82 protein-coding genes and 2 pseudogenes (1 of these 84 only partly in view) are annotated in these 89,160 nt (G+C 31.2%); 24 read left to right on the top strand and 60 right to left on the bottom strand.

The features are described from left to right. A pseudogene (gene cozEa / locus HMPREF2953_RS03440) lies at positions 1-628 on the top strand (lipoteichoic acid biosynthesis protein CozEa); the annotation flags it as partial. 345 nt (positions 629-973) lie between these two features. Here the strand turns inward: cozEa and fabI are convergent. From fabI to HMPREF2953_RS03405, 7 genes are all read right to left on the bottom strand, one after another. After that, positions 974-1,744 carry an enoyl-ACP reductase FabI gene (gene fabI / locus HMPREF2953_RS03435; RefSeq protein WP_002448154.1) on the bottom strand — a complete coding sequence of 257 codons (771 nt, stop codon included), beginning with the start codon at positions 1,742-1,744 and terminating at the stop codon, positions 974-976. A gap of 205 nt (positions 1,745-1,949) precedes the next feature. After that, positions 1,950-3,794: a monovalent cation:proton antiporter family protein gene (locus HMPREF2953_RS03430; protein WP_070671777.1), complete on the bottom strand. Its 1,845-nt coding sequence runs from the start codon at positions 3,792-3,794 to the stop codon at positions 1,950-1,952. 9 nt (positions 3,795-3,803) lie between these two features. Continuing rightward, positions 3,804-5,189: a magnesium transporter gene (gene mgtE / locus HMPREF2953_RS03425; RefSeq protein WP_049335162.1), complete on the bottom strand. Its 1,386-nt coding sequence runs from the start codon at positions 5,187-5,189 to the stop codon at positions 3,804-3,806. A gap of 18 nt (positions 5,190-5,207) precedes the next feature. Next, positions 5,208-6,074 (bottom strand): RluA family pseudouridine synthase, encoded by an 867-nt coding sequence (locus HMPREF2953_RS03420; RefSeq protein WP_002488367.1) that lies wholly within the window; start codon positions 6,072-6,074, stop codon positions 5,208-5,210. After that, on the bottom strand, positions 6,074-6,880 hold the full coding sequence (locus tag HMPREF2953_RS03415; protein ID WP_070671775.1) for an NAD kinase: 807 nt from the start codon (positions 6,878-6,880) through the stop codon (positions 6,074-6,076). The genes HMPREF2953_RS03420 and HMPREF2953_RS03415 overlap by 1 nt, the downstream gene beginning before the upstream one ends. 14 nt (positions 6,881-6,894) lie before the next feature. Beyond that, complete coding sequence (locus tag HMPREF2953_RS03410) at positions 6,895-7,524, bottom strand: GTP diphosphokinase (protein ID WP_002448222.1); 630 nt, start codon at positions 7,522-7,524, stop codon at positions 6,895-6,897. Between the two features lie 16 nt (positions 7,525-7,540). Then, positions 7,541-7,888: a UPF0738 family protein gene (locus HMPREF2953_RS03405; protein WP_002448177.1), complete on the bottom strand. Its 348-nt coding sequence runs from the start codon at positions 7,886-7,888 to the stop codon at positions 7,541-7,543. A 209-nt stretch (positions 7,889-8,097) separates the two neighbouring features. On the opposite strand from HMPREF2953_RS03405, the gene HMPREF2953_RS03400 reads away from it, so the two are divergent. From HMPREF2953_RS03400 to yjbH, 3 genes are all read left to right on the top strand, one after another. After that, complete coding sequence (locus tag HMPREF2953_RS03400) at positions 8,098-8,673, top strand: CYTH domain-containing protein (protein ID WP_049335159.1); 576 nt, start codon at positions 8,098-8,100, stop codon at positions 8,671-8,673. 93 nt (positions 8,674-8,766) lie between these two features. Further along, positions 8,767-9,132, top strand: a complete 366-nt coding sequence (locus HMPREF2953_RS03395) for a truncated hemoglobin YjbI (protein ID WP_049335158.1) — start codon at positions 8,767-8,769, stop codon at positions 9,130-9,132. 23 nt (positions 9,133-9,155) lie between these two features. Beyond that, positions 9,156-9,953 carry a protease adaptor protein YjbH gene (gene yjbH, locus HMPREF2953_RS03390; RefSeq protein ID WP_002488369.1) on the top strand — a complete coding sequence of 266 codons (798 nt, stop codon included), beginning with the start codon at positions 9,156-9,158 and terminating at the stop codon, positions 9,951-9,953. A gap of 268 nt (positions 9,954-10,221) precedes the next feature. On the opposite strand, the gene pepF is transcribed toward yjbH, so the two are convergent. The 4 genes from pepF to spxA all read right to left on the bottom strand — a co-directional run bounded on the left by pepF (position 10,222) and on the right by spxA (position 14,479). Further along, positions 10,222-12,030 carry an oligoendopeptidase F gene (pepF, locus tag HMPREF2953_RS03385; RefSeq protein WP_002448233.1) on the bottom strand — a complete coding sequence of 603 codons (1,809 nt, stop codon included), beginning with the start codon at positions 12,028-12,030 and terminating at the stop codon, positions 10,222-10,224. 45 nt (positions 12,031-12,075) lie between these two features. After that, positions 12,076-13,053 carry a competence protein CoiA gene (locus tag HMPREF2953_RS03380; protein ID WP_070671773.1) on the bottom strand — a complete coding sequence of 326 codons (978 nt, stop codon included), beginning with the start codon at positions 13,051-13,053 and terminating at the stop codon, positions 12,076-12,078. 112 nt (positions 13,054-13,165) lie between these two features. Next, positions 13,166-13,885 (bottom strand): adaptor protein MecA, encoded by a 720-nt coding sequence (gene mecA / locus HMPREF2953_RS03375; protein WP_049335156.1) that lies wholly within the window; start codon positions 13,883-13,885, stop codon positions 13,166-13,168. Between the two features lie 198 nt (positions 13,886-14,083). Beyond that, positions 14,084-14,479: a transcriptional regulator SpxA gene (spxA, locus tag HMPREF2953_RS03370; protein WP_002448146.1), complete on the bottom strand. Its 396-nt coding sequence runs from the start codon at positions 14,477-14,479 to the stop codon at positions 14,084-14,086. A gap of 268 nt (positions 14,480-14,747) precedes the next feature. Here spxA and trpS point away from each other — a divergent pair, with 268 nt between their 5' ends. Continuing rightward, on the top strand, positions 14,748-15,737 hold the full coding sequence (gene trpS / locus HMPREF2953_RS03365; RefSeq protein WP_070671771.1) for a tryptophan--tRNA ligase: 990 nt from the start codon (positions 14,748-14,750) through the stop codon (positions 15,735-15,737). A gap of 44 nt (positions 15,738-15,781) precedes the next feature. On the opposite strand, the gene opp4C is transcribed toward trpS, so the two are convergent. From opp4C to opp3b, 10 genes and pseudogenes are all read right to left on the bottom strand, one after another. Next, a complete protein-coding gene (gene opp4C, locus HMPREF2953_RS03360; RefSeq protein ID WP_002488320.1) occupies positions 15,782-16,693 on the bottom strand; it encodes an oligopeptide ABC transporter permease in 912 nt (303 codons plus the stop codon). A gap of 20 nt (positions 16,694-16,713) precedes the next feature. Next, positions 16,714-17,676 (bottom strand): oligopeptide ABC transporter permease, encoded by a 963-nt coding sequence (gene opp4B, locus HMPREF2953_RS03355; RefSeq protein ID WP_002488341.1) that lies wholly within the window; start codon positions 17,674-17,676, stop codon positions 16,714-16,716. A gap of 1 nt (position 17,677) precedes the next feature. Then, a complete protein-coding gene (locus HMPREF2953_RS03350; protein WP_070671769.1) occupies positions 17,678-18,646 on the bottom strand; it encodes an ABC transporter ATP-binding protein in 969 nt (322 codons plus the stop codon). A 14-nt stretch (positions 18,647-18,660) separates the two neighbouring features. Next, positions 18,661-19,632 (bottom strand): ABC transporter ATP-binding protein, encoded by a 972-nt coding sequence (locus HMPREF2953_RS03345; RefSeq protein ID WP_070671767.1) that lies wholly within the window; start codon positions 19,630-19,632, stop codon positions 18,661-18,663. A gap of 48 nt (positions 19,633-19,680) precedes the next feature. Next, positions 19,681-21,393 (bottom strand): annotated as a pseudogene (gene opp4A, locus HMPREF2953_RS03340) (oligopeptide ABC transporter substrate-binding protein). Between the two features lie 165 nt (positions 21,394-21,558). Continuing rightward, positions 21,559-23,217, bottom strand: a complete 1,659-nt coding sequence (locus tag HMPREF2953_RS03335; protein ID WP_070671764.1) for a peptide ABC transporter substrate-binding protein — start codon at positions 23,215-23,217, stop codon at positions 21,559-21,561. A 24-nt stretch (positions 23,218-23,241) separates the two neighbouring features. Continuing rightward, positions 23,242-24,192 carry an ABC transporter ATP-binding protein gene (locus HMPREF2953_RS03330; protein ID WP_070671763.1) on the bottom strand — a complete coding sequence of 317 codons (951 nt, stop codon included), beginning with the start codon at positions 24,190-24,192 and terminating at the stop codon, positions 23,242-23,244. Further along, positions 24,179-25,264 (bottom strand): ABC transporter ATP-binding protein, encoded by a 1,086-nt coding sequence (locus HMPREF2953_RS03325; protein WP_070671761.1) that lies wholly within the window; start codon positions 25,262-25,264, stop codon positions 24,179-24,181. The genes HMPREF2953_RS03330 and HMPREF2953_RS03325 overlap by 14 nt, the downstream gene beginning before the upstream one ends. A 17-nt stretch (positions 25,265-25,281) precedes the next feature. Further along, complete coding sequence (gene opp3C, locus HMPREF2953_RS03320; protein WP_070671759.1) at positions 25,282-26,346, bottom strand: oligopeptide ABC transporter permease; 1,065 nt, start codon at positions 26,344-26,346, stop codon at positions 25,282-25,284. Further along, positions 26,346-27,272 carry an oligopeptide ABC transporter permease gene (gene opp3b / locus HMPREF2953_RS03315; protein ID WP_037554449.1) on the bottom strand — a complete coding sequence of 309 codons (927 nt, stop codon included), beginning with the start codon at positions 27,270-27,272 and terminating at the stop codon, positions 26,346-26,348. Before opp3b ends, opp3C begins: the two co-directional genes overlap by 1 nt. 231 nt (positions 27,273-27,503) lie before the next feature. Between opp3b and HMPREF2953_RS03310 the strand changes: the two genes are divergently transcribed. Next, positions 27,504-27,881 (top strand): DUF3899 domain-containing protein, encoded by a 378-nt coding sequence (locus HMPREF2953_RS03310; RefSeq protein ID WP_049335147.1) that lies wholly within the window; start codon positions 27,504-27,506, stop codon positions 27,879-27,881. Positions 27,882-27,934: 53 nt separating this feature from the next. Here HMPREF2953_RS03310 and fabF read toward each other — a convergent pair whose 3' ends face one another. Next, complete coding sequence (gene fabF, locus HMPREF2953_RS03305; RefSeq protein ID WP_002488382.1) at positions 27,935-29,179, bottom strand: beta-ketoacyl-ACP synthase II; 1,245 nt, start codon at positions 29,177-29,179, stop codon at positions 27,935-27,937. Positions 29,180-29,192: 13 nt separating this feature from the next. Further along, on the bottom strand, positions 29,193-30,134 hold the full coding sequence (locus HMPREF2953_RS03300; RefSeq protein ID WP_002488368.1) for a beta-ketoacyl-ACP synthase III: 942 nt from the start codon (positions 30,132-30,134) through the stop codon (positions 29,193-29,195). A 225-nt stretch (positions 30,135-30,359) separates the two neighbouring features. Between HMPREF2953_RS03300 and HMPREF2953_RS03295 the strand changes: the two genes are divergently transcribed. Continuing rightward, on the top strand, positions 30,360-30,560 hold the full coding sequence (locus tag HMPREF2953_RS03295; protein ID WP_002448243.1) for a DUF2929 family protein: 201 nt from the start codon (positions 30,360-30,362) through the stop codon (positions 30,558-30,560). A 101-nt stretch (positions 30,561-30,661) separates the two neighbouring features. Here the strand turns inward: HMPREF2953_RS03295 and clpB are convergent, their stop codons facing one another. The 3 genes from clpB to HMPREF2953_RS03280 form a co-directional block, all read right to left on the bottom strand. Continuing rightward, a complete protein-coding gene (clpB, locus tag HMPREF2953_RS03290; RefSeq protein WP_070508350.1) occupies positions 30,662-33,271 on the bottom strand; it encodes an ATP-dependent chaperone ClpB in 2,610 nt (869 codons plus the stop codon). A 291-nt stretch (positions 33,272-33,562) separates the two neighbouring features. Beyond that, positions 33,563-35,377 carry an acyltransferase family protein gene (locus HMPREF2953_RS03285; protein WP_070671758.1) on the bottom strand — a complete coding sequence of 605 codons (1,815 nt, stop codon included), beginning with the start codon at positions 35,375-35,377 and terminating at the stop codon, positions 33,563-33,565. Positions 35,378-35,861: 484 nt separating this feature from the next. Continuing rightward, positions 35,862-36,170 carry a metal-sulfur cluster assembly factor gene (locus HMPREF2953_RS03280; RefSeq protein ID WP_002448080.1) on the bottom strand — a complete coding sequence of 103 codons (309 nt, stop codon included), beginning with the start codon at positions 36,168-36,170 and terminating at the stop codon, positions 35,862-35,864. Between the two features lie 119 nt (positions 36,171-36,289). Here HMPREF2953_RS03280 and HMPREF2953_RS03275 point away from each other — a divergent pair, with 119 nt between their 5' ends. Then, the gene (locus tag HMPREF2953_RS03275) at positions 36,290-37,111 is read left to right on the top strand and encodes a Cof-type HAD-IIB family hydrolase (RefSeq protein ID WP_002455535.1); all 822 of its coding nucleotides are present in this window, start codon (positions 36,290-36,292) and stop codon (positions 37,109-37,111) included. Between the two features lie 82 nt (positions 37,112-37,193). Further along, positions 37,194-38,516 (top strand): CoA-disulfide reductase, encoded by a 1,323-nt coding sequence (locus HMPREF2953_RS03270; RefSeq protein WP_002488331.1) that lies wholly within the window; start codon positions 37,194-37,196, stop codon positions 38,514-38,516. A gap of 40 nt (positions 38,517-38,556) precedes the next feature. Here the strand turns inward: HMPREF2953_RS03270 and HMPREF2953_RS03265 are convergent, their stop codons facing one another. The 8 genes from HMPREF2953_RS03265 to HMPREF2953_RS03230 all read right to left on the bottom strand — a co-directional run bounded on the left by HMPREF2953_RS03265 (position 38,557) and on the right by HMPREF2953_RS03230 (position 50,776). Continuing rightward, positions 38,557-38,958, bottom strand: coding sequence for a YisL family protein (locus HMPREF2953_RS03265; RefSeq protein WP_002448252.1), 402 nt, complete (start codon positions 38,956-38,958; stop codon positions 38,557-38,559). Between the two features lie 126 nt (positions 38,959-39,084). Continuing rightward, the gene (locus HMPREF2953_RS03260) at positions 39,085-39,990 is read right to left on the bottom strand and encodes a fumarylacetoacetate hydrolase family protein (RefSeq protein WP_002488350.1); all 906 of its coding nucleotides are present in this window, start codon (positions 39,988-39,990) and stop codon (positions 39,085-39,087) included. 127 nt (positions 39,991-40,117) lie between these two features. Continuing rightward, positions 40,118-43,783 carry a helicase-exonuclease AddAB subunit AddA gene (addA, locus tag HMPREF2953_RS03255; RefSeq protein ID WP_070671756.1) on the bottom strand — a complete coding sequence of 1,222 codons (3,666 nt, stop codon included), beginning with the start codon at positions 43,781-43,783 and terminating at the stop codon, positions 40,118-40,120. Next, positions 43,776-47,264 carry a helicase-exonuclease AddAB subunit AddB gene (gene addB, locus HMPREF2953_RS03250; RefSeq protein ID WP_070671754.1) on the bottom strand — a complete coding sequence of 1,163 codons (3,489 nt, stop codon included), beginning with the start codon at positions 47,262-47,264 and terminating at the stop codon, positions 43,776-43,778. Before addB ends, addA begins: the two co-directional genes overlap by 8 nt. Before the next feature lie 127 nt (positions 47,265-47,391). Beyond that, on the bottom strand, positions 47,392-47,958 hold the full coding sequence (gene lepB / locus HMPREF2953_RS03245) for a signal peptidase I (RefSeq protein WP_070671753.1): 567 nt from the start codon (positions 47,956-47,958) through the stop codon (positions 47,392-47,394). A 14-nt stretch (positions 47,959-47,972) separates the two neighbouring features. Continuing rightward, entirely contained in the window at positions 47,973-48,497 is a 525-nt protein-coding gene (gene lepB, locus HMPREF2953_RS03240) for a signal peptidase I (protein WP_002448253.1), read from the bottom strand. 4 nt (positions 48,498-48,501) lie between these two features. Continuing rightward, entirely contained in the window at positions 48,502-49,077 is a 576-nt protein-coding gene (locus HMPREF2953_RS03235; protein ID WP_037555865.1) for a TVP38/TMEM64 family protein, read from the bottom strand. A gap of 367 nt (positions 49,078-49,444) precedes the next feature. Further along, positions 49,445-50,776 (bottom strand): glucose-6-phosphate isomerase, encoded by a 1,332-nt coding sequence (locus tag HMPREF2953_RS03230; protein ID WP_002448167.1) that lies wholly within the window; start codon positions 50,774-50,776, stop codon positions 49,445-49,447. A gap of 328 nt (positions 50,777-51,104) precedes the next feature. Between HMPREF2953_RS03230 and HMPREF2953_RS03225 the strand changes: the two genes are divergently transcribed. From HMPREF2953_RS03225 to HMPREF2953_RS03215, 3 genes are all read left to right on the top strand, one after another. Beyond that, on the top strand, positions 51,105-52,307 hold the full coding sequence (locus HMPREF2953_RS03225) for an argininosuccinate synthase (protein ID WP_002448038.1): 1,203 nt from the start codon (positions 51,105-51,107) through the stop codon (positions 52,305-52,307). After that, entirely contained in the window at positions 52,300-53,679 is a 1,380-nt protein-coding gene (gene argH / locus HMPREF2953_RS03220) for an argininosuccinate lyase (RefSeq protein WP_070671751.1), read from the top strand. Before HMPREF2953_RS03225 ends, argH begins: the two co-directional genes overlap by 8 nt. Before the next feature lie 492 nt (positions 53,680-54,171). Then, positions 54,172-55,164, top strand: coding sequence for a glycerophosphodiester phosphodiesterase (locus HMPREF2953_RS03215; RefSeq protein WP_371090987.1), 993 nt, complete (start codon positions 54,172-54,174; stop codon positions 55,162-55,164). Positions 55,165-55,240: 76 nt separating this feature from the next. Here HMPREF2953_RS03215 and HMPREF2953_RS03210 read toward each other — a convergent pair whose 3' ends face one another. From HMPREF2953_RS03210 to HMPREF2953_RS03190, 5 genes are all read right to left on the bottom strand, one after another. Beyond that, positions 55,241-56,485 carry a Glu/Leu/Phe/Val family dehydrogenase gene (locus tag HMPREF2953_RS03210; protein ID WP_002448212.1) on the bottom strand — a complete coding sequence of 415 codons (1,245 nt, stop codon included), beginning with the start codon at positions 56,483-56,485 and terminating at the stop codon, positions 55,241-55,243. Between the two features lie 107 nt (positions 56,486-56,592). Next, the gene (locus tag HMPREF2953_RS03205) at positions 56,593-57,783 is read right to left on the bottom strand and encodes an ornithine--oxo-acid transaminase (protein ID WP_070671750.1); all 1,191 of its coding nucleotides are present in this window, start codon (positions 57,781-57,783) and stop codon (positions 56,593-56,595) included. 268 nt (positions 57,784-58,051) lie between these two features. Further along, entirely contained in the window at positions 58,052-59,179 is a 1,128-nt protein-coding gene (locus HMPREF2953_RS03200; RefSeq protein WP_002448217.1) for an NADH-dependent flavin oxidoreductase, read from the bottom strand. 174 nt (positions 59,180-59,353) lie between these two features. Then, the gene (gene ygs, locus HMPREF2953_RS03195; protein WP_002448094.1) at positions 59,354-59,737 is read right to left on the bottom strand and encodes a S1 domain-containing post-transcriptional regulator Ygs; all 384 of its coding nucleotides are present in this window, start codon (positions 59,735-59,737) and stop codon (positions 59,354-59,356) included. 225 nt (positions 59,738-59,962) lie between these two features. After that, positions 59,963-60,565: a peptidylprolyl isomerase gene (locus HMPREF2953_RS03190; protein WP_049335133.1), complete on the bottom strand. Its 603-nt coding sequence runs from the start codon at positions 60,563-60,565 to the stop codon at positions 59,963-59,965. 68 nt (positions 60,566-60,633) lie between these two features. Here HMPREF2953_RS03190 and kapB point away from each other — a divergent pair, with 68 nt between their 5' ends. The 9 genes from kapB (at position 60,634) to HMPREF2953_RS03145 (ending at position 68,177) form a co-directional block, all read left to right on the top strand. Beyond that, entirely contained in the window at positions 60,634-61,014 is a 381-nt protein-coding gene (gene kapB, locus HMPREF2953_RS03185) for a sporulation phosphorelay system protein KapB (protein ID WP_002448064.1), read from the top strand. Between the two features lie 133 nt (positions 61,015-61,147). Continuing rightward, entirely contained in the window at positions 61,148-63,550 is a 2,403-nt protein-coding gene (locus tag HMPREF2953_RS03180; RefSeq protein WP_049335132.1) for a Na+/H+ antiporter subunit A, read from the top strand. After that, positions 63,543-63,971 (top strand): Na(+)/H(+) antiporter subunit B, encoded by a 429-nt coding sequence (locus HMPREF2953_RS03175; protein WP_049335131.1) that lies wholly within the window; start codon positions 63,543-63,545, stop codon positions 63,969-63,971. The genes HMPREF2953_RS03180 and HMPREF2953_RS03175 overlap by 8 nt, the downstream gene beginning before the upstream one ends. Then, a complete protein-coding gene (gene mnhC1, locus HMPREF2953_RS03170) occupies positions 63,971-64,318 on the top strand; it encodes a Na+/H+ antiporter Mnh1 subunit C (protein WP_002448250.1) in 348 nt (115 codons plus the stop codon). Before HMPREF2953_RS03175 ends, mnhC1 begins: the two co-directional genes overlap by 1 nt. Further along, positions 64,305-65,804, top strand: a complete 1,500-nt coding sequence (locus HMPREF2953_RS03165; RefSeq protein ID WP_002448100.1) for a Na+/H+ antiporter subunit D — start codon at positions 64,305-64,307, stop codon at positions 65,802-65,804. The genes mnhC1 and HMPREF2953_RS03165 overlap by 14 nt, the downstream gene beginning before the upstream one ends. Then, positions 65,804-66,283, top strand: coding sequence for a Na+/H+ antiporter subunit E (locus tag HMPREF2953_RS03160; RefSeq protein ID WP_070671748.1), 480 nt, complete (start codon positions 65,804-65,806; stop codon positions 66,281-66,283). The genes HMPREF2953_RS03165 and HMPREF2953_RS03160 overlap by 1 nt, the downstream gene beginning before the upstream one ends. Beyond that, positions 66,283-66,573: a Na(+)/H(+) antiporter subunit F1 gene (locus HMPREF2953_RS03155; protein ID WP_002448178.1), complete on the top strand. Its 291-nt coding sequence runs from the start codon at positions 66,283-66,285 to the stop codon at positions 66,571-66,573. The genes HMPREF2953_RS03160 and HMPREF2953_RS03155 overlap by 1 nt, the downstream gene beginning before the upstream one ends. Next, positions 66,551-66,907 carry a Na+/H+ antiporter subunit G1 gene (locus tag HMPREF2953_RS03150; protein ID WP_070671747.1) on the top strand — a complete coding sequence of 119 codons (357 nt, stop codon included), beginning with the start codon at positions 66,551-66,553 and terminating at the stop codon, positions 66,905-66,907. Before HMPREF2953_RS03155 ends, HMPREF2953_RS03150 begins: the two co-directional genes overlap by 23 nt. 109 nt (positions 66,908-67,016) lie before the next feature. After that, entirely contained in the window at positions 67,017-68,177 is a 1,161-nt protein-coding gene (locus HMPREF2953_RS03145; RefSeq protein WP_070671745.1) for an NAD(P)-binding domain-containing protein, read from the top strand. A 57-nt stretch (positions 68,178-68,234) separates the two neighbouring features. Here the strand turns inward: HMPREF2953_RS03145 and HMPREF2953_RS03140 are convergent, their stop codons facing one another. The 6 genes from HMPREF2953_RS03140 to HMPREF2953_RS03115 all read right to left on the bottom strand — a co-directional run bounded on the left by HMPREF2953_RS03140 (position 68,235) and on the right by HMPREF2953_RS03115 (position 73,884). Beyond that, on the bottom strand, positions 68,235-68,609 hold the full coding sequence (locus HMPREF2953_RS03140; protein WP_002455552.1) for a PaaI family thioesterase: 375 nt from the start codon (positions 68,607-68,609) through the stop codon (positions 68,235-68,237). An 18-nt stretch (positions 68,610-68,627) separates the two neighbouring features. Continuing rightward, entirely contained in the window at positions 68,628-69,947 is a 1,320-nt protein-coding gene (locus HMPREF2953_RS03135) for a Na+/H+ antiporter family protein (RefSeq protein ID WP_070671744.1), read from the bottom strand. A 204-nt stretch (positions 69,948-70,151) separates the two neighbouring features. Further along, positions 70,152-71,630 (bottom strand): M17 family metallopeptidase, encoded by a 1,479-nt coding sequence (locus HMPREF2953_RS03130; protein WP_070671742.1) that lies wholly within the window; start codon positions 71,628-71,630, stop codon positions 70,152-70,154. 99 nt (positions 71,631-71,729) lie between these two features. Further along, positions 71,730-72,938, bottom strand: a complete 1,209-nt coding sequence (locus HMPREF2953_RS03125) for an NAD(P)/FAD-dependent oxidoreductase (RefSeq protein WP_002455555.1) — start codon at positions 72,936-72,938, stop codon at positions 71,730-71,732. A gap of 328 nt (positions 72,939-73,266) precedes the next feature. Beyond that, positions 73,267-73,626 carry a HesB/IscA family protein gene (locus tag HMPREF2953_RS03120; protein ID WP_070671741.1) on the bottom strand — a complete coding sequence of 120 codons (360 nt, stop codon included), beginning with the start codon at positions 73,624-73,626 and terminating at the stop codon, positions 73,267-73,269. 12 nt (positions 73,627-73,638) lie between these two features. After that, the gene (locus tag HMPREF2953_RS03115; RefSeq protein WP_070671738.1) at positions 73,639-73,884 is read right to left on the bottom strand and encodes a YuzB family protein; all 246 of its coding nucleotides are present in this window, start codon (positions 73,882-73,884) and stop codon (positions 73,639-73,641) included. Between the two features lie 309 nt (positions 73,885-74,193). Here HMPREF2953_RS03115 and HMPREF2953_RS03110 point away from each other — a divergent pair, with 309 nt between their 5' ends. Then, complete coding sequence (locus HMPREF2953_RS03110) at positions 74,194-75,258, top strand: NAD(P)/FAD-dependent oxidoreductase (RefSeq protein ID WP_070671737.1); 1,065 nt, start codon at positions 74,194-74,196, stop codon at positions 75,256-75,258. A 91-nt stretch (positions 75,259-75,349) separates the two neighbouring features. On the opposite strand, the gene HMPREF2953_RS03105 is transcribed toward HMPREF2953_RS03110, so the two are convergent. Further along, positions 75,350-75,673: a YuzD family protein gene (locus tag HMPREF2953_RS03105; RefSeq protein WP_070671734.1), complete on the bottom strand. Its 324-nt coding sequence runs from the start codon at positions 75,671-75,673 to the stop codon at positions 75,350-75,352. A 103-nt stretch (positions 75,674-75,776) separates the two neighbouring features. Here HMPREF2953_RS03105 and HMPREF2953_RS03100 point away from each other — a divergent pair, with 103 nt between their 5' ends. Then, positions 75,777-76,019: a NifU family protein gene (locus tag HMPREF2953_RS03100; protein WP_002433501.1), complete on the top strand. Its 243-nt coding sequence runs from the start codon at positions 75,777-75,779 to the stop codon at positions 76,017-76,019. 64 nt (positions 76,020-76,083) lie between these two features. On the opposite strand, the gene dltD is transcribed toward HMPREF2953_RS03100, so the two are convergent. The 7 genes from dltD to HMPREF2953_RS03070 all read right to left on the bottom strand — a co-directional run bounded on the left by dltD (position 76,084) and on the right by HMPREF2953_RS03070 (position 81,903). After that, on the bottom strand, positions 76,084-77,244 hold the full coding sequence (gene dltD / locus HMPREF2953_RS03095; protein WP_070671732.1) for a D-alanyl-lipoteichoic acid biosynthesis protein DltD: 1,161 nt from the start codon (positions 77,242-77,244) through the stop codon (positions 76,084-76,086). Next, positions 77,241-77,477 (bottom strand): D-alanine--poly(phosphoribitol) ligase subunit 2, encoded by a 237-nt coding sequence (dltC, locus tag HMPREF2953_RS03090; protein WP_002448193.1) that lies wholly within the window; start codon positions 77,475-77,477, stop codon positions 77,241-77,243. The genes dltD and dltC overlap by 4 nt, the downstream gene beginning before the upstream one ends. A 15-nt stretch (positions 77,478-77,492) precedes the next feature. Continuing rightward, positions 77,493-78,707 (bottom strand): D-alanyl-lipoteichoic acid biosynthesis protein DltB, encoded by a 1,215-nt coding sequence (dltB, locus tag HMPREF2953_RS03085; RefSeq protein ID WP_070671730.1) that lies wholly within the window; start codon positions 78,705-78,707, stop codon positions 77,493-77,495. Continuing rightward, positions 78,704-80,158 (bottom strand): D-alanine--poly(phosphoribitol) ligase subunit DltA, encoded by a 1,455-nt coding sequence (gene dltA / locus HMPREF2953_RS03080; RefSeq protein WP_017175866.1) that lies wholly within the window; start codon positions 80,156-80,158, stop codon positions 78,704-78,706. The genes dltB and dltA overlap by 4 nt, the downstream gene beginning before the upstream one ends. Before the next feature lie 14 nt (positions 80,159-80,172). Continuing rightward, complete coding sequence (locus HMPREF2953_RS11030) at positions 80,173-80,343, bottom strand: teichoic acid D-Ala incorporation-associated protein DltX (RefSeq protein ID WP_227944882.1); 171 nt, start codon at positions 80,341-80,343, stop codon at positions 80,173-80,175. 337 nt (positions 80,344-80,680) lie between these two features. Continuing rightward, positions 80,681-81,469, bottom strand: coding sequence for a TIGR01457 family HAD-type hydrolase (locus HMPREF2953_RS03075; protein WP_070671728.1), 789 nt, complete (start codon positions 81,467-81,469; stop codon positions 80,681-80,683). Beyond that, positions 81,469-81,903, bottom strand: coding sequence for a DUF86 domain-containing protein (locus HMPREF2953_RS03070; protein ID WP_049335121.1), 435 nt, complete (start codon positions 81,901-81,903; stop codon positions 81,469-81,471). The genes HMPREF2953_RS03075 and HMPREF2953_RS03070 overlap by 1 nt, the downstream gene beginning before the upstream one ends. 102 nt (positions 81,904-82,005) lie before the next feature. On the opposite strand from HMPREF2953_RS03070, the gene HMPREF2953_RS03065 reads away from it, so the two are divergent. Then, positions 82,006-82,272, top strand: coding sequence for a DUF3055 domain-containing protein (locus HMPREF2953_RS03065; protein ID WP_002448201.1), 267 nt, complete (start codon positions 82,006-82,008; stop codon positions 82,270-82,272). Between the two features lie 53 nt (positions 82,273-82,325). Here the strand turns inward: HMPREF2953_RS03065 and HMPREF2953_RS03060 are convergent, their stop codons facing one another. The 7 genes from HMPREF2953_RS03060 to sufU all read right to left on the bottom strand — a co-directional run. Then, complete coding sequence (locus HMPREF2953_RS03060; protein ID WP_049335120.1) at positions 82,326-82,712, bottom strand: YutD family protein; 387 nt, start codon at positions 82,710-82,712, stop codon at positions 82,326-82,328. A gap of 203 nt (positions 82,713-82,915) precedes the next feature. Continuing rightward, complete coding sequence (gene lipA / locus HMPREF2953_RS03055) at positions 82,916-83,836, bottom strand: lipoyl synthase (protein ID WP_002448197.1); 921 nt, start codon at positions 83,834-83,836, stop codon at positions 82,916-82,918. 111 nt (positions 83,837-83,947) lie between these two features. Continuing rightward, the gene (locus tag HMPREF2953_RS03050) at positions 83,948-85,279 is read right to left on the bottom strand and encodes a bifunctional metallophosphatase/5'-nucleotidase (protein ID WP_070671726.1); all 1,332 of its coding nucleotides are present in this window, start codon (positions 85,277-85,279) and stop codon (positions 83,948-83,950) included. A 19-nt stretch (positions 85,280-85,298) separates the two neighbouring features. After that, positions 85,299-86,126 carry a sulfite exporter TauE/SafE family protein gene (locus HMPREF2953_RS03045; RefSeq protein ID WP_070671724.1) on the bottom strand — a complete coding sequence of 276 codons (828 nt, stop codon included), beginning with the start codon at positions 86,124-86,126 and terminating at the stop codon, positions 85,299-85,301. A gap of 13 nt (positions 86,127-86,139) precedes the next feature. Beyond that, positions 86,140-86,988 (bottom strand): DUF72 domain-containing protein, encoded by an 849-nt coding sequence (locus HMPREF2953_RS03040; protein ID WP_002448225.1) that lies wholly within the window; start codon positions 86,986-86,988, stop codon positions 86,140-86,142. A 566-nt stretch (positions 86,989-87,554) separates the two neighbouring features. Further along, entirely contained in the window at positions 87,555-88,952 is a 1,398-nt protein-coding gene (gene sufB / locus HMPREF2953_RS03035; RefSeq protein WP_002448087.1) for a Fe-S cluster assembly protein SufB, read from the bottom strand. 161 nt (positions 88,953-89,113) lie between these two features. After that, a protein-coding gene (sufU, locus tag HMPREF2953_RS03030; protein WP_049335117.1) for a Fe-S cluster assembly sulfur transfer protein SufU crosses the window boundary here: on the bottom strand, positions 89,114-89,160 show its 3' portion. It continues 415 nt past the right edge of the window; 47 of the gene's 462 nt are visible here — the last part of the coding sequence; the start codon falls outside the window, past its right edge; its stop codon occupies positions 89,114-89,116.

The following is an 89,160-nucleotide window of genomic DNA, read 5'->3' as shown; positions in this document are numbered from 1 at the left end:
CACTTATATCACATCTCTTATTTCAACCATTTTCTTATTGATTATGGTACCGTTCTTCTTGATTTATATGTTGAAAGATCATGAAAAATTTATTCCAGCAATTGGTAAATTTTTCAAAGGAGAACGTAAAGTTTTTGTTGTTGATTTACTCAAAGATTTAAATTATACCTTAAAATCGTATATTCAAGGTCAAGTTACTGTTAGTTTCATCTTAGGTATTATTCTTTATATTGGTTATAGCCTTATTGGGTTACCTTATACACCATTGCTTGTATTATTCGCTGGTGTAGCAAACTTAATCCCATTTTTAGGACCTTGGTTATCATTTGCGCCTGCTGCAATATTAGGGATTATCGATGGTCCATCAACATTTATTTGGGTCTGTGTTGTTACATTAATTGCACAACAACTTGAAGGTAATGTCATCACACCTAACGTCATGGGTAAATCACTAAGTATTCATCCACTTACAATCATTGTTGTTATCTTAGCAGCGGGTGATTTAGGAGGATTCACACTTATTTTAATTGCTGTTCCACTTTATGCAGTATTAAAAACAATAGCAAGAAATGTATTTAAGTATCGTCAACGTATCATTGATAAAGCAAATAGCGATGTTAAAGATTAAATTAATTATTAATGCTTTTTAATTACTTATTGCGGATAGAACATATTCTATTCGCAGTTTTTTTATGTCATATCATATTGAATAATATAAAGCTAAAAGAGGGATAAATTTCATTTTTAAGTCGCCGTTCCACATCATCAATGCATCCCCAATTTGCGTTGAACGTAGATGTTCTTATTGAACGTTTCTATGTTCTAGCCTTGGAACTGAAATTGAATAAAGCTTGATACAAATGCATTTTCAATTCAGTCATCAACTGTCGATTTATAAAAAAAGTCTAAGACAACTCATTGTCTCAGACTCTTGGATTTATCATATATCTTATAACTATTTTTCAATTTAAACTTATTTAATTGCGTGGAAACCACTATCTACGTGGATATTTTCTCCAGTTACACCACTTGAAAAATCACTTAATAAATAAGCAGCAGTTCTACCCACTTCTTCTTGATCTACATTACGTCTTAACGGTGCACGTTCTTCAACTTCTTTAAGAATTAAATTCAATCCACCTACACCTTTAGCACTTAATGTACGAATTGGTCCAGCAGAAATTGCATTGACTCGAATATTATCTGGGCCTAAATCATATGCTAAATATTTAACATTTGCTTCAAGACTTGCTTTTGCTACACCCATCACATTATAGTTTTGAATTGCAAATTCTCCGCCTAAATAAGTTGTAGCTACAATACTACCACCATTCGGCATAATTTTTTTCGCTTCATGAGCTACAATGGTTAATGAATATGAACTAATATCTTGTGCAAGTAGGAATCCTTCACGAGATGTTTCAGAAAAACGACCACGTAAATCTTCCATATTAGCAAATGCAATTGAATGATAGACGCCATCAATATTTCCAACTTCTTCACCGATTTTCGCAAAGCCATTAATGACATCTTCATCTTTTTGAACATCTATTTGATAAAGATGATGCTCTTTTTGATTTAATTGATCTAATAATTTTTCTAATTCCTTTTTACTACGTTCTTTACGATATGTAAATACGAGATGCGCGCCTAATTCGTCTAATACTTTAGCTACGCCAAAACCAATACTACGTTTGTTAGCGATACCCATAATGACAAAGGTTTTATTTTCTAAATTAATCATATAAATTATCTCCTTATATTACTTTATATTAATCCGTTCATTATAAACGTTTTTAACATACATATTTTACCATTGTTAATAATATTTAATAAAGTAATAATAAATTTTCAAATCATCTCAATAAAAAGAGAGGTACACAAAGTAATGTATCTTTTTATGTTATTTTTCAAAGATACCCTTTATTTTGTCCTCTCTTTTAAATGGATTAATAATAAAATTCTAATTCAGATTTGAGTTCATCTACATATTCTTTAGAACCTGTTACAATTAAACGGTCTTTATATCTAAGTTGCGTATCTCCATGTGGTACAATGGATTCATTATTTCTAACAATACGTACAAATATGATATCCCCACCAAATGGGAAATGACGTAATAGAATATTTTCATATTTATAATTCAACATTTCAATTTCATATAGTGACGTTTCAACATTACTTAAAATATTTAGCATATTTGGTGTTTCAATTAAACTTTTTAAGAAAATTTTATTACTAATAAAGTTACTAAATACTTCAATACCATCTGTTTTTAATTCTTCATCATCACCACTATTTTCTAGTCGACAAATAACTCTGTTTACACCATGAGATTTAGCTAATTTTGCTATCCTTTTATTTAAACCATCATCATTAGCAGAACATACGACAATATCTTGATTAAACAAGCCAAGTCTCTCTAATAAACTTTCTTCATATTCACTAATTTCAATGACAGTCACATTGTCAGGTAAATTACGCTTATCACCTAAATCTTTACGGTAAAACAACGTTATATTATATAACTGTGAAGTCAGATTTTGAACAATTGGAATAGTCAATTGATTTTTACCAATTAACGCAATATCAATTTTTCGGTTCACTTCATCTGGAATTGGGAATAATTTTTTAAATACAACAGGTACAAATACACATGTAATAATTGCACTTAATATTAATATCCCTGACATTTCAGAAGTAATTGCTTTTAATTCTTCAGCAATTTTTGCTGCAGCAATAACAAGCGAAAGTGTAGATGTTAATAAAAATGCTGATGCAATGGTTGTTTTAGTATCAAACCATCTTCGAATAAATAAGACAGGAATCAACTTAGAAACGATAAAGGACAATATAAGTATCGGAATTATAATAAGTAAAGAAGGTTCCTTAATTAAAGATGGTATATCTAAATCTACACCGACCATAATAAAGAATATCGGTATAAAGAATCCGTATCCAAATGAATCTAAGGTATGAATCATTTCTTCATCAGGTTTTAACAGTGATACAACTACACCAGCTAAAAAAGCACCTAATATATATTCAGCACCAACACCCTCAGCAAGAGCAACGAGTAAAATGATTAATGCAAAAATGGCCCGTATGCCAATTTGTGTTGTACCACCCATTAAGCGTTGCATAAAATTTAACCGTTTAAATACAGAACCTAATAAATAAAATATTGCAGTAAACACGATTAAAATTGCAGATAGCCAAATTGATCCTCCGCCTTCACCATTGATTCCACCATAAATAGTTAATAAAACCATCGTAAATAAATCTGCTAATACTGCTACTAATAATATAAATTGTCCTATTGTTGTACGCATGATATTCATTTCTTTAAGTGTTGGCACGACTACACCCAATGAAATGGTTGAAATAATAATGACCATTAATAATACATCATCTACAAAGCCTAACCATTTAAATGCAAATGCTAAAATGATTGAAAGCACCATTATTAATGAAAAAACTGTAAGTGCTAATTGTAAATGACTGGGTAAATTCTTTTCATTTTTATTAATACCCTGTCTCTTTCTTGTGTCTTTTTTAAATGCGCTAAAATCAATTTCCAGTCCACTTAAAAACATTAAAAAGATAAAACCTAATGTTGAAAGAATGTTTAACATTTCATCTTTGTGGACAAGTCCTAAAAATGAGTTTCCTATAATAATTCCCATTAATATTTCAGCTACGACAACAGGTAAAAAAGTGACGTTTAATCGATTAACAATAATCGGTGTAAGAAATGCTGCGACGACGACTATGACCAAAGAAAAAAATCCCATTTCATCCCCCTATGTTAGATATGACATAAATGTTGTTGCAAGGCCAAAATAAATTAACATACTTACAATATCATTGATAGTTGTAATAAATGGTCCGCTTGCGACAGCAGGATCGATATGAATTTTATTCATCAAGATTGGAATCATTGAGCCTACTAACGTACCTACTGTCATGGCAATAGTTAAACTTGCACCTACAATCAGTGCCAAGAAGGGTTGACGATAAATAATGACAATAATTAAGAATAAAATCACTGCACACACAAAACCAGTGATTAACCCACTGCCTGCTTCTTTTAAAGCTATTTTAAGTTTACTTTTTTCTTTAATGTCACCATTAGAAATATTACGAACAGACACTGCTAATGATTGCGTTCCTGAATTTCCTGACATCCCACTTATAATAGGGATAAATGCTGCTAATAATGCAACTTGCGACAATGTATCTTCAAAACCACCCAGAATCGTTGCTGTTATCATACCTAAAAATGTTAAAATAATCAGCCACGGTAATCTCTTCAATGCTTTCTTAAATACTGATTGATCAGTAGATTTAGTATCAGAAACCCCTGCTAAACGTGAATAATCTTCATCTGCTTCTTCATTTACGACATCTAAAATATCATCTATTGTGATAATCCCTACTAAATGATGTTGATAGTCGATAACAGGCATGGCAATAAAGTCATAATCTTTCATTTTTTGAGCAACACGTTCTTGATCCTCTTCTACATTTACACTTACAACACGTTGAATCATTACTTCTTCAACATGAGCTTCAATATTTGCTACAATTAAATCTTTCAAAGATAGAACACCTACGAGTTGACCGGCAGTATCAACGACATAAATCACATATATCGTTTCTGCGTCAGGTGCTTGATTTTTAACTAGCATGAGTGCCTCTTTTACAGATGTGCCAATATCCAATGAAATATATTCAGTAGTCATGATACCACCGGCAGTATCTTCTTCATAATGTAATAACTTTTTGATTTTATCTGTGACTCTGTTATCCATCAAAGCTAATAAACTGGCAACTTTTGAGTTAGATAATTCATTTAGAATATCAACTGCGTTATCTGTAGACATATTTTCTAATACTTCACTTGCATAATGTGCATGCATTGAATCAAATAATATTTCATATTCTTTCCCTTCAATATCTAATTGATTAAAAAATCTACTCACTTCTTGAGGCGATAAAAATTCGAATATTCTTTCTCTATTCTGATTCGTTGTATTTTCAAAATATTCACTTTGTTCATATTGATGTAAAGTTAGAAATTCTTTTCTGAATTGATCTATATCATTGCGGTTTAAACTGTCATCTAGTCGTTTTTGATTGTATACTTTATTATGTTGTATGTCAGTTGTTTCTGTATTTAATGACATCAAGTGTACCTCCTAATTTTAATTTACACTTTGATATATTTTTTCTAAGTTTTTATAGTCTAAAATAATCTCGATTTCTTTATTATATATTGGATGTATAAATTTTACTTTATAACACTGTAAAGATTGTGTTTGAATCCGAGGATGAAAACCATCATATAAGTCATCCCCAATAAGTGGATGACCAATGTGCTTAAAATGAACTCTAATTTGGTGTGTTCGTCCAGTATGTAATTTAACTTCACATAAACTTGCACTGTGATGACTACTCAACGTTTTATATTCAGTTTTTGCATATTTACCAGATGGCGTAATACACCGAGTAATAATACTATCTTTGTTTCTACCAATAGGTGCCTCTATCATAGATTGTTCTTTAGTTTTACCGTAACACACACATATATACCGCTTATCTATTTCAAATGTCGACATAAGGTGATGAATATGACCATGTTTAGTAAAGATAACGATGCCCGTCGTATTACGATCTAATCTTGTAACAATATGAGGTACTACATATTGTACTTTATTCGTAGAATGATTTAAATAATACATCACGCGCTCAATTAAACTATCATGAGGATGTTCTCTTGAAGGTGCACAATTTAAATGTACCGGTTTTGAAACGATAATTAAATATGTATCTTCATATAATATTTCAATATGTTTGTTTGAAGGACGAAGATATGTACTCGGAACTTCTTCCGGCAGTTTAACAATAAGGTGATCATCTTTTTTCAACATATATCTAACTGTTACAGGTTGCCTATTAATAATTAAAGCGCCATCACGTTTAATGGCGCTAATTGTTTTCTTTGAATAATTATGACGTTGTAAAAATGTCTTAAGCATTTCTTCGCTATGAATATGGTATACAAATTTCATCAATCATCTTCACTTTCAATAAACGAATCATGAACTCTTTTCCAAAAAGGAAATGGTCTAAATCTAGCAAAACGTACTTTTTCATTTGCGACTCTAAATTGAATGTCGCTCACATTTTTATGTTTTAGACTGACATGATCAATTGTTGTTCTAATTGTATTATGATTTACAGGTGTAATCAAACATGTATGATGCTTTGGTAATACTAATGGTGAACCTACCGTTCTAAATACTCTATTATTAATAGATGCAATTTCAGCAATTTGTATGGCTTCAAGAGAAGGATGAATCAGTGCACCACCCAGCGCTTTATTATAAGCCGTCGACCCAGAAGGTGTGGAAATACATAGACCATCTCCTCTAAATCGTTCAAAATGTTTACCTCTAATTGCGACATCTGCTACTAATGTTGATCCATTTTCAGTTTTCATAGTTGCTTCATTGAGTGCTAGATAGTGTGTTTCATTCTTAGCGTTGTTATATTTAACAATAATTTCAAGTAATGGATATTCAATCACTTGAAATTCAGAATGATGAATTTCATCAATCAATTTTTCAACTTCATGAGGTAACCAGTCTGCGTAAAAACCTAAATGACCAGTATGTACTCCAACAAATGCTACATTTGATAACATATGACTATACTGATGAAAAGCTTGCAAAAGTGTTCCATCTCCACCGACAGATATCACTATTTCTGGATTTTCTGTATCCTCTATCATATGAAAAGAATTCATTTGATTCATCATTTTATGTTTAAGCGTGTTTGATTTAGAGTCACCTTTAGATAAAATCGTATAACGCATGTATTGACACCTCATCAGTCATGTTTTTTTGCACGTTTTTGAGTATAATATTTTTGAGCTTCTTGTATTTCCTCTTTAATTTCAGACATCTCTTCATCTAATAAGTAAGCCGCTTCAGCTGCTCTTTCTAGACGATGTTGTATCTCAGCAGGATAATCTCCATCATATTTGTATCTTAATGTATGTTCGATTGTAGCCCAAAAATTCATTGCTAATGTTCGAATTTGAATTTCAGCTAATATCATTTTTTGACCACTTAATGTTTCAATTGGATACTCAATAATTACATGATATGAACGATAACCACTTTGTTTTGTATTGTTAATATAATCTCTTTCTTCGACAACTTTAAAATCTTGACGTTGTCTAAGCATATTAACAACTACATCAATATCATCAACGAATTGACACATCATCCTTAAACCAGCTATGTCGTACATTTCTTCACGTAATCGATCAAAAGGAATTCCCCTTTTATTCGCTTTATCAATGATACTTGTAATAGGCTTTACACGACCAGTTACAAATTCAATGGGTGAGGCGTTTTCTCCAACTTCATATTGCTTACGTAAGCCTTTTAATTTCACCTTTAATTCATCGACTGCTTGTTTATATGGTGTTAAAAATTGCTCCCATTGATTCATATGGTTCCACTCCGTTTCACTTTAGTTCGAAAGTTTCTTCAACTGCTGAAACAAACTCCTTACCATAGTTATTATTTCCTTCAACATTTTCTAGGATATAACTTAACTCATCTTGAAAATGTTCTAATTCTAATTCATCGTTAATAATTACTTTTTTATCTCTATTATTATGTAACATTGACCACGTCTCTTGTACAAAAATCAAATATGAATACGACGAGCCATCATCTAATAAATAAGCAAAACTAAAATTATCACTATCTACAAGCATTTGTCCTACTTCATCTAATCCATCAGTTGGATCTTCTGAGTAGCAATAAATGCTATCATCTTTGATTTTAATTTCATTTACATATATACGCATGCTTGTTCCTCCTTATTATTCCTTATTAGTTTAACATAATTTAACTTTCAAACACACATTTGAGTACCATATTTCAAGTATGCTCTAAACGATTAAATATTTAGCTCTATATATTTTATTTTTAGTATTGTTATTACTTTAATTTTTTACAAATGTCCGTCATAATGAACTACAATAATATACTAAAGATTGTCTAATGAGGTGTAATTATGAGTACTAATAATGAAATTGAATTTAAGCAATTAATTGATTTCAATACATATAACGCGATTAAAGCTTCTTATTTTAAACAACTCACACCATTCACTCAAATCAATTATTATATTGAAACACCTAGTTTTAAACTACGTGATCATCGTTCTGCTTTAAGAATACGTGTTAAACAAAACAGATTTGAAATCACACTAAAAGTACCAGCTAAAGTTGGCTTGATAGAATATAATCATCTAATCGATATGAATCCTCATATTGGACAAACAATTGTCAAATCAACATTACCTAATGATATTCAAAAAATTCTTACTGAATTTGATATTGGAGAAAACGAATTAAGTGTTTTAGGTGCATTGACAACTGAAAGACTAGAAGTTGAATTTCAAAATGAACTATTAGTATTAGATAAAAGTCAATACTTTGATAAAACAGACTATGAATTAGAATTTGAAGTCAATGATTATGAAATAGGCTTTGAAAAATTTCAAAATTTATTAAAACAATTTAACTTAGTTCACGAGCCACCTAAAAATAAAGTTCAACGATTTTTTGAATATCAAGCTCAATTATAATAGATGTGAGATAAACTTGTGAAAAGTCAAATTACTTTTAAATGTAAAAATTCATGTTATATTAGAAATATATTAATAGAAATGGGTGATACTATGACTACAACACCTTTTGATGTAATAGGAGAAAAAGCTTTGTATGATATGATTGATTATTTCTACTTTCTTGTAGAGAATGATCAAAGAATCAACCATTTATTTCCTGGAGATTTTAAAGAAACAAGTAGAAAGCAAAAGCAATTCTTAACACAATTTCTAGGAGGTCCTGATTTATACACTCAAGAACATGGTCACCCAATGTTAAAAAAGAGACATATGGCATTTAGAATTACTACTTATGAAAGAGATGCATGGTTAGAAAATATGTATAAAGCAATCAATAAAGCTCAATTTCCAGCAGGAGTTGGCGACTATTTGTATGAAAGATTGCGTTTAACTGCTAACCATATGGTGAATTCCTAAATATAATTGAAGGTGAGTTAAACATGGCTGAAGAACTTAAAATTGTAGATAATGCGAGTCGTGAAAGCACTAATCTGTCACCTGTAAATAAAATAGAAATTTATTCATTCTTTGATCCCTTTAATAAAGACTGTTTTAAATTATCCGCAATTATTTCTAAATTAAGAATTGAGTATAATCAATATATTCGAATCAGACATATTTTGAATCCTTCATTAAAGGTTTTGACTAAATGTCAAGCTCAAAGTACTTCAGATTTTGATAATATTGCTTTAGCATATAAAGCTGCTGAATTACAAGGTAGATTAAGAGCGGAACGTTTTATTCATTTAATGCAGAACGAAATTATACCAAAAAAAGATATTATCACTGAAGAAATGATTTGTAATTGTATTAAAAATGCTGGTTTAGATTATGATGTTTTCAAAGAAGACTTACAAAAAAATAAACTTACCGAAAGTTTAAAAATAGATTTGCATATTGCAAGAGAAATGGAAATTGAACAAGCGCCTTCACTTGTATTTTTTAGTGAAGATGTGCATGAAGAAGGTTTGAAAGTCGAAGGTCTTTATCCTTACCATATTTATACTTATATTATTAATGAATTAATGGGATGCCCTATCGAAAAAGAATTACCTCCAAATCTCGAAACTTATATTCAATCCAAACAATTAGTAACGATGGAAGAACTGCTTACTATTTATGAGTGGCCGGAAAAGTTACTCGTAAAAGAATTAAAAAAATTAGCTTTACAACAAAAAGTTGAAAAACTAAATTATCCTGACGGCGAATTTTGGCAATCTAAAATGCCTAAGAAATAACAAAGAGCGATCACTTATATGAAGTGTATCGCTCTTTTTATATTAAATTGATTTAATAATTAAGCATAAAAAAAAACGCCGTGTCTGATTACACGACGCTAAACAAAGGGGATGGGAGAAATTTTTCACTTCAAACAAAGGGGTATGTTTGTTATGTGATTAATTTCATGTATATAATATAACACGCTCAAAACGCCGTTTCAATATTAAACTACATTTCCATCCAAAATGTCACAAATTAGACACATTGAAAACGAATACACTATTTTTAGTGCTTCATCAATTTTTCAAATGCTTCTAATTTTTGTTCAAAAACTTCACACGCTTGCTCTATAGGTTCTGGTGTAGTCATATCTACACCTGCATTCTTAAGAATCTCAATTGGGTAATTAGAACTACCTTTTTTCAAGAATTCATTTATATATCTTTCAACAGCAGGTTGTCCTTCTGTTAAAATTTGATGACTTAAACTTTGAGCTGCACTGTATCCAGTTGCATATTGGTACACATAATAATTCATATAGAAGTGTGGAATACGAGACCACTCTTTACTAATATGATCATCTGTTTCTACCACATCACCAAAGTATTGTCTATTTAATTTAGCGTACTCTTCATTCATACGAGTTGATGTTAATGGCTCTCCCGCTTCCTCAATTTGATGAATTTTATGTTCAAATTCAGCAAACATAGTTTGACGGAATAATGTTGCTCTGAAACGCTCAAGTTCTTGGTTTAGTAATAATAGACGTCGATCATCATCTAAATGTTTATCCATATAATCACTTAGTAGAGCTTCATTACATGTTGAAGCAACTTCAGCTACAAAGATAGAATAATCACTAGAGTTTGATGGTTGATTTTTACGACTAAAGTAACTATGTGCAGAATGTCCAAATTCATGCACAAGTGTATATAAATCAGAGATTGTATCAGACCAATTTAATAAAATAAATGGATTAGTTAAATGTGCGCCTGAAGAATAACCACCTGAGCGTTTTCCTTTATTCTCATAAACATCTACCCAACGATGATTTAAACCTTCTTTAACTACATCTAAATATTCTTTTCCCATTGGTTCTAGCGCTTTTAGCATCCATTCTTTAGCTTCGTCATATGGCATTTCAAATTTAACATCTTTAACTAATGGAGTATAAATGTCATACATTTTCAAATCATCAATACCTAAAAGTTCTTTTCTCAATTGAGTGTATTTATGCAACAATGGAAGATATTTATGAACTGTTGCAACTAAATTATCATATACTTCTTCAGGAATATGGTTATTACTTAAAGCGCGTTCACGTGCCGTTTTATAGTTATGCGCACGAGCATTGAAAATATTTTTCTTAACTTCACCAGCTAAAGTTGAGCCTAATGTATTGTTATATGCACCATACGCTTCATATAAGTTGTTATAAGCTGACTGACGTAATTCACGATCATCTGATTCTAAATATTTAATAAATGTACCTTGTGTTAAAGGATGTTTTTTTCCATCTTTATCTACTGCATCTTTAAATTCTAAATCAGCATTACTAAACATGCCATAGACATTTTCTGGAGTTGATAATGCATCTTGCGCTTGGGTTAATAATTTTTCTTTATCAGCATCTAAAATATGGGGACGTTTTTCATTAATTAATTTCAAGTCAAATGCATAACGTTTTAAATCATCGTTACTCTTAATAAAAGATTCTAATTTCTCTTCATCAATTTGCAAAATCTCTGGAACTAAGAAACTCCATGCTGAGCTAATTTTTATGATGAGTTGATGCGCACGAGATTCAAAACCAGTATATTTATCGTTAGATGTATCTTGGTCTTGTTTTAAATGTGCATAAACATACACCTTTTCTAATTGTGTTCCAATCTCATCTTCTAAAGCTAAAGCATTATATAAAGTTTTAGCACTATCTCCTAGATGTCCTTTAAATTGTTCTTCTTTACCTAGGTAACTTTCTACCTCTTTTAATGCTTTTTCAAAAGCTTCATCGCTTTCAAAAATAGTTGTTAAATCCCAAGTTTCATTTGGATATTTTCGTTCTTGCTCTTCTCTAGTAAGTTGTTGACTCATACATGTACCTCCTAAATGAATTAATGTTATAATTTTCTCATTCTTTTATTTATTTTGCACGTTTAAACTCCCACTTACTTGTTGAATATAATCATCTATTAACTTTAAAGTAATTTCTTCTTTATTAATATCCTGTAGATAAAATTGTCTGAATTTCAAATACGACATTAAATAATGCTTGGGAAGGTTATGTTTTAACAACAACTTAAGCTTGAGTTGCCATTGTACTGGATGATTTTCAATAAAAATTTGATACGAAAAAATATAACCTGTATCTCTACATACCTCATCGTCAGTTATTTGTAATTGATACATAGCACTTAAAGACGGTTCTAGCACCGAACGTTTTTTTCTACAATTAAAAATATAACGACTGATATGTCTATTTGACAATTTATAACAATATGACTCATTCTTTTTTTCATTGAATGATAATAATTCAGAAATTTGAATAATTCGTCTATGCGCAATAAATTTTCGACCACCAATATGTTGTATATTGACATACTTTACTATCAGTTGTTTTTCATGCTCCCAACTATATAACGTTCTATCAATCGGATTAATGAAATAAGCTTGAAAGGTGTTCAAGTATAAATAACCCTTACGATATTGTAATTGTTCTATAAGCCAAATAACTGCAACTCCAATTTGTTCAAATCCTTTTGATCGAGATTTAACCTCTTTTATACTTATTCTTGAAAATTGAACTTCTATAGCTACTTTAGCATCCACAAGAATATCAGGATACTGCATAATTTTAGAAAAATAAGGTTCTATTTCAACATTAAAGTGATATTGTTTTAAACGTTGAGCAATAAAAAATTTAACGTAGTAATGTTTTTCTGTTTCATTTTTCATGCATCTTTTTTTAATTTGAGAGACATGGGCAAAATGCGGAATCTTTTTTAACCCTTTTTTTAAAAGAAGTTTTTCTTTGCAATATGGACATCGGTATTCTTCAGTAATGATGGCTTGATGAGCATATACGGTTTCATTATTACGATTAATCGCTACTAACATGCATTCACCTCATACTATTAAACGTTTAAGATGATCCATTTACTTTTAAAAAAGAGAGTAGAAAAGAAATTTATTTTAAATTTCTTCTCTACTCTCGATTAATCGTTATATATTATTCTACTGAATCAGTAAAATAACGACGTACTTGTGAAGTAACATTATGACTCATAATAATTTTAGCGTAATCATTTAAATACACTTCTGTTTTATCACTAGGATAAGCGAATTCAAGTAATTGACTGTAGCTATCATTAATTGTCTCTTGGCTAACAGTACTATCGAAGTGAATTGCATAGTAGTAATGTGAATCACTCATATACAATAAATCTTCAAACTCATCTGTAGATAGATTATGATGATAAGCGTAATGAATGACTTCTTCTAAGTCTTCGAATTTCACAATAATTGTTCTTAAACTAGAACGTTGTTGTGATGGTTTACGTTTAGATTTATGTGCTTGTTTTTGTTGTGCACGTTGTTCAAATAAATCTTCAATACTTTCTTCTTGTTCTAATGTGTTAGCTAGCAATTCATTCACTTGTTCCTCAAATTGCTCATTTGCATGATTATCTGACATGTTCATTGCTTCTTCATTTTTAGATTTAGAGATTGTGACTTCCACACCTTTTTCAAATGCATGTACTTGAATCCAAAGAGGTCCTTCAACCACAAAATCTTCTTCTTCATTAATCTCGTCCATCATTGACCAAAAGAATTCTTCACCACGCTTACGATTTGTCCATAAATCTTCACGACTAAATCCTCTTGCTTCAATATCACCATAAGTGATAAATAATTTCACAGTTGTGTCGTCAACGCGTTCTATTCTCATATCATCTCACTCCTTACAGTCGATGAATAGTAACCATATTGTATTAGAACGTAAGTTAAATTACAATTTATTTGTTTGATTAAATTTCACTATTTTAAATAGGACACTATATCATATTATATTCCCTTTTTTTATTATAAAAAACAGCACTATAGCTAAGACAGTGCTGTTAAATAATAGGTTCTTAAATTTTAAATATTAGTCGACTAAACGTTGCGCTTCTTGTAATTGGAAAGTACGAACCTTTCTAGGTAAGAAACGTCTGATTTCATCTTCGTTATATCCAACTTGCAAGCGTTTTTCGTCTAAAATAATTGGACGACGTAATAGTCCAGGATTATCTTGAATAATCGTATATAAATCTTGCAGTGGTAAAGAATCAATATCTACGTTTAATTTTTGATAAGTTTTAGAACGAGTTGAAATAATTTCATCTGTTCCATCTTCAGTCATTTTTAAAATTTGTTTAATTTCATCAATTGTTAAATGTTCAGAAAAAATGTTACGCTCCGTATACGGAATATCATGTTCTTGTAACCATGCTTTCGCTTTACGGCAAGATGTGCAACTTGGTGATGTAAATAATGTTACCATACATCTCACTCTCCTATTGAATAAATATTATTCATTATATTAATAATTATACTAATTTGTCTTAAGCTTATATTATAAGTATAATATGTTAACATTAAAATTAAATGAGAAAATCCTAATTTTTCTGAGAAATTTCAAATTTTCTAAAAATTCCTATACAAAATCTAATCTCTCATATATACCTCTATTATAACATAACTTACAATTTAAAAAAATACTGTTATAATCTAGTTAAAATGAATTATTTTTAAAGAAAGTAGGCATCTATATGGAGACATTATTTTCAGGAATACAGCCAAGTGGGATACCTACATTAGGTAACTATATTGGTGCATTAAAACAATTTGCAGAAGTACAAAACGATTACAACTGTTACTTTTGTATTGTAGACCAACATGCGATTACCGTCCCACAAGATAAAATCAAATTACGTAAACAAATTCGTCAGTTAGCAGCAATTTATTTAGCTTCAGGTATTGATCCAAATAAATCAACATTATTTATTCAATCAGAAGTTCCAGCACATGTTCAAGCCGGTTGGATGTTAACGACAATTTCAAGTGTTGGCGAGCTTGAACGTATGACGCAATATAAAGATAAAGCGCAAAAACGTACAGATGGTATTCCAGCTGGTTTATTAACTTATCCACCTTTAATGGCAGCTGATATTGTTATTTATAATACAAATATTGTGCCCGTAGGTGAAGACCAAAAACAACATATGGAACTTACTAGAAATTTAGTGGAACGTTTTAATAGTCGTTATAACGATATATTAGTTAAACCAGAAATTCGCATGCCAAAAGTTGGTGGACGTGTAATGAGTTTACAGGACCCAACAAAGAAAATGAGTAAAAGTGATGAGAATCAAAAAAACTTTATCTCATTACTAGACGAACCAAATGTTGCAGCGAAAAAAATTAAAAGTGCTGTAACTGATTCAGATGGTATGATCAAATTTGATAAAAACAATAAACCAGGAATTTCTAATTTATTGACTATTTATTCAAGTTTAACTGATAAATCAATTAAAGATCTTGAAACACAGTATGAGAATGAAGGATATGGAAAGTTCAAAACGGATTTATCAGAAGTTGTTAAAGACTTTTTAGTACATTTCCAAGAAAAATATAACGAATTTTATAATTCAGATAAGTTAGATGACATCTTAGATCAGGGACGTGACAAAGCCCAAAAAGCTTCTTTTAAAACATTGAAAAAAATGGAACGTGCAATGGGCTTAGGACGTAAGAGATAAATTAAAAAACGACTGATCAATATTGATCAGTCGCTTTTTTATCATTATCTTCTATCTTTTGGATTAAACGCATCTTTTAAACCTTCACCAACAAAATTAATACTTAATATAGTAAACATAATCATTAGTGCAGGAGGCATCCAAATCCATGGTTTAGAACTAATTACATCGCCTTCTTGAGCATCGCTTAACATATTTCCCCATGAAGGAATAGACTTACTAATACCAAATCCTAAAAAACTTAGTCCTGATTCAACTACAATCATACCAGCAAAGGTTAATGTCGCTTGAACAATAACAACACTAATAATATTAGGTAATAAGTGTTTTAAGATAATTTTATGTGTAGGAGTTCCTATGGATTTAGCTGCTAAGAAATACTCATTTTCTTTTTCTTGCATCACTTTACCTCTTATAAGTCTCGCTATCCCGCCCCAACTTAAAATGATAATAACCACTATTAAAATCAATGCAGAACCGTATGGATTTTTAATTTTATCTCCTAATGCTGCATTTAGAACAATTGCAAAAATTAAAAATGGAAATAACATCACAAATTCTGTAATTCTCATTAATATTGTGTCAGTTACACCTCCAAAATAACCTGATATTACTCCAATTGTAATTCCAATGATCAACATACCAATAGTCGAAGTTAGTCCAATAGTTAACGAAACTCTCCCTGCATATAATAATCTGCTAAAATTGTCTCTTCCTCCAGAATCAGTGCCTAAAATATTATGTGAAGACATATCACCTTTAATATTTAAAAGATCTTGTTGATTAATTGGTAGAGGAGCTAATAACGGTGCAATAATAGAAATAATAGCTAAGAAAAATAAAAATATTAAAGATACCATTGCAATTTTATTTTTTAAAAACTTTTTTAAAGCTAATTGTGTTGGAGAATAAATTTTTTTAGTAGAATTTTTTTTACTGCTTCGTTCTTTTTTCATAATACTCTTGCCTCTTTTATTTAATTACTGTGAATTCTTGGATCTATAAAATTATATGTAATATCAGAGATAAGATTGCCAAATAGACCTAAGAATGAAAAGAAAAGTGTTAAAGCCATCATTAATGGATAATCTTGGCCTGTTACTGATTCTAAAAATAATTTTCCTATACCATTAAATGAAAAAATAGTTTCAGTTATTACTGCGCCACCTAAAATACTTACAATATCTGCCCCTAAAAATGTAATTATAGGAATAAGTGAATTTCGTAAAATATGCTTATTATAAATTTTATTAGTTGATAAACCCTTAGCTTTCGCTGTTAGAACATAATCTTTATTTGAATTATCAATAATATCATTTCTAAGGTATTGAATATAACCAGCAGTAGATAACAAACCTAATGTTAAAGCAGGTAATAACGTATGATATATTTTACTTATATAGTAACTAAACGTTCCTTCTTCTAAATTAATATCAACAGAGCCTTGAAAAGGAAATATTGGAATTTGAAATGCGAATAAATATATTGCAAAAACACCTGCTATAAATGAAGGAATAGCTAGCATAATATAGTTGAATATTTGAATTGTATAATCACTTAGTGTATAGGCATATCTACCAGATATAATCCCTAATATAAAAGATAATATGTATGTAATGATTAACGAAACTGTCCCTAATAATATTGTATTAGGTATACGTTCACTTATTAATTCAAGTACTGGTCGTTTATATTTAATTGATTCTCCTAGATTACCATGAGTCACATTATTTACCCATCTAATATATTGTTTAGGAATTGAGTCATTAAGACCTAATTTTTCTTTTTGAGCTTCAATTGCCTCTTGTTTAACATGAGGATTATATTGTCCTGTAAATGGATCACCAGGTTGAATGATTGCTAAACTAAATACCACTATAGATATCAAAAACAGTAAAGGAATCATTAATAAAAATCTTTTTATTATAAGTCTTAGCACTTCACTCTCCTCCTTCGCTATAGAAACAAGCAACATAATGATTAGGCTTAATTTCTTTTAATTTAGGTCTTTTTTCTGAACATATTTTTTTTGCTATTGGACACCTAGTGTGAAACGGACATCCTTGTGGTGGATTACTTGGAGAAGGTAATTCTCCATTTAAAATAATTCTATTTGATTTTTGTTTATTAAATTGTGGGATTGAAGATATAAGTGCTTTAGTATATGGATGATAAGCATGAGTATATAGTTCATGGCTATCCGCTATTTCAACCAAATGACCTAGATACATTACGCCTATGACATCACTAATATGTTTCACAACGCTTAAGTCATGTGCTATAAAGAGATAACTGAGACTAAATTCTTTTTGTAAATTTTTCAATAGATTTAAAACTTGTGATTGTACTGATACATCTAATGCACTAACAGGTTCATCTGCAACAATTAACTTAGGTCGTATTGCTAAAGCTCTAGCAATTCCAATTCTTTGACGCTGTCCTCCTGAAAATTGGTGAGTATATTTATAATATGCATCTTCGCTCATACCTACACATTTTAATAAGTATAGTACTTCATCTTTCAAATTCTTTTTATCTACAAGATGATAATTTAGTAAGGGTTCACCTACAATATCACCAACCATTTGCATAGGGTTTAAAGATGCATAAGGATCTTGAAAAATCATCTGAAAATCTTTGCGTGCATTTCTTAATTCTTTACCTTTAAGTTTAGTAATACTTCTACCGCATATTTTAATATCGCCAGATGTTATATTTTCTAAGCGTACAACAGACTTACCAAGAGTAGATTTCCCACAACCTGATTCACCTACTAAACCAAATGTTTGTCCTTTTTTTATTTTTAATGTGATATTATCTACCGCTTTTACATATTGATTCTTTTTAAAAAGACCATTTTTAATAGAATAGTATGTTTTTAAATTCTGTATTTCTAAGATGTAATCCATATTTCTTTTCCTTTCTAATCATTGAACAAATGACAACGTACCTTACTATTATTTATATTTAGAAGCTTGGGTTCGCATTGACTACAGATATTCATTTTTTTAGGGCATCTATTAACAAAACGACATTGCTTATTATTAAATTCTGTTATATTTGGAACTAGTCCCTCTATAACTTCAAGATATTCAGTATCTTCATCTAATTTTGGAATTGTATTTAATAATTTTTTTGTATATGGATGTTTAGGATTCACCATTACGTCTTTCAAATTTCCATATTCAACAATTTGGCCAGCATACATGACCATGACTGAATCACAAAATTCAGATACAACACTTAAATCATGAGTTACTAAAATAATAGCCATTTTATTTTTTTGTTGTAATTTCTTTAGTAAATCTAGAATTTGTGCTTGAACCGTAACATCTAAGGCAGTTGTAGGTTCATCTGCAATTAATAATTTAGGATTACATGAAATGGCAATAGCAATCATCACTCTTTGACGCATTCCACCTGATAGTTGATGGGGATAACTATTTAATACTTCTTCTACTCTTGCTATACCAACGTCTTCTAATAACTGTTTTGCCAATTGATATGCTTCTTTTTTATTCTTTTTTAAATGTAAACTTATAGGTTCAATAATTTGTTCCTTAATTTTAAAAACTGGGTTTAATGCAGTCATTGGTTCCTGAAAGATCATACCTATTTCTTTGCCACGAATATTTTGATATTCTTTTTCTGTTATTTTCGTTAAATCTTTACTATCAAATATGACTTTTCCATTTGTAATTTTTGAAATTCTATCAGGCAATAATCTAATAACCGATTTATTAAGTATAGATTTTCCACAACCCGATTCCCCCACAACACCTAATATTTCATTTTTTTCTAAGTTTAAAGATATCTGATCAATTGTCGAATACCATTTATTTTCAATTTTAATCGAAGTTTCTAAATCTTTAATTTCTAATAAATATTTATCCATCGCTTACTCCAATCAATAAACCCCGACTAAAGTCGAGGTTTATCCTAATCATTCTTTGGTTAATTTATATAAATCCATATCTGATCCTATTTTAATGTCCACATTTTTCACTTTGTCATTAACGACAGTTAGAGTGTCTAATTGAACAATAGGTAATGCTGGTAGTGTATCATTAGTATGTTTTTGCCATTCTAGATATATTTTTTTACGTTTTTTATCATTATTTCCTACTTTTGAGAAATCCAATGCATCATCTAATAATTTATCAGAAGTTTTATCTGTAGTACGCATTTCATTTTGTGGTCTATCAGAATGATATAAATCAGAAGGATCTGGATCAGAACCACCTGTCCATGTTCTAAAGTAAACTTCCATATCTTTAGAAGCTTGAGCTAAGTCATCATTATATTTACCAAATTCCACCATTTTCACATTCGTTTTCAAACCGACTTTTTCCTAGAAATCTTTAATTGCTGCAGTTCTAGGTTCAAATGTTGGATTTGATCCAGAATAGTGTTTTAAATTAATTTCAAATGGTTTACCATTAGGGTCTTCTCTGAACCCATCACCATTTCTATCTTTATATCCTAATTTATCTAATATTTTTTTAGCTTTTTCTGGATCAAAGTTATAGTCATTTAAATCTTTTTGATTAGCTGCAATCCAATGAATTGATGGTACAAAGCTATTTAGTTCTTTACCATATCCTTGATAAAACGCTTTTATCCATTTTTTTCTATCAATTGCGTATAACATTGCTTGTCTAAGCTCTTTTTCTTTATATTTTGGACGTTCTGCTCCAGTTTTATTTTTATCTTTATCATAATCATGAGATACAAATCCTATTACTGCATAATCTGTGCCTGGAGTTGACAATACTTTAAGTTTTCCATCTCCTGATTTTTTAGCTTCTTGAGCAATACTACCAGTAGTACTATCAGTCATATCGATTTCACCATTTTTCATAGCTTTAACGATTTGTGTTTGATCAATTACTTTTAAATTTATTTTGTCTAACCCTGGTTTTCCTTGCCAGTAGTCATTAAATTTTTCCAATTGTACCGCTTCACCTTGGACTACCTTTTTAACTTTGTATGGTCCAATACCTATTGGATGTTTTCTAATCTTATCTGACTTAGCTAGGTCTTTTACAGGAACATCACTTAAATATTTCTTACTTAATAAAGGTCCAGCAAAGAAATTTTCTAGATAATTAACTTTTTTATCTTTGAAAGTCACTTCCATAGTGTATTTATCTACTTTTTTAATACCACTAATTGAATCTGCTTGGCCTTCATGTTTTTCTTTAGATCCCTCGATATTTTCAACTACTGGATAATAATTTCCATTATAGTCTTTATCTGCTAACACATTTAAAGAATAAATCCAATCGTCAATCGTTAATTCATTACCATCATGCCATTTAATTCCTTTTTTAATTGAAAATTTAATTTTTTTGCCTGAATCAATGTCTTTCCAAGATGCAATATATGGCTTAGGTTTTAAATTTTTATCAAGTTTAATAAGTACCTCATTAAAATAATTTTCTACTGATGAGTCCGAAGCGTCAGAACTTAATAAAGATGATAAAGTTCCTGAAGGTGCAGCATTTAGAGCTACATTTAATACTCCACCCTTATGATTAGATGTTTCAGTTTTAGATGTAGTAGCGTCTTTAGAATTTCCTCCGCCTTTTCCACATCCACTCAATACTAATATTGCTACTAATAAAAGAATTAAATACTTTCCAATTACTTTCATTAATATCAAGCCTCCTGTATATTCTATGATGTTTTTCTTATTTTACTTCTAAAATAAAATTTAACAAATATATTTTAAGAATTTTCTGATAATTATATTATTTAAATTTTTAAATAAAAATAACCCCAAGTATTATAACTTGAGATTACTTTTTTGAATATTTAATTAGTTATCTTTCTTTTTTCCTGTTTCACGATCAATTGATTTATCGATATATACATGTTTCAATGTAGTATCTGGACCGATTTTATGATACTGTAATCCTTTGACCTGTGGATTAGTTAAGTGTGCTTCACCTTTTTGATAAACAGGAGCTACTGGTGCATCATGAAGCAAGATACTTTCCGCACGTTGTAGCGCTTCATTTCTTTTTTCTGTTTCACGTAACAATGAACTATTTGATTCTTTTAAAAGCCTGTTATATTCTTTGTTATCCCAATCAGTATTATTTTGCGCATTATCCTTAGTCATTGTTTCTAAAAATGCTGTTGGATCAGGATAATCTGGACTCCAACCTGAATAAGTCGCTTCGTAATTATTAGCTAATTCTAAAGTGGTTTTTTGTTTAAATGGCATTTGTTTAATTTTTAATGTAACGCCTGGTAAGTTTGATTCAATTTGAGATTTAATATACTCTGCAGCTATTTTAGAAGCTGGTGTATCTTGCGTATTCATTGTAAATGCAAACTCTTTTTTACCTAATTCTTTTTTTGCCTTTTCCCAATTTTGTTTTGCTACCTTAGGATTATATTTTAAAGGAGACTCAACCGTACTTGCGAAGTCTTTACCGTCAGGCGTCTTCGCTGTACCTATTCCCGTGAAATTATTTGAAGCAAGAGACCCATCATTTAAAACAGTTTTTACATACCCTTTTTTATTGATAGCTTGTGCAATAGCTAATCTCAAATTTTTATTTTTAAATTCAGGCACTGTTTTTTCATTCATTTTAATATAAAAAGTACCAGCAGTTAAACGATAGTTTAATTCTTTACTGCCTTTATATTTATCAACTTGTTCAGACGTGATGATTGTATCATCGATTGAATTAGTATCATATAAAGAAGCGCCAGCTTGTTGATCTTTTAAAACTTTATAATTTACTTTATCTAATTTGACATTTTTTTTATCCCAATATTGATTATTTTTAACCAATTGTATTTTATCTTCTACCTGCCAATTAGTAACTTTGAATGGACCATTATAAACTGCTCTTTCAGCATTCGTTCCATATTTTTTACCATATTTTTTGGCAATTTTAGCATCTTGTGGATAAAAAGTACTTAAAGCAAGTAATTCATTTATGTACGGTACCGGTCTTTCTAAATCAATTTGAAGTTTATATTTATTTAACGCTTTGATTCCTAAAGAATTTAATGGTTTTTTTCCAGTATTAACTAAATCTGCATTTTTTATATCACTCATTATATATGCAAATTCAGAGGCGGTTTTTGGATCTACAACTTTTCTCCATGCATAAACAAAGTCATGCGCTGTTACAGGATCTCCGTTTGACCATTTTGCATCTTTTCTTAAATTGATAGTCAGAGTTTTACCACCATTACTTTTTTGTGGTGTTTCTTTTGCTACACCTAAAGTTACTTTATCATTTTTATCTATTGAATATAATCCTTCGAAAGTTTGACCAGCAACATCGCTAGAAACAGCATCTGTAATAAGAGCTGTATCTAAAGTAGTTATATCTTGAGTAATTATTTTTCTGAATACCTGTCCTTCATCAGAATATAAACTTTTTTTGTTACTACACGCTGATAGTATTAAAGTGACAATAACTAATAGCGTTAAATATTTATATTTTTTCTTCACATTCTTGTCCTCCCTTCCTCAGACTTAATTATGTTGAAGATGAGTTTGATCTTGTTCTTTTAAACGTACTGCTTCTTCATCTGTTACAAAAACGTAATGATTAGGTCTAATTTCTTGCAGTCTACGTTCTGCATTTTTAGATTCATCTTCTTCATACACAATTCGTTTTCTTGTTCTTTCACTATCAGGATCAGGTTGAGGAATCGCAGATAACAGTGATTTAGTATAATCATGTAAAGGATGATAATAAATTTCGTCAGACGTTCCTAATTCTACAATTTTTCCAAAATGCATTACTGCTATACGATCAGAAATATATTTAACCATTGATAAATCATGGGCAATAAATAGGAAAGTAATACCTCGTTCTTTTTGCAATTTCAGCATTAAATTCACTACTTGAGCTTGAATAGACACATCCAATGCAGAAATAGGCTCATCCGCAATAATAAACTCAGGTTCTACAGCTAACGCACGAGCAATTCCTATACGTTGACGTTGTCCACCAGAGAACTCGTGAGGATAACGATTCGCATGTTCCTTACTTAAACCTACTGTTTCTAGCAAATCATATACACGACGTTTACGATCTTTTTTATTACTTGCTAACTTATGAATATCAATACCTTCTGCTACAATATCCATGACCTTTAGACGTGGGTTTAAAGATGCATATGGATCTTGAAAAATCATTTGAATTTTCTTATTGAAATTTAATAACTCTTTTCTTTTAGTAATCTTCTGGATGTCCTGTCCTTCGTAAAGAATTTCACCATCTGTAATATCATTTAGTTTAATAATTGCTTTTCCAGTTGTAGATTTCCCACATCCAGATTCTCCTACTAACCCCAATGTTTCTCCCTTATAAATATTAAATGAAATATTTTCTATTGCTCTAACTTCATTACGTTTGCCTTCATTAAAATACTGCTTCAAATTTTTTATTTCTAATAATACTTCTTTACTCTTCTCCATTGAACGACACCCTTTCTACTCGACGTGGTTTGTCGTAATTGTTAGGCATTTGACGTTGTCTCTTTTGTACCATTTCTGGCGGTTCAACTTTTGGAGCGCGTTCGTCTAACAACCATGATTTCACATAATGAGTAGGCGATACTTTAAACCATGGTGGTGCTTCCTTAAAGTCAATGTCTAGTGCATATTGACTACGTCTTGCAAATGCATCACCCTTTGGTGGATGTAATAAATCAGGCGGGGTACCTGGAATTGCAATTAACTCTGTCTCGTTACTTGTCGTTAAATCAGGCATTGAAGATAATAATCCCCATGTATATGGATGTTTTGGATCATAGAAGATTTCATCGACATGTCCAGTCTCAATCATTTGCCCGCCATACATAACAGCCACTCTATCAGCCACATTTGCTACTACCCCTAAGTCATGTGTAATAAATATAATAGATGTTTCAATTTTTTGTTGTAATTCTTTCATTAAATCTAAAATCTGTGCTTGCATTGTTACATCAAGTGCTGTCGTTGGTTCATCTGCAATTAAAATTTTAGGTTCGCATGCCAAGGCAGTTGCAATAACAATTCTTTGACGTTGTCCCCCAGAAAATTGATGGGGATATGCTTTAAATCTTTTTTCTGCATTAGGCAGTCCTACTAAATTTAAAATCTCAAGTGCACGTTTCTTTGCTTCAGATTTACTATAATGACGATGTTTTATTAAAGGTTCCATGACTTGCTTACCAATTTGCATCGTAGGATTTAATGACGTCATAGGATCTTGAAATATCATAGAAATATCTTTACCACGAAGTTTGTTTAATTCTTTTTCAGATTTAATTGCTAAATCTTCCCCTAAAAAATTAATTGTCCCTTTTTTAATTCTCCCTGTATCCCCCTGGAACAATTTTGTAATTGCTTTTGTTGTTACAGATTTGCCAGAGCCTGATTCTCCGACAATCGCTAATGTTTCCCCTTTATTTAAAAAGAAATCTACTCCTCTAACCGCTTGCACTTCCCCGGCAGTAATATCAAAGGAAACATGCAAGTTGTTGACTTCTAACACTCTTTCTGACATAGATTTTGCCTCCTTTGTTATTTACGCATTTTTGGATCAAATGCATCGCGTAATCCGTCACTAAATAAGTAAAAGAATAAGATTAATAAACTTAATACTGTAGCTGGAATAAATAATTCATGTGGGTGTATTAACAACATTGCTCGTCCATCATTTACGAGTGAACCAAGTGATGTTTTCGGTGCAGGTACCCCTATACCAATAAAGCTTAAAAATGCTTCGAAAAAAATTGCACTTGGTACAGTAAACATAGATGTTACTACAATGGCACCTAGTGTATTTGGTAAAATATGTTTAAAAATTAATTTAAATTTTGAAGCTCCCAATGTTCTTGAAGCCATTACAAATTCTTGACTTTTTAGTTTTAAAAATTCACCACGCACTACTCTACTCATACCTAACCATCCGGTGATAGACATAGCTAAAATAATCGTCCAAATAGATGGTTCAAATATCAATACAAATAAAATAACAATAATAAGATTAGGAATAGATGCTATAATTTCTAAAATACGTTGCATCACATTGTCAATACGTCCCCCAAAAAATCCTGAAATAGCGCCATAAACGACCCCTATAAAGATATCTAGTGCAGCAGCTACAATGCCAATAAATAATGAAATTTGAGCACCTTTCCATGTTCTAGTCCAAAGATCACGACCTAATTGATCTGTACCAAACCAAAAGTTTTCTTTCACGCCCGCTTCTTTATAAGCGCTCTTACCATCTGCTCCTGTTCCATCAAAAGGTAAAAAGTATACTTGATCTAGTACTGGAATTTTAGCAGGTAAATTTCGTCTAGTAACATCTTGTTCGGCATAATCATGTTTACTAAATGCTGGTCCTACAAATGCAAGAATGACAATTAAAATGAGTCCAATCAAACCGACAATAGCTAGTTTATTTCTTTTCAACTGTGTCCAAGCATCTTGCCAGAAGTTTTTACTTTCACGTTGTATTTCTGGTTCTTTATTTAAATCGAGTTCCCTAATAACAAAATCCGTCCCAACCGCTCCCTCAGAGGTATGTGACATCGCTGCATTTGAATGATCATCAAATGGTTTATTAAAATTTTCAGGCATTATTTTTTACCTCCTTGTACACGGATTCTTGGATCAATTACACCATAAAGAATATCTACGATAAAAATTGAAACGATAAATAATGTACTAAATAAAATTGTAGTAGCCATAATAACTGAGAAATCATTTGTTGTAATCGATCTAACAAATTGGTCCCCTAAACCGGGTACACCAAAGATATTTTCAATAGTCAGAGTCCCTGTTAAAATACCGGCTAACATTGGAACAATAATTGTAATAATAGGAATTAATGCATTTCTTAATGCATGCCCAAAAAGGACTCTTATCGGCGAGTTACCTTTAGCTCTTGCTAATAATATGTAATCAGAACTTAGTACCTCTATCATTTCAGCTCGAATATAACGAGCTACTGTGGCCATTACACTTGCTGATAATGCTAAGGAAGGCAATACTGCAGTTGAAAATCCTTCCCATCCTGCCACTGGAAACCATCTTAAACGTACTGCAAAAACGTATTGTAATAGTACTGCTAAGACGAATGAAGGTACTGATACTGCTATAACTGAAATAACAGTAGTTGTATAGTCTACCCAAGTGTTTTGTTTCGTAGCAGCCGCTACGCCTAAAATTAAACCTAAAATCACTCCAATAATCATTGCAGTAATACCCATTTCCATAGAAGGAATCAATCTCGGTCTAATTAATGACCAAACTGGTTGATTATGATATTGGAACGAATAGCCAAAATCTCCAGTTACTACATTTTTTAAATAATGAAGATATTGCACTGCTACTGGATCGTTTAATCCATATTTTTCGTTTAAAATTGCTTTTTGCTCAGCGCTTAATTTAGCATCATTAAATGGTGATCCAGGCATCATTTTCATTAAGAAAAATGTAATTGTGATGATAATAAATAACGATAAAACCATATATCCCAAACGTTTTAATATATATCGCGTCATCATACAGTCCCCCTTTACTAAATATTCAAAATTAACATTCCCTTCAAAATTTTCAGAAATATTTATACATATTATATATACTTTTTACATAAAATTGCAATATAATTTTACATTTTCTTAATATAAGTGTAATTTTTATATATATTATTTAAAAGAATATATATTTTAGATTTTATTTATAGTGAGTTTACAGTAAATTAGACTATATGGATAAGAAAGTTGGAGGTATACATGAACAATATTAAAACTTGGTTTATATGGCTCTTTTTGCCACTCATATCTACTTTTTTACTTTGGATGTTCGTAACTCAACATTCCTTTATCTCATTTGTTGATATCTTATTTTATATATCACTTGTATTATTTATATTGTTATTTTTAATTCTCCTTGTACAAGAAGGTATATTTGATGCTACAAGTTTTGGTTTTAGACGCATGCGTTATCAACTCGCTTCTCGCTCTAAGAAAAAAACTTTAGAGAACGATGACTTTTTCAATCCAAAACAAGTAAAAAAAGAGCATTATACCATTTCAACATGGTTACTACCAGCTCTAATACTATGTGCATTTTACTTCATTTTGACTATTCTTATTTCAATTTTTCTATAAACGTAAAAAAACCATGCATATTATTGCATGGTTTTCTACTCTTAACTTAATTTTTAATCTTTAAACTTTTTAAATACTAATACTGCATTATGTCCACCGAAACCTAGACTATTACTCATTGCATATTCAATTTCTAAATCTTGTGCTTCATTAGGAACAATATCTAAGTCACATTCTGGATCTGGTGAATCTGCATGAATCGTCGGTGCAACTTTAGAGTCACGAATAGATAATGCAGAGAAAATTGCTTCAATTCCCCCAGTAGCACCTAATAAATGTCCTGTCATCGATTTAGTTGAACTAATTTTTAAGTTTTTAGCTGCATCTCCAAATGTATTTTTAATCGCTTTAATTTCATACAAGTCACCTACTGGCGTACTTGTACCATGTGCATTTAAGTATTGAATATCTTTAGCTTCAATACCTGCATCATCTAAAGCCGCTTGCATTGCACGAGAACCACCTTCGCCTTCAGGTGCTGGTGCAGTAATGTGATAAGCATCTCCAGTTGAACCATATCCTACAATTTCAGCGTAAATTTGTGCGCCACGTGTTTGTGCTGATTCTAATGATTCAATGACTAAGATACCAGCGCCTTCACCCATGATAAATCCATCACGTCCTTCTTGGAAAGGACGACAAGCTGTTTCTTTATCATCGTTTGTTGATAATGCACGACTTGCACTGAATCCTGCAAGTGCCATATGCGTAATAGGTGCTTCAGTACCCCCAGTAATCATAGCATCAGCAGCACCTCTTTGAATGATTTTAAATGCTTCACCGATAGAATTTGTACCTGTGGCGCAAGCAGTAACAGTTGAACCATTAGGTCCTTTTGCACCTAAATCAATTGAAACTTGGCCAGTAGCCATGTCAGGAATAAGCATTGGAACAAAGAAAGGACTAACTCTTCTTGGTCCCTTATTCTTCAGTATTGTATGTGCAACTTCAAATGTTTCCATTCCACCAATACCTGAACCAATCCATACACCGATACGATTAGCATTATCGTCATTGATAGTTAAATTAGCATCTTCTACAGCTTGTCTTGCCGCTACTACTGCATATTGTGTAAAACGATCCATGCGACGCGCATCTTTTTTCGAAATATGATCTTCAATATTAAAGTCTTTTAATTCACCTGCTAAGTGAACGTTATATTCTTCAGTATCAACGCGTGTAATTGTATCAATTCCATTGACACCTTTTAAGGCATTTTCCCAATTTGTTTGGGCATCGTTTCCAATAGGTGATAATGCACCCATGCCTGTAATTACCACTCTTTTGTTTTCAGTCATACATTAAATCCTCCTATTTACCCCATTTGATTACCATAGCGCCCCATGTTAGGCCGCCACCGAAACCTACGAGTACTAAAGTGTCATCATCTTTAATTCTTCCATTTTCTAACTCTTGTTGAATACTTAAAGGAATCGAAGCAGCTGACGTGTTTCCAAAACGGTTAACTGAAACACTCATTTTTTCTCTTTCAATACCCAATCTTTCACGTGCTGATTCCATAATTCTGATATTTGCTTGATGTGGTATAAACATATCAATATCATCAGATTCTAAACCAGCTTTTTCAACTACACGTGTAGACGCTTCGCCCATAATTCTTACAGCGAATTTAAAAACTTCGCGTCCATTCATTACTAGTTTACCAGTCTCTTTATTTAAATATAAGTATTTTCCACCTGACCCATCTGAGCCCATTTCATAGCTAATAATACCTCGTCCTTCTGAGACTTCACCAATGACTACTGCACCTGCACCGTCTCCAAATAATACAGCAGTTGAACGATCAGTTAAGTCAGTGATTTTGGATAATTTATCCGCACCCACTACTAGAATATTTTTATAGTCTCCAGATTGAACATATTGTTTTGCAGTAATCATTGAATACATGAAACCTGAGCATGCAGCAAGTTGATCCATAGTAGGCACTTTACCAGTACCTAATTTTTCTTGTAGTATATTAGCTACAGATGGAAATGGCATATCTCCAGTTGCTGTAGCTACAATAATCATATCTATATCATTCGGTTTAATACCAGCATCTTCAATTGCTTTCTTACTTGCTTCATATGCTAAGTCTGACGTATCTTGATCGTCACGAGACCAACGTCTTTCTTTAATACCAGTCATTTTTGAAATCCATTCATCAGACGTATCTAAAAAACCTTCAAAATAGGCGTTATCGACTACTCTCTCAGGCGCATAAGCACCAAAACCTTTTATACCTACGTTCATGAACGTACACCTTCTCACTTCATTTTTTAATACCAGGTATTAATTTAACATACTTTTTAAATCTAACTCAAGTAGTTAAACTTTATTAAACGATTTTGTTAAACAGTCACGAGTCAATAACTCATATAAAAATTGGTACAAATTTTTATACATTCTCTACTAATACTATACAAATAATTCACTTTACTTTAAAATGATAATATATATAAATTGGAGGTCATATATATGAAATACCTCGTAACTTTTATTTGGGCGTTAATCTTAACACAAATGGTTAACTTTGTACTTAATAGTTTAAATGGTGGCGGCAGTCTAGATGTGATTAAACCAATTATTATTGCAATCATCATTACCATTGCTATTGCCATTTTAAGTGCTATGATTAAACCTAATGATTTCGCTCGTAAAGGGAATAGAGACGTCTAAATGGTATTGCATTACGTGTTTGGAGTAATATAACGCTCTTAACAAGTTTAATAATAAGAAAAGGCATTGGAAAGCTTTGCTTTCCAATGCCTTTTTATATACTATTCAGCTAAAGGTTTTTGTACATCAAATGTTAATTCTTGACTATCGTTAAGATCAACATTTACTTTTGTACCTTCTGGCATATTTTCTTTAATCATCATACGAGCGAGTGGTGTTTCAATTTGACGTTGTACAAAACGTTTAAGTGGTCTAGCACCAAATTGTGGTTCGTATGCTTCTTCACCTAACCATTTTTTAGCTTCGTCTGATACTTCAATTGAAATACGTTGATCCATTAATCGAATATTTAATTGAGTTAAAATTTTATCTACAATCATACTCATATCATTTATAGATAATGGTTTAAATAATACAATATCATCCATACGGTTTAAGATTTCTGGTTTAAAGAATGCATGTAAACTATCCATAACTGCTTTTTCAGTGCTTTCAGTAATTTCACCAGAATCTTTAACATTTTCTAATAATATTTGTGAACCGATATTACTTGTCATGATAATAATTGTATTTTTGAAATCTACGCTACGACCTTTAGAATCAGTTAAACGCCCTTCATCTAAAATTTGAAGTAACACGTTGAATACATCACTATGCGCTTTTTCAACTTCGTCGAGTAGAATAACTGAATATGGGTTACGTCTTACCGCTTCAGTTAATTGACCACCTTCATCATGGCCTACATAACCAGGAGGCGCACCAATTAATCTAGAAACAGAATGTTTTTCCATATATTCACTCATGTCAATACGAATCATATGTTTTTCAGAATCGAATAGTGATGAAGCGAGTGATTTAGCTAATTCTGTTTTACCTACACCAGTTGGACCTAAGAATAAGAAACTACCTATTGGACGATTAGGGTCTTTTATACCTGCACGTGCTCTCACTACAGCATCTGACACAAGATCTACCGCTTTATCTTGCCCTACGACACGTTCATGTAAGATATCACTTAAATTTAATAATTTTTCTCTTTCTGTTTCGACTAATTTAGAAACTGGAATACCTGTCCATTGGCTTACAATATCTCCAATTTCCTCATCAGAAACAACTTCGCGAATCATGCGTTCATTATCGCCTTGTTCATCATGGAAAGCTTCTTCGTATTCTTTTAATTCTTTTTCTAATTGTGGAATCGTACCATATTGTAATTCTGCCGCTTTTTCATAATTACTTTCTGTTTGCGCATCTTCTAAAGCTTGACGACTACGATCTAATTCAGCACGTTTTTCTTGAACTTTCGCGATTTTTTCTTTTTCTTGTTCTACACGAGATTGTAATGACGTTTGTTTTTCTTTTTCATTTGAAAGTTCTTCTTGTAATTCTTCTAATCGATGTTTACTTGCATTATCTGATTCATTTTTCAATGCACTTTCTTCAATTTCTAATTGCATGACACGGCGATTAACTTGGTCTAATTCAGTTGGATTTGATCCCATTTCTGTTCGGATAGTGGCACATGCTTGGTCGACTAAATCAATTGCTTTATCTGGTAAGAATCGATCAGTAATATAACGATCTGATAATTCTGCTGCTGCTACTAAAGCACGGTCTTGAATACGCACACCATGATAAACTTCATAGCGTTCTTTTAAACCACGTAAGATTGAAATTGTATCTTCTACGTCAGGTTCACTTACACCTACTTTTTGGAATCGACGTTCTAAGGCTGAATCTTTTTCAATATATTCTCGATATTCATTCAATGTTGTAGCACCAATACAATGCAATTCACCACGAGCTAACATTGGTTTTAACATATTACCAGCATCCATTGCACCATCTGTTTTACCAGCACCAACTAACATGTGAATTTCATCAATAAATAGGATAATACGTCCATCTGATTCTTTCACTTCTTTAAGTACTGCTTTAAGACGTTCTTCAAATTCACCTCTAAATTTTGCACCTGCAACTAATGCACTTAAATCTAATTCGAAAATAGTTTTATCTAGCAATGATTCTGGCACATCTTTACGCACAATACGTTGTGCTAATCCTTCTACAATTGCAGTTTTACCTACACCAGGCTCTCCAATTAATACTGGGTTATTTTTAGTTTTACGGCTTAAAATTCGAATGGTATTACGGATTTCTTCATCTCTACCAATAACTGGATCCATTTTGCCTTGGCGAACTTCTTCTACTAAATCTCTACCATATTTCTCTAAAGCTTCATAATTTACTTCTGGATTTTGAGAAGTCACATGATTTCCCCCTCTAACTTTAGTAATAATTTCTTTGACTACTTCTTCTTTATTTCCTACAAATTGTTGTGTTGTTTCATCAATATCCATAGCAGCACGTAAAATATGCTCCATTGAGATATATTCATCTTCATATTCTTTCATATATGACTCAGCTTTATTTAATAATTCGTTTGCTTTTGAGCCAATATATTGTCCATATTGCACATTATCTCCTTGTACTGATGGATAGTGTTTCAATTTTTCACTATACGCTTGATTTAATTGATCAGTGTCTATATTTGCACGTTCTAAAATACTTTTAAACAAGCTTTCGTCTTCTTCTAAAGTTCCTTTTAGTATTGCTTCAATTTCAATATTTTGTAATTCATTTTCTTTACTTAATTCAATTGCTTTTTGCAAAGCTTCTTGTACTTTATAAGTCATTTGATTGATATCCAAATTTATTCACCCCTACTTTTTGTATAAGAGTATGGTCAAATACTTCTTTGTTTGACTTTGACTTTCTTTGACCTTAATTACATTATAGACCTTCTTTGCTAATTAATCAACACTTTTACTCATCTTTTTAACAATTCAATAAATCCTATCATATCAAGTATTTATTTACGTTTCACTCATTATTTATCATATCACCTTACTATTTAAACATTGTTACCTTAATTTTTTCATAAATGTTAAAAAAGGATTAACTTTGTGAGCATCCTCAACTAGTTAATCCTTTTTAATTATTTATTTTTTAGTCATATTTTTTAGTATTTCGTCCGACAATGCTTGTACCCCACTATGTTCTAAGTGCACACCATCAGATGCAAAATATTCAGTATGACCGGCAGAACGTTTATACCAGTCTACTAAAACAACATTTTTATGTCGTTTAGCTGCGTCTGAAAGTTGTTTATTTACATTATCTTGCCAGCTTCTCGGTACCCTTGTATTAACTAAATATATTTTGGCTTTACCAAATTTACTAATAAGTTGGTCAAGCTCATCTTGAGTAAAATCTCCATTTGTACCAAGTTCTAATACAACTTGATTTGATGGTTTATTATAATTAGTATAATTATTTGCAACTATCAAAGCTTCTTGTAAATGGCGACCTACTTTACCATCTATAGTTGCTTTAGGAACTTGAGATTTAAATTCTTCACCAATATCTACCATAACTGAATCGCCAATAAGTAATGGGCTGATATTGGTGTAAACTTTATCTTTATTCTCACTCTTACTTGTTTGTCCATTTAACTTAATATTTTCACCGGGCATCATTTTAACTAAATATTTATCAGCAGTACTTGTATTAAAACTGTTTGCTTTATTTGCAATTTCATCTTTTCCAAATCGATCAAATGCACCCATAAATATTAATAGCAATGGAATCACAGCTATGATAGTAACTATTGTTCTTATAAATTTAGGTCTACGTAATCGGTCAAAAGAAAATGCGCTTAACCCTTCACGTCTAAATGGTGTTTCAATATAACGATAAGATAATTCCGCAAACACCACAGTTAATAGTATATCTAAGATATATACATATATTGGTAATTGACCATCAACAAAATGTATATGTAGAAAACTAATGACGGCGAAATGCCATAAGTATAAACTATATGAACGTTTTCCGATATGCACTAACAAAGGATGTCCTAGAAATTTAGCAATCATTGTAGATGGGTGAACGACACTTGCAATAACAAATAATGTCACTAAAGATATCAAATAAAACCCACCATTGTATATCCAATCACTATCGTCGTTAACAGTAAAGAATAAAATAATTAAGATAAGTAGGCTACCTATACCAATTCCATCTATTGCACGACGTAATCGTTGTGGTGGATTAGCTTTTAATTTAAATGGTGGCCAAACAAACGCCAATATGACGCCTAATAATAATGTTTGTAAACGAGTATCTGTACCAAAATAAACACGCGAATATCCCACATTTGGTTGTGATATAATGACCATTTCTAATAAAGAGGCCAATGATACTATCCAAAATATAAGTGTCACATTACGATATTTTTTAATCGTAAGTAATAATATCACTAAAATGAATGGGAAAAATAAATAAAATTGTTCTTCGATAGCAAGAGACCATAAATGTTTAAGAGGCATGAATGAAAATTGTTCAAAATAGTTAACGTCTTTAGCGATATACCACCAATTTGAAACATAAAATAGCGCTGCAATAATATCATGTTTAACTCTAATAATTTGTTGAGGTTCAAATAATAAGGTTGCAATACCTACTGTTATTAATAAAGCTATCACCGCTGGCAGTAGACGTTTTATGCGTCTAATCCAAAATTGTTTAAGATTAATAATTCCTTTTTCTTCATACTCTCTCAAAAGTAAACTTGTAATTAAATATCCTGAAATAACGAAGAAAGTATCTACACCAATAAAACCTCCAGTTAGCCACTTTCTATTCAAATGATATATAACGATGCCTAATACGGCAATTGCTCTTAGACCATCTAAACCAGGCATATAGCGCATTTTTGTTTTATCATGCACGCCCTTTTCTAAATTTTGTTTCATTGTTCACATTCTTTCCCTATTAAATAATAAATTTTCAATAAATTCATTAGATATAAAAGCACTAAAATCAGAATAACAATAAAGTTAATTATAGAAGTTTATATGTATGATTGGTCATTCTATAGTCTATGAATTTAATACACTGTATAATATGATTCTGTGTTTTATACTAAGTTGACTGAAAACTTGATATACAATTAAATAAAATATAAATTCATTTTCATTGATTAATTCTTAATTGTTGAAAATTATACTTTTCCTAAGATATAAGTCTTATGTATTGTAGTATAACCTAGAAGTAAATTCAATTTATATTACAATTGTGTCATTTCTTTTTTACTCATTTAAAAATAAAATTGTCACATTCTTATATATTAAAAAAGAGAGTAGAAGAAAAATTCATCCCCTACTCTCTATTAAATATTGTATCTAGCGCTTCATAATAAATAGCTTCATACATTAATGCTATCGAGCTCGCTTAAATTTATCCAACGCCTAATGCGATTTTTGCATATCTAGACATCATATCTTTATTCCATGGCGGATTCCAAACAATATTAACTTCTGTATCTTGAATCTCTGGAATTTCGGCTAATACTGTCTTAATTTGATCGATGATTTGTGGCCCAAGTGGACAGCCCATAGATGTAAGTGTCATTTCTACAGTACATAATCCTTCATCATCAACGTTTACTTTATATACTAAACCTAAATTAACAATGTCTATACCTAATTCAGGGTCAATTACCATTTCCAAAGCGCCAAGGATACTATCTTTTAATGCTTCTTCCATTAGTATCACCTCTCCATAATTATCTTTACACTAATATATCAAATATCCGACAAAACGCCAATAAAATGCTATGATACAAATAAACTAATATTTATGAACCGTAATGCAAGGAGATATTTATGAAACCTTATTTAATTTGTTTAGATTTAGATGGAACATTATTAAATGATAATAAAGAAATTAGTGATTATACAAAAAAAGTTTTAACTTCTTTACAAAAACAAGGTCATTACTTAATGATTGCAACTGGACGTCCTTATCGTGCAAGCCAAATATATTATCATGAACTTAATATGAATACACCTATTGTTAATTTTAATGGTGCCTACGTTCATCATCCAAAAGCAGATGACTTTGAAACCAAACATGAGGTATTAGATGTAGATATCGCTAGAAGTATTATAGAGGCTCTTCAAAAAGCTAATGTTACAAATATTATTGCTGAAGTTAGAGACAGTGTCTTTATCAATAATCATGATCCTCGATTATTTGAAGGTTTTTCAATGGGTAATCCTAAAATTCAAACAGGCAATTTATTAGAAAAACTTGATGAATCTCCAACTTCCATATTAGTGGAAGCTGAAGAAGTGAATATCACACGTATTAAACAAATGTTAACTCGTTTTTATGCTGAAAATATTGAACATCGTCGTTGGGGTGCACCCTTTCCTGTTATTGAAATCGTAAAACGAGGTATTAGTAAAGCTCGTGGCATTGACTATGTTAAATCATATTTAAATATAGATTCTTCTAATATTATTGCATTTGGAGATGAAGATAATGATTTAGAAATGATTAAATATGCTCAATACGGAATTGCTATGGACAATGGTTTAGATGATTTAAAACATATCGCTAATCATATCACTTATTCTAATAACGAAGATGGAATTGGGCGTTACCTAAATGAATTTTTCAAGCTAGAAATACCTTATCAATAATAAAAATGAGAGTACTTAAAGTAAGATTCTAAAGATTATAATTGTATCTTACTTGTTTACTTCTTAGTTATGGAGGATATGTATGACTAAAATTATTATAGTTGGTGCTGTTGCTGGGGGCGCAACATGTGCGAGTCAAATTCGTCGCTTAGATAAAGAAAGTGACATTATCATTTTTGAAAAAGATCGAGATATGAGTTTTGCTAATTGTGGTTTACCTTACTATATTGGACATCTCGTTTCTGATCGTCATCAAATATTGCCTATTACACCAGACGTTTTTAAAGAGAAGAAAAATATTGTAGTTAAAACACATCATGAAGTAATTGGAGTCAACGATCAACAACATGTTGTACGTGTATTGAATCATCAAACAGGCGAAACATTCGATGAAACTTATGACAAATTAATTTTAAGTCCTGGTGCTAGTGCGAATACTCTTGGATTTACCAATGACTTTACTTTCACTCTAAGAAATGCAGAAGATATGGACCAAATTGATCAATATATTACTCGTCATAAAGCTAAACGAGCATTAGTTGTCGGTGCTGGTTACATTTCATTAGAAGTATTAGAAAATCTTTATCAACGTGGTCTTGATGTGACATGGATTCATCGTTCAGATAAAGTCAATAAATTAATGGACCAAGATATGAATGCAGCCATTTTTAGCGAAATTGATCAAAGAAACATTTCATATAGATTAAATGAAGAAATTGAATCAATTCAAGCGCATACTGTTTATTTTAAATCTGGTATACGTGAAGATTTCGATATTATTATTGAAGGGATAGGAACTCATCCTAATTCATCATTTTTACGTTCATCAAATATTCATATAGATAAAAAAGGATTTATTCCTGTTGATGATTGCTTTAAAACAAATATACCTGATATTTATGCTCTAGGTGATGTCATCACCTCACATTATCGCCATGTAAATATGAATGCTCAAGTACCTTTAGCTTGGGGCGCTCATCGTGCAGCAAATATTATAGCAGAACAACTCTCAGGTAATAAAAATATTACATTTAAAGGTTTTCTTGGTTCAAATATTGTAAAATTTTTTGACTACACTTTTGCGAGCGTAGGAATAAAACCTGAAGAATTAAGTCTATTTAATTATGAGATGGTTGAGATTAAGTCTGGTGCACACGCAGAATATTACCCAGGTAATACACCCCTACACTTACGTGTCTATTTTAATAAAGACAATAGACGATTATTACGCGCCGCAGCAGTTGGAAAACAAGGCGCCGATAAACGCATTGATATTTTATCAATGGCTATGATGAATCAACTTACAGTAGATGAATTGGTTGAATTTGAAGTTGCCTATGCGCCTCCTTATAGTCATCCTAAAGATTTAATCAATATGATTGGTTACAAAGCACGCAATATATAAAAAGAATCGTTTGAGTAGACACTCAAACGATTCTTTTTACTTAACTTAAACCGAACATTTTAGATAATGGGCCCCATGGTAAGATAATTCCAAGAGCCATAGTAATAATAATTAAAATAATTGTTGCCCAAAATAAGCCATGACTAGGTGCATGTTTTTTTCTTTTAGCTAATGATACTTCCATTAAAGCAACAACACCTAAGCCACATAACATTTTTAAAGTAAGAAGCATGTGGTTGCCACCCTCACCATGACTCGCTGCCATAAACTCTTCAATTAATTCCCAGAATCCTGAGAATAATGTAAGGAGCATAAAGACTCTAAGCCCCATATGTAATGATTTAAAAGTTGGTGTTGGTCCTTGTGATTTTGAAATGTGTAAAAATGCAATAATGTATAACACAATGGTTAAAACCCAACTCACAATATGCATATGTAACAAGACTTGATTACCTCCAATATTTATAATCACTTTCTTTCAATTATCATAACACATTTTCACTTTTTAAGTATTAAAATTAAAAAAGAAGAGAAGCATTAGCTTCTCTCGCTTTAAACATAACTAGCATTATTGTTTGGCAATATAAGTTGTCAAAGTACCAATGTTATCAATAGTGACTTTAACTTCATCACCTGGTTGTAAGAATTTTGGTGGTTGTAATCCAGCTCCTACACCCGCTGGGGTACCGGTTGCAATGATATCGCCTGGATGTAAAGCAACATATTTAGAAATTTCTTGAATTAAGTCATCAATTTTATTAATCATTTGACTAGTATTTCCATCTTGGCGAATTTCATTATTTACTTTAGTGACAATATTAACATTTTCTGGAGTAGGTAATTCATCTTTAGTAACAATATATGGTCCCATTGGGCAACCACCTGTTAAACTTTTAGATAAGAATGCTTGATCTTGTGCATTTTGAGCAGTGCGGTCTGTAATATCGTTAATAATGGTATAGCCATAAACATAATCTAGTGCTAAGCCTTTAGGAATCTTTTCGCCATATTTACCGATAACAATACCTAATTCACCTTCGTAATCTAACTGATCTGTAATATCTTTATGATTTGGAATTGTTGCGTTATCACCAGTTAAAGAAGAAGCTGCTTTAGTGAACACATATAAACGTTGCACTTCATGATTTAACTCAGAGGCATGATCTTTATAGTTACGACCAAAAGCAATAACATTGTTCGGTGGTGTTACAGGAGGTAAAAATTCAATATCATTAAATGAGAATTTATACTGATCTGCTTTTCCACTATTTTCAACAGCTACTACTGCTTTACGTACTTGTTCTTGGAAATCAAGTGTTTGATTTTGTTGTAAACCTTCAAGTAACGTTTGTGGATGGAAGTCTCCTTCACCAAATTCAGCAAAAATTTGTTTTAAATCCCATACAGCGTCTTCACGCTTTACTTTAACGCCATATGATTCAGCGTTATTGTATTTGAATGATAAAAATTTCATTCATTATCAACTCCTCATCTATATCTTATTTCATATTATAACTTTAATTATTAATAAATAACAAATAATATATGTCTGAAATTTTAGAAATTTGACGCATCTTTTCTAAATTAAAATAAGATTGATATTATAAACCATCTTCAATGCTCATTTCACCGAATTGGAAGAAATATAAATAGCCGTTCACTCTTTTATTTAGTATTGTTTCTAAGGTGTTTTTGTAATATTTCATTTGAATTTTATACTTATCACGTAATTGTATTCCAATTTCTTGATCCGTCAGCCCTCTTCTTCGATTAAAAGCGTCTGTTTTGTAATCTACAAAATAATATTGGTTATCTTTAATAAAAATCAAATCAATCATACCTTGGATAATGGAGACATCTTCATCTAAATCTGGTATTTCATCTACACGTGCTTGGTTAACTACAAACGGTAACTCTCTGTATACTTCATCAGCTTGTGCAATTTTCATATATAAGTCACTACGAATAAATTCCATAATTCTTTCAAATTGGATATCTTTTTTAGCGTCTTCTTCAATAATGTGTTGATCAATTAACATATGAATATAGTCATCTAACTCTGTTTCAGTTAATCGTTGTTCTCTAAATGGAAGATGCTGCATGACGGTATGCATCAATGTACCAATTTCATTAGCTTTACGTTTTCTTTCTTCTCTTAAGAATTTAGGACGTTCATAAGTATAAGCACCAATGCGATATTGTCTTACCCTATCGTAACTTGTTCCATCTTCTTTAGTTTCTAATTGACGTTTTAATTCAGATACAGATTGTTTTGATGGCTTTTGAGTATTTTTTATAAATGGATACTTAAACGTTAATTGATGAATCATTTGTTGTTCGTTTTCTTTATTATTCGGAGCTTCTTCTTCAATATCATTGATAGTTCGATGTAATGTCTCATTTGAATCACCTATTAAAGATAATTCATCGAAATGAATAATTTTCAAATCTACATATGGTTTCAAGCTGTCATCTAATTGATTGATAGATGTCTCAAATTGATAATCAGATGTGATAGATTGAGATAAGTGTTTCGCTAAAATACTATATACCAGATTAAAAGGTCGTTCTACTGATAATCTTTTATGAAGTGCAATGAGTTGATTTGAAATAGGCAAACGTTCATACTTTCTTAACTTTTCTTCTTTATCTACCGTTCCGATTAGAATGAGCTGTTCTTTTGCACGAGTTAATGCCACATACATTAAACGCATCTCTTCAGAAATCAATTCTTTTTCTGTTAATGATTTAACAACTACAGATGAAAGTGATGGATAAGAAATATTGTCTGTTAAATCATAGTACTCCATTCCTAAACCATATTTTTGATTTAATACTAAAGGTTTCCGAATATCTTCTTTATTAAAATTCTTAGAAAGACCAGAATAAATAACATATGGAAACTCTAAACCTTTACTACTATGAATTGTCATCATTCGAACTACATTATCATTAGGTCCTATCACATTTTCTTCACCAAAATCTTTTTTACGCTCTATCAATTCATCGATAAATCTTATAAATTGATAAAGTCCTCTAAACGTAGAATTTTCAAATTCTATTGCTTTATTAAACAATCCAAAAAGATTAGCGCGTCTGCCTTTACCACCAATCAGTCCACTAAAATATTGAATGACATAATGATCATTATAGAACTTATCAATTAACTGATACACAGGATGTGTTTGCCCATAATCTTGATATAAATGTATATCTTCAATAAAACGACGTAATTTATTAACTAATTGTGCGTTAGCTTGATCATATTTTATATAGTGTAAAATTGATTGATAAAAGTAATCATCGTTTGAACTGACTACTCGAATTTCAGCAAGTTCATCTTCAGTAAATTGATAAATAACAGAGCGCATTAACCCAACTAGATAAATATCTTGCAATGGGTTATCAATCGTTCTAAGAAACGATAGTACTAGTCGTACTTCCGTTTGTTCAAAATAACCTTCCTTACTATTAACATGGAACGGAATATTATTATCTTTAAATACTTTTTGCAAACGTCTAGCATTACTCATTCCACGTTCTAAAATAACAATATCTTTATAAGTTGCTTTACGATAGGCATTGTTTTTCGCATCATAAACGAGTTTATTGTCAAGGATATGCTTTACTTGTTCAACTACATAATATGCTTCTTGTTCTTGTCTATCTAAGTCTGTGTCCTCATTTTCAGATTTAATAAGCGCATGTAATTCGAGTGGCATTGCTTTTTCTGGATAATAATGAGCTCCGAAATATAAACGTGCATCGGCATCATAATTAATTTCTCCAACCGCTTCATCCATCATATGATCAAAAAGATAATTAGTCGTTGAAAGTACTTCCTTTCTTGAGCGGAAGTTATTAGATAAGTCAATTCGAAGTCCTGTTTGTTGCCCTTCTTTAGTGAATCGATGATATTTACTCATAAACAATGTAGGATCCGCTTGCCTAAACTTATAAATAGATTGCTTTACATCTCCCACCATAAATAAGTTGCCATCTAATTCATCACCACGTTTGATAGTAGATATAATTGCCTCTTGTACCTGATTGGTATCTTGATATTCATCAATAAGTATTTCTTCAAATTGATGACGATACTCTTTAGCGATAGTAGAAGGCGTCCCGTTTTCATCTGTTAATATTTGTAAGGCAAAATGTTCATAATCTGCAAAATCTAGTACATTTCTACTACGTTTTTTCTTAGCAAAATCATTAATGATATCTTTAATGATTTGAACTAAATATTTTATCCGAGGCGCTAACTGTTTCATATCGTCTTTAAGTTCATCTACTGAACGCATTAAATATTTATTTTTTACATTTTGAATGGTTTCATTATATTCTTTATAGAAAGATTTAATATCTTCAAGTGTCTCTAAATCTTCATTTTCTTTTTTTATTTTTGATGACATTTGTGGAAACTTTTCAGGTGTATGATTAAGAAGTGCATCTCTATTCAAAACACCGTCTTCTAATATTCTTTGGCATATCATTTTCTCTCTTTGGACAACTTCTAAATGTTTTTCAACAGCATTACAATGGGATAAAAGATTTTCTGCTTCAAGAAGTGAGTCAAATGCTGCTTTCATATATATTTCTGCTAGTATTTTTAATTCTTTAAGGTAGTCTTGTTGTTTCTCATCATTCTCGTAAGGATCGACTAATGAATCTAACCATTTAAATGGTGAAGGATTAGCTATACTAAAATAATAAAATCGTTTTAAAATTTCTCTAAATCTATCGTCATTTCTATCATTTGATAGTTGTTCGACTAAAGTCAAAAATTCAATATCAGGATCTTCATAATGATGTTCTAGTACTTCATCAATTGATTGCTCTAATAAAAGTACATTTTCAACTTCACTAATCGTTCTAAAATTAGGGTCTAGTTGGATAACATCATAATGTTGTTGAATCACTTTTAAACAAAAACTATGCAGTGTAGAAATTTGAGCCTGATGTATTTTTATACGTTGACTTTTTAAGTGTTCATTTTTAGGATCCTCTAATGAAGCTTGTTGAATACGTTGTTCTACACGATGTTTCATCTCTCTAGCACTTAAGTTCGTAAATGTCACTACAAGTAATTTATCAACATCTACTTCATCTTTTAAGATTTTTTGAATAATACGTTCAACTAGAACAGCTGTTTTTCCCGAGCCAGCAGCTGCTGCAACTAGTATATCTTGCCCTTTTGCATATATACTGTTCCATTGTGCATCCGTCCATTGTGCATCTTTAGGTTTTACTGGAATATTATTCATTGTCCTCACCGCTTTCTAATTCGACCTCTTGAATTGCTTGAATTGGATTAATCGATTCATCTACATGGCGATAATGTTTACTATCAATAAGACTATCTACGTGACATACTGACTGGAAACTACAAAATTCACATGGTAATTTGTCTTCAAATTTAAGTGGAGCTACTTCTGTGTGACCATCCATAATATTTGAAGCAGTCTCAATAAAATTATTTTTATTGTGTTGAATAAATTTATGAATCGTTGTTTCATCAGCAACTTGGCTTCCCCGTGCACTAATACCTCCATCTTTTTTTAATGTCACGGGTACAATATCTGATTTAGATATCTCGTTAAGTCTTATATCCATAGCATCTATAACTTCAGCATCACTATTGATTAATCCATTTAATTTATATTCTTTTAGAATAGCTTGATTAATATTTTCCTTATTCAATGCCTCTTCAGTTAAATCGCCCCATTTTTCAAATTTCAAACGTTCATCATGAATGTGGAAATATAACAATCCACCTGGTTTAACCTCTGAACTTAAACCAAGCCGCTCTGAATTTTGTAATACGATATCCATATACGTCATCATTTGCATCTGTTTACCATAATAAACTTTTTTCAAATTTAAATTGGCGCTATGATTAGATGATTTATAATCTATAATATTTACAAAACTTGTATTATTTTTTGTATAAGCATCGATACGATCAATTTGTCCACGAATATGAATCGGTATCCCTTGTGTCGTCATTAAGGGATGTGCAATCAACTCTTCTTCCGTTCTTGGTTTCTTTCTAAAAGCAGTTTCAAAACGTTTTGGTCTAAATTTTGTATTCTCATTTTGATAACGAAGTGCCTTTAACGTACTTTCAACAATGACACCTATACGTTTAGATACATAACGATAATATGCATTGGAATCCATTAAATTAAATTGCACTTGTGGTAAGACATGTTGTAGAGCTTCTTCAGTAAGTGCATGGATTTTCTGATTATCCAATTGACTAAATTCTCCATTTACTTTATCCGAAATATATTTTAAAGCATTATGAAAAATATTACCTAAATCAAAACTTTCAAGTTGATATTTGGTACGTTCATTTAGACGAAGGCCGTAAGTAGCATAATGTTGGAATGGGCAATCATTATAACCTTCAAATCGTGAAACACTAGCATTAATAGACGTTCCATATAATGCTTCTGACAATTGTGGTGTGAGTTGAATGGTTTCATTATCATATGTTAAAGCTGTTGATAAATAGTTTATACTGTCATTTAATTCTTCATTTTCACTTATAACTTTATAAGCATCAAGCCACGTATCTGCTACCGCTTCTTCTTCCAACCACGATTTCAATGCTTCAAATAAATGAATTTTAGTTTGATGTGGATGTTCCATTAATGTAAGAGGATAAGCATGATGAAGATAATGAATATTTTTGATATCCAAATTACTGAACAGTGCTTGAATCTGATTTAAAAATGGACTTTTCTCTTTTTCATCTCCTTGCATCCCCATAAGACTATATGAAAAAGTCATTTGTTCACATGCACGTGTCATAGCAATGTAGCATACAAATGCTTCATCCATTTGTAAGATATCAGAGGTTGGACTTAATTCAACACTTCCCCGTTCCTCTAACAAACGTTTTTCTTCATCAGTGATTAAGCTTGAAGATGACAAGGGCTGTGGCATCACTCCATCATTCATCCCAACCATATAAACGTGTTTTTTATTATCAACTTTTGCTAAATCCATAGTCCCTATGCTAACTTGATCCAATGTTTGAGGAATCATTACAAATTCAAGTTGCTCAAGTCCAATGTCAAATACTTCTAAGAATCGATTTAAACTCATTTCTTCTTCTTCAAATACTGTGACTAAATCATCTAATATTTGTATTAATCCATTCCATAATTGGTCAATTTCTTCTGCTTTCTCATGGTCTCCTTTTAAGTCTAGTTCATCACGGTGGGCCATTAAATATTTAGGCAAATCAAAAGCTTCCATTGTTTCATAAAATGCAGTTGCATAATCTCTAACATTTTTAGAGTGAAGCATGGCTTTCTCAAAACGAAGTATTTTATTTACAACATCATCCTTTAAGCGTACGACGTCTTCAAATGCTTCTTTTTCTTCTTCAGTTAATTGATGCGCTTTACGTCCCATTTTTGTAAAATTATCGATATTAAACAATTTATCATCTAACCATTTTTTACCGTAAATACCTCGTTCAATGACAAAGTTTTCTAATAGATCAATTAAGTAACTACTATTTTTAAATTGATTAGATAAAATATTGGTTTTAAATAGTCTCATCATTGGACTAAGTCCCATATTACTTTGGATAACTTCTAATAAAGAACGTATCATTTCCATTATAGGATGATGTGTCATCGATTTTTTAGTATCAATATTATAAGGAATATCATATTGTGGCAAAATAGATTCAAATAGATAGGCATATGTTTCATCTCTATATAAAATTGCAATATCTTGATATCTAAAGTGTTTATCACGTGTATCTTTAATAATACGTCGTGCTATTTCATTAACTTCTTCTCTCATATTCGATGACTCAAGTAAATCAATATAACCATGGGATTGAGTTGGATTAACTTGAAGTGCGTCAAATTGTTGTTCTAATTGTAATAAATCCTTATTTTTGAAACGATATGGTGTTGTAAAATAATGTTCATTTAAAGGTATATGTAATTCATTTGCAATTTCTTTTAAGTGAATAAGTACGTCAGAAGGTTTTCTAAACATACTAAAGTGATCTTCATTACCATCTGTAGTTAATAATATAGTAACTTGTTTAGCATTTTGTACTAATGCTTTAATAATTTGATATTCAAGCGTTGAAAAGTTATAAAATCCATCTATATAAATATCAGCATGCTTAATCCACTCAGATTTGTGCATTATTTCAATAAAATAATTAAGACTGTCTTCAGCGGTAATAAATTCTCCATTTAATCGTTCTTCAAAATAATGATAAATAAGCGAAATATCTTCTAGTTTATGTCGGGTTCTTGTTTGTAATTCATTATCTTCTAAAAATAAGTCAAGTTGATGAGGTGTTACAGAATATTTCTTAAAATCTTGGATTTGTTCACTTAATTTTTCACTAAAACCATAATAATCTGCTTGAGATTGATATAATTTCATTTCTGATTTGTGTTGTTGAACGATATTGAATATCATCATTTCAATAGCTGCTTTAGTTAAACGTGTTTCAGTTAATCCTCCGAGTTCTTGAAAGATTCTATAGCTCAAACGCTCAAAATGTAAAACTTCCGTTCTTAAACTCCCATTTAACTCTCGATCATTTACGAAAGATTGCTCCAATTGAAACGTACTTTGGGTAGGTGCAATTAAAATGATAGGATCTCCAAGAGGATTTTCTTTCATTTGTTGTTTAATATTTTTAATCATATGATACGATTTACCGGTACCAGCTCTTCCAAGATATGTATTTAATTCCATTATCTACACGCTCCTTTAAACTCATTTTACCACGGAACATACGTTCTTAAAAAGTAAAGTAGATAAAATAAAAGTAGAATGCGAATTCACCTGAATTGACATTCTACTTTTATTTTAAATTGATATCCTACTTAACTGGATTAAAATTAAATTTAAAATTATTTAATGGCCAAAATCTAAATGATACTTTACCGACGATTTGTTGTTTATCTATTAATCCAAACGCTCTACTATCTTTACTAACTTCACGGTTATCTCCTAATACTAAGTATTTATTTTTAGGAATAACGTTAGAGTTAGGATGAGCATTAAGAAGATCCTTAGTTTCAAAAGATCCTGTAATGTACTCTCCTTGTTTATGTTTTTCATTATAGTCTAAGTAAGGCTCATTTACCTTTTTCTCATTAATATATAGCTGATCTTTTTTATATGTCACACTATCTCCTGGTACGCCTATTACTCTTTTAACATAGTCATCAGATTGATTAGCATGGAAGACAATAACATTTCCTTTTTTTATGTTTCCTACCTTATAACCTAAAATGTTAACCATCACATGTTGCCCATCTTTTAATGTTGGATCCATTGAGTCACCTTTTATTGTATAGGATTTGGCAACAAAAGTGACTACAAGCCATACGAGCAATAAACCTACAGCTATCGCAACAATCCATTCTATTATTTCTTTTTTCAAATATAACACCTCATCTATTTATTAAACTCATAGTTGAATGATCTAAAAGGATAATATCTTAGACATACATTTCCTATAACATCACTTTTTTTAATTAATCCATATCTTCTCGAATCAGTTAATGTATTACTATGATCATTCAACACTAAAAATGAGTCAGGTGGAATAATATCCCCATCAGTATTTTCTAAATCTCGTAATGCGAAATCATTAATATCTCTATTTTTAGCATAATATTTATTCACTTGTCTATCATCTTTATATAATTTACCATGCCTTATTTCTATCGATTCGCCTGCTTTCCCAATAATACGGCTAAAATGAATTTGATTATGATGCCGATACATAATAATATCCCCTTCATTTAATAAATTAAATGTCACTTTCAATTTATTAATCATTATATAATCATTTTTATTTAGAGTGGGGGCCATTTCATTAGTATGAACAATTGCGCTTCTTAGTAAAAAAATTTGAATAAACATCACGAAAATAATTGCTAAAATAATGGATATACTTGTACTTATAATTCGACGCAAAATGTCACTCCTCATGTGTTCCCATAAAATGTTTTTCAACTCTTTTTCCAATAAACCATATGACTATAGTAACAATAATTAAAATAATTGCTCTTATAGGATGAGTTAAAAATGTAGTCACTTCTCTACCCATCACCGCTAAAAATGATATGGAAATAAGCTTTGAAAATAATAAAATAATAAAATAATTCTTCATTTTAATATGAGAAAAACTAGCTACAAAGTTCACTACTGTATTAGGTGTAAATGGAAAACACATTAATATAAAAATAGGAACAAGTCCTTGTTTATCTATAAAATGTGTGAGTTTTTTCACACCTTTTTTTGCTTTAACTCTTTGCATAAAAGATGTATCAACGAATTTCCTACAAAAATAAAATACAGTAAATGTTCCAGCGACGATCCCTAACCAACTAATAATAGTTCCTGTAATAAAACCATAAATATGAACATTTAAGATGACATAGAGAGTTAAAGGAAAAACAGGAATTATAGCTCTTAAATAGAGAATAATAAAACCTGCAAAGTATCCTAATTGTTGTAACACATTAAACCAATGTTCAATTTGATGAAACACTATATCATCAAATCCTTTCTTGAAATTTCATCATTCTCTATTGAGTATAAAATTATTTTACACTCTTTTCTTAAAAAAACTATTAATTCACTAAGAAATCAGTCACAAGTACTAGATAACAGATTTAACATTAGTCATATTAATCTTTTAAAAAAGAATGAGACTGAATTCACAACGAATTCAATCCTTTTCTCTTGACCCCATCTTACGTTAAACAAAAACTTCTTTTTATGAAAGTTTATATGCTAAAAAAGATTGATATAAGTATATATTCAATTGAGTCATTGACTGCCAATATATTAAAAATGCCTAAGACAGCTCATCGTGTCCTAGGCTTTAAATGATTATTTTATTTAAATTTATGTTGATATTATAAACGTTCTTCTAATTCTTTTTTCTTATCCTCATAACCTGGTTTACCAAGTAAAGCAAACATATTTTGTTTATAAGCTTCTACGCCAGGTTGGTTAAATGGATTAACACCTAATTGATAGCCACTCATCGCACAAGCTAATTCAAAGAAGTAAACGACATAACCGAATGTTTCTTCATCTAAACGTGGGATATTCACAACGATATTAGGAACGCCACCATCAGTATGAGCTAATAATGTACCTTCAAATGCTTTTGTATTAACTTCATCGATTGTTTTTCCAGCTAAATAATTTAAGCCATCTAAATCGTCATCATCTTTTTCAATTGTAATATCATGTTTAGGTTGATTTACTTTTACAACAGTTTCAAATAAGAAACGGCGTCCTTCTTGAACATACTGACCTAATGAATGTAAATCAGTAGTATAGTTTGCGCTTGAAGGATAAATACCTTTAAAGTCTTTACCTTCAGATTCACCGTATAACTGTTTCCACCATTCATTAAAGTACTGCATAGATGGTTCGTAGTTAATTAACATCTCAGTTGTATAACCTTTATTATAAAGAACATTTCGAATTGTTGCATATTGATATGCAATATTCTCTTCTAAATTTTCAGATGATAGTTCTTTACGAGCTTTATTTGCTCCATTCATAATTGCTTCAATATCAATACCTGCAGTTGCAATTGGTAATAATCCTACCGCAGTTAATACTGAATAACGACCACCTACATCATCAGGTACAACAAATGTTTCATAACTTTCATTATCTGCTAATTGTTTCAATGCACCTTTTGCTTTATCAGTTGTAGCAAAGATGCGTTTTTTTGCTTCGTCTTTACCATATTTTTCTTCAACTAATTGTTTAAACAATCTAAATGCTACAGCAGGCTCAGTCGTTGTTCCTGATTTAGAAATCACATTTACTGAAAAGTCTTTATCAGACAAGTAATTCACTAATTCTTGTGTATAACTTGAAGATAAGTGATTTCCTACAAATACAATTTCAGGATATTCTGTATTGTTACGGAAAGATGAAGTAAGCATTTCAATTGCAGCACGTGCACCTAAATATGAACCGCCAATTCCGATAACTACCAATACATCTGAATTCGATTGAATATGTTTCGCTGCTTTTTGAATTCTAGAAAACTCTTCTTTATCGTAATCTTCAGGTAAATTTACCCAACCTAAAAAGTCGCTTCCAGCACCCGTTCCTTCATGAATCGTTTTATGAATTGTTTTTACAATATCTTTTTGTTGATCAAGTTCATGTTGACCAAAAAATTCTAAGGTTTTGCCATAATCTAATTGAATATGAGTCATTTATAGATCCTCCAATGTTTATGAATTAGTTTCATTTTACTAACTTTAAGTTATCTATTCAATGAACAAGTTCAATTATTCAAAAAATAGTCTGTTTTTTTTTTTAGAATCATTGAATTACTTTACTTTGTAATGAATACACAATTGAAATAGCAATCAACTCTTTAGTTGTAGTAATATTCAATGAATATAGAAATAACAATAGATGATTAATAATATTCCAATTATCTTTATTTTGTATAAATATGTAAAAAAATGGTTTTATTTTCAAAAATAATCTGTTAGTATAGAATTATATTAATTTTCAGAAAAATTTTGAGGTGACAATATGAAAGATAAAATTGTTTTAGCTTATTCAGGTGGATTAGATACTAGTGTAGCTGTTAAATGGCTTATAGATAAAGGGTACGACGTAGTAGCAGTATGTTTAGATGTTGGCGAAGGTAAAGATTTAGATGTTGTTTATTCTAAAGCATTAGACATGGGCGCCGTCGAATGTCATATTATTGATGCAACTAAGGAATTTAGTGAAGATTACGTAAGTTATGCAATAAAAGGAAATTTAATGTATGAAAACAGTTATCCTTTAGTATCTGCGCTTTCAAGACCGTTAATAGCGAAGAAATTAGTAGAAATTGCTGAACAAACAAAGTCAATCGGTATTGCACATGGTTGTACTGGTAAAGGTAATGATCAAGTACGTTTTGAAGTAGCAATTAAAGCACTTAACCCTAATTTGAAAACATTTGCTCCTGTTAGAGAGTGGGGCTGGAGTCGTGAAGAAGAAATCGACTATGCAATCAAACATGGTATTCCTGTAAGTATTAATCATGATTCACCTTATTCAATCGATCAAAATTTATGGGGCCGTGCAAATGAATGTGGTATCTTAGAAGATCCCTATGCTGCTCCACCGAAAGATGCATATGATTTAACTGCTGAATTAGAGGATACACCAGATACACCAGATGAAATTATCTTATCATTTAAAAATGGTGTTCCTGTTCAACTTAACCATAAAGACTATGATTTAGATCAGCTAATTCTAACATTAAATGATTTAGCTGGTAAACATGGTATCGGACGTATCGATCACGTAGAGAATCGTTTAGTTGGTATAAAATCACGTGAAGTATATGAAACGCCAGGTGCTGAAGTTATATTAAAAGCTCATAAATCTTTAGAAACATTAACATTAACTAAAGATGTGGCGCATTTTAAACCAGTCATTGAAAAACAATTTGCTGAACAAACATATAATGGTTTATGGTTCTCACCTTTAACAGACAGTCTAAAGCAATTCATCGATAGCACTCAACACTATGTTGAAGGAGATGTTAGAGTTAAATTATTTAAAGGTAATGCTATTGTTAATGGTAGAAAATCGCCTTATACACTTTATGATGAAAAGTTAGCAACTTATACTAAAGAAGATGCTTTTGATCAATCAGCTGCAGTCGGCTTTATTGATATTTATGGACTGCCAACACAAGTAAATGCTTATTTACATGGAGGTTATAGTAATGAGTAATAAAGCATGGGGAGGTCGTTTTCAACAACAACCTGAAGAGTGGGTAGATGCGTTTAATGCTTCTATTGACTTTGACCAAACGCTTTTAGATGAGGATATTCAAGGTAGTATTGCACATGCAACAATGCTTGCACACCAAAACATTATTTCTGAAGAAGAAAAAAATGCTATCGTAAAAGGTTTGAAAGATATACAGGCAGATTTTCATAACCATAATATTGAATTTAAACATGCTTTAGAAGATATACATTTAAATATTGAACATGAACTGATACAACGCATTGGAGATCCAGGTGGCAAGTTACACACAGGTCGTAGCAGAAATGATCAAGTAGCAACAGACTTACATCTATATGTAAAAAAACAGGTCATTGAGATTCAAGCACTTATTCGTTCATTCCAAGAGTCTATTTTAACTCTAGCAAAATCTCACGTAGAAACGATTATGCCAGGTTATACGCACTTACAACGTGCTCAACCTATTTCTTTCGCTCATCACATCATGACATATTTTTGGATGTTGGAAAGAGACTATACACGTTTTGCAGATAGTTTAAAACGTATTGATATATCTCCTCTTGGCGCTGCAGCATTGAGTGGCACTACACATCCTATCGATAGACATGAAACTCAAGAATTACTTGGTTTTGAATATATTTATGAAAATAGTCTTGATGCAGTGAGTGATCGTGATTACATTATTGAAACATTGCATAATATATCATTAACAATGACTCACCTATCACGTTTTGCGGAAGAAATCATTTTTTGGTCTACGGATGAAGCGAAATTTATTACACTATCTGATGCATTTTCTACTGGTTCATCTATTATGCCTCAAAAGAAAAATCCAGATATGGCTGAACTCATTCGTGGTAAAGTTGGACGTACGACAGGACATTTAATGAGTATGCTTGTCACATTGAAAGGCTTGCCTCTTGCATATAATAAAGACTTACAAGAGGATAAAGAAGGTTTATTTGATTCAGTTCGTACGATGAAAGGTTCTTTACGTATTTTTGAGGGCATGCTTAATACGTTAACGGTTAATACAAATCGTTTAAATGAAACTGTACATCAAGATTTTTCTAATGCAACAGAACTTGCAGATTATTTAGTAGCCAAGAATGTACCGTTTAGAACAGCACATGAAATTGTAGGAAAAATTGTCTTTGAATGTATTCAACAAGGCATCTATTTATTAGATGTACCATTTGAACGTTATCAAGAATTAAATGATAAAATCGAAGAAGATGTATATGATTACTTAAAACCAGAAAATTGTTTAAATAGAAGAAAAAGTTATGGTTCTACAGGCCAAGATGCTGTGCGTCATCAATTGAACGTTGCAGAAAATATTTTAAAACAATAATGAATACTATTATTAAATGACTATGAATCGAATAAATAAAGATTCTAATAAAGCATCTACTTGAGGATTAACTCTAAATCGCTTAATCGTTTTATAAGAAGGGGTTTGATTTTGTGAAGATCACATCATTTGTGAGAATAAGTACTGAAGTTTCCTTTCGTAGAGTCAGTTAAGTCATGTTAGAATTTTTATACATAAGGTACTTCGTTAATTTAGTTTAGTGTTGTTTATTAAATTATACGAAAGTACCTTATTTTTTTAAATATTTCACTGTAAAATTACATATACATACAAAGTAATTGGGCGAGACTCATTTTTAGTTAAATTTAATTTAATTATTTTAACTTTCTCTATATTTATTGTTAATAAATTAATAGTTTTGCTAAAATTTTGAAAAAATTATTCTAAAAATTTCTTCTCTTTGCTAAAGTTTTAATGTATTTTTAAATTGAATTGAGAGAATGAGTTTTTTTGAAGGTTTCTAAAAAAGCAATGATATCTAGTTTAGCAATAGCCACTATCGGTTTAGTAACATTATATAATCCAGTAGAAGCAAATAATAATCATAACAACCATAGCAATGCTTCTAATTCTGCTGCAGCACATCAACAGTTTAATCAATCACAAAATAAATATACGTCAGTAGCGATTAGTAAACATCGTAATCAAGATCATTCGAATTGGATGACCAACTTAACTAGCGAACGTTTTACGACTATCGCTCATAGAGGTGCAAGTGGCTATGTGCCGGAACATACGTTTCATGCATATGATAAAAGTCATAATGAGTTAGGGGCGTCGTATATTGAATTAGACTTACAACGTACGAAAGATGGACAACTTGTAGCAATGCATGACGAAACCGTTGATCGTACAACAAACGGTACAGGTCGTGTCGAAGACTATACACTCGCACAACTTAAACAACTAGATGCTGGGTCATGGTTTAACAATGCTCACCCTGAATATGCGAAACCAGAATATAAAAATGCTAAAGTCCCTACTCTAGATGAAATTTTATCTCGATACGGTACAAAGGCTAATTATTATATTGAAACTAAAAATCCTAATGTATATCCAGGTATGGAAGAACAACTACTTGAAACGTTAAAAAAACATCACATGTTAACTGGTAACTCTTTAAATCATGGACATATATTAATTCAATCTTTCTCAGAAGAAAGTTTACAAAAAATGCACCAATTAGATTCAAGCGTACCATTGATTCAATTACTTGATAAAAATGAATTGCAACAACAAAGTGAAGCGGATTTAAAACATATTCGCTCATATGCTATAGGTGTCGGCCCAGATTATACTAGTTTAAACGCTGAAAACACTAAGCATTTAAAAGATTTAGGTTTCCTAATTCATCCTTATACAGTAGATAAAACTACAGATATGCAACGTTTAAACCAATATGGTGTTGACGGTCTATTTACAAATTTTGCTGATAAATATAAAGCTACCATTCCAAACGAGTAATTTTATTAATTAAAAACCTCTCAATGACGAGTAATATATTTCTCATCATTGAGAGGTTCATTTTTAATAGTTATATTTACGCCCATCCACGATAACGTGCTGCTTCAGCGGTCCGTTTAATTCCTACGATATAAGCTGCCAATCTCATATCAATTTTTCTATTTTGTGCTAATTCATAAATAGTATCAAAAGCCTCGATTAATTTTTCCCGTAATTTTTCATTTACTTCATCTTCTGACCAGTAATAACCTTGGTTATTTTGTACCCATTCAAAATAAGATACTGTCACGCCACCTGCACTTGCTAATACATCTGGTACAAGTAAAATATCACGTTCAGTTAAAATACGTGTAGCTTCTGGAGTAGTTGGTCCATTTGCCGCTTCCACAACAATATCAGCTTTAATATCGTGTGCATTATCTTCTGTGATTTGATTTGAAATTGCAGCCGGTACTAAAATATCACAATCAAGTTCGAATAATTCTTTATTTGAAATTGTATCTTCAAATAAGTTAGTTACAGTACCAAAGCTATCACGACGATCTAGTAAGTAATCGATATCTAAGCCATTAGGATCATGTAATGCACCATACGCGTCTGAAATTCCAACTACTTTAGCGCCCATATCATTTAAAAATTTAGCTAAGAAACTTCCAGCGTTCCCAAAGCCTTGAATCACAATACGTGACCCTTTAATTTCTTTTCCTCTACGCTTAGCAGCTTGTTCAATAGCAATCACTACGCCAAGAGCAGTAGAACGATCACGTCCTTGTGAGCCACCTAAGACAATTGGCTTACCAGTAATAAAACCTGGAGAATTAAACTTATCTAAAGCACTATATTCATCCATCATCCAAGCCATAATTTGAGAATTTGTAAACACATCTGGAGCAGGAATATCTTTAGTTGGTCCTACAAATTGAGAAATCGCACGTACATATCCTCGTGATAAACGTTCTACTTCATGAATACTCATTTGACGTGGATCACATACAATACCACCTTTACCTCCACCATAAGGTAAGTTGACAATGCCACATTTTAAGGTCATCCACATTGATAAAGCTTTGACTTCTTCTTCATCTACATCAGGATGGAAACGAACGCCACCTTTAGTAGGTCCTACAGCGTCATTATGTTGTGCACGATATCCAGTAAATGTTTTAACTGTACCATCGTCCATACGTACTGGAATACGTACTTGCAAGAATCTTAATGGTTCTTTAATTAAATCATACATACCATCATCAAATCCCAATTTATGCAATGCTTCTTTAATGATGCTTTGTGTAGAAGTCACTAAATTATTATTCTCAGTCATAATCACTTTCGCCTCTTTTTTTCACAAATGTTTTCGCTTTCATAAGTATTGTAACACGCCTATACTTTTTAAAGAAATTAAATCATGTCATATTACGTCATATCTATTTACTTAAATACACTTCTAATTCGATTTAATGCTTCATCTAATTCTTCTTTAGTAATAACCAAAGGTGGTGCAAAACGAATTACTGTATCATGGGTTTCTTTACATAATAAACCTTTTTCTTTTAACGCTTCACAAAATGGTCTTGCACTTTCGTGTAATTCCACACCAATGAATAACCCGCGTCCACGAACTTCTTTAATTGCAGGGTGATTAATCTTTTGTAATTCTGATTTAAAATATTCACCTAGTTCATTTGAATGTTCTGGTAAATTTTCATCGATAATGACATCTAAAGCCGCAATTGACACTGCACAAGCAAGCGGATTGCCACCAAAAGTAGAACCATGAGAACCAGGTGTAAATACATCAAGCACCTCGTTATCTGCTAATACAACTGAAATTGGTAAGACGCCTCCACCAAGTGCTTTACCCAAAATATATACATCTGGTTTAACATTATCCCAATCACATGCAAATAATTTTCCAGATCGTCCTAATCCAGCTTGAATTTCATCGGCGATAAACAAAATATTATGTTCATTACATAAATCTCTAATGGTTTTCAAATAACCTTCTGGAGGAATATTAATGCCTGCTTCGCCTTGAATAGGTTCAACTAAAACAGCTGCTGTGTTTTTATTAATTGCTTCTTTTAATTGTGTTTCATTGCCAAAGTCAACTTTACGAAAACCATCTAATAAAGGACCATATCCACGTTGATATTCAGCTTCAGATGATAAAGATACAGGGGCCATTGTACGACCATGGAAGTTCCCATTAAATGCAATAATCTCAGCCTGATTTGGTTCAATACCTTTAACGTCATAGGCCCAACGACGTGCAGCTTTTAAGGCTGTTTCAACAGCTTCAGCACCTGTATTCATTGGTAGTGCTTTATCTTTACCAGCTAATTTACAAATTTTTCCATACCATTCCCCTAAGTTATCACTATGAAAAGCACGAGAGACAAGTGTCACTTTATCAGCTTGATGTTTTAATGCTTGAATAATTTTTGGATGACGATGACCTTGGTTAACTGCTGAATATGCTGATAACATATCTATATATTTATTACCTTCTGGATCAGTAACCCAAATCCCCTCTGCTTCTGAAACAACAATTGGTAGCGGCACATAGTTATGAGCACCGTACTGGTTTGTTAGTTCAATTATTTTTTCAGATTTAGTCATAATATCTCCCCTTTGCTTATTGTTATATTAAAACTAATCACTATATTTACTGGCTTTCGAAACTCTATTTTAAAATATTAAATTCTCTCTAACTTCATATATGAAAGCCCTTACAAACATAATGACATATCCTCTTATCATTTTACAAGTAAATTATTTCTATTAGCTAAAATTTTAATATATATCTTTTTTTCTTAATAAAAAAAGGTAGTGGACAAAATTCATAATGAATTCTGTCTCACTACCAAACTATTTCATATTTTATTAATTATTTATCTTTACGAGGTAACGGATAAAATCCTTTATTAAATTGTTCCCATAAATTTGGTGGTAACGCATGTTTATCTTCACGATTTGGATCAAAGTATGAGATGATTTCCTCTTCTTTACCCTCTTCAATTTTATTGACAAAGTTATAATCTAGAAGAATGCCACGACCTAATGCTACGAGTTCAATGCCTGTCGATTCTACTGCATCTAAAGCATCATCAGCACTAAATACAGAACCTATACCAATGACTGGTATACGTCCATCTACCCATTGATGGATAAGTTTTAGACGTTCTTCTCCTTCATATTTACCCTCACGTGTTTGTGAATGAATATCCATAATTGAAATATGAACATAATCAATCGCTTTTTTCGTAATTGTTTTAATTAATTTTTCTGTGTGTTCCATTGAAATACCAGGCGATTCTGCTTCTTCTGGTGATAATCTATAACCTACAATAAAATCTTTATTTGCATAAGTTTCCTTAACTTTTAATACTTCATCAATCACTGCAAGTGGAAATTTTAAATGGTCTCCCCATTCATCTTCACGACGATTATAGTATGGCGAGAAGAATTGATGAATTAAGTAATGGTTCGCTCCATGTATTTCTACGCCGTCAAACCCAGCTTCAATGGCACGACGTGTAGCTTCACCGAAATCTTTAATTGTTTGTTCAATTTCTTCAGTAGTGATTTCTCTCGCATGATGTTCCTGTTGTTGACCAAAACTTTTCATTGAAAGGGGACTTGGTGCCACAACATCTCCATTAGGAGTCAATTCAGGTAAAGCTTGTGCACCACCATGATGAATTTGGACTAATGCTTTTGCGCCATTTTTCTTCATTGCTGTCGCTAAGCGTTTTAAACCTTCGATATCTGAATCGTGTGCGACAGAAGGTTGGCCTGGGAAGGCTTTACCAATATCATTTACATTACTTGCAGCATTAATTGCAAGGCCTACATCTTTGGCACGTTTCTCAATGTAAGAAATTTCGACATCTGAAATGGTACCATCATCATTTGATGATGTATGTGTTAAAGGTGCAAGTACAAAGCGATTTCTTAATGATACACCGTTTGGTAATGTAACAGTTTCAAATAATTTTTTATATTTATTATTCATAAGTAATTCCTTTCTAAATCTTTTAGTTTTATTATTTTCAAACTATAACATGAACATTTTTATGTCTCTACTTTTATGCTTATATGCATTAATCATCTTTTTATATTTAACAATATATTGACATAATAAAAAACGTTACTTAAAAAAGTAACGTTTTGGCGTGTTGACAGTCATTCAATTATTATTACGAATTGCACGTTTAGACTGCTTAATCCAGACCGGTAGGCGTTCTTCAAGCGTTTGAAACCCATACTTTTCTGTCTCTCTAATTTCATCTAATACAGACTGTTTTTCTTTTTTTCGTTCATAATTCTTAAAGTAATCATTATCTTTAAGTGACAAATTAAGCTTTCCTTCATCGTCTATAGAAAGAATTTTAGCTTTTACAATTTGACCTTCTGATAGAAATTTTTTTAGATTATGGACATAATCATCCATAATCTCTGAAATATGGATAAGTCCTTCAGTATGGTCAGGGGTCTCAACAAAAGCGCCATACGGTTGAATTCCAGTCACACGCACTTTAATATGCTGACCTTCTTTATAGTGAGTATTCAACTTGATAACCCCTTATTTCGTTTTTCTTAACATATTAATAATAGCATAAATCCCATACTTGGACTAACGATAAACTAATAAAAAATTAATTTCTTTAGAAATTTATATTTCTTCTTCATAAATTTATATTAAAAAGTTCGTTTTTAATAAAAAAAGTGAGCGTAAATGTCTTATTTAAAACAGTTTACGCTCACCTTTTTTATTTAATGATATTTCATTGATGAATTAAGCTTTTTGGTCTTCTACATCAATAGATTCAATAACAACATCATGTACAGGCTTATCTTGTGCCCCTACTTTAGTATTCGCAATATCTTCTAATGTAGTTTCACCGTCGATTAATTGACCAAACACAGTATGTTTTTGATCTAACCAAGGTGTTCCACCTTTTTCTGCATAAGCTTTAGCAATTGGTTCAGGCCAACCGCCATCAACAAGTTGATTAAGCATTGTATCTGGTACTTCTTTCATTTGAACGACAAAGAATTGTGAACCATTTGTATTTGGACCGGCATTTGCCATTGAAAGTGCACCGTATAAATTAAATGCTTTTAATGAAAACTCATCCTCAAATGAACCTCCATAAATACTTTCTCCTCCCATACCAGTAGCAGTAGGGTCTCCACCTTGAATCATAAAATCATTAATGACACGATGGAATGTAATGCCGTCATAATATCCATTTTTTGCATGTGTCACAAAATTTTCAACTGTTTTTGGAGCAATCTCAGGAAACAGCTTAAATGTCATATCTCCTTTATTTGTATGCATAATTACTTTAATTTCATTATCTTGTATTTCTTTATTTAACTGTGGATAGTTAGTCATTTAAATTCTCCATTCATGTTATGATGATATAGATACATATTAACATATTTGAAAGGAAGTAATATAGCATGTTATATCGATTCTCTCACAAAACAGGTACTTATGGTGTAACGATTAAAGAAGATAGCGATCATCAAGTTTTAGTACAAATTGAACAAGTCATTAAACATCCTAAACAAGGAGATTTACATCATCCTGGTGAAACTGAAGGTGTTTTTTTTCATGAAAGACGTGCTTTAAGCCATTATGAAAAACGTTATGCAACACGTTCACAATTGAGAGATTTTAATGTAGAAGAGATGAAATATGAAGATTCTTTACAACAAGCGATTACTAAAATGGAAAACGAATTAAAACAACAACACACAGAATACGCAAAATTGGCATTAGACAATTTAAACAGTCTAAAAAAAGACTATTCTATCCAATATAAACAAAATTTTTTCTAGTCCATTTTTACGTCTTTCTTCCTATTTAACAAGATAAGTAAAATTGCTGACTTTACATCTTTTCACAGTTTTTCAGAATAAATTGATTCATGTATAATAAAATTTATAACAATTTTTGAAGGAGGAAAATATAGTGAGTTTGATACATATTGCGGTACTTTTACCGTTAATATTCGCACTCATTATTCCAATCCTTTATCGTTTCTTTAAAAAGATTCATTTAGGGTGGTTTGTATTACCTGTTCCTGTTGTCTTATTTATTTATTTTTTAACTTATATTTCAACTACTCAGTCAGGTAATACAGTAATAAAAACTTTCAATTGGATGCCACATATTGGTATGAATTTTGATATTTATCTTGATGGCTTAAGTATACTCTTTAGTTTGCTTATAACTGGCATTGGAAGTTTAGTAGTTCTTTATTCAATCGGTTATTTAGATAAATCTGAACGATTAGGGAATTTTTACTGTTATTTATTACTGTTTATGGGTGCAATGTTAGGCGTCGTACTCTCAGATAACGTCATTATCTTATATCTATTCTGGGAATTAACTTCATTCTCAAGTTTTTTACTCATTTCTTTTTGGAGAGAAAAGAAAGCTTCTATATATGGAGCACAAAAGTCACTGATTATTACTGTATTTGGAGGACTTAGTTTACTTGGCGGATTAATCTTAATTTCACTTGCAGGACAATCATTAAGTCTACATTATTTAATCCATCATGTATCTCAAATACAAGACAGTTCTTTCTTTACACTTGCAATGGTTTTAATTATGTTAGCAGCTTTCACAAAATCTGCACAAGTGCCATTTTACATTTGGTTACCTGATGCAATGGAGGCACCTACTCCTGTCAGTGCATATTTACATTCAGCCACGATGGTTAAAGCGGGGTTATATCTTGTTGCACGTTTAACCCCATTATTCGCGGTATCAGAAGGATGGATATGGACTATTACTTTAGTAGGCTTAATCACACTATTTTGGGCTTCATTAAATGCAACGAAACAACAAGATTTGAAAGGTATTCTAGCGTTTTCTACAGTTTCACAATTGGGAATGATTATGTCTATGCTAGGTATTGGAGCTATAAGTTATCATTTTGAAGGTAGTGAAAGTCAATTATATGTCGCTGGTTTTACAGCAGCTGCTTTCCACTTAATTAACCATGCTACCTTTAAAGGCGCATTATTTATGATTACAGGTGCCATTGATCATGTGACAGGCACACGTGATGTAAAAAAATTGGGCGGTTTACTTACTATCATGCCAATTTCTTTTACTCTTACTGTAATTACAGCATTAAGTATGGCAGGTGTGCCACCATTTAATGGTTTCTTATCAAAAGAAAAATTCTTAGAGGCTATGATAGAAGCTACACACGCATCTCTATTTAGTTTAAATACTCTAGGTATTATTTTTCCAATTTTAGCGATTGTAGGTAGTATATTTACATTTGTATATTCAATTAAATTCGTACTACATGTATTCTTTGGTAAATATCATTCTGATTTATTACCTAAGAAAGCACATGAAGCATCATTATTAATGTTAATTTCACCAGCAATTCTAGCAACGCTAGTTGTTGTTTTTGGACTATTCCCTAGACTATTAACACATTCTATAATCGAACCAGCTACTAAAGCCATAAGTGGAATATCAACCGTACATGCAGAATTCCATATGTTCCATGGTATTACTCCTGCGTTCATCTCTACTTTAACGATTTGGATTGTAGGTATTATCTTATTATTTACGTTCAATTACTGGATTCGTTTATTAAAAGCACAACCAGACAACTTAAAATTAAATTATTGGTATGATACTACTGGCAAATGGTTACCAAATCATTCCGCTTCTCTAACTAATTATTATGTTAATGGGTATGTACGTGACAGTTTAGTCTTTATTTTTGGTACATTAATTGTGTTAACACTCATCACATTAGTGAGTGTACCGTTTAGCTTTAATTTTAAAAATATAAATACAATTCACATCTATGAAATGATTATTATCATAATACTTACTATCTCAGCGTTCTTAGTTGTTACAGCAACATCTCGTTTATTTAGTATTATTATGCTTAGTGTTGTTGGCTATGCAGTATCGGTTTTATTTGTTTTCTTTAAGGCACCTGATTTAGCTTTAACACAATTTGTTGTTGAGTCTATCTCAACGGGTCTATTTCTATTATGTTTCTATCACTTGCCTAACTTAAATCGCTATAATGAAAAAACATCATTTAAATTAACGAATGCTATCATCTCTATTGGTGTTGGTTTGGCAGTGACAATGTTAGGTCTTATCGCTTATGGTAATAGACATTTTTCTTCTATCGGAGAGTATTACAAGGCACATGTTTATGACTTAGCACATGGTAAAAATATGGTTAACGTTATTCTCGTAGACTTCCGTGGAATGGATACCTTATTTGAATCTTCTGTATTAGGTATTGCAGGTCTTGCAGTTTACACGATGATTAAATTACGAAGTAAACGTAACAAAACAAGTGAGGTGGAAAGCAATGAATAGACAAAATAACAATTTAATGTTTCAGTATTCAGCTGTAATTATTGCTTTCTTAATTGCTCTTTTTGGTATTGCTTTATTTTTAGCAGGACATTACACACCAGGTGGAGGATTTGTTGGTGGATTGCTTCTATCAACCGCTTTAACCATTATTACGATTGCATTTGATATAAAAACAATGCGTAAAATCTTTCCTTGGGATTTTAAAATCTTAATTGGTATTGGTTTATTATTCTGTGTAAGTACGCCTATAGCAAGTTGGTTTTACGGAAAAAGTTTCTTTACACATACAGAATTTAATATTCCATTACCACTTCTACACTCTGTTCATATGAATACACCAATGTTCTTCGACTTTGGCGTTATGTGTGCAGTAATTGGTACAGTAATGACTATTATTATAACGATTGGAGAGAACGAATAGTGGAAATTATTATGATTATTGTATGTGGCATACTTACATCAATCAGTGTCTATCTCGTTTTATCTAAAAGTTTAATACGTATTATTATGGGAACTACACTGATTACACATGCATCAAATTTATTTTTAATTACTATGGGAGGATTGAAACATGGTGAAATGCCAATATATGAAAAAGATATTCATCACTATGTAGATCCAATCCCTCATGCATTAATACTTACTGCAATTGTTATTGCATTTGCAACTACTGCTTTTTTCTTAGTCTTAGCTTTTAGAACGTATAAAGAATTAGGCACAGACAACATAGAACAAATGAAAGGAGTGCCTAGTGATGATAGCAACTAATATGGTTGTTCTTACATTAGTTATACCAATTATTACCGCTATTATTCTTATCTTTTTAGGACAACGCTATCCATTAAAGCGTGCGGTTACATTGATAGGTTTAGTTTTAACTTTGATTGTAGCGATGGTTAATTTAATTAATGTTAGTAAATTTGGTCCTCTTAAAGTAGAATTAGGTTCTTGGCCAGCCCCATATGGTATTATCTTTTTATTAGATACGTTAGGGGCAATGTTGATTGTAACGAGTATTATCATTACTCTGCTCATTACGATCTATTCTTTTTCAACTGCCGGAATCGATAGAGAGCGTTATTATTTTCATTTTTCAATCGTCTTTATGTTAGTGGGTATTATTGGTGCTTTCACTACTGGAGATATTTTTAACCTTTTCGTATTCTTTGAAGTCTTTTTAATGTCATCTTATGCATTGCTTGTATTAGGTGGTACACGTATTCAACTTCAAGAAACAGTAAAATATTTACTGATTAATGTTGTAACATCGACATTTTTCGTTATTGCTGTTGGTATCTTATATTCAATTGTCGGCACTTTAAATATGGCTGACATTAGCGTAAAACTTAATGAATTATCTCATTCACATCAAGGATTATTAAGTATTGTCTTTATTTTGTTCATCTTTGTGTTTGCAACTAAAGCTGGTGTCTTTCCATTATATGTTTGGTTACCTGGATCATACTATGCGCCACCTTTTGCTATCATTGCATTCTTCGGTGCTTTATTAACTAAAGTTGGCGTCTATGCTATTTTAAGAACACTTAGTCTTTTCTTCCATAACACAATGAGTTTTTCTCACTATACTATTTTATTCTTAGCCCTATTAACGATTATATTTGGATCCATTGGTGCCATTGCTTATTATGATATTAAAAAAATTATTTTATATAATATTATGATTGCAGTAGGTGTCATACTCGTTGGTGTTGCTATGATGAGTAAATTAGGAATTATGGGTGCTATATATTACACCATTCACGATATGTTAGTTAAGACTGCACTTTTCTTAATTATTGGTGTCATGTATCAAATTACCAAAACATCAAATCTTAAGTCATTTGGTGGTTTAATTAAGACATATCCTATACTTGGTTGGTCTTTCTTTATTGCAGCTTTAAGCTTGGCTGGTATTCCCCCATTTAGTGGATTTTATGGAAAATACTTTATTGTAAAAGCCGCTTTTGAAAAAGGATTTTATATCAGTGCAATTATCGTATTACTTTCAAGTTTAATCGTACTCTATTCTGTGATTCGTATTTTCCTACATGGTTTCTTTGGTGAACCTAAGGGATATAAAATGAATAACAAAGTAAATGTAAAACAAGCTACAATCGTTTCAGTCATTGCCGTTGTCATTACTGTACTATTTGGTTTATCTGCTGATGCACTTTATCCATTTATATCAGAAGCAGCTAAATCTTTCTATGATCCTAATGTTTATATTAAAAGTGTATTAGGAGGTAGATATTAATGGCTCTTCAATTTGTGTTAAATATTATATTAGCTATTATATGGATGTTTTTAAGTGGCAGTTATACATTTAATAACTTTTTACTAGGATTTTTAATAGGAATTGGGCTTGTTTACTTATTTAAAAAAGTATTGCCTGGCAGTTTTTATTTAAAAAGAGTTTATAAAGTCATTAAATTGATTGTTGTCTTTTTTATAGAATTAATGAAAGCCAATATTGATGTATCCAAAATTCTGTTACAACCAAGACTTAAAAATCAACCTGGTTTCTTTGTTTATCACACAAATTTAAAACATGATTGGCAAATTGTTTTATTATCTAATTTAATCACTTTAACACCAGGAACTGTCGTTTTAGGTATTAGTGATGATAGAACTAAAATATACATTCACTCAATTGATTTTAGTACGAAAGAAGAAGAAGTTGAAAGTATTAAATCATCACTTGAAAAAGTAGTGAGAGAGGTGGGCGAAGCTTAATGGTAAAAACAATTATTATTATTGCTTTAATTGTCGTAGTATTATCGATGCTAGCAATGTTTATTCGTATTATTAAAGGTCCCACTTTACCTGATCGCGTCCTTGCATTAGACGCTATTGGCTTACAATTGATGGCGTGTGTTGCATTATATAGTGTGTTTATCGGCTCACAATACTTACTTGTAGTTATTTTACTTATTGGTATTTTAGCTTTCTTAGGTACAGCAGTATTCTCTAAATTTATAGATAAAGGTAAGGTGATTGAACGTGATAGCAAAAATCGTCATTAGTTTAGCCATCATTTTCATTATCTTAGGTGCATTGATCAGTGCAATTACTGCTATTGGTATTATTCGTTTAAAAGATGTCTATTCACGCGGTCATGCTGCAGGTAAATCTGCAACATTAGGTGCTATATTTTTATTATTTGGAACGTTTTTATATTTTATTGGAACAGAAGGATACGCCAATATGCAACTGATATTCGGCATTATTTTCATTTTAATTACTGGCCCTCTTTCTAGTCATTTAATGATGAAAGCATCATATAATAATAAAATGCCTTATACTAAAGATACAAAAATTGATGAACTTAAAGATGAATTGAATAATAAAAAAATATAATTTGATAAAAATCGAGGTACTTTCTTAAAGTGCTTCGATTTTTTGTTTTGAAAAAGATAGTTTTATGTTATTATAAATCGTAATAATTACGTTTTAAAGGAGTTTTATTATGCATTGGACTATTATTGGTGGCGGTATACATGGAACCACTATAGCAATTAAGTTACGTGAAGCAGGAATATCCATCCAAAATCTTACAATTATCGATCCTCATGATTCTTTATGCGAACAATTTCATAAATACACAAATAGAATTGATATGTCTTACTTACGTTCACCTATTGTACATCATATTCATCCTGACCCATTTCATTTAAAGAAATTTGCAAAAATGAATCAGTATATTAATCCAACTTTTGGTCGTTATCAAAGACCTCAAACAGAGATGTTTATGAATCACACATATGCTCAAATACATAACTATCATCTAAATCAATGTCATATTCAAAGTTATGTTCAACGCATTGAAAAAAAACAAAGAAAATGGAGTATTACACCAAGTCATCATTCTGTCATTCAAACTGATTGTGTTGTTTTAGCACAAGGATGTCATAATGAGCCTTTTATCCCTTCCGCATTTACTCAAGCTAAAGATGTATGTCATATATTTAGTGACCATTTTAATTCTCAATTATTTTCACAATCATCTCATGTCATTGGAAGTGGTATTTCAGCTGCTCATTTAACATTAAAGCTTTTAAAATTAGATAAAAATAAAATCGTTCATTTATGGATGAATAAAAATATAGATATTCAACATTTTGATGCCGATCCTGGTTGGCTAGGTCCTAAAAAAATGAAGGCCTTTTTAAATCATTCTTCACATGAAGAGAAACTTCAAACAGTGTTAAAAGAAAGACATAAAGGTTCAATGCCTCGCGAGTTATATTTACGCTTAAAGAAATATGTTCAAAATAAAAGACTTATCATCCATAAAGAAGAGATTAAGGACTTAAAATCGCATCAAATTGTTACTGAAAATTTAAATATCCCATATGATTACATTCTTTTAGCAACTGGATTTAAGTCTTCAATTTTGCAGCAACCTATGATACAATCTCTAATTCAAAATGCTAACGCTCCCCTCCTATCTTGTGGATTTCCAAACATCACACATGAATTAGAATGGTTACCTCATCTATTTGTTGCTGGTGGACTAGCTGATTTAGAACTTGGTCCATTTGCTAGAAATATCATGGGAGGTAAAGAAGCAGCTCAAAGAATTTATAGCGTATTTCAAAGAATAGATCACCATAGAGAAGTATCATAAATATAAAATACTAGCCCGTAGATGAATATTTTCTACGGGCTAGTATTTTATAATTTGTTATTTTAATGGTTTAATCCCTATTGTACCTCTCATGATACTAATTAATTTATCTTGCTCACTTTTAATTTCAATATTCCATACTTGTGTCGTATGACCTTTATGAATAATAGAAGCGGTAGCAATCACGCGTCCCTCTTTTACTGAGTGAATATGATTGGCATTCATTTCTAAACCTAATGGGATAAAGTGTTTCGTATCAATTAAATGAGCAGCGCCTAATGAACAAGCTGTTTCACCTAATGCAATACTTGCACCACCATGTAGATAGCCAAAGGGTTGTTTAACCTTATCAGTGACTGGCATAGAAATTACAACTATTCCCTCATCTACTGTTTCGATTTTCATATCAAATGTCTCAAGTAAATTAGACATGTTGTCACCTCTTTTTTTCTATAATACCATTGCAGCTATTGTACCAAAAATCATCAATGGAACATTATAGAAAAGGAAGTTAGGTATACATGTATCTCTAATGTGATCATGTTGACCATCTACATTAAGACCTGCTGTGGGTCCAAGTGTTGAATCACTTGCTGGTGAACCAGAATCTCCAAGTGCAGCAGCTGTTCCTACTAAAGCAATTAATGCCATATTATCTAAACCAAGAGATGAACCTAGTGGTATAAATAAAGCTGCAATAATTGGAATCGTAGCAAAAGATGATCCAATGCCTAACGTAACAATAAGGCCGACAATATACATTGCAATAATAGTAATTAACTTATGTCCATTTGTAATCTCAGTTAAACTAGAAACTAATTTTTCAATATCACCAGTAGCATTCATGACACCGGCAAAACCGTTAGCTGATAAAATAACGACACCAATAAATGACATTATTTTTATTCCTTCTACAAATTGGCTATCTAATTCATTCCATTTATAAATACCAGAAATAAAGAATATCAGCACTCCTGCTAATGCTCCAAAAATCATTGAATCCGTAAATGTTTGAACTAAGAAAGTAGCGAAAATAGCAACAATCGTAATAACTAATAAATATGGCCGAATTTCTGCTACTTCTTCTCCATTATCTTTCAATCTCTCTTGCTTATATTCACGTGGTTTACGATAAACAAACATTCCTATAACTAAACCGGCAATATAACCAAGTGACGGAATTAACATTGCTTTCCAAATCATATTAAATTCGATAGGATGATGCGCTTTTTGAAATCCGCTTTGTATAATTTGGTGGAAAATCTGTCCAAAGCCATAAGGTAGTAAAACATATGGCCAACATAAACCAAATCCTATAACTAAACCAATTAATCGTCTATCAATTTTCAGATCGTTAAATAGACTAAGTAATGGTGGAATTACAATTGGTATAAATGCAATATGTACTGGAATTAAGTTCTGACTCATAATACTCATTGCTAGTAATACTAAAATAATAATCACTTTTACTTTAATCCTTGATAAGCGACTATTCTCAGTATGAATCGCACGAATAATTTTATTTACTAAATAATCTGTGATGCCACTATACGATATCAGTGCTGCAAAGCCCCCTAATAAAGCGTAACTTAATGCCACTTCCGAACCATCTACAATATTTTTACCGAATACACTAATTACTTTGTTTAAACTCATGCCAGATATTAGACCACCTACAAGTGAACTAATAAATAAACTAATGATAACATTCAGCTTTAAGAGACATAATATAATCATTAATATTACAGCAATAACTACAGCATTAAACATTATACTCACATCCTTTATTACTCTACCGAACTAAAGTATATAATTATGTGATTAATAATATCAAGTAGTCAGGCAGTTGTCAACGCCTAATATAATAGTATTTTAAAAATGTTTTAAAAAAATAAACGTCTAAGGTATCAATTTACCTCAGACATTTATCTATTTTGTCTCAAAATGAATGTATATTCATTTCTAATATCTATTCTATTTTGATTGTCGTAACCAATTCACTATGGTCATTATCATGCTTCCTGTCGGACCTTTAGGACCTTTATAGTTATCTTTATTAATCGTCGCAGGACCTGCAATATCAAAATGAATATGTGGCGTTTGCCCACTAAAATGCGTAACGAAAGCTGCAGCAAATAAGGCTTTACCTTGTCCATTTGTATGATTCACTAAATCAGCGACATCTGTATTATGAATCAATTGTTGTTCAGTTTGAGTAATAGGCAATTCAAAGGCGAATTCATCAACTTCTCTAGCACTTTCTAAAATGTGTTTCATATCTTCATCTGCATTCGAACTAAATAAAGCAGCCTTATCTTCTCCTAATGCCGCTATAGCAGCACCTGTAAGCGTAGCAAAATCACATATTAAACGTGGTTGAAATTGATTTGCATAAAATACCCCGTCTCCTAAAACTAAACGACCTTCAGCATCGCTATTTAAAACCTCTACTGTTTCACCATTTAAGGCAGTATATACATCATCTGGTTTCATAGCCTGTTGACTAATCATATTTTCTGCAGAGACAATGACACCTACAATATTTACTGGTAAAGATAATTTAGACGCAGCATCAATCATTCCTACAACGTTAGCAGCACCACACATATCAAATTTCATTGTTTGCATCCCCATTTTAGATTTGATGCTATAACCACCAGAATCATATGTAATCCCTTTCCCAACTAATGCAATAGGCGCTTCATTTTTATCTGTTCCATGATACGTTAAAGTAATAACAACAGGAGGGTGAGTGGATCCTTTACCTACAGCATGTAGTAAACCAAAACCTTCTGATAACAATGTGTCATTATTTTTAATATCTACTGAAACAGAAGACGATTTAAAGTGATGTGCTACTTTATTTGCAAAGTATTCTGGAGTAAGTATATTGGGAGGCATATTACTAAAGTCACGTGCTATATTCACCGATTCACCAATTAAATATCCTGCTTTTATATTTTTTATATCCTCATCACTATTAGATGATTCTATATATAATTCCAGTTGATATGGTGTGGATTTGTTAGATTTATAGTTGTTAAATTCATAAATCGATTGTCTACTTTGCAATCCAAAAATCTCTGCAATACTTGTTTTGTCAATTTGTTTTGAATTAAATGTCTCAAAAAGAACATTGGCTTCTGTAACACGTTCTTTTTTTAGATATTGAAAAAGTGTACCAAACACTTTTAAAAATGAAGCATAAGATAATGTTTTCAAATTTCCTAGTCCAACCGTAATTAAACGTTTAGGTTCATTATTTATGTATAAAATAGTCGAAGATGTTTTTCCTAATTGACTACTTACAATATGACGATGTCGGTCATTTTCAATAGTTTGTGTAAGGTCACTATTTTGATACGTGATCTTTCCAATTTGATTAAGATGATCGGGTACTCCTAGAATAATAACGTCGGTCATTTTATTCGAATCATAATTAAAATGTATCATATAACTCTCCTTTAAAATAAAGGAGTGAGATATTGAAATCTATTTTGCTTCACAGATTTCTGTCTCACTCCTTAATGATTAAATATTTAATTTATTAACTTAGAATTTACCTTTTTTAAATGCTAAGCCAACGCCACCCATTTTGAATACAGCACGTGTATCAATCACTTTTTTCATGAACGCAGCTTTTTTACCAGTAATGTCTCTACCAAACACATGACCTACACCATCATGTGAACCTAAAGAACAAACTGTACCACGATCAATATATTCGAAATCAGTTGTAGCTTGGCCATTTAAGATATTTTCAATATTTTTAGCAACATGCGCACCTTGTTGCATAGCAATTTGAGCAGTTGTTGGTAATGGACGTTCCTCACCTGCTGGGATAAACGCAGAAACATCACCAATAACGAAGATATCATCATGACCATCGATTGTTAAATCTTGTTTAGTTACGATACGACCACGTTTTACACCTTCGAATGATTCTTCCATAAGTTGACTACCGCGAACTCCAGCAGCCCACACTGCAGTATTGGCTTCAAGTTGTTGTTCTTGATCATTTGTTTTGACTTTGAAACCTTTTTCATTACAAGCAACGATTGGCGTACCAATTTTAAATTCAACGCCACGTTCTTCTAAATAATTTACTACATAATTTACAAGATTTTCTGAGAACATTGGTAAAATTTTAGGCATAGCTTCAACACATGTAATTCTAACTTTATTTTGATCTACGCCATATTTATTACATAATTCAGGAATTCTATCTGTTAATTCACCTAAGAATTCAATACCTGTAAATCCAGCGCCACCTACTAAAATTGCTAAATCATTTTCATCTTTCTCTTTTGATGCAGCGTAGTTAGCAAATTTATCTTCAATATGACGAGATAATTCGCGAGCAGTATGAATATTTTCAATTTGGAATGCATGTTCTTTCATTCCGTTAATACCGAATGTTTCACTTTCAAATCCTAAAGCAACAACTAAAATATCATATTCAAAAATACCGTGAGTAGTTTCTACTTTTTTAGCATTTCTATCAATTTTAGTTACTTCTGCATTAATGAAGTTGACTTTATTTTTGTCAATTACACTTTCAATTGGATAAATTAAATCTTCATAATTTAACGTACCAGCTGACGCTTCGTGTAACCAAGTTGCTTCATAATGATATTTGTTTTTGTTAACTAAAGTGATTTCTGCTTCATTTGCAGATATTTCTTTTTGTAATTTAGTAACTGCTTGTAAACCTGCATATCCTGCACCTAATACAAGTACTTTTTTACGATTCTGTGCCATTTCATTCACCTAAGCTTTCGTATTTTTTCTTAAATGTAGATAAAGGCTACAAGTTTCAGAACATATTGAAACGTAGCATTTTTATAATACAATAGTATTGTAAAAATACTAATTGTTTCGAAAAACTTTGAACTTAACCTATTTGTTCATCCCCATTTATAGTCTTAGTCAACACTTTTATATCCATTTTTGTGAACATTTATTCACAAAAAAGACAAAATTTAATCCACTTCCAATTTTATAGTTTTTATATCATATTTTCAAGCAACAACAGAACGATTATTTAAATTTATTATTACTATATTGTATTAACTTAAAAATATGAAACTTAACAATTTTCAGGATGTCCAGCTACTTTTGCCGTTCTAAAAGAACTGCCACATCCGCATGATGCAATTGCATTTGGATTGTCGATTTGGAATCCACCACCCATTAGTGATTGTTTAAAATCAATTTTAGTGCCATTCAGTACGGGAGCATCATCTTTATCTACTAAAACTTTTAATCCATAATATTCTAATACTTCATCATTTGATCCTGGAGCTTCTTCTGCAGACATACCATAGGTTAAACCTGTACATCCACCACCATTCACTTTAATTTTTAAATAACCGTTTTCCATATGATTACTTTTCAACATATCTTTTACTTCATAAGCTGCTGCTTCAGTAAGTGTTACTGTTGACATTTCTAATCACTCCTATAATAAGTTTGTAAAATCATTTTCTTCTATGTGTTTATAAATATTGTTTAACAAATCTTCAGGTGTATCCCCTTCTACGACTTCTCCATCTACCAATGCATATAACCCAGAAGAACATAAACCACAATTATTGAGACATCCATATTCTAACACATCTACTTCAGAATCACTTTCGAGTTTATCGTAAACGTAGTCTCCGCCTTTGGCCATATTCGATATACAGAATTCGACTAATGGAAACATACTTCACCTTCTTTTTAATTTAATTACATTATTATAACAAATCTCTTTATATGTTGCATTGCTATGGTTTCTATTTGTATTTTGCAATAACATTTTACATTTGTTTGTCGTTATTATTAAAAACATATATAATAAAATTATATTAATCTTTCATTTATTTGTTAGGGGACAATAAATGAAAAATAAGCGTTAAAATAGGCTGAATCACTTAATATTGAACCTATACTTTATTTATACAATCTGAAATTATAAAAGTCTGACATTCATAATACATAGCCAATTGATTTTAATGTAAAGGGGTAACATAATATGAAAAATTTAGTTCTACTTGGTGGAGGATATGGTAATATGCGTATTATGTCGCGCATTCTTCCAGATGTTCTTCCTCAAGAATACACATTAACTCTTATAGATCGAATGCCGTTTCATGGTTTAAAACCTGAATTCTATGCACTCGCTGCAGGCACAAAATCTGATAGTGATGTGCGAATGAATTTTCCTAATTCACATCGTGTAAATACAATTTATGGAGAAATAAGTGATATTGACTTAGATAACCAAATTGTTTCGGTAGGACAAACTAAAGTAGATTATAATGAGTTGATTATCGGACTAGGTTGTGAAGATAAATATCATAATGTTCTAGGAGCTAAAGAATACACTCATAGTATTCAAACGCTTTCTAAAGCCCGTGAAACGTTTCATAGTATTAGCGAGCTACCTAAAGGAGCGCGTGTTGGAATTGTAGGAGCTGGTTTGAGTGGTATTGAATTAGCAAGTGAACTACGTGAAAGTCGCACAGATTTAGAAATTATTTTATATGATCGTGGACCTCGTATATTAAGAAATTTTCCAGAAAAATTAAGTAATTATATTGCGAAGTGGTTCCGCGAAAATAATGTAAACGTGGTTCCTAATTCATTGATTGATAAAGTTGAGCAAGGAACAATTTATAATAATGGTACACCAGAACCTGTTGATATTGTAGTATGGACAGCAGGTATTCAACCTGTTGAAATTGTAAGGAAACTGTCTATTGATACTAATAAAAGTGGTCGCGTTATCGTTAATCAATATCATCAAGTACCGACTTATAAAAATGTTTATGTAGTTGGAGATTGCGCAGCTTTACCACATGCGCCAAGTGCTCAATTAGCAGAAGTACAGGGGGATCAAATTGCCGATGTACTAAAAAAACAATGGAATCATGAACCACTTCCTGAAAAAATGCCTGAATTAAAAGTTCAAGGTTTCTTAGGTTCTCTAGGAGAGAAAAAAGGGTTTGCCTATATTATGGATCGTACAGTTACAGGACGTCTAGCGCATATATTAAAATCAGGTGTTTTATGGCTATATAAATATCATAATGGATAAATACAACTGGGAAGCGGGACAGAATTTAATTTCAATTCATCATCTCAAGCTTCCCCTCATTTTTATAAAAAATCGAATACTCCACTTTACATTAATTATTTATAATATATTGATCTATAAAATGAGTCACTTTTTTTGACTGAATATAACCGTCAGCCACATATTCATCGTTCATTGTAATAAGTGGGTAAAACAACTCATCATTTTCAATTTGCTCAATATATTGTTGATCATGATCACTTAAATTTTCATTTTCTTTTTGAAAATCGATATATGTATATTCGAAATGAATATTAGGATATTTTCTTTCTAATAATGGTTTTAGCCACTCATACGTATTTTTAGAAGTTGGTGCATTGACACAACTAGCACACACTACATCCGCACCGTAAACAACAACACTTACTTTTGTCATATATTAATCCCCCGTTTAGTTTTATAGATTTTTCTTTCTTTATCTATTATAATAAATTAATAATAAGTTTATGAAGTATTTTACTTGAAAGGAGACATATCTCATGCCTACTGAGAATGCAACAATGTTTGATCAAGTAGCCGAAGTTATTGAACGTTTACGTCCGTTTTTATTACGTGACGGAGGAGATTGTACATTAGTCGATGTAGAAGATGGCATCGTAAAATTACAATTACATGGTGCGTGTGGAACATGCCCAAGCTCAACTATTACATTAAAAGCAGGTATAGAACGTGCTTTACACGAAGAAGTACCAGGCGTTATAGAAGTAGAACAAGTTTTCTAACGATATAAATTAAAGACACTCTACCCTCAGTATTTAATCAGAGTAGGGTGTCTTTTTTCATTTACTATTTAGAATGAGTTTGATGATCGTTCATATGTTTTTCAATTTGACGATCCATGTATACCCAACCTTTCCAACCTACATGTACCACATCACTTAATACATATTTTTCATAGTCTTTATTTGACATATCATACACTTTCCCACCATGTCCAACAACAGTTTTATGTATTTTTTTATAGACAGGTTCACGTGTTGAACGGTGAATACCTAAATGATCGTACCATTTACCATTTACTGGAAGAATAACATATTGTACATCAGCACCTGCTTGATGCATTGTATCTACTAGTAAAGATAAATCCTTAAACTCTGGTGAATTCATTTTAAATTCATATTGGCGACGATTCATTGGTTTTTTATGCATTAGTTTTTTCCAATATTCGTTACGGATACCATAACCATTAGAAGTAGAACGTTTTTCACCAAGTTGCACTGCTTTATTACTCATGTTTTCCCAAGAATCATTGGGTGATGTAAGTGAGTGTACATGAGCTAATGGTGATTTATCTAATGAAAAGTATGTTTTTATTGCCTCAATTTTAAGAAGTTGACTTTTTTTAAACTTAGAAATATAACGACCTTTTGGATTGCTTGGATCTTTTACTAATTCTTTTAAATATTCCTTATTAGGAACACTTCTAAATTTTAATAATCGTTTAGCATAGCGTTGTTTTAACTCTGAAGGCATATCCTTTTGTTGAAATATCTGATTGATTTGATTTGGTGTCGTACGCGCAGCCATATCCATATCATTAACGCCATGTGTACTAAACCATTGTGGTGAAATGATAAATGTCATCTTTTTACCTTTAAGTTGATCATATTGACCCGCTAATTCAATAGCATTAATTAAATCTGTATTACCGCCCGTACCAACTAAGAATACAGGCTTTGTATTTTTTCGATGATGCATTGCTATCGCAGGATTAAACGGGTCACGTTTATTTAACTCACTTGAACCATAAAGTGGATAATATTTATCATTACTAAATAATTGATTTTGAATGAGCGTACCTTTAAGTACTTGATCAGTTAGTGACATTCTATTATCAGCAAGTGTCTTATTGTTAACGAGACCAGTAAACCAACTCGCAGGCATTAATACAAAAGCTAAAAATATGATTCCACTAATAAGAATTGGTAAAAATGGTTTGAATTTCATCGTAATTCTTCTAAAGCTTCAACAATTTTATTAGGAGTTGCCCATTCATCGCGATCAAAATCCATAATTGATACTTCAATTCCTAATCTATTTTGAATTTCTAATAATAATCCAACTGTTTGAAATGAATCAATAATTCCTTCTTCAAAAATCTCAACATCTGGGTTTTCTTTAACTACGTCATTTTCTGCTACATCAGCTAATACATCTAAAACTTGTTCTCTAAATTCCATCATTTATTTCTCCCTTTAAATTAATTTTCCTGAGAATATCAAGAATCCAAATGCTACAAAATGGAATGTGATAATAACACTTAATGCTGTAGTAAAACCATTTTGAAAGCGAGGTGGATGTTTCTTTCTCCAGCGTTCATAATATCCATATCCGATAAACATTAAACCGTGATAAATACCATAAACAATATAAAATACTTCTAATCCGTGCCATACACCCATAATAAAGAAATTTAAGAAGAAGGCAAAATTTGACATTGCAAATTGATTCTTCATTATTTTTTTACGAGACATATAGAACAATGTTCTCATATAAACACAGTCTCTAAACCAGAATGATAATGACATATGCCATCTATTCCAGAAATCTTTAATGTTACGTGCTTTAAACGGCTGTTTAAAGTTTGGTGGTGTATTAATGCCATATAGATAACTCACTGCTATTGCAAATAAACTATAACCTGCAAAGTCAAAAAATAAGTAAAAGCTATAGGCATACATATATAACCATTTATGAGTAAAACCATGTAAATGCATTAATAATGGCATAATTGCATATACATTAATTAAATGAGCAATAATATATTTATATAAGAAGCCTATCATAATCATATGAATCGCTTTAACTACCATACCTCTGTATTGTTCACCAGTTGGTATTTTTTTATCGTCTTTGACAAAACGTTTATAACGGTCGATGGGTCCTGAAGATACTGTTGGAAAGAATGAAATAAATTGAATCAATTTCCCCACTTTAATCTCTTTAATAGAACCATCTCTAATTTCCATTATAAGTTGTACACTTTTAAAAGTAACATATGAGATTCCTAAGAATCCGACAAATTCAATTAACTTATGTTCATGGAAATGTATTTGATGTCCACCTAACCATGAACTTTGTAATATTTTAACAAGTGCTAAAGGTAAAATAGATAAAATCATAACAATTAAAAATTTAATAAAAGTATTATTTTTTTGTCGTGATTTGTAATACCACATGATTAACAGCACTTGCCATATTAAATAAATTACAAAACTGATTAATTGAACACTTAAATATTTCTGTCCAAATAAATTGTATTTATCTGAAGAGAAAATAATCACAATCATAATCACTGTACTTATCCCATTGTATACATAGCTTCGCTTACCTAAAAATCCGAGTATGATGACTGGTAAAAGAACGATAAATGCGACTAAGAAGAAGGTAAACGTACCATAAGGAATCATGCGTCGATATCCTCTGCAACTTGTTTACGATCAAGTTTTCCATTTGATGTTAATGGAAGTTGTTCCATCCAAACGAATTTTCTCGGAATCATATATTCAGGTAAGCGAGATTTCAATTCGTTTTTAATGTTTCTGGTCATCTCTAAGTCATTATCCACTTTTTTAGTAGGTACAATAGCACCTACAAGATAAACAACTTTTCCATTTTTATAAATTGGCACAACAACAGTTTCTCTAACGTATTTTGAGTGTCTTAGTTGTGTTTCAATTTCTTCTAGTTCCATGCGATAACCGTTTAACTTTATTTGAAAATCGATACGTCCTTGGATAAACCAATAACCATCTTTTTCAATAGCTTTATCACCCGTGTGATAAATGCGAACGCCATTATCAAACTTAAATACTGCTTCAGTTTTTTCTTTGTTTTTTAGATATCCTAAACTCACACTTGTTCCTTTAATAACAAGTTCACCTTCATCAGTTGTTGATAGTGTAGTATTCGGTCTTGCTACACCTACTGGAAGTGGATTATAACGTTCTAAAATCTCGGGTGTGATTTTTACACCAGTAACTGCAACTGTCGCTTCCGTTGGTCCATATGTATTATAAACAATTGCATTTGGATATCTATCAACAAGTGCTTTAGCTGTTCTATGCGGTAAAATTTCTCCACAAAAGAAGAAATGATTTAAACTTGGATAATCTTTTTCATTAAGGTTAGGAAGTAATAAACACATTTCTATAAATGATGGTGTTGATACCCAAGCATTAATTGGCGTTTGAACAAGCATTTCATTTAATAACTTCGGTTTTTTTATCATATCTTTATCTACTAAGTTAAGTGTTCCACCAGATGTTAAACATGGATAAATTGCCATTACAGATAAATCAAATGAAAATGGTGCTTGGTTCAACCACTCCTGATGATTATCTGTTTCATTTAATGAGACCATCCATTCTGCAAACTCTATTAAACTCGCATACTCAATTTGCACACCTTTAGGCTCACCTGTAGAACCAGAAGTGAATATAGTATAAACAACATCTGTTTTATCCATTTGACTATCAAAAACAATAGGATAATCAGAATGTTTAATATCTTCGATTGTAAGTTCTTTCCTTGGTTGATTCACACTTGAATCAGTTGTATTTAAAATAAATGTTGGATCTACTTTATTCATAATCATTTCTACACGTTCTATTGGAACTGACGTATCAATTGGGACATAGCCACATCCTGCTTTGATTGCTCCTATCATTCCAACCACCATATATGGTGACATATGACCATAGATGATTAATGGCTTATTTGTATCTTGCAAATAATGTGCTAGCTTACTAGATTCTTCTATAAGTTGACGATACGTTAACTCATCTGATTTATGTCTAATAGCTACTCGATCTGGATTTTTTTGTCCAATATCATTAATTAAATTTATAATATCTGTCATCCTTTGACTCCTTACTAGAATTCGTTATATATAAAGTTATTATGTGTATCGCCTGAACCATATATAAGATACAAAGCTATAAAAATTGCTAAGTATAGAATAGTCAGTAGATATGGTTTTGCTTTTTCATAAAAAACACTTATTTTTTTAGTTTCTTTCAATTGAATATTGCACCTCACAAACATTGCTATTTATTTTGAAGAACAATTCTACTTATTTTATATTTAGTAAAGTTATCTTACTATCAAGAAATATTATATCGCACTTTTATTTTTACACTTTATTATATAAAAATATTAATTATATATCAAATTTATTTTATATAATAATTAGTGAGTGTTAAATATGTATCTATCTTATCCGATATGTCCTTATTCTTATCCTTGATATTCTATATATATTAGTACTAATGGTTACATATCACAATTACACAGAGCATAACAAAACTGTTAGATATAAAAACTTCTTATTACTCATATCATCAATTTAAGTAATAAGAAGTTATCATAGAAATTATTTTTATTAATTAGTATTACTTTCTAATTCAGCTATAGCCACATTCAAATCTTTAAATGAATAGGTTGGCTTTGGTTGTTTAGTTTGAATTTCTTCATAAGATGTTACACCTGTTTGTACATGTACCGTATCCATCCCCACATTAATACCAGACATTATATCTGTATCATACAAATCTCCCACCATAGCCACTTCAGACTTATCTAGTTTCAAGATACCTAAAGCAATTTGCATGATGATGGTTTCTGGTTTACCAATAAATTGTGGCTGTTGTCCAGTAGATACACTAACCACACTTGTAATAGCTCCATTTCCAGGTAAGAAGCCTCTTTCTTTAGGAATTGAGACATCTGGATTCGTAGAGATAAATTTTGCGCCTTTACGTACTGCTAAAGTAGCTATTGCAAGTTTTTCATATGTGACTGCTTCATCTAAACCGATAACTACGTAATCTACATTCTCATCTTCTTTTACGGTTAAACCTGCATCGGTTAATGCTGTTCTTAAACCATTCCCTCCTAGCATATACACACTAGCTTGACTATTTTCTTCTGCAATGTAATTTGCCGTAGCTAGAGCAGAAGTAACTACTTCTTCTGGTTTAGCGTCAATCTTCATTTCTTTTAACTTTTCTGTTACTTCTTCAGGCGTCTTAGTAGAGTTATTAGTAACATATAAATGAGGAATATCGTTTTTGTTCAAATAATCGATAAATTGAGCAGCACCATCAATTTCTGCTGTACCCATATACATTGTTCCATCTAAATCGATTAAATAACCTTTATAATTTTTCATTATGAATAATCTCCTTTTCCAAAAGCGGTAATTGGCACATTTTCTTTTTTTAAAAATTGAGTAACTTCTTTCACAAATTGTCGATAATATGGTACTGAGATGTCAAATAATGGTACAAGTGTTTCAACTTCTAATTCTGTATAATGATGTGCAAACTGTTTTCTGATTTCAACTGTATCATTAATATGGTTTTGTGTATCTTTGGAAATCACCCCTTCAAGTTCTAAAATATCAATAACATCTTTATAGTTACCAGGATCTCTCAAAATAAAAGCGTCAATAATCATATTTCCAATATCTACTGATGATTCAATTAGCATTTGCGCAATACGTTCAAATGCATAATGATTTGATTTATTTGTTTCATAATCCTTAATAAGCTGATTTAAATATTTTATTTTAAGTGCTAATTTATCTTTATCTACAAAATACATATCGGTCACCTCTTATTATTATTATCATATCATAGTTTTGCATCATGCATCATTTGTCGTTATACTAATTTCACATATTAAAAATAAAGGAGCATGACTGATATGATAGATATGTTTCTGTACGATGATGAGGAACAATCGCAAGCACAATTTGTAGGATTTGTAGGTGAACATAGTCGCTATGATTTAATGCTTATTCAGACCGATCGTCATTACGGTAAAACACTGGTATTAAATCTTCAAACTAATAAATTTGGCATCATAGGCACAGACGATATTGAAGAAGAAGGATATATTGCTCATATATTAGGTGTCTCTCAAGAAGAAAGCGAAGAAATCATTGAATATCTAAATCAAGTTATTCAATAAATGAAAGGTCAAAACAATGTATATTTTGTGAATATCATTGTTTTGACCTTTCATTATTTATTATTCTTTTTTTCAGTAGATTGTGTAGTTTGTATTGTTGGTTTTATTTTCACATCATGCAATTTATCTTCTACTTCATCTACACTAACTAATTCTAATCGTTCATTCTCATTAATATGTCTCACTATAAAATATGGACAACCAAAATTACAATATTCCAAAATATAATCTTGAATGGTTGAAAAACGTTTTGAAATTTCAGCTTTTTTATTTGAATCTTTATAAAATCCTTTTAAACGTAATTGATCATAACCAAAATCTCCAACTACAAAATCATATTTATCAAGTATATCTGAATATCTTGAAGCAAATAATTCTTCATCAAAGCATTCTCTATAATCTTCAATTAATTCAAAATACTGTTGATTAACTTTAATCATAATAAGTCACCTTTAATTGTAATGATAATAAAAACTTAGATTGCCTATTTTAAAGAAAAAGAGCAATCTAAGTTTTAGCATCTACCTATTAATAAACATTCTTAATTGACTTTATGTACTCATATCATTGTTTCATAAGATAATATGACTTCATTATGTGATATCGCTTAAAAGAAAGTTTATTTTAAATTTTTGGGTTAATATTATTTTTGTTGTAATTGTTCTTCTCCAAGACGGTGTTTTTCTTTTGCCGCTTCATTTACTTGTTCATCAGCATGATAAGAACTTCGTACCATTGGACCAGCTTCACAATGTTTAAATCCTTTTTCCATTGCAATTTTTCTTAATTTACCAAATTCTAATGGAGTATAGTATTTTTCAACTTTTAAGTGTTTACGTGATGGTTGTAAATACTGACCAATTGTTAAAATATCAACATCATTTGCACGTAAGTCATCCATTGTTTCATAAATTTCTTCCAATGTTTCACCTAAACCTACCATTAAACTTGATTTAGTTGGAATATCAGGTTGTAACTCTTTAGAACGACGTAAGAATTCTAATGTTCTGTCGTAAGTCGCACGCGCACGAACTCTTGGAGTTAAGCGTCGTACTGTTTCAATGTTATGGTTTAAAATATCTGGTCTTGAAGCCATTAGTGTTTCAAGTGCTTCATAATCCCCACCCATATCTGACGGTAAAATTTCAATTGTCGTATATGGATTACGTTCACGTACTTTACGAACTGTTTCTGCATATACATTAGACCCTGCATCTCTTAAATCATCACGTGCAACAGCTGTGATAACAACATGCTTAAGATTCATTAGTTCTACAGACTCTGCAACACGTTCTGGTTCATTTAAATCTAGTTCATTAGGTAAGCCAGTTTTTACTGCACAGAAACGACAAGCTCTTGTACATACCGCACCTAAAATCATAAATGTAGCCGTACGTCTAGCTCCCCAACATTCATGTATATTTGGACATTTTGCTTCTTCACAAACTGTATGTAAATTTTTCTCACGCATCATTTTCTTGAGGCCGATGTAGTTTTCATTAGTGTTTAGCTTTATTTTCAACCAATCTGGTTTACGTAAAATCTCTTCATTTTTAGTAGCCATAACAACACATACCCTCCTGTTTAATCTATCTTTAACTATTATAACGAAATTTACATTAAATTAAAATGTAATAACTTATAAAATTAAGACATAACTATGAACATTTGTGTACTAAGAAGAATGATGCATATGAATTAATTTTTCTTTAAAGATATCTCTTAAAAATTCCGGCATTAAATAATCAATCGATGTTCCTTTTAATAATGGGAAATATCTTCCAAATGTATACATATCTACAGTTCCTAATATATAGGTACGGTTATCTTCTATTTCTTGTCCATCTACAAAGAAGCGATGTTCTGATTGAATAAATCCACATTTATATAATATATAACCACCAAAAATATCGCCTCTAAATCCTAACCCTTGGACATGTTCATACATATATTCTTGCTTTTGACTTTTTAATATTACCTTTTTCAATTCAGAACCTTTCAAACGTACACGAACTAAGTTGATTGGATGAGGTAACATAGTATGGATATCGTATTCAGTAAGTTGATCGCTCTCGATACTATTAACAATTAATCCAGCATTAATAATTGTACAATCTGCATTTGTAAACTCATACACACTTTCTGCAAGTAAATAAGTCGTTTTTGTAATCACATTTGTTTTACTAGATAAAGAAACTGGTTTATTAATAATCGCCTTATTCATCAAATCTTTTCCTTCTTCATCAAAATGTGTTTTAACTACTGGTAATGTGTCTACTGGATGTAATGTAGCCTCTTTAGTAATTACTGTTTTATTTTCAATCGTTAAATTCACTTCTCCAAGATAATATCCATATTTCCCTGCTGCTGCCATAAGTACACCATTATTGACTTCACCATGATTAAAATGATGATGTGTGTGGCTTCCTAGTATTACGTCTATCTCTGGGATTTCTTGACATAATTTTTCATCAAAAAAGACACCTACATGACTCATAACTATTAATACATCGTATTGTCCTTTGCGTTGTTCAATTTCGTCTTTGATGGCTTCTAATGGGTCTGTCACAATCCAATCAAGTGCTCGATAGAATGGCGTGAAAGGTGCCGTGGCTGCTACAAATAAAAAGCGCACATCCTCTATTTCTTTTATATAAGATGTGGCAATATGACGAGGTAAGTGACCATCTTCGTCTAAAACATTAGCACATATGACTTTAAATTGTGCATCATTGTAAAGATTGTTTAATGCTTCATGAGAAATAGTCATTCCTTCATTATTCCCAATTGTAGCAATATCACAATGAGCCTCATTTAAAAGTTCAACATTCTTTTTGCCCATAGTTGCTTCTGTTACTGGTGTAGATAAATCAACATGATCACCAATATCTAAATAAAGTGAAGGGTGTTGAAGTTCAGGTCGGTGTTCAGCCATGTACGTCATAATACGTGCATATTCATTAAGGTGACTATGAATGTCATTTGTATGAAAAATTGTAAGCTTCACTTAAATTCCTCCTGTTTTTTTATAGAAACGATTTAATAATTAGATATACACCCATAATTAACATTACTGTGCGTAATAATACTACTACTGTTTCTGATTTAATCGAGTGATTTATTTTTACTCCAATTTGAGCGCCAATATAACTAGAAATGATTAGAATAATTGAATATGACCAAGCAACATGACCTTGAATAATATGACCAATTGAACTCATTACACTTGAAAAGAAAATCATCATCATGCTTGTCCCTACTGCTACATGAGGTGGAAATCTAAATACTATAAGCATTAAAGGAGTCATCAACGCTCCACCACCAATCCCAAATAAACCTGTAAGTACACCTATAAATAATGTAGCAAAGAAGGCAAACATAGGTGGAACGCTATAATGATATGTCATTCCTTTAGCATCGATGTATGTTTTACGATACTTTTCCTTATCGAATATTTTAAATGGTTTAATTTTATGTCTAATCATCAATAAAATGGATACACAGATCATAAAAATACCAAAGTATAAATTAAACGAATTTAATGTTAAATATCTGCTTAAAAATGAACCAATAAGTGAACCGGGTAATAATCCAAATAAAAATATAGAGCCATTTTTAATATCTACTTGCTTTGTTTTCAAATAACCAACAGATGAAGAAAGTCCAGTTACAATAAGAATAACCGATGACGTACCAATTGCAATCTGAGTAGTGATGCCGTGTAACAGATGATGGTTCACTCCTAAATACACTAAAGTAGGTACGATAATTATACCGCCACCAATACCTACTAAAGAACCTAATACTGCAGATAATAATCCAATTAAAACTAATAAAATCATTGTTAAAAACATTATAATTCGCCTCTTAGAAAAATTTTAATTGCTGAGGTGCTAAGCCTGTATACTCTATATCTAAAATATCTTGATAGGTTTTAGCATTTTGAGCTGCATGACCACCAGAATTATTATTAAAAATGACATAAACCTTTTTAGCTTTTTGTTCTAATATTTGAACTTTATTCGCTAAATCTTTTAATTCATTTTCATTATAATTATATAAATATCTAACATCTCGCCACTCTTGATCTGTCATATCTTTTTTAGTCCAACCATGCTGATTTCTACCATGATAACGCACAAAAGCAGTACTAGAAGTTATACGATTGACTAACGGTATAGACCCATCTTTAATTTGTGGTTCATCTACGACCGCATGAATAATTTGATGTTCGGTTAAAAACATTAAAGTTTGTTCTTTAAATTGGGAGTTAAACCAAGATTGATGTCTAAATTCTACACACATGGGGATATCTTCTAGCTGTTGTCGAACATACAAAATATAATTTATATTTTGAGCTGTACAATCAAACCAAGGTGGAAATTGCACAAGTACCATTGCTAATTTATGATGTGCAATCAGTGGTTCAAGCATGTGTCTAAATTGTTTAAATAGTTCAGATCGTGAATCAGCATAAGTTTTATAATCTGAGTGAAGCGTCAATGCTTGATGAATCTTAACGATAAACTGAAACTTATCTGGTGTTTCATTGATCCATTTCAATATATTACGTTCAGGTTGGATAGCATAATATGAGGCATCAAGTTCAACAACAGGAAAATGACTCGCATACGTACGTAATTTATCTGTTTGTCTTTCAAGATCTTCATATAAAGAATAATGATCTCCCCATCCAGTTAGACCGATATTAATCATTTTTATCACCAGATATATGATACCACATTCAAAATTAATATATCACTTGTTGTATACTCACTTTACATTTTCTTATTACTTTAAAATCGTCACTATAACACCCTAAGTGCGCGTTAATAACTGATTCATTTGTAAAAATAATTAATCTATTAAATCGTTCACTTTTGATTAGTAGCTAACCGGGGATCCACTCCAATTATGGGTAAATTCACTATCTCCATTTGTAACTACTTGTCTTCTAATAGATTGTATTAACTGATTTTGAACTGGATAAGATGAAATATCGCCCTCATAATTAATCATTACTTGAACAAATTGACTACTACTTCGGGCATACTTACCACTTCTGAATCCGTATTACCTACTATATTTGCTTGAATAATTGGTTATTTAATAGTTCAGTCAAACAATGATCACACTATTGCATTATAAACATCAATATTTGACTTATCACCTGTTCTATATATATTAAATGTTTACTTCTTTTTAATATACTTGAAAAACAAAAGAACTAGAATGTTAAACATTCTAGTTCTTTTAACTATTAGCTTAAGCTATATCTTAAATTATCCAATTGAACCTTCCATTTCAAATTTAATAAGACGGTTCATTTCTACAGCATACTCCATTGGTAATTCTTTAGTAAATGGTTCGATGAATCCCATAACAATCATCTCTGTTGCTTCTTCTTCAGAAATCCCTCTACTCATTAGATAGAATAATTGTTCTTCAGATACTTTAGAAACTTTCGCTTCATGTTCTAATGAAATATTATCATTAAATACTTCATTATATGGAATTGTGTCTGAAGTTGATTCGTTATCTAGAATTAATGTATCGCATTCGATATTTGAACGCGCACCTTTAGCTTTGCGTCCAAAGTGAACGATACCGCGATAGATTACTTTACCACCGTTTTTAGAAATTGATTTAGATACGATAGTTGAAGATGTATTTGGGGCTTTATGAATCATTTTAGCACCTGCATCTTGAACTTGACCTTTACCCGCAAATGCGATGGATAATGTACTACCTTTCGCACCTTCACCTAATAATACACAGTTAGGGTATTTCATTGTTAACTTAGAACCTAAGTTACCGTCAACCCATTCCATATTACCATTTTCATGAACAAACGTACGTTTAGTAACTAAGTTATACACATTGTTAGCCCAGTTTTGGATAGTAGTATAACGAACATGTGCATCTTTATGAACAATAATTTCAACTACTGCTGAGTGTAATGAACTTGTAGTATATACTGGTGCAGTACAACCCTCAACATAGTTTACTGAAGCCCCTTCATCAGCAATAATTAATGTACGTTCGAATTGACCCATATTTTCTGAGTTAATTCGGAAGTACGCTTGTAATGGTGTATCTAATTTAACGTTTTTAGGTACATAGATGAATGAACCACCTGACCATACTGCTGAATTTAATGCTGCGAATTTATTATCAGCTGCTGGAACAACAGAAGCAAAGTATTCTTTAAATAAGTCTTCATTTTCACGTAAAGCACTGTCTGTATCTTTAAAGATTATCCCTTTTTCTTCTAATTCTTTTTCCATATTATGATATACAACTTCTGATTCATATTGTGCAGAAACACCAGCTAAATATTTTTGTTCTGCTTCTGGTATACCTAATTTATCAAATGTACGTTTAATTTCTTCAGGTACTTCATCCCAAGAACGTTCAGTATGCTCTGAAGGCTTAACATAATAAGTAATGTCATCAAAATTCAACTCTGATAAATCGCCACCCCATTGAGGCATTGGGATTTTATAGAATAGTTTTAAAGCTTTTAATCGGAAATTAAGCATCCATTCTGGTTCTTCTTTCATCTTAGAAATTTCTCTAACAATATTTTCTGTTAGACCACGTTCTGATCTGAAAATGGAAACATCCTCATCATGGAAACCATATTTATAATCTCCAACATCAGGTGCTTTTTTAGCCATTTCAATCACTCCTTAAATATATTTAAAACGATATGCGCATCATTTATCTTTCACTACTATCTATAGTCATTGTAACAACATGCAAACTATATAAAAAGAAATATGTGTAAAATGTCACAGCACCATAGTGCTTAGAATAACATTTATTACCTATTCGTATTTTATTCTTCAGTTGTACCTTCTGATTTACCTTCTTTTTGCACTGTAC

Origin of the sequence: Staphylococcus sp. HMSC072E01 (assembly GCF_001814125.1) — a bacterium.
GTDB lineage: Bacteria > Bacillota > Bacilli > Staphylococcales > Staphylococcaceae > Staphylococcus > Staphylococcus hominis.
The sequence above is the reverse complement of the archived record's forward strand: the minus strand, read 5'-3'. Positions and strand labels throughout refer to the sequence as shown.

Bases quoted from the DNA above. Each gene is read 5' to 3' on its own strand.
- HMPREF2953_RS03165 (WP_002448100.1), top strand. From the start codon at position 64,305: ATGATAGCAACTAATATGGTTGTTCTTACATTAGTTATACCAATTATT.
- pepF (WP_002448233.1), bottom strand. From the start codon at position 12,030: ATGAGTCAACAACTTACTAGAGAAGAGCAAGAACGAAAATATCCAAAT.
- HMPREF2953_RS03215 (WP_371090987.1), top strand. From the start codon at position 54,172: ATGATATCTAGTTTAGCAATAGCCACTATCGGTTTAGTAACATTATAT.
- dltB (WP_070671730.1), bottom strand. From the start codon at position 78,707: ATGATTCCTTATGGTACGTTTACCTTCTTCTTAGTCGCATTTATCGTT.
- sufB (WP_002448087.1), bottom strand. From the start codon at position 88,952: ATGGCTAAAAAAGCACCTGATGTTGGAGATTATAAATATGGTTTCCAT.
- fabF (WP_002488382.1), bottom strand. From the start codon at position 29,179: ATGACTGAAAACAAAAGAGTGGTAATTACAGGCATGGGTGCATTATCA.
- mgtE (WP_049335162.1), bottom strand. From the start codon at position 5,189: ATGTCATTAAATACAGAAACAACTGACATACAACATAATAAAGTATAC.
- HMPREF2953_RS03395 (WP_049335158.1), top strand. From the start codon at position 8,767: ATGACTACAACACCTTTTGATGTAATAGGAGAAAAAGCTTTGTATGAT.
- HMPREF2953_RS03205 (WP_070671750.1), bottom strand. From the start codon at position 57,783: ATGACTAAATCTGAAAAAATAATTGAACTAACAAACCAGTACGGTGCT.
- lipA (WP_002448197.1), bottom strand. From the start codon at position 83,836: ATGGCTACTAAAAATGAAGAGATTTTACGTAAACCAGATTGGTTGAAA.
- trpS (WP_070671771.1), top strand. From the start codon at position 14,748: ATGGAGACATTATTTTCAGGAATACAGCCAAGTGGGATACCTACATTA.
- HMPREF2953_RS03100 (WP_002433501.1), top strand. From the start codon at position 75,777: ATGCCTACTGAGAATGCAACAATGTTTGATCAAGTAGCCGAAGTTATT.
- opp3C (WP_070671759.1), bottom strand. From the start codon at position 26,346: ATGCCTGAAAATTTTAATAAACCATTTGATGATCATTCAAATGCAGCG.
- kapB (WP_002448064.1), top strand. From the start codon at position 60,634: ATGTTATATCGATTCTCTCACAAAACAGGTACTTATGGTGTAACGATT.
- opp4C (WP_002488320.1), bottom strand. From the start codon at position 16,693: ATGAAAAAAGAACGAAGCAGTAAAAAAAATTCTACTAAAAAAATTTAT.
- HMPREF2953_RS03300 (WP_002488368.1), bottom strand. From the start codon at position 30,134: ATGAACGTAGGTATAAAAGGTTTTGGTGCTTATGCGCCTGAGAGAGTA.
- HMPREF2953_RS03110 (WP_070671737.1), top strand. From the start codon at position 74,194: ATGAAAAATTTAGTTCTACTTGGTGGAGGATATGGTAATATGCGTATT.
- dltC (WP_002448193.1), bottom strand. From the start codon at position 77,477: ATGGAATTTAGAGAACAAGTTTTAGATGTATTAGCTGATGTAGCAGAA.
- HMPREF2953_RS03070 (WP_049335121.1), bottom strand. From the start codon at position 81,903: ATGTATTTTGTAGATAAAGATAAATTAGCACTTAAAATAAAATATTTA.
- HMPREF2953_RS03230 (WP_002448167.1), bottom strand. From the start codon at position 50,776: ATGACTCATATTCAATTAGATTATGGCAAAACCTTAGAATTTTTTGGT.
- HMPREF2953_RS03345 (WP_070671767.1), bottom strand. From the start codon at position 19,632: ATGGATAAATATTTATTAGAAATTAAAGATTTAGAAACTTCGATTAAA.
- HMPREF2953_RS03130 (WP_070671742.1), bottom strand. From the start codon at position 71,630: ATGATACATTTTAATTATGATTCGAATAAAATGACCGACGTTATTATT.
- HMPREF2953_RS03275 (WP_002455535.1), top strand. From the start codon at position 36,290: ATGAAACCTTATTTAATTTGTTTAGATTTAGATGGAACATTATTAAAT.
- HMPREF2953_RS03155 (WP_002448178.1), top strand. From the start codon at position 66,283: ATGGTAAAAACAATTATTATTATTGCTTTAATTGTCGTAGTATTATCG.
- HMPREF2953_RS03405 (WP_002448177.1), bottom strand. From the start codon at position 7,888: ATGCGTATATATGTAAATGAAATTAAAATCAAAGATGATAGCATTTAT.
- HMPREF2953_RS03330 (WP_070671763.1), bottom strand. From the start codon at position 24,192: ATGGAGAAGAGTAAAGAAGTATTATTAGAAATAAAAAATTTGAAGCAG.
- HMPREF2953_RS03060 (WP_049335120.1), bottom strand. From the start codon at position 82,712: ATGATTAAAGTTAATCAACAGTATTTTGAATTAATTGAAGATTATAGA.
- HMPREF2953_RS03045 (WP_070671724.1), bottom strand. From the start codon at position 86,126: ATGTTTTTAACAATGATTTTATTAGTTTTAATTGGATTATTATCTGCA.
- HMPREF2953_RS03115 (WP_070671738.1), bottom strand. From the start codon at position 73,884: ATGTTTCCATTAGTCGAATTCTGTATATCGAATATGGCCAAAGGCGGA.
- HMPREF2953_RS03160 (WP_070671748.1), top strand. From the start codon at position 65,804: ATGGCTCTTCAATTTGTGTTAAATATTATATTAGCTATTATATGGATG.
- HMPREF2953_RS03120 (WP_070671741.1), bottom strand. From the start codon at position 73,626: ATGTCAACAGTAACACTTACTGAAGCAGCAGCTTATGAAGTAAAAGAT.
- HMPREF2953_RS03430 (WP_070671777.1), bottom strand. From the start codon at position 3,794: ATGGGATTTTTTTCTTTGGTCATAGTCGTCGTCGCAGCATTTCTTACA.
- yjbH (WP_002488369.1), top strand. From the start codon at position 9,156: ATGGCTGAAGAACTTAAAATTGTAGATAATGCGAGTCGTGAAAGCACT.
- HMPREF2953_RS03125 (WP_002455555.1), bottom strand. From the start codon at position 72,938: ATGGCACAGAATCGTAAAAAAGTACTTGTATTAGGTGCAGGATATGCA.
- dltA (WP_017175866.1), bottom strand. From the start codon at position 80,158: ATGACAGATATTATAAATTTAATTAATGATATTGGACAAAAAAATCCA.
- argH (WP_070671751.1), top strand. From the start codon at position 52,300: ATGAGTAATAAAGCATGGGGAGGTCGTTTTCAACAACAACCTGAAGAG.
- HMPREF2953_RS03105 (WP_070671734.1), bottom strand. From the start codon at position 75,673: ATGACAAAAGTAAGTGTTGTTGTTTACGGTGCGGATGTAGTGTGTGCT.
- addA (WP_070671756.1), bottom strand. From the start codon at position 43,783: ATGAATAATATTCCAGTAAAACCTAAAGATGCACAATGGACGGATGCA.
- mecA (WP_049335156.1), bottom strand. From the start codon at position 13,885: ATGAGAATAGAACGCGTTGACGACACAACTGTGAAATTATTTATCACT.
- HMPREF2953_RS03415 (WP_070671775.1), bottom strand. From the start codon at position 6,880: ATGCGTTATACGATTTTATCTAAAGGTGACTCTAAATCAAACACGCTT.
- HMPREF2953_RS03280 (WP_002448080.1), bottom strand. From the start codon at position 36,170: ATGGAAGAAGCATTAAAAGATAGTATCCTTGGCGCTTTGGAAATGGTA.
- HMPREF2953_RS03310 (WP_049335147.1), top strand. From the start codon at position 27,504: ATGAACAATATTAAAACTTGGTTTATATGGCTCTTTTTGCCACTCATA.
- HMPREF2953_RS03295 (WP_002448243.1), top strand. From the start codon at position 30,360: ATGAAATACCTCGTAACTTTTATTTGGGCGTTAATCTTAACACAAATG.
- opp3b (WP_037554449.1), bottom strand. From the start codon at position 27,272: ATGACGCGATATATATTAAAACGTTTGGGATATATGGTTTTATCGTTA.
- HMPREF2953_RS03350 (WP_070671769.1), bottom strand. From the start codon at position 18,646: ATGGATTACATCTTAGAAATACAGAATTTAAAAACATACTATTCTATT.
- HMPREF2953_RS03200 (WP_002448217.1), bottom strand. From the start codon at position 59,179: ATGAATAATAAATATAAAAAATTATTTGAAACTGTTACATTACCAAAC.
- HMPREF2953_RS03285 (WP_070671758.1), bottom strand. From the start codon at position 35,377: ATGAAACAAAATTTAGAAAAGGGCGTGCATGATAAAACAAAAATGCGC.
- HMPREF2953_RS03270 (WP_002488331.1), top strand. From the start codon at position 37,194: ATGACTAAAATTATTATAGTTGGTGCTGTTGCTGGGGGCGCAACATGT.
- fabI (WP_002448154.1), bottom strand. From the start codon at position 1,744: ATGATTAATTTAGAAAATAAAACCTTTGTCATTATGGGTATCGCTAAC.
- addB (WP_070671754.1), bottom strand. From the start codon at position 47,264: ATGGAATTAAATACATATCTTGGAAGAGCTGGTACCGGTAAATCGTAT.
- HMPREF2953_RS03325 (WP_070671761.1), bottom strand. From the start codon at position 25,264: ATGTCAGAAAGAGTGTTAGAAGTCAACAACTTGCATGTTTCCTTTGAT.
- HMPREF2953_RS03140 (WP_002455552.1), bottom strand. From the start codon at position 68,609: ATGTCTAATTTACTTGAGACATTTGATATGAAAATCGAAACAGTAGAT.
- dltD (WP_070671732.1), bottom strand. From the start codon at position 77,244: ATGAAATTCAAACCATTTTTACCAATTCTTATTAGTGGAATCATATTT.
- HMPREF2953_RS03135 (WP_070671744.1), bottom strand. From the start codon at position 69,947: ATGTTTAATGCTGTAGTTATTGCTGTAATATTAATGATTATATTATGT.
- HMPREF2953_RS03225 (WP_002448038.1), top strand. From the start codon at position 51,105: ATGAAAGATAAAATTGTTTTAGCTTATTCAGGTGGATTAGATACTAGT.
- HMPREF2953_RS03175 (WP_049335131.1), top strand. From the start codon at position 63,543: ATGAATAGACAAAATAACAATTTAATGTTTCAGTATTCAGCTGTAATT.
- HMPREF2953_RS03260 (WP_002488350.1), bottom strand. From the start codon at position 39,990: ATGAAATTTTTATCATTCAAATACAATAACGCTGAATCATATGGCGTT.
- spxA (WP_002448146.1), bottom strand. From the start codon at position 14,479: ATGGTAACATTATTTACATCACCAAGTTGCACATCTTGCCGTAAAGCG.
- HMPREF2953_RS03420 (WP_002488367.1), bottom strand. From the start codon at position 6,074: ATGAAATTTGTATACCATATTCATAGCGAAGAAATGCTTAAGACATTT.
- HMPREF2953_RS03410 (WP_002448222.1), bottom strand. From the start codon at position 7,524: ATGAATCAATGGGAGCAATTTTTAACACCATATAAACAAGCAGTCGAT.
- HMPREF2953_RS03210 (WP_002448212.1), bottom strand. From the start codon at position 56,485: ATGACTGAGAATAATAATTTAGTGACTTCTACACAAAGCATCATTAAA.
- HMPREF2953_RS03065 (WP_002448201.1), top strand. From the start codon at position 82,006: ATGATAGATATGTTTCTGTACGATGATGAGGAACAATCGCAAGCACAA.
- HMPREF2953_RS03380 (WP_070671773.1), bottom strand. From the start codon at position 13,053: ATGTTAGTAGCGATTAATCGTAATAATGAAACCGTATATGCTCATCAA.
- HMPREF2953_RS03075 (WP_070671728.1), bottom strand. From the start codon at position 81,469: ATGAAAAATTATAAAGGTTATTTAATCGATTTAGATGGAACAATGTAT.
- HMPREF2953_RS11030 (WP_227944882.1), bottom strand. From the start codon at position 80,343: ATGTTTGTGAGGTGCAATATTCAATTGAAAGAAACTAAAAAAATAAGT.
- HMPREF2953_RS03145 (WP_070671745.1), top strand. From the start codon at position 67,017: ATGCATTGGACTATTATTGGTGGCGGTATACATGGAACCACTATAGCA.
- HMPREF2953_RS03190 (WP_049335133.1), bottom strand. From the start codon at position 60,565: ATGACTAACTATCCACAGTTAAATAAAGAAATACAAGATAATGAAATT.
- HMPREF2953_RS03040 (WP_002448225.1), bottom strand. From the start codon at position 86,988: ATGATTAATATCGGTCTAACTGGATGGGGAGATCATTATTCTTTATAT.
- HMPREF2953_RS03400 (WP_049335159.1), top strand. From the start codon at position 8,098: ATGAGTACTAATAATGAAATTGAATTTAAGCAATTAATTGATTTCAAT.